We start from the raw sequence: 115,343 nt of genomic DNA, 5'->3' as shown, positions 1-115,343 counted from the left end.
GTAACGCACAACATGCAGCAGGCAGCGCGCGTTGCCGACTACACCGCGTTCTTTAACCTTAAGGCGGTTGGAAAACCAGGGCATCTTGAGTATTTTGCAGATACAACCACTATGTTCAACAATCCGCGTAATACGGAGGCGGAACGCTACATTTCTGGCCGCTTTGGGTGATTTTTGCATTCGTGCGATCCACTACACGTTTTCTTTGCATGGTTCTTTACATGATTTTCTTTGGTCAGCACGTGCGCGTAAGGTCGAACCTGTTCGGTTGTTCAAAGTTCTATAAGTCGTTTCAAATTTCGCGAGTTTTCTAGCGTGTTTATTCGGCTTGTGCTTTGTGCGTCGAGCGAGTCGCAGTAACCTCTGCGTGAATGCCCAAATGTAATTGCGTCCGCGATTGCTCAAGTGCTATCGCCACGCTTTTTATGGTCTTTTGCGCTGTAAACCAAGGAACAGAGAGTTTATGGAAAAGTTCTTCCATCTCAAAGAAAACGGCACGAATGTATCAACGGAGATCACTGCAGGTCTCACTACATTCTTTGCAATGTCGTATATTATCGTCGTAAACCCAATGATTTTAAGCCAAACTGGCATGCCTAAGGGTGGCGTTTTCCTCGCTACAATCATCGCAGCAATTATTGGCACGCTTGTTATGGGCTTGTTTGCTAACGTGCCTTACGCTCAAGCTGCTGGCATGGGTCTTAACGCATTCTTCACATACACAGTTTGCTTTGGCTTGCATTTTACGTGGCAAGAAGCCATGTGCATGGTGTTCTTGTGCGGTTTAATTAACATTATTATTACCGTTACCAAGATTCGTAAGATGATTATTCGTGCCATCCCAACTTCGTTGCAACATGCGATTGGTGGTGGCATTGGTTTATTCGTTGCATACGTTGGCATTATGAGCGTTGGCTTAATCACCTTTACTTCCAAGGATCCTGCTGCCGCTGCTAAGAGTAAGCCAACCGCTGCTATTCCAGGTCTTGCAGTTATTAACAATCCTGTTTTGTGGCTATTCCTTATTGGACTTGTTTTGGCTATTGTTCTTACTGTTCTTAAGGTTCGCGCAAGCTTGCTTATTACGATTATTGCAACCTCTTTGATTGGCATTCCGCTTAGCTTGACTTCGTTAAATAACGCTGTTTCTGTTACAGATGCTTTTGCTCAGCTTCCAACCACCTTTGGTGCTATTTTTGGTCCGCAAGGTTTCCCTGCTCTCTTCTCTAATCCAGCACGCATTCCGCTTGTTTTGGTAACTATTTTCGCCTTCTCTATGTCGGATACTTTCGACACTCTTGGCACGTTTATTGGTACTGGCCGCAGAACTGGCATTTTCTCTGAGGCAGACGAGAAGGCTTTGGAAAACGGATCTGGCTTTAGCTCCAAGATGGATCGCGCGCTGTTTGCTGATTCGATTGCAACTTCAGTTGGCGCAATTTGCGGTACTTCTAACACCACTACTTACGTTGAGTCTGCTGCTGGTATTGGTGCTGGTGGCCGCACTGGTTTGACTTCTGTAGTTGTTTCTGTGTGCTTTGCACTTTCGATTGTGCTTGCGCCTTTGGCTAGCGCTGTTCCTGCTGCTGCTACGGCTGGCGTGCTTGTAGTTGTAGGCTGCATGATGGCAAGCTCGCTGAAGGAGATTGCTTGGGATGATATTTCTGAAGCTATTCCTGCGTTCTTCGCTGCCGTGTTTATGGCGTTCTCTTACTCGATTTCTTACGGCATTGCCGCTGGATTCATCATGTACTGCTTAGTTATGACTTGCAAGAAGCGTGCTAAAGACGTTCATCCAATGCTTTGGATTGTTTCGCTTTTGTTCATTCTTGACTTTGTTGCTAACGCAGTTTTGTAAATCTGTTAGTTTGTATTAGTTAAGTTAGATATTAGTTAGATATTAATTTAATTAATTATTTTAAGAGCGTATTTGGTGCGTACGGTTGCTTTCGACTTTTCCGCGTGAGTTTGGGATAAGTCGCAAGCAACCGCGCGTGTTGAGTACGCTCTTAAATAATCTTAAATAAAAATAAATTATAAAGTTTGCGAAAAAATATTGACATTGTCACAAGTAGGTATTAAACTTGCCCAACGTAAACCACAGACCGTTGGTGGAGTCGAAAGATTCCTGAAAATGATGTGTCATGCCAGCACAGGTTGAGCAGTGATTGTTGCGATTTATTTGCGATTTTTCACAAACTTTTTAACACTATGTGTTTTTTGGATGCTCTGCCGTGCGCAGGGCTTTTTTGATATGTTATTTCCATTCCGACGGCCAATTTAGGAAGGAACGCCATGAAGAGGCCCGAAAAGGAAGCGGTAGTTGCAGAGCTTACGGATTTGTTCCGTAACGCCGACGCTGTCTACCTTACCGAGTACCGCGGGCTTACAGTTCCGCAGATTTCTTCTCTGCGCGAAAAGCTAGGCCGCGATACTTCCTACTCTGTGGCTAAGAATACGCTTGCTCGCATCGCCGCTAAGGAAGCGGGCATTGAAGGTCTTGATGAGCTTCTTGCTGGCCCAACTGCAATCACCTTTGTAAAGGGCGATTTCATTGAGGCTGCTAAGACCTTGCGTGATTTTGCCAAAGAGAATAAGACCCTCGTCATCAAGGGCGGTTTCGCAGATGGAACCGTTTACGATGCCGAAGGCGCCAAGCAGCTGGCAGACCTCAAGTCTCGCCCAGAATTGCTTTCCGAGATGGCTGGCGCGCTCAAGGGCACCATGTCCAAGGCCGCCTACCTGTTCAACGCTTTGCCAACCAAGGCAGTGCGTACTATCGACGCTTTGCGCGAGAAGCAGGAAAAGGCCGCTTGATTCCCTTGCAGCTTGCTGCATGAGACCAAAAAATAATAAAAATGTTATGGCTCTAAGGCACAAGGTGTGTCTGGCCAAGTAAGAAAGGAAGCCATTATGGCTAAGCTCACTAGCGAAGAGCTTCTTGAAGCTTTCGGTGAAATGACCCTCGTCGAGCTTTCTGAGTTCGTCAAGGCCTTTGAAGAGAAGTTCGATGTTGAGGCTGCTGCTCCTGTAGCTGCTGTTGCTGCTGCTCCAGCCGCTGCCGCTGGCGCTGCTGAGGAAGAGAAGGACGAGTTTGACGTTGTCCTCGCTTCTGCAGGTGCTCAGAAGGTTGCCGTCATCAAGGCTGTTAAGGCTTTGACTGGCCTCGGCTTGAAGGAAGCTAAGGACATTGTTGACAATGCTCCAAAGCCAGTCCTCGAGAAGGCTAAGAAGGAAGATGCCGACAAGGCTAAGGCTGCTCTCGAAGAAGCCGGCGCAACTGTTGAACTTAAGTAGTTCTAGGCTCTTTTGTTAACGCAGGCGGCTGGTTGCTGGTGCAATTTGCTAGTTAGTGATTTGCTAGTGCACTAGTCGCGAATGCGTTTTGAACGCGGCAAGGTTTTCGTGGTTTCACGGATTCCTTGCCGCATTTTTATTGTTCTAATCGCTGTTTTGAGCTACAACATGCGGAAATAGTTGACGGATTTTGTACCACATTTGGCCTAAAACACGTACAAACTCGGGAAAACATTTCACTAAATCGTCGCGGCAAAGTGGCATAATAGGAAAGCTTGTGACTGGAGGAGTAATCCGCTAGCACAGCACAGCAATATAAGTTGCGGGAGGATCCTTAAAACGGCTTAATATCAACGTTTTAGGGCGCCGAATGAACCGCTTCAAAAGAAAGAAGAACCATATTATGGCTCCAAAAAAGAAAGTCTCTGCGCTTATTAAGCTCGAGATTCAGGCTGGTAAAGCAAATCCAGCCCCACCACTGGGTCCTGCTTTAGGCTCCCACGGCGTAAACATCATGGACTTCTGCAAGGCCTATAACGACCAGACGAAGGACAAGATGGGTCAGATCGTCCCAGTAGAGATTACTGTTTACGAAGATCGTTCCTTCACATTTATTCTTAAGACTCCACCAGCTGCTGCTTTGTTGCTTAAGGCTGCTGGCATTCCTAAGGGCACCGAGAACCCATTGACCCACAAGGTTGGCTCTGTGACTAAGGCTCAGGTGCGCGAAATCGCCGAAATCAAGATGCCAGATCTTTCTGCACGAGATGTTGAAGCTGGTATGAAGATTATCGCGGGCACTGCTCGCTCGATGGGTATTACCGTTACCGACTGAAAGTGAGTGGAAAAAATGGTGAAGCGTTCTAAGAAGTATCGTGAAGCGGCTGAGAAGATTGACCGCAACAACCTTTACACCCCAGCTGAGGCTATTGCTTTGCTTAAGAGCATGCCAAAGCACGCTTTCGACGAGTCTGCTGAGGCTGTTATGCGCCTTAATGTGGATCCTCGCAAGGCGGATCAGTTGGTTCGTGGCGTTGTGAACTTACCTAATGGCACTGGTAAAACCGCTAAGGTTTTGGTGTTTGCTCGTGGCCCAAAGGCTACTGAGGCTCAAGAAGCTGGCGCAGACATCGTTGGTGATGACGAGCTTATCGAGAAGGTTGCCGGTGGCTTCCTTGACTTCGATGCCGTTGTTGCAACCCCAGACATGATGGGTAAGGTTGGTCGCCTTGGTCGTGTGCTTGGTCCTCGTAGCTTGATGCCAAATCCTAAGACTGGCACCGTTACAATGGATGTTGCAAAGGCTGTTGCCGATATTAAGGGTGGTAAGATTGAGTTCCGCGTTGATCGTCAGGGCAATCTTTCCTTCCTCTTTGGCAAGCTTTCCTTCGACGAGAAGGCTCTTGAAGAGAACTTCAAGGCTGTTGCCGATGAGATTCGCCGCTTGAAGCCTACTACCATCAAGGGTCGTTACATCACTAAGGTAACGATTACCTCTACAATGGCTCCTGGTATTCCAGTGGATATTGCAAGCATTGCTGCGTGATTTTTAGCTAAGCATAGCTGCGTAATTTTTTAGCGCTGAAAATAGTGTGTTCTTTTATAGAATGCGTTGTTTTCGGCGCTTTTTGCTTTAGTGCGCAGAATCGCGGATGCGTCCAATCGTAATTGCAGTTTGTAAAACGTATGCTTCACGCGGATCGGTGGCGTCCCAGCCTGTTGTTTGTGCAACTTTGCGCAGTCGATATCGTATTGTGTTTGGGTGCACATTAAGGTTGTGTGAAGTTTGGTCTAGTGCACCGCCAAATCGCAAGAAAGCATCTACAGTTTGCAAAGTCGGGTCGTCTGGGTTGTATGGTGCCAAGCTCTGATATACCTTAGTATATAAGGTTTCTACGGCGGTTTCGTCGCCTATAAGCGCGCGCTCTGGCAGTACGTCGTCGCAGCGTATTATTTGCGGCAAATGTGTTACAGATGGCGCAACAGCAAGCGCTGCTAGAGTTGCTGTGATTTCTTCGCATATTTCTTTTGCGCCGACCGCAATTTCGCTTATGCAAATTGGCTTACCTGATTTTGTAAATACTTCGCAAAGTTTGTTTAGCGCGTCTTGGTTTGGGTTTTCTTTTAAAGCTAGGATGATTATGTGTGACGGGGCAGGAAATTCATCGCTTTCTTTTGCTTGAGGTTTTGCGGCTATTTTCCATGTTTTTGTTCTAGATGTAATTGCGTCTTTTTGAACGCGGTCTACTATCGCATCGTATGCTCCACATGCGCCAAGTTGTGTCCATATGGTTCGTCGTAAAGTGTCTGTGTTGTTTTTCGGCGCGTGAGTTGTTGTTTTTCGTGTTGGACTGTCTTCGTTTATGTCGAGTGTTTCGTATGTACCAGCTATTGCCAGGAGTCGCGTATTTTCTTGCCATTGTAATAGGTGCATTAGCGCACTTACGCGGCTGTCACAGATTCCGTTCATAAGGCACGTTCCGATTAGCGTGTGCAATCGTAAGCGTGTTGATGCGTCAAAAACTTTGCCGTCTCGAATATCAAAAATTCCAAATGTATCTTCGCTTTTTGGAGCGCATGGCATTGGCGTAAATTGTGGTGTTGTGCTAGTAGCTTTTTCTGTAGTTTCGTTTGATTGTTTTCTGCGCCATAAAAGATGATGTTTTTTATGTGTTTCTGTTTGGTTTTGGTCTTGAGTTTCTTCGGCTTTTTCATCGCTGGTTGCTTGCGATTTTTCCTTAGCTTCGTTTGAGTTCCTATTATAAATATTGTTTCCGTTTGGCAATATTCCTGTAAGAATTGTTAGAAAATCAACATCTTCTGTGATGTTGCTAGTAGTACTATAGTCTACGTCATGAAGCTTGCTGGTTGTGTCAGCAGTAGAGTCGCCAGCAACCGCGCTATCGTAAAGTTCGTTGTTCATTTGTCACCTCCAATCGTTTCTATATTTAATTTTGGCAATTTTGGCAACTGTGAAGTATTTTCTATTTTTGTATTTGACGTTATATCTATAATATTATCTCTGCCAAGCAATTTAGACTCTCTTAAAAATGTTAGAGCCGTAAAGAAGAATACGAACGTAATAGGGAGCATATGTCGTTCAAAATTGTTTGCAGGAGCCAGCACCATTACTCCCATTAACAGCGCAAGAGGAATATGCAAAACGAGTGTTTTCCAACGTTTAAGAACGATTTCTGCAACTCCGATAAGCAGTGTGCCAACAACATACAGGTTTCCGTGAATCAGCCAACCTAAAATCGGCGTATTACTCCACGATTCAACAGTATTTGAAACACCTGCACGCCATTCTGGTAGCCAGTAGCGTATCCACTCTGAGTTTTTTATGTTGTCAGTATTTATGTAGTATTCTGGTCCGACATAAGGGATGTCTAGAATGTCAAAATAACCGTAGGATTTGGCTAAGAATGCGTCCGTTGCAACAATTGGACTGTGTTTAACCATAAGCCACCATGCGTGGTTAAACTTTTTCATGTCGTCTTTTGTAATGTAACGCCAACGGTAGCTCACTTTTTTAGACTGTAAGCCAGAAGATTTTACAGGATCTGCGTCTTGAGGTGTGTATGCTTCAGCGGTTTGGTTGAGATTAAAAATTGGCGCAATTTCTCGTGCTGCTTTATGAGGTATGCTTTTTGGATCTAGTTTTGCGATTCTGGCTATTTGCTGAAGTTGTACTCCGCGGCTTTCAATAGGATCTCCATTTATTATGGCTCCGCTAGATATGGCTATTACTATGGCTCCGTGTATAAGAATTGTTGGGAGCAGAATGCATAAAACCCATATTTTCCAACGTTTTATGCTGTAAAACATTAGAAGTACAAATTGAATTACAAGAATATACCACGCGTATTTTGCTGCGATTAGCATAATGCAAACGCTTATTATCAGTTCAAGAATCGTATGTTTGCGTGAAATTTTTGTGTTTTGTATTGTGCAGTGTAGTTCGTAAGATATTCCAAACCACCATACGAATGCAAATGCGAATAATGGTGATTTTGTTAGTGCGATTGTTGAAAAAACTACAAGTGGACTGAATAAAAATGTGATTATTACGGCTGCGCGGAAGAAGATTGGTGTTGGTAAGGCGGTTTGCGTTTCGTTTGTTTTAGATTTAGCCCACGGTGTGTTTAGGAATCGGTTTGCTGTGGCGGCACAACACCATGCTGCAAAAATGAATTGCATAATTGCAAGTAGTATGATTCCAGCATCGTTTGATTCGGTAAAATATCGCGATACTGCTGCTACGGCACCGTAAATTAATGTTAAAACAATGTTGTGTTGGTCGCTTAAATACGTAGGTTTTGCCGGCCAAAGATAGTGTGCTGTTGGGTAGATGTCTGCTGGAACAAAGCTAAAGAATCCAATGTATGGTTGTTTTATGCCAGTTATTTGGTTCCATGTCCAGCTGTATTCTCGGATTTGTGAGCAAATATCGGCTCCATAAGCTGCTAGAAGTGTTATTGGTGCCCACAGCCAGCCGATAATCAGTGTTAGGAAAATGTTTCGTTTTCTACAAGTTGAATGGTAAAAACACCATTCTAGAGTACGTTTTATTGAAAAAATTATCTTAGGCTTTTTAGCGGCGATGCTTCTAAATGGGTGAAAAAGTGGTTTTGTGATTTTGTAAGTTGTGATTTTTAGTATTTTTAGTATTTTGTCGTTTTTGTCGTTTTTGTTATTTTTCCCAAAATGAATGATGAATCTTAAAATAGCGTAATAAACGCAGAATACTGCTGCAAAAATAAGTGCGTTAACCCAATTAAAATCGGTTAAAGATCCCTGATTGCGGTAAATCACGCCTAAGCTTGTGCAAAGAGCGAGCCAGATGCAAGTAAATAGTATTAGTGCTTGAGTCGCAAGCTGACTTACGAGATTAAATATTGATGTTTTTGTCAAGCTTGTTTTTGATGTGCTTGTTTTTGGATCGATTTTCATTTCAGATTTCGTATCTGGTTTTATATCGTTTTTCGTATCTGGTTTTGCATTGCAAGTATCAGTAGGTTCTGCGACTGTTTTTGCGCTCGCATAGTCATTTTTAATGAATTTCATATTGGCCTACTGATTTTTAATCCTAATAAGTAATTTGTGTAAAGTACTTGTGTAAATTATACCTGTTGCACAATCTTTTTAAATTATATTAAAATTTCTATAATTTCTGTATGAGTAATTTTTTTGAACGCACTAAAAATGTTGCAGACGGTTTTGTTTATTTTGAAGTTATTGATTCAACGCAGAATTACGCACGCAAAATTCTCGCTGATGGGTGCGCTTATGGGTGTACTGATGATTGCGGCAATATCCGTTTTGTAAAAAGACAAGACGAGTTGCCTGCGATTTATGTTGTTGCTGCTTGCCATCAGACAGAAGGCAAAGGAAGATTGTGTAGAAAATGGGTTAGTAAGCCTTTTGAGAGTTTACTAGCTTCTTTTGCCACGATTTTGCCAAGTAGCATTGTTAAGAATCCAAGTTACAATGGCTGGCTGCCTATAATTGCTGGTCTTGCTACGCGAGATTCGATTATTGGCGCGTTAAAAGAGTTTGGCTCTACGCAGATTGAAAATGGGGAATTGCCAGATTATAGCAAGATCAGTCTTAAATGGCCTAATGATATTTTTATTGGTGACTGTAAAGAAGGTGGGGTTTTAACGGAGATTGTTTTGACTCCAAAAACGGTTGCTGGCGATATTGCCGATCCTAATATTGGAGTTATTTTCGGGATTGGTTTAAATCTTTTTATGGATAAGCAGTCGCTTCCAATCGAGGAAGCAACTTCGCTTAAAATGCATTACGATAATCTGCCAGATTTTGCTGAGCTTGGGGATAATATAGCCGCGCGATTGGTGGAAAATCTTAGGATTAGGTTGGGGAAGTTTGTAAAGAATACGAATGAATGCTCTTTGGATTTGCTTAAAGAGGCGAGCGAAGCGTGTTGGACGTTGGGGCGCAAGGTGATTGTTCGCGCGCCGAATGATGACGGCTTGGGGATTGATGCTGGAGTTGACGATTCTAATAACGCTGATGCTTATGATGTTGGTGCAAAAAGTTTTACTAGTGTAGAAGGAGTTGCTCAAAATCTTATGCGTGATGCTTCTATTCAAGTGCGTAAGGATTCTGGGCAGATAATAACTGTTCGCACTGGTGATGTTTGTGCTGTGCGAATTTAGGTGACTTCGTGTGCTGCGCTTTAAGCGCTCATGCAAGTCGCTTTGCCCGTGTTTGTTTCTTTTATCCCGCGTTTGTTCCCAAAACCACCAAATGCGTAAACAAACGCGGGAAGGTGTTCTTGGTTTTGTTTATTTTATCCCGTGTTTGTTCCCAAAATCGACAAATACGTAAACAAACACGGGCAAGTGTTCCCGCATTTGTTTCTATATTTGCTCAAAAAGGGAACAAATGCGGGGTAAGAGATAGATAGAGTGAAGAGTGGTGGGGTAAAGAGTTGTGTGCGATTGTCTTGTAGCGTGGCATTTGGTGTGATGTTAGTGCGGTGTTAGTGTGGTGTCGGCGTGTTGCGTGTGTGATGTGTGTGGAATGTTGATTTTTCAATGGTTTTATAGTGTTAGTGTTCTTGCTTGAGTAGTTTCCTGAGAAAAGTCTGGGAAAATTCTTTAAAAACCTTGAAACAATGTGTTTTTACGGTTTTATTAGTGTTAATCCACAAATATTATGGTGAAAATAGTTTTTATTGTGGATTAGTTTGTGTGTAACATTATTTTTTTCTGTTTGTTTTGTGTGGCTGCCTCTTGACTTTTTTAAACGGGGGGGGGGTATGTTAATAACAGCTGCTAGCTAGATGCTCTGGTTGGTGGTTATCCACAATGTTTTGAATGTTGTTGGATTTTAATGTTTTCTCTTCGCGTGTTTTACGTGGAGGAGAAGAAGAAAGGAAATTAAAATGATGAATAAGAAGGCTATCGCCGCTTTCGCTGCTGGCGCAACTTTGCTTGCCGGCTTTGCAATGGCAACCCCAGCAATGGCTGCTCCAACCTGCCCAGCGCCTGCACCACTCAAGAGCGTTGCTAAGACTGCTGCTGATGCTGCTTACACTGCTTATGACGAAGCTAATACTGTTCTTAAGGGTATGACTGTTTCTGAGGATGCTACTGGTGCTGTGCCAACTATCACACCAGCAGCTGGTAAGACTGTCGCCGCCTATTACAATGTGAACGCTGATACTACTATCGAACTTTTTGATAAAGCAATTAAGGCTGACATTAAGGAGGGCGAGGCTGGGAATCTTCGTGCTTTTGCTGCTAAGCGTAATGCTCATGTTGCTTCTCTGAATGCTTATAATGCTCAGAAGAGCAAGGTGGCTGAACTTTTGCAGAAGTGGGTTGATGCAAAGTATGTTCTTGAGCATTGCGCAACTCCAGATCCAACTAAGGATGAGCTTAATCGTGCTGAGATTAAGAAGGTTTACGACGCTAAGCAGGCTAAGGATAATAAGGAAGATATTCTTAATAAGAAGCAGAAGGCTTTTGATGATGCTTTCAAGGCTTTGAAGGCTGCTACTGCCGAGTTTAAAGCTCGTAAGGCTGCTGTTGATGCTGCGCAGGATGCTATCGATAAGTTCGAGGCTTCTGGCGTGACTGATTCTGCTACTCTCCAGAAGTTAAACGATGCTCTTAAGCGTGCTAATGCTCATTATCTTCGCGCTACTACAGCCCTTGGAGATGCTCAGAAGGCTTACGATGATGCTTTGAGTGCTGTTAAGAAGGCTGTTTCTGATTACAATGATGCTTTGGCTGAGTACAAGCGAGTTTACAATGAGGCTGTTGCTATGGGTATTAACCCAGATGATTTGCCACCAGTTGTGACTGATGATCCTTTGGATCCAAAGTTCCCAACCGTTCCAGATGCTCGTGATCTTTATTCTAAGTCTTTGAAGGGCGAGTTTGGTAAGGCTGTTCAGCAGGCTGCTCAGAAGGCTGAGGCTGGTAAGAATGCTCCAGCCGCTGCTGGCGCTCAGGGTGCTCCAGCTGCTGCTGGTGCTGCCGCTGGTAAGGCTGGTGCCGCTGCTGGTGCTGCTAAGGGTGAGCTTGCTGGTATGGGCGCCAAGGGTGGCCATGGTAAGGGCAAGGCTGGCGAGCAGCTTGGTAATGCTGGTGTTGGTGTTGCTTTGACTGCTTTGGCTGCTTCTATGCTTGCTGGCATGGGTGCTGCTGTTCGCAAGATGCGTCACTAAACTAAAAGCACGTTAAGTGTTATCAGTGAGCGTGCTGCGTATTTTTCAGTGCGCTCACTTCTATGATTTTGCTCTCAACTGTGGTAGTTTTCTTTGATTCTGCCGCAAGTTTTCTTACAGGATTGTATTACTGGTTTTTACTGTTTTGCTTAATTTCCTTTTTTCGCAGTGGATTCTGGTGATGCTGGTTTTGTGAGTTGACTGTTGAGGGTAATTAGCAGTGCTGTTTTTGCTAGGGACAGTAATAGTGCTGTGATTATTAAGGGCTTGGAGATAGATGCTACTAGGGGCGTCAACTCTCCGAGCCTTTTTTGTGTTTGTTTATTTTTATCCCGAGTTTGTTCCCAAAACCACCAAATACGTAAACAATCTCGGGAAAATGTTCTTGTTTTTGTTTATTTTATCCCGTGTTTGTTCCCAAAATCGACAAATACGTAAACAAACACGGGCAAGTGTTCCCGCATTTGTTCCTATATTTGGTGTTTTGGTAAACAAACGCGGGAAGGTGTTCTTGGTTTTGTAGTCAGATTTAGTGGTTCTGGGAACAAATGTGGGCTTATGTTCTTATGTTTTGACTTTAATAGCTTATTTTGTACTTCTGCTAATAAGCGTATTTCTTTTATGACTTAGTTTTTGATTCTCGTTTATATTGTCTATTATTGATGAAGATATTGTATCGTCTTCCTCATCCTCTATTCCAGTCATTTCTCTGATTATTTGGACATAATTTGTTTCACTAACATCATGATTTCCAACGATTTTTCCTTGTCTTAGTACAACTATCCTAGTTGCAACTGCAAATACGTCTGGAAGATTATGGCATACCAATATAATTGTGCGACCCTGTGATCGTAGGCGTTTCATATAAGATAGGGTTTCAGCTGTTTGTGTTAAAGATAATGAAGCTGTAGGTTCGTCTAATAGTATGAGTTTTGGATCCGATAGTAGCATTCGTGCCAATGCGACAGTTTGACGTTGTCCACTTGATAGTAATCGTATTGGAGTATGTATTCTTATGGCACATGTTAGTTCTTGTAATGCCTTTCGGGCTTCACACGCCATTGCATCTTTATTGAGTGTATGACATGATTTATTTCGCATCTCTTTGCCTAAGAATAGATTTGATGCAACGTCCAAATTATCGCAAAATTCTTGTCCTTGAAAAACTGTTGCTATTCCAAGATCATTTGCTTCTCGTATGGAGTGCAAATTCACTTCTTTATCTTCAAAGATCATTCTTCCTTTTGTTGGTTGGATCAAACCAGATATTGTTTTAATAAGAGTGGATTTTCCGACGCCATTGTCTCCAACAATTGCCACTATTTCTTTGCTATAAATATCGAGTGTTATTGATTTAAGCGCTTCGGTAAAGCCAAAGTTTACGCTAATATCTTTTAGCTGTAGGAGTGGATTTTGTCCGTACATTACGTCTCCTTGTTGATATTGCTAATAATATTGCAATCGATATTACAACCTATTTCTATAGGTGTTGAGATGTTTTGTGATGTATTTTTTCTGCAGCATCAATTCCTTCTAGTGCTGCTCCTAGTGCAGAACAATTAGTAAGATTTGATGCAACTACAACTTGTATAGGAGTTAAAACATCAGGGAATAGTAAGCGGTGCAATGACTCTCTAAAAGCATCGACGAAAACTGATCCACTTTGCACTAGGAGTCCTCCTATAACTACAATTTCAGGGTCTACTGATGTACATAGTTCTGCTGCTACTGTTCCTATTCGTATTGCAGTATCAGCTATGATACGTCTGCATCCTGGGTCTCCTTCATTTGCTAAACGTACAAGATCTTCTACAGTTAGATCTCCATGGGTAACTCTTAATAACGATGTTATTCGTTCTTCATTTATAAAAGTATTAAGGCACCCACGGTTTCCGCATGCGCAAATGCTTCCGAGTGGATCAACTTGAATATGCCCTATTTCTCCTGCCATTCCAGTTACGCCGCGCCATATTTTCCCATCTGCCATTATGGAGGCACCAGCTCCGTCATCGGTATTTATGTATATGAAATCTGTAGTTTTTGTAACAGATCCTGCTCTTGATTCCCATACTGCGCAACAGTTTGCATCGTTATCTAAAGTAACTGGAATATTAAAAATTGATTGTAGATACGAAATAATGTCGAAATTGTTCCAATGTGGCATAATGCCAGGTATTGCTATTGTTTTTGTACGTTTATCTATTGGTGCTGTTATAGATACGCCTATTGCTATTAGTTCTTTTGCAGATGCGTTTATGTTGGACAAAGTTTCATTTATGAGTAATGTTGCTCGTTCGAGAGTTGCATCTGGAATATGTTGTTTTGGTAATAGTAGTGTTCGTTCCGCGATTATGTTAAGTTCGTAGTCAATAAAAATTAGATCTAGAGAGTGTCTGCTAATTTTTAGTCCTACGCTTATTCCTTTTCTACGAGCTAAAGCTACGAGTGTTGCTCTTCTTCCGTTATGTATTGTGTTTTCTGTGTACAACCGCCCTTCTTTTACAAGTTGTCTTACAAGAGTTGATACGGTTGCAGTTGATAATCCTGTCGCTTCAGCAAGCTCTATTTGCGTAATTGCACCAAATCTGCGTATGTAAGAAAGTAATGCAGATCGATTAGCTTCTCGCAATGAAGTTTGGGATCCGAATAAATGCGACATAGTATAAGCATATCTATATTTTGAAGAATTGTCATTCATTGATTTGAAACTTTTGTTCTTTATTGGTTAAATTGGTTGAATTTATATTAAATAATTGGTACGAGCAGTTAATTCATGTAGATTAAGAATTGTATTAAATTTATATATTAAACAAAAAAATAGAAAAATTTGATTTATGTGTTTGACAACTTAACACAATAGTTTATAATAAAAAATTAGATAGCGTTGTAGCTGTCTATATCAAATAACCTTTTGATGCAAAGGAGCGTCGATGAACATAGGTAAAAAGGCAATCGCTTTATTTGTAGGTATTGCTGTAGTTGCTGGTTTATCAGCCTGTTCAGGTTCAAGAGGTGGTGCATCCAAAAACGTAAGTCAAGGAATTGAAAAAGGTGCCACCATTGGTGTCTCTATGCCAACAAAGTCGGAGGAACGTTGGAATAAAGACGGTAATAACCTAAAGAAGAAGCTAGAAGATGCTGGCTATAAAGTTATATTGAACTTTGCAGACGATAAACCAGCTCAGCAAAATGCAGATATTGAAAATATGATTAACAACGGCGCTAAGGTTGTTGTTGTTGCTGCAAAGGATGGTAGCGCTGTAGGACCTGCAGTAGAGAAGGCTCATGATGCTGGAGCTAAAGTAATTGCCTACGATCGATTGATTATGAATACAAAGGCTGTTGACTATTATGCAACATTCCAGCTTGAGCAGACTGGTATCCTTGAAGCAAATTATATTATTGATAAGTTGGGTCTTAAGAATGGTGCAAAGGGACCATTCAATATTGAGCTTTTCACTGGTTCTCCAGATGATAACAATGCTAAGTACTTCTTTAAGGGTGCATGGGATTTGCTGCAACCATACTTTAAATCTGGTGCCTTAGTTTCCCCATCTAATCATGGTGGTGGCGTGAATAAAGACTTTAAGGTTCAAGATTGGCAGAAGATTTCTGTTCAAGGGTGGAAAGCTGAACAGGCTCAAAAGGATATGGAATCAATTATTGATTCTGCATATGCTAAAGGTCAGCCACTACATGCAATATTAAGCCCTTATGATGGTATTTCGACTGGTGTTATCAACGCCATTGAATCTAAGCGTCCAGATTTAAAGCCAGGTACAGATAATTGGCCAATTATAACTGGACAGGATGCTATGGAGTCAGCTGTATCTTCAATTGCACGTGGAAAGCAGAGCCAGACAGTATTTAAGAATGTCAATAAGCTTGCTGAAGCCGTTTATCAGATGGTATTGGAAATTGCTAAAGGCAAGAAGGTGTCTGGTATTAACGGAAAGTTCAATAACAACAAGATAGACGTTCCTTCTAAATTGCTAAATCCACAAGATATTACTAAGGATAATCTTACTGACTTAGTGAAAGATGGCTATATAACACAAGAACGCTTTGATAAGTTAGTACATTAAAAATTAACTATCAATTTGAACTAATATGGGGGCACGATTAGTGCCATAGTTGTGCCCCCATTAGTTGAAACTGTGCGTTGTAATGATTGGAAGTAGATGATGTCGCATAAAGACACAATATTGAGTATGCAGCACATCACAAAAACGTTTGGTTCACTAAAAGCTCTTACTGATGTTAATCTTTCGGTTGATCGCGGTGAAATTCATGCAATTTGCGGCGAAAATGGTGCTGGTAAATCTACGTTAATGAATGTGCTATCAGGTGTTTATCCTTACGGATCTTACACGGGAAAGATTATATTTAACGGAAAAGAGTGTAAATATAGTAATATTAAAAATTCAGAACGTGATGGAATTGTTATTATTCATCAGGAGCTGACTTTAAATCCATTTCTTTCAATTTCCGAAAATATTTTCATGGGAAATGAATGCTCAAAAAATGGAGTAATTGATTGGAGCGAAACTCGAGCTAAAGCTGCAGAACTTCTTAAACGCGTTGGTTTGCCAGAAGATCCAGATACAAAGATTATGGATATTGGTGTTGGTAAACAGCAGCTTGTAGAGATTGCTAAGGCTTTATCTAAAAATGTAAAGTTGCTGATTCTTGATGAACCAACTGCAGCATTAAATGATGAGGACTCTGCGCATTTACTACAGCTTGTTCGCCAATTAAGAGATGAACATGGCGTTACAAGCATTATAATTACGCACAAGCTTAATGAAGTTGCTGTAATAGCAGATAACGTTACTATAATTCGTGACGGATCGACAGTTGGTGAAATGTATATTACACCAGAAACGCCATTAGATTACGATGAATTAATTCGTAAAATGGTAGGTCGAGAATTAACCAATCTGTATCCTAAGCACGAAACAAATCAATCTGGTGAAGAATATCTTCGTATAACCAATTGGACAGTTCATCATCCAATGGATAATAGCCGAATAATAGTCGATAATGCTAATTTGTATGTTCGTTCTGGCGAAATTATTGGATTGGCTGGATTGATGGGTGCTGGCAGAACCGAATTGGCTATGAGTGTTTTTGGACGCTCATATGGCTCCAATATAACTGGTGATCTTTATATTAAAGGTAAAAAAGTCGAATTGCGCAATGTGCAAGAAGCAATTAATGCTGGTTTGGCTTATGCTACAGAAGATCGTAAAGGTTATGGTTTAAATCTTTTGCAGAATATTCGCGAAAATTCATCTATTGCTTCATTGTCAAAAATGAGCAAATTAGGTGTTGTTGATGGAAACATTGAGCGAAAAGAAGTTGATGCATATCGAGAGAACTTTAATATAAAATGTCAAAACATTGATGTGCAAGTTTCTACGCTTTCTGGCGGAAATCAGCAAAAGGTTGTATTGGCAAAATGGGTTCTTTCTGATCCAGACATACTCATTCTCGATGAGCCAACTCGTGGTATAGATGTTGGTGCAAAGTATGAAATTTATGAAATCATCGATAAGCTTGCCGATCAAGGTAAAGCTGTTATAGTTATTTCTTCTGAACTACCAGAATTGATTGGTATATGCGATCGTATTTATACCGTAAGTCAAGGCGTTATCACAGATGATGTTAATAAGAATGGGTTTACCCAAGAATATCTGATGAAATGCATGACTAAGGAAAGGAATTAGCGTTATCATGAGCAAAAACAGATTAGCCCAAGATACGAAGGGTGAACAAAAATCAAGTATTCTTTCGACAATTACCGATAATGCAAGACAATATGGAATCGTTGGAGCTTTAATCGTTATTGTCGTTGTGTTCCAAATACTCACAAAAGGTGTTCTTTTAACTCCTAACAGTTTTGTTTCTTTAATTCAGCAGAATGCGTATGTGATTATTTTGGCAATAGGCATGGTGATGGTGATTATTGCCACACACATTGATCTTTCTGTAGGATCTTTAGTCGCATTTATTGGTGGTGTTTGTGCACTGTTGATGGAACGCTATGGTGTTAATTGGGTATTGGCGATTGCTATATCAATTGTTGTTGGCTTACTCATTGGTTGCTGGCATGGTTTCTGGGTGGCTCGAATGGAGATTCCTGGATTCATCACCACTCTTGCAGGCATGCTGATCTTCCGAGGTTTATCTACGGTTATAGTTGGCGAATCTGTGCCTATCACTTCAGACGCGTTCCGTGGAATTGCTCGTAACTATCTTCCTAATATTCTCGGTTGGTGGGGTCCATTTGATGGTCTTACGATTGTTCTTGGTCTTATGTGCATCGCCTTGTTTGCTTGGAGCCAAATTAATAAGCGTAAGCATGTAGAAAAAGTTGGATTAGTCCCAGAACCACTATCGATTACTGTATGCAAGATCGTATTTGCTGCTCTTGCAATCATATTTGTAACATATTTGTTAGCATCCTCTGGCAATTCCGAGATGGGTGGAACTCCAATTATGTTGGTGATTGTTGCGATTTTGGTCGTTGCATACAACTTTATTCTTACAAAGACAGTTTTTGGACGTCACATATATGCTGTTGGAGGTAACCGTAAAGCTGCAATACTTTCTGGTATTGATGTTAAGCGTGTAGATTTCTGCTTGTTTGTTCATATGGGATTCTTGTCTGCTATCGCTGCTGTAGCTATGCTTTCTCGTCTGGCATCTGCTACTGCACAAGCTGGTATGGAATTTGAAATGGACGCAATTGCATCCTGCTTCATCGGTGGTACCGCTGTAACTGGTGGTGTTGGAACTATACCTGGAGCCGTTGTTGGTGCTTTTGTTATGGGCGTGATCAATCAAGGCTTGTCTATCATGGGTGTTGACACTGCAATTGTGAAGACAATTAAGGGTCTTGTGTTACTTGCTGCAGTGGCTGTTGACATAATGAGCAAGCGTCGTAAGCGCTAAAAATGCCGTATATATATTGGGCGTGCACTTCAGGTATTGCACAAGCGTTGTGAACAAAAAAGTGTACGCCCAATTTCGTTCAGTCATTGTCAGTTATTAACAGGTGTTAATCAGTATAAAAGAACAATAAGGAGGAATATATGCCAAAAAAATATATGCAAAAGACTAGAATGTACGCGCTAACTACCTTTTTTATGTCGATTTGGTTATTCCAGTCTTTATATGGTTCTTATAAATCTGGTGACTTATTTGCTTGGTACACTCTTCTTTTCTCATTGTGCTTATTAATTGTAATCGGCTATTGCGGTTACAACGCTTTTAAAGGATTCAGTCAAGAGCGTAAAGATAAGAGCGAGGATTCTAAAAAGTAATAGATGATTGATTATTCAAGATTTTCTACATATTTGAATAAATGAATCTTATAAAAGCATGCAAAGGAGCATCATGTGTGATATTTCGAGTGTATCATCTAATAAAAAAGATATTATTAATGCAAACACTTATCTTGGTATTGAGTTGGGTTCAACTAGAATTAAAGGTGCTTTAATTAATGGACAATATCAAGTTATTGCAGAAGGATCTTATAAGTGGGAAAACAAACTAGAAAATGGTTTGTGGACCTATGATTTATCTGATGCTTGGCATGGTATACAATCTGTTTTTTCTCAGATAAGTAATCAAATTAATAAAGACTACCAATTGCGTTTAAATAATATTGGCGGCATTGGTATTTCAGCAATGATGCATGGTTATTTAGCCTTTGATAATAGAAATAAGTTGCTTGTGCCATTTAGGACTTGGAGAAATACTAATACGCATGATGCTCACAGAATTCTTTCTAGTGAATTGAATCTTAATATACCGGAGCGCTGGTCGATAGCTCACTTGTATCAATGTGCGCTTGACGAGGAAGAACATGTACATAATGTAGCATTCTTTACTACGCTATCTGGCTATATTCATTGGAAGCTTACTGGCAAAAAAGTATTAGGATTGTCGGATGCTTCTGGAATGTTTCCTATGGATTCAAACAGTTTAAGCTGGGATGAGAATGCGTTAAATAAAATTGAGAATCTTTCTGAAATATCTAGTCAGCCTTGGAATTTGAAGGATATTTTACCTACACCTCTTTCAGCTGGAGAATTTGCTGGTCGATTGACAGTTGATGGTGTTTCTCTTCTTGACCCTAGTGGCATTTTGAATCCAGGAATACCATTTGTTCCTCCTGAAGGAGATGCGGCAACTGGTATGGTTGCAACCAATACATTAAAGCCTGGTACTGGTAATGTTTCGGCTGGGACATCTATTTTTGCAACTGTTGTTTTAAAGCGTCCTTTGTCAAAATCTCACAAAGAGTTAGATATAGTTATGACTCCAGATGGTCATTTATCTGCAATGAGTCATGCTAATAATTTCACTACAGATTTAAATGCTTGGGTTAACTTATTCTCTCAATTTGCTGATGCAATAAGAAAACCAATATCAATGGATTTGTTATATACAAGCCTGTTTAATTCTGCTGTTGATAATGGAACTGAATTTGATGCTGGAGGAAATATTAACTACTGTTTTTCTTCTGGAGAGTTCCAAGCAGGTTTGGAAGAAGGGCGATTTGTATTTGCTCGCGGTCCGCAAGCAAAACTTTCACTCGGAAACTTTATGCGTGCTCAACTATATGGAGCATTTTGTCCAGTGACTATTGGAATGAATGTTTTAACAAAAGAAGAGCATGTTGAAATTGATTCTTTGCTTGGCCATGGTGGTATTTTTGCCACCCCTGAAGTTTCTCAGCGTATTGCTTCGGCGGCGTTTGGTGTTCCAGTAACCACTATGCCTACGGCTTCTGAAGGCGGATCGTGGGGAATGGCGATTTTAGCATCGTACATTAGACGAAAAAATATAACATTAATAGACTTTTTGCAAAATGAAGTATTTGCTCATGTGAATTCAGTCACCGTGTTCCCTCGTAAGGATGACGTGGAAGGATTCCAGAGGTATTTTGAGCAATTTATGAGGTCATTGCCAATAGAACATGCAGCAATAGCTACGATGCCGTAAAAATATTGCGCAGAAGATTGCTTAAGTCAGACTAAAAATAGTGTTTTCTCATCATATTTTTAAAAAATTTATTAGAAAGAAATAGTAATTATGAAAACTTTAAAAGATTATTCACAAGAAACTCAATCTGAGGTAAAACTGGTACGCGAATTAGTATCCAATTTGCATGATCAACTTATTAAATGGAATTTAGTTGTGTGGACTGCGGGAAATGTTTCTCAACGTTTGCATACTGCTGATTTAATGGTTATTAAGCCTTCTGGAGTACGATACGAAAGACTAACTCCTGAATCAATGATTGTTTGTGATCTAGATGGGAATGTTGTTGATGGATCCTATTCTCCAAGTTCTGACACAGCTTCGCATGCTTATATTTATAGGAATATGCCTGAAGTATTTGGAGTAGTGCACACTCATTCGACTTACGCTACTGCTTGGGCTGCTATTGGAGAAAATATACCGTGTGGATTAACAATGATGGGAGATGAGTTTGGAGGTTCTGTTCCAGTTGGACCATTCAGGTTGATTGGTAGTGAGGCCATTGGACAAGGCGTTGTTGAAACATTACGCAAATATCCTAAGTCGCCAGCGGTTTTGATGCAAAATCACGGTCCATTCGTCATTGGAAAAGATGCAGAAAGTGCTGTGAAAGCTGCTGCTATGACGGAAGAAGTAGCCAAAACAATGTGGGCTGCTAGGCAAATAGGGAAAATAATCGATATAAAGCAAGAAGATATCAATTCGCTTAATAAACGATATCAAAATGTTTACGGACAAAACTAATAAAAATAATCTAAAGACAATTACATATATAAGACAATTACATATATAAGTCGTATAGGAGTAAATAATGGCTATGGAAAATCCTTTTGAGAACAAAGAAGTGTGGTTTGCTGTAGGTTCACAAGAACTATATGGTCCAGAAACCCTAGAACAAGTGGCAACACAAGCTAGAGAAATTGTAGATTATTTAAATAATAAACATTCGATACCTGTGAAAATTGTTTTGAAACCAACCTTAAAGTCATCTGACGCTGTGCGTAATTTTATGGTTGATGCTTCTTCAAAAGAATCTTGTATAGGTGTGATTGCTTGGATGCACACGTTCTCGCCAGCAAAAATGTGGATTCGCGGATTAGAACTGTTGCGTAAACCTTTGCTTCAGTTGAATACTCAGTATCATCGTGAAATACCTTGGGACAGTATTGATATGGATTTTATGAATTTAAATCAAGCTGCTCATGGAGATAGAGAATTCGGTTATATTGTTTCTAGACTTGGTATCAGAAGAAAAATAGTTGTTGGTCATTATACGAATCCAGAAGTTTCGGATCGCATAAATGCTTGGGTTCGTGCGTGTTTAGGCTGGTGGGCGTCTAACAATATGAACGTTATGCGTTGGGGAGACAATATGCGTAACGTTGCAGTTACTGAAGGAGATAAAACTGAAGCTGAGAAAATCTTTGGTGCATCTATTAATACTTGGTCTGTAAACGAATTAAATTCATATGTTAATCGTGCTACAGATAAGCAAGCTAAAGATTTGATAGAAGATTATAAAAATAAATACAATGTTGATCCAGAATTATTAAATCAAAAATATGATTCTCTGTTAATTGCAGCTAAGCAGGAAATTGGAATGGTATCCATGATGCGTGATTATGATGCTACTGCTGCAGTAGATAATTTTGAAGATCTTGGTGGTCTTTCTCAACTTCCAGGAGTTGCTGCTCAACGTTTTCCTTCCGAATATGGATGGGGTTTCTCGGCAGAAGGGGATTGGAAAACCGCAATATTGGTTCGTTTGGGATTAGTTATGGGGTATGGTCTTGAAGGTGGAGCTTCTCTTATGGAAGATTACTCGTATCATTTTGAGCCAGATAACGAAATGATATTAGGATCACATATGTTAGAAGTTTCGCCTTCTATTGGAAGTATTCAAAAACCTCGTCTTGCTATATACCCATTGGGTATCGGCGGAAAATCAGATCCTGTTCGACTCGTGTTTACTGCTGCTCCTAAAAAGGATGCTGTTGTGGTTTCTCTTGCGGATATGTGCAGTAGATTTAGACTTTTAATGAATGTCGTAGATGTTGTAGAGCCGTCTGGAAGCTTAAAGAATTTGCCTTGCGCTCGCGCCATGTGGAAACCGCAGCCAAGTCTATCTTTGTCTGCGCAATGCTGGTTATTGGCTGGTGGATCCCATCATACTTGTATGACAACGTCAATTGGTAGAGAAGTTTGGGAAGATTTTGCGCGTATCTCTGGTGTTGAACTAGCTGTGATTGATAAAAACACTAATGCCCAAGATTTTGAGCGCAATCTACAGATTTCTCAAATGTATTACAAGCTTAATGTTAAGTAATATTGGCGTTATTGCGTCTCTAGTGAGGAGTGTTTGTTGTGTTATTATTGCCTTTGAAAATAATGGTCAATTATAGCGAAGGGGTGTTTTAATGAATGAAGATATGCACATTGTGCCTAACATTTTATTATCGGATGGCAATTCTATACCACAAGTTGGTTTAGGTGTACTTCGAGTTGATAAAGTAAGTATGCATGATGTTGTAGAAAGCGCTCTTTCGCTAGGATACAGACATATTGATGCTGCAGCTGGATATAACAATGAGAATGAACTAGGCGAAGTATTGCGCGAAACTGGTTTTAATACTGGCGAATTGCGAGAAAACCTATGGGTGACTACAAAGGTTAGAGATTCACAGCAGGGGTATGACAGTACTTTAAAGGCTTTTGATTCTCAACTTGCGGATCTTTGCTTGAACTATGTGGATATGTATATGATTCATTGGCCTACACCATTTAATTGGCGTTCTGCAGAAACATGGAAAGCATTTGTTAAGTTGAAAGAGGAAGGTAGGGTACGTTCGCTTGGTGTGTGCAACTTTATGCCTTCTGATTTGCAGCGTTTATATGATGAAGTTGGTCAGTGGCCTCAAGTGAATCAGATTGAATTGCATCCGAGCTGGCAGCAGTCTAATGTAGTTGATTTTTGCAAGAAGCATAATATTGCTATTGAAGCGTATTCTCCATTGGCGCGCGGACGTGATTTGAATATCGGCGATGGTGTTTTGGAAACTATTGCTAAGAATCATGATGTTACTTGTGCTCAGGTGATTTTGCGCTGGCATATTGAACATGGATACATTATCATACCTAAATCTGTTTCAGCAAATAGGCAACTTGAAAATATTGATGTTTTTGGATTTAGTCTTGAGGATGACGAAATACGCGCAATAGATAACTTGAACTCTAATGAGCGCATGGGGCACGATCCTGCAACGTTTAGTTATGCATGATTGTGTGACGTTTCTTTTATCCCGTGTTTGTTCCCAAAATCGCCAAATACGTAAACAAACACGGGCAAGTGTTCTTGGTTTTGTTTCTATATTTGGTGTTTTGGTAAACAAACGTGGGAAGGTGTTCTTGGTTTTGTAGTCGGATTTGGTGGTTCTGGGAACAAACGCGGGAATAGGATTACGCTTACGCGAGCGCGATTACCGCGTTTGTTCCTAAAAAATCAATGTCGGAAAGACTTAAAGAAGTTTTGTGTTTCTGGGTCTGTGCAAGCGTCCATAACCTCGTATGGCGTGCCATTTTCTGCAACAACGCCGTTTCGTAGCAAAACCACTCTATCGGCAGCTTCGTGCGCAAAATGCATCTCGTGAGTAGCCATTAAAATCGTGGTTCCTTGCTGTTTTAGCTCCGCAACCATGTCTAGAACTTCTCCAACAAGCATTGGGTCTAGTGCGGACGTAATCTCGTCTAAAAGCAAAAGTTGTGGGCTTGTCATAAGCGCGCGCGCAATTGCCACTCGTTGCTGCTGGCCTCCCGAAAGCTGATCTGGGTAAGACTTTGCTTTATTTTCTAGCTTAATCCTAGATAGAAGCTCCATTGCGCGGCTTTCTGCGCGGTCTTTAGCCCAATGGTGAACTTTTCGCGCAGCAAGAGTTACATTGTCTAAAACGCTCATATGTGTAAAAAGATTGAATTGCTGGAACACAACTCCGATTTGAGATCTAATTTGATCCTGATTTATACGAGGATCTGTAATATCTGTGTTTCCAAGCCAAACTTGACCGTCGTCTACTCGCTCAAGCAGATTAATGCACTTCATAAGAGTAGATTTTCCGCTTCCAGAAGGTCCTAAAAGAGCTACCACTTCGTGAGGCGCAATATCAAAAGAAATGCCTTTAAGAACAGGTGTTGAGTTATACGATTTGCGAATATTGCTTAAGCGCAAAACTGGTGTTGAATCCGTGTAATCGCTTGTACTCGTTTGATCACTTGTGTTTGTGTAATCGCTCATTTGCTGACTTACCTTCTGGTTTGTTAAGTTATTCATCACACGGTTCCTCCGTTTAGCTCGCGTTTGCGCAGTCTTGCCGTATACCAATCGTTTAGAACAATAAACGGAATGCTCAGCGCTATAAACACAACGCTTGCTACAACGTATGGAGTGAAGTTATAAGAAGTTGCTACAGATATTTGAGCGGCTCGAACAGCGTCTACAGCGCCCAAAACCGATATGAGTCCTGCATCTTTTTGCATTGATATGAAGTCGTTCATTAAGGCAGGAGCTACTTTTCTTAAGCCAAGAGGAATTACCACTAATCGCACAGTTTGCCCAGATGTTAGACCAAGTGACCTTGCGGATGCTCGCATAGATGGATGCACGTCTTCAAAGCCTGCGCGCAATACCTCTCCAACATATGCGGAGTAGCTCATAACAATGGCGATTGTACCGAGTACTGCTGGAGGAATGCGCCCAAAAAGCTGCAATCCTGGTATGCCGAAGCCGATTAAGTAAAGCACAACAAGCATTGGTATGCCGCGCATAATAGTTGTGTAGAATTGCGCTATAGCTCGCAAAGGGAAAAGCATTGGGCTTACGCTTGTGCGAATAACAGCAATTAAAGTTCCAAGTATTGCTACTCCAATAACAGCGAATACTAGCACCTGCAGATTAAGCATTAAGCCTTGCAAAACAGATGGCAAAGATAGCATGAAGTATTTGCCAGAGAAGAATGTTTCGCGCACTCTTGGCCAACCAGGACTCATTGCAAGTGCCGCAATGCACACGCCAAGCAATACTAAAGTGCTTATTATGCTTGTTAAAACTGATTTAAGATTTTGCTTTTTGCGTATTGCTTTGCGCTCAATCTCAATATCACTTAAAGCGTATGTTCCTTCATCTAACGCAGTGTTAGCGCTAGATAGTGACGGTGTATTGGAGAGTGACTTATTCGATTTGTTGCTTGCAGAATCTGTTGCAGTGCCGGTAAGTACTGTCATTGGCGGTAGCCTGAGCCTTTCGACATAATGAATGATACGCACTATTGTAAGCACTTTTATGTGACGATTGGGTTACAAGTTGCTTACAATAATGCGTATTGGTAATGACGTTAGTACGATTTTTATTTATTTTTCTTTATTTTTGGTTTAGTTTTTACTTCAGAACTGGCACATTAGTCGTGTACTCTGCAAGCCACTTTTCTTGGAGTTTCTTCAAAGTTCCATCTTTTTCTAACGCATTCACAGCCTTAGTAACGTCTGCAGTAAGCTTAGAGCCTTTTGGAAGTACCAATCCAGTTCCTTCCTTATCTTCCGATCCTGCAATCTGTCCAAGAACAACGCCGTCTTTAACCTGCTTGCTGCGCACAATGTTTACGGAAGATGGAGTATCTATAACAAGTGCGTCAATCTGCTTAGAATCAAGAGCCTGAACCAAAGCGTCATTATCGTTAAAGGTTTGAATATCGCTCTTAATCTTGTCTTTAGCAAAGCTGTAGCTTGTTGTTCCAACCATTGCGCCAATTGTAGCGGTTTTAAGGTCTGCTAAGGTCTTCGCGTTAGCAAACTTGCTATCTTTTTTGACCACAACACCCTGAGTTGCGTTGTAGTAGCTTGGTGAAAAGTCTACTGCCTTCTTGCGCTCTTCTGTAATAGAGAACTGTTGAAGGTTAAAATCAAAGTCTTTTGGTCCTGGGGTTACTGCGGAGTCAAAGGTTGTGCGAACCCACTTTACCTTGTCTTTATCGTATCCGAGTTTCTTTGCAACAGCGTATGCTACTGCAGATTCGTATCCCTTGCCGTTTTCTGGCTTGTTGTCGTACATCCAAGGTGTGTAAGTTGGCTGAGCTGTGCCGATTGTCAAAACGCCTGGGGTAATCGTCTTTTGGTTTGGATCTTGTGCGTTTTGGCTGCCGCATGCTGCTGTGCTAACCATTGCTGCCATTGCTAATGCTGCTGCTGCAATTTTTGTAGCAGCGACTGCTACGCGGTTGGTGTGCAAGTTGTTGTGTACGAAAATAGCCATTTTTTCTCCTTGTTTTTGCTAAAACCTTAAGATTTTTCGCTTATTCGTTTTTTAAGCGATTTAAGTAGGTTTTGCGGCCGTACATTTGATAGTTTATAAGATGCTGAAAGCATTTAAGGCTTAATTGTTACAGAATTGTTATCGCGATTGTTTATAACGCGCTATATTTTGTTGATTTAATACGTGGTTTTGTGGTGATTAGACTTAAGTCGTAGTATGTTAAGTGTCAGTTACATACGGTGTGTTGCTTTTTGAGGAGTATTTCATGTTAAATAATTTTGAACATAGCGTGGCTGACGATTTTTCTGAAAACTCTAAAGCTTTTAGTCATCTTTCAAAACTTGCTGTTATAGTTGCACTTCAAAAAGAAGCTCAGCCTATTCTTCAAGCATTTTGTGGGGATTATAAAACTTGGGATTCGTATGGGGTTACTTTTATTCAGGGCAAAATCGCTTCGAATGGCAAAGGTGAAAATCCTACTCTTACAATATGTGTTGCTGGAATGGGGAAGTCTGCTGCAGCAGCTGCAGCTCAAGCGTTGATAATCGAATCCAATCCACAAGTGTTGATTTTTAGCGGAATCGCAGGTGCTTTAAATCCGCGTCTTAGTGTTGGAGATATTGTTATAGGCAAAAATCTTCACTATTTAGAAACAAATACGCAGATTATTGCAGAGTGTGCTCCGTACAAATCTGTTTTTGAATCAGATCCAAAATTATGCGATTTAGCTGCTAAAGAGGCAGAATTATTAGGATTTAGGCTTGAGAAGTCTTTGGAAGAATCCTCTTCGGTTGCTGGCGACTTATCCTCGGACTTTAAGCAAAGCGAGTCTAATGTAAATAGCGCTGCTTATGTGTGTGGAAACATAGCAACAAGTGACCAATTTAACACAGATCCTGATATTTTAGACGCTGTGCGAGCAACGGTTTTTGGCGATTGCGAAGAGATGGAAGGCGCGGCTGCTGCACATATTGCGGCTAAAAACGGTGTTCCATTCCTTGCGATTCGCTCAATGAGCAACCGTTGTGGAGAATCATACGAATCTGTGGACTCGCATAAGGATGATTTGGTTCTTGCGGCTAATCAAGCAGGATTGTTAACTTTGCGTGTTTTGAAGGCGCTTGTTAAATAACTGCAGACTAGTTTACTTATTTGAATCGTTTTTCTCTGCTAAATCAAAGCCGCTGAAAGTAAAGCCAGGGCTTACTACGCAAGAAACAAGAACATCGCCATCGCTTGGTATTGTTCTCTGCCATGTTCCAGCAGGAATTACAAGATGTCCGCGCGTGGATAAGCCATTGCAATCTTTAGAGTTTCCAAGAGTAAAACGCTGCAAATCTGCCTCATCACAAGGGGTTTTACCGCATCCACCAAGCTCAATCATAAGATTTGATGGTCCGTGCCATAACCAAATTTCATCTGCATCAACTTTATGCCATGCGCTTGAATCGCCAGCTGGTAAAAGAAAGTAAATAAGAGAAGCCAATGGTCTTGGTGCGTCTGCGCCAGTGTTTTCGTCAATTTGCGTATTGTTTGCGCTCGCGTTTGAAGTATTTTCGTTGTTATTTGCGCTATATAGTTGCGCTGCTTGCCAGTCGCGGGTGTACCATCCGCCTTCTGGGTGGGCTTCTAACTGTAATTCTTTAACAAGGTTTTTGGCGTAATCACTCATATTTTCTAAACTGACACTCATAATGCATGCTCCTTTTATTTTTCATATTTGCGTTAATATTTGCGTTAAATGTGTTCGTTAAACGTCCTATCTGTGTTTGCATCAGATTATTGAGCAAAAGCACTATTATTGTATACAAGATTTCCAGAGATAACTGTTGCTTTTGCACTACCTGCACCGTGGCGCACAAAATTGTGAAGAGTTTCCTCAATTCCTTGAGGAGATTCTGTATCGGTTGGAATATCAAAGAACGCAAGGTCTGCTGTAGCTCCAGCATTAATCTGTCCTATTCTATGTGGTCCAACATGCAAACCCATAACGCTGGCTCCGCCCAAAGTCATCATGCGAATAATGCGGTGAGATAAATCATCTTTTCTATACCCTTGCGCTGTTGCTAAATCATAGACTTTTGCAGCGTCGTCTAAAACGTCAAGAGATGGGGAAGAAGATAGCGAATCCGTACCAATCGCAAGCAAGTTTCCTTCTTCCATGTAGTCGCGAATTGGCGCGTCTCGTTCTGTAACAGTAATGCGGTTGGATCTTGGGCACAACGCTACTCCCACTCCGCGTTGGCGCAAAATTCTGCGGTCTTCGCCATCTGCCCAAACTCCGTGCGCAATATGTACGTCTGGTCCAAGGGAGCCGAGCTGATCCAAAAACTGAATTGCAGAAGCCGTCATTCCATGTGCTTTAAGTTCGCTGTAGCTTGCCCAAACGTTAGCATTCCAATCTGGGGCGGAATACGTGGTGAGTGTATCGGCGTGATTTCCAGCCTCCATAGGTGTTTCTGCTAAGTGTATGTGCAAGCGCATGTTTAGCTGCCTTGCAATGTCTGGCAAATCTACAAAAGGTTCGGTTTCTAGACTGTAAGGTGCGTGTGGGCTAATTCCTATACTCGGTACGCTGCCGTTGTTCATCATTTTGCCAAGCATTTCGAGCAGCTTAGCGTAGCCTTCTTCCTTCCAGTCAACGTTTTTCCAGCCCATTACCTCCCAATAGGCTATGCCGTGCATGCCTTGGCTTGCAAGCGCTCCAACTGCTTCGATATCGGTTACAATGTCGGCAGCTGCAGTAGTGCCAGCTTCCACCATCATTCTGGCGCCTTCTTGTGCAGAAGTCTTCCAAGTTGTTAGCGATGGATTTTTTTGTTTTTCTTCTTGTAATTTGTCATAAACAACATTGAATCCTTCTTCCCAGTCTCGAAAATTGCGGTATTCGCCGCGGCCCACGCTTGCCATATTCGTGTATTGCAAATGCGTGTGGGCGTTTATAAGACCTGGTGTCATAAGACCATGCCAATGTCGTTCGTTGTTAAACATCTTCCTATATGAATCGTCTGGCATTTCATCTTTTAGAGTGTCTAATACCCACTGTCTTGTTCCAACGTGTACAACTCGCCCATTCGATACTGCTACGGCTCCTTCGGGAATAATAGGACCTGTTACTGGAATAACCATTGCTGCACTGTATAAGGTTACTTCGCTAAGCGGCGTTGGGTGTGCAAGTGCGCGTATTGGATCTGTAAGCATTGCTTTCCTTATGGAATTATCGTTTAACTAATTTTGCTTCTGTTACTCTATTATTGCTTAGATTTATTATGATTTGGTTAATTGGATTTCATCTAAATATTTTCGTCTTCGGCAAATCTTGTTAAATCCCATCTATAACCATTATTTTTATTGGATTCGCTAGCACTATATCCGCGTTCTGCTAATGCAATACTTGCTATTTGATTATCGGAGCTTTCTGGCAATTGGTAAATTCCAGAATCAAGCCGATTTTTGTCGCTATTTTTCTTGTTTTTCCCATTGTGCTCTAGCAAATACGCTACTGCGCTTACTTGAACAGCAAAACTAAAGTCCATAATCTCAATAGGATTTCCGCCGCCTGTAGTGTAATTTGTGCCGTCTCCTTCACTTATTAGTGTGATTTGCGGACCGCACGGAACTTGGATTTTTCTTTGTGGAGTTCCAACAACTGGCTTAAAATCAGGGATTTCGTCTAGTGCAATCTCGTTTGCAATTCCGCCAATAACAGCTAAAATCGCGTTTTCTTGCATGTTTTGCATGTGTTGCAATGTAATCGTGTGTCTAACGCCTGTTGCAGAAACAATCATATTGCTTTTTTTAACAGCGCATTCAAGATTATGAGCTTCAAATCCATCGAAAACTGCTCGCAAAGCTTGAACAGGATTTGTATCGCAAATCGTAACTTTTGCACCCAATGCGCGTATTCTTAAAGCAAATCCACGACCCACTGGTCCATATCCAACAACAGTTACTTTAGAGTTTTTAAAGCATTCGCTTCCAAGAATTTGTTGCATCGTAGTAACACATGTTTCGCCAGTTCCATGTCTATTGTCAAAATCGGTTTTTAGAGCGCTGTTATTTACTGCGATTACAGGGTAGTGTAAACGACCTGCTTTTTGCATTGCTTCAAAAGCGCGCACTCCGCTAGTTGTTTCTTCTGCAACTCCTATTAGATTAGCTGCGATTTGCGGGCGTTCCAGGCTTGCTAGGCGCGCAAAACTAGCTCCATCGTCGATTATTATGTCTGGTTGTATTTCGTCTAAGAGTTTTAGCGCACCTTCATGAGTTTGTTCAGGTGTCCAATCTCGGTTTGCTTGTACTAAAATGCCTTCTTTTTTAAGCTGATCTGCTACACGCTGGTCAGTTTCATCTGGACCGCAAAAAACGCCAACAATCGCTCCGTGCGCATGCAATTCTCTAAGCAATACAGCTGTTTTTGGCTCCAACACAAGGCAAACAGCTATTCTAACGCCTTTTAAATCAAGTCCATTTTCTTTCAAGTCGTTAAGTAGCGTGCGCATTACTGGCATATGTTTTTGCGCGTAATCTATTGCGTCTTTTCCGCTTAAATTAGGCGCATTAACCATAGTGTATTCTATATTTTCGTAAGATTTAGTGGCGTCAAAATCTGCATATTGTTTACAAGTTGTAGGAATTATTCCCCAAGATTGCGCGCTCTGTAAGAATTTTTCCACATCACTATTTGGGTCACTATTTTTAGAATTCTCATTTTGAATATTGTTATCTCCAATAAACACGCGCGCCCCAGCAAGAGATTTGTTAGTTCTCTGCGAAGTGATAGCAGCCCATTCGCTAAAATCAATCATATTAAACTCCTATATAAGGCTCTTATATTATTCCTACAATCCAAGTGCGTTCAAAGCTTCTCTTAAATTCTCTACTTCGATTATGTCAATACCGGGAATGCTAATTTTCTTTCGCATATTACACACGATTGCACGCTTATAACCGATCCTAGCTGCTTCTCTAATTCTAGGTTCCATTCTAGAAGCTGGGCGAATTTGACCGGTAAGACTAATCTCACCAATCGCACAAGTTAAAGGTAAAACTGCCTTATTTTTGGCTGCGCTCGCCAAACTTGCCACTATTGCTAAATCGCAAGCAGGTTCTTTCGCCTTAGCTCCAGCAATCGTAGAAACGTAAATGTCTTTAGATAAAAGATTTAATCCACCATGTCTATATAAAACAGCGGTAAGCATGGCAATTCTGTTTGTGTCTACTCCAGAAACTGCGCGTCTAGGGGCTGGCAGAACTGAATCTGTAACAAGAGCCTGAATTTCAATAGGTATGCTTCTGTGTCCTTCTAAAGTAAAAGTTACGCACGTTCCTTCGTTTTTACAATCTCCATTAGAAGACAGGAACAGCCCAGAAGGATCTGGAACCTCTTCAATACCATCGCCACTCATGTCGAAGCAGCCAACTTCGTCTGTAGGTCCAAAACGATTTTTAACAGCGCGAAGCATGCGTAATGCGGTTTGACTATCTCCTTCAAATTGGCAAACCGTGTCTACAAGATGTTCAAGCGTGCGAGGACCTGCAATCGAGCCGTCTTTTGTAACGTGTCCAACAAGAAGAATTGGAATATCGCAAGTTTTAGCAACGTCTATAAGCGCGCTAGCTACTTCTCGAACTTGAGTGGAGCCTCCTGTAATTCCTTCAACATCGCTAGAAACAATAGTTTGTGCCGAATCTACAATTGCAAGAGTTGGCTTATATTTTTCGATTAGTGCTAAAGCTGTGTTTAAGTCTGTTGTAGAAGCAAGAAGAAGATTTTGACTTATGGCATTTATGCGTGATGCGCGCAATTTTACTTGCGACTTTGATTCTTCGCCAGAAATGTACAGGACTAAATTTTTTGTGTATTCGGCAGTGTTTTTTGCAGATTCGTTGCAATTCTTGGCAATTTTTCCTGCTGTCTCTAAAAGTAGAGTAGATTTTCCGATTCCTGGTTCGCCTGCTATAAGCGTTACTGATCCTGGAACAAGCCCGCCTCCTAAAACGCGGTCAAATTCGCTAAATCCTGTGTGGATTCGCATGCCATTATCTGCTGTAATTTCACTGATTGGCTGAGCATCTACGCTAGAATCAAGATTTGTTATTGTAGAAATGTTATTTTTTGCATTTCTAGATCTTGTGGAGGCTCGTGAAACTCCGCTTGTAGCTTTAGGCTCGTGAAACTCGCTTAATGTACCCCATTCGCCACATTCTGGACAACGACCATACCATTTTGAACCACTCCAACCGCATTCGGAGCATAAGTAGTAAGTAGTAGATTTTGCAGCCATGATTTGACGCTAGCTGCATTTGTAGACATTTTACCGTCATACTTTTGTGAGATAATCCAAGTATGTTGAACAGTGTTATGTGGGGTAAAAAATATGAATTCTTATGCGAATAATCCTTCTAACTCGACTTCATCTGTATCTGCTTCTCATAACAACTTACGAAAAGTTCTTATAGTTGCCGTAATAGTGGTCGTTTTAGCTATAGTTTCCGCATTCATATGGCCTGGCTGGGCGTTAAATCGCCAGCAACCGCAGTCTGCTAAAACTCAGGTGTCTTCTGCAAAAACTCCATCAATTAAGTCTAAAGATTTGCCTAGTACATCTACTGCACTGTTAAGATCTATGCCAGATAGTGTTCTTGATTTTGCGCGTGTTGATGCTTCTCCTAGTGCTAAATGGTCTTCCGCATCTCCTTTGGAAGAATACACTGTTAGATATTCTACGGGAGAATCTGGCAGTGATGTTTCAGTCGTTGTTGCTCAATGGAGTAGTCGTGATTTAGCAAATAAGCAATATGAGCTTTTGACTGATGCATTAGCTGGAAGTGATATTGCTTCTGGAAAGATTCAGGTTGCTGGTAAGGCTACTGGAAGCTATGTTTTGAAGGCAGATGATAATAGTAAGACTAAAGCTAGTGCCATATGGCAAAATGACACTGTTGTATTTGAAGTGACTGGTTTAAAACAGTCTGTTGAAAGATTCTATAAGCAATTCCCAATGTAACTTTCGTAGTGCTATAGGCTGTTTTGTACGTGTTTTTGTAAAATTTTGTTTTAAAATTTTCCAAAGTCGTCAAAACGGTGTAACATTAGGCAAGTTGCACACTTTACATATGAATGGAGGCTTCAGATGGGTTCTGTCATCAAGAAGCGCCGCAAGCGGATGAGCAAGAAGAAGCACCGCAAACTGCTGCGTAAGACTCGTCATCAGCGTAAGTAGTAGCTGCTTGGCGCGCCTGCCCGTTTGGGCACGTAACACTTTTGAAAGCGTTGGATTTTTCCAGCGCTTTTTTTTTATTGCGATTGAAGACTGCAATGATTGAAGAATGTAAAAAATTTCCCGAAAATGTACGTAAAACAGTGGATTTTACGTACATTCTCGGGAAATGATTGGTTAAATTTAGATATGCAGTTTACTTATTTGGGTTTGTGAGTGTGCGAGGTCCGTTTGGATCACCAACAATCACAGTGTCAACCATATTCAAGAACAATCCGTGTTCTACAACGCCAACAGTCTCAATCAAATCCTTAGCAAGCTCTTGCGGGTGCTCAATGCGCTCCAAGTGCAAGTCAACAACAAAGTTATTTTCGTCTGTACGCACTTCCTTGCCATCCGCGTCAAGACGCAAAACTGGCTTATATCCACGCTTTTCAAACTTGCGAATCACTTGTGCGGATCCGAATGGAATTACCTCAACAGGAAGTGGGAACTTGCCGATTGTATCTACAACCTTGCTGGCGTCCACAATCCAAACGATTTTATCGGAGTTAATTGCAACAATCTTCTCCCAGAGCAATGCTGCGCCGCCGCCCTTAATACCGTTAAAGTTCTTATCTACTTCGTCAGAACCATCAATCGTAACGTCAATATGATCCACATCGTTAATGTCGAGAATCTTAATTCCGTAGCCTTCTGCTTGTTCCTGAGTGCGGCGAGAAGTTGTGACACCAGTGAAGCTCAAGCCTTCTTCTTTTACTCTGCGACCGAGTTCATCTACAAGAAAACGAACAGTAGACCCAGTTCCAAGTCCAACCATCATGCCATTTTTTACAATCTTTGCTGCCTCAATGCCAGCTGCCTTCTTAAGAGCATCTTGCTGTGCTTTATCCATTTGTGCCTACTTTCTTGTCTTTCTTGCTGGCGTGGCTAAAATACCAGCGTGTTTATAGCGATTTTTACTAACCGCTACTTATTTCATACATACTACATATTAGTCTGCGTTCAGATTTTATTCTGTTTTGTTTGCAGCTTTTGTTTGAATATAAAATTCGGTTGGATCTAGTTTAAGAGTGCCGTCTGGCTGAACATATCCGCTTACCTGTATGTTTCCTAATATGTAACGTGGTTGACCATTAAAGCTTGGGCTTGTGTTTGGGGCAGGTGTGAATTGTAATGTTCCAGATACGCTTAATCCTGGCACTACTTGATATTTTTGTTCTGATTTATTTTGAGATTGTTTATTTTTACGCGACTCGTCGGATGCTTTCGATTCATCCTGTGTATTAATGTTACGCGTAGTTGAATCGTTAGCAACGCTGTTATCGGAGTATTTAATGGCATCATCATCGGATGTTTCACGTTTTGTTTCACGATGAAAATCGCCTTTAAAATCAGGATTAATATCCTTACCAACGCATCTTCCTATGTGATATTCTGCATCAGAAATCTTGCCGTCTAAAAGCATTTTTGCGTCTTCTGGTACATCAACACCGTCTGCATATGTAGAAGAAATCAACGATTTCCATCCTTCTAATGGCAAATATCCATCCTTCAATCTGCTGCGGCAATTTTCAGCATAAGTTCTAGCCAGCTCATCAACTTTTTCGTTTCCAGCGTTTCCAGCGTGTCCCTTAACCCAGACGAACTTAACGGAGCCTTCGCGTTTAGTAATCTCCGAATCAATTGCGCGAATCAAATCTGCGTTTTTTACAGGCTCTTTTTTGGAGTTCTTCCAACCGTTCTTCTTCCACCCGTGAATCCACGTGGTTGAGCAGTTTATAGCGTATTGCGAATCAGTTTCGATTGTAAGATCCTCGCTTCCAGGGTGTGCTCTCAACGCTTCGAGTACTGCGCATAACTCACCGATTTGATTCGTGCCATTTGTGGCTCCGCCTGCATCCGCGTTTCCTGCATGTTGATGCTCGTGCGTGCTTCCTGCTTCATCAGTGTGGTCTGCCCAAGCCCAACCCATTGATCCATTTGGATTTCCAAGTGCTGAACCATCGGTAGAAACAACAATCATCACAAAACCTTTCAAAAATGCGCCGGTTGCAGATTGCAACCAGCGCAATTAGTAGATTCTTTACTTACGAAAGATTATTACGTTACGCTAAAGCCTTGTCTACTACAGCAGTAGCTTCCTCAAGCACCTTGTCAAGTGCTTCTGGAGAAACGAAGGACTCAGCATAAACCTTGTAAATATTCTCGGTACCAGATGGGCGAGCAGCGAACCAATTGTTCTTAGTCGTAACTTTCAAGCCGCCAATCTTTGCGCCGTTTCCAGGAGCTTCCGTAAGCTTTGCGGTAATATCTTCGCCAGCGAGCTTAGTTGCTTCAACATCGTTGCCACTTAGAGCCGCAAACTTCTGCTTTTGCTCAAGAGTGGTTGGAGTATCGACACGCTTGTACCAGCTTTCGCCAAAGCGAGCAACCTGATCCTGATGAAGCTGAGCAGGGTTCTTACCAGTCTTCGCAGTAATTTCCGCAGCGAGCAAATCAGGAATCAAACCATCCTTATCGGTGGTCCACACGCGGCCGTCTTTGCGCAAGAAGCTCATGCCAGAGCTTTCCTCGCCGCCGAAAGCAACTTCGCCGCTAAAGAGTGGGTCAACGAACCACTTGAAGCCAACAGGAACTTCCACAAGCTTAGCGTTAATAGAAGCTGCCACGCGGTCGATCAAGGAAGAAGACACAAGCGTCTTGCCAATAGCAGTATTCTTTGGCCAATCTGGGCGAGCGCCGCCGAACAAGTACTCCACGCACACTGCAATGTAGTGGTTCGGGTTCATAACGCCCCAATTCGGGCACACGATACCATGGCGATCGGCATCTGGATCAGTGCCTCCAACCAAATCGTACTTATCCCAAGCGCCAGCGTTAAGCTGATCAACTAAGCCCTTCATCGCGTAAGGGGAGCTTGGATCCATACGAATCTTGCCATCGTGGTCAATAGTCATGAATCGCCAAGTTGGGTCAACTTCTGGACGCACAACGCCAATGTTCAAACCGTACTTTTCGTTCATAAGTGGCCAGTAGTTTACGCTTGCGCCGCCGAGTGGGTCAATTCCCAAACGCACGCCGCTAGAGCGAATCACATCGAAATCGATTACGTTAGCCAAATCGCTAACGTAGTGCTCGCGGTAATCGAAGCCTTCAACCAAATCAGACTTGATTGCTTCCTCGAAAGGCACGCGCTTAACGGACTTGTAGTTATCGAGCAATTCGTTTGCGCGAGCTGCGATTGCGTTAGTTACGTCTGCTGGGGCAGGGCCGCCTGTTACAGGGTCGTACTTAAAACCTCCGTCGGTTGGAGGATTGTGCGAAGGAGTGACGACAATGCCATCAGCCAAGCCGTCTCCGCTAAAACGCTGAGTGCCGTCGGCTGCGCGATTATGCGTCAAAATAGCCTGAGAAACAACAGGAGTTGGCACGAAATCGCCGCGAGAATCCACGCGAACGTGAACTCCGTTAGCAACCAAAACCTCGATAGCGGTTTTTTGAGCAGGCTCAGAAAGAGCGTGCGTATCGCGACCAATATAAAGAGGACCAGTTACGCCAGCCTTCTTGCGATATTCAGCAATAGCTTGAGTAATAGCCACAATATGAGCTTCGTTAAACGAAGTTTTTAAAGCAGAACCACGGTGACCGGACGTACCGAAAATCACGCGCTGTTCTGGAATATTGGAATTTGGAACTTCATCATAGTAAGCGCCAACCAAAGCATCGACGTCTACTAGATCTTCTGGGGTGGCGGGCATTCCCGCATTTTTTGCTACCATAATTTTTTATTTTGCCACGGCGACGGTATTTTCTAATGTATTTTTCTGTTTACTGTTGCGCAAGGGCTGCAGATTTCTCTCCTCGCAAGTCCCGTCGCTTCGCTCCTCTTTTATTGCTCGTATAGAAATCTCCAGCCCTCTTACATGCTTGAACAATTGCGTATCGCTTAAACGGCTGAAATCGGAGACTAAACGGCGGTATTTTGAGTCAAAGAAGATTGTAAACTCTCTGGTATGCGCACGCATAGAGCCTGTTTGTCTACGCTAAAACGCAAGTGTTTTGTGTAGCCTAAAATATCTCCATCAACTTGTACAGGAGCAGGTCGTTCTATCTTGACTTCTGCTTCAACACCTTGCGATTGGTCGATTTTAGAGTTTGTAGAAAGCGGACTTTGCTGTGCTTTTCCTGTAACGGTTTGGTGTACAACGTCTCCAAATAGGTTAGCCCATCCAATTAATCCGCCAGATGTGTCAATAATTTCAAAGTCTAATATTCCATCATCGTAAACGGCTTCTGGCATTAAAGAAAGCATTGGTATTTGTCCACAATTACCAGCCATAAGTGTGCGGAATGATATTCCTCTAGCTGTGTGATTTGTACCGTTTTCTCTAATAAAAGTAACGTCTCCGCGGTATTTTGACGCAAATAAGTGTTTAACGCCAGCAACAAAGTATGCAAGCCAGCTTATGTTCTTTTTAAGCGCAGGATTAGTGTCGTCTATCATAAGAGCGTCGAAGCCAATTCCTGCAATAATCAAAAATGCGTGACCATGGTCTTCATACGGCTTGTCGAGTATAAAAACACGCCCAACGTCAACTTTTTTAGATCCGTGGCTTGTTGCAACTCTTAGTGCTGCTTGAACATCATCTACTGGAATACCCATGTTGCGTGCAAATAAGTTCCCTGTGCCAATTGGAATTATTCCCATCGCGTGGTTCGTGCCAGAAACCGCGCTTGCAACCGTTCTAACGGTGCCATCTCCACCAACTGCCACAACAACATTTGCGCCGTTTTTTAAGGCTTCGAGTGCGCATTCTCGACCGTCTTTATTTAATTGAGTATCTATTATTTCGTATGTGAAATTGTGTGATTTGCAATATTCTTTAATGTCAAGTCTATATTGTTCTGCTTGAGGTTTAGACGGGTTTAGTATGAAAGCGTAATGTACACTATCTCCGTGTCGCTCTGCGAGTTTTTCTGCTAAATGATGCTTTTTCAAGGCGCGCGTAACTATCATAATGATGAATGGCGCAAGTACTAGCGCAAAAACAATCACCATTAACGCAATCGTCGCTTGAATTGGCATATCTGGCATATTTATTATTCTTGCACATATCTTTAATATATGGTGATTATTTTTAGAATATTTGCGAATATTTGATTACTTTTCACATTTTCATCACGTATTGAGCATATTTTTTATTTTTGGCTCGCATTTCTATTATTTATTTCTATTATTTCTATTTACATGTTTTACATTCCTTATGTGAGTTATATGCTACGCAAGTGCTAAACTTGCCACATGCGATTTTTGTGCCATTAATCGAGCAGGGGTTTAAGAGTATGTCCGAGTTAGAACATAATAATCCAGACGTTTTTGAGTCTGAAAATATTGATAATATTGCTAATAATATAGACGTAAACAGTGTAGATAATGACAATATTGACAATAACAATATAAATCAGACTGCTGTTTTAAAGAATCGTCATAAGTCGAATAAGTCTGCACTGGTTCTTTTATATTCTTTGGTTATATTCGTTATACTCTTAGTTTGCGCTTTTCTTGGCACACAAGCGTATTTCCATGATCGTGTTGCTCCTGGTGTACATTTTGCTGGAAGTAGTCAAATTGTTGGCGCTCAGTTGGCAGCGGTTTCTAAAAATGTAGATAATGCTGTTGATAGCACCAAAATAGAAATTAAAGATGATCGTGGTAAAACAATCAACGCGAATTTTGAAGACTTGTACGTCAAAGTAGATAAGAGCGCAACGGTTAAAAATATAATGCGATCTAAGCATGATAACGCGTTTACAATGCTTATGCCTTGGGTTCAGAAGAATGTCGCTTTGCAAGCAACTCGAAACGACATGGATATGGATGCGTATATCATCAAGAAATTTGTTAACGATAAAGATCGTGCAATGCCTTATACGGCAAAATACGATTCTGGTTCTGAATCTTATGTGGTGGAAGATGGTGTTCCAGGTCGTACAGTAATAACATTGCCTGTTCGTGAGGCTGTTAAAAAATCGCTTGAAAATCCTGGTAAAACAGTAAAAGTTACTATTGAGTCTCGTAGGATTGAAGCACCGATTAAGCGTGATGTTGCTAAGAAAACTGTGGATCAGCTTAATAATATTCTTACCAAGAAAATCACTTTAAGTAATGGCGATTCAAAAGATTTTACGATACCTAGATCTGCAATCGCTTCTTGGATTAAGGTTAATGCTGATGAACAGAGAAAGCAGATTTCGTTTACTGTAGATAGGGAAGCAGTAAATACTTGGCTTTCAAAAGAGCTTGCTAAGAATCTGAACCAGCAGAAAATAGATCAGGAAGACACTTATAATAAGAAGGGTCAGTTCATAATGACCACTCTTAAAGGTGTTAATGGCGTAGAGGTTCGCTATTCAAAGGATGTAGCAAACAAGGTTGTGGATGCTATCGAAAAGGGTACAGACGCAAAGATTACGGTTCCAACAAATGTAGTAAAGTTTGCTGTTGAAAAGAAGATTGTTGAAATGCGTATTGTGGTTGATAAAACCACGCAGACAGTAAGCGTTTACAAAGATGATCAATTAATACGAACAATGCCAGTTTGCACGGGTTCCAATGGATATTACGAGACGCCAAATGGAACATTCCACATTTACTTGCGTTATGACGTTCAAGCTATGCAAGGATTTAATAGGGATGGTTCTAGATACTATTTGCCTGGAATTACTTGGGTTAGCTACTTTAACGGTGGAATTTCATTCCATACAGCAAGGTGGAATGATGTTGGTATAGCGCAAGGCTACCCAGCAAAGCATGGTTCTCACGGCTGCATTAATATGTACGAGCAGGATTCTAAGTGGGTGTACGACAATTGCCCGCGTGGAACAATCGTACAAGTGGTTGGTGAGCAGCCAGATGGTCCAGTTCGTCAATAATTCATTGCAATAGTGAGTTATAGATTTTATAAAAGTTATAAAATTCATAAAAGCGAGTAACAATTTGGCTAAATTGGATGACAATAACGCTGCAAAAGGCGGCGAACAAGCCAAGCAAGAATGTGATTCTCCAGCTGTAGCTAGAAGAATAAGCAGTACGCCTATTCAAGTGCGAGTTACAGCCACGCTTTTTGATGCTCCTTCGGACGAAGAGCGTATAGATGAAAAGCCGCCTTTTATTCGATTTGTCAGAAAACTTGTTACATCAAGCGTTGGATTTTGGATGCGTGTAAGCGGTAAGATTATGCGCCGTTTGGGTTGGTTTCCAAGCGTTGAGCCTTATATTGGTTATGGAACTGATAATTATGCTCGTCTGATTTGCCGTACGGTTCTTGCTCCTAAAGCTGGGCATCATTCTGTTTTGAAGCGCGGAATATATGCGATGCTTGTTGTTCCTGCTGTTAGGATTCGTGTTTCTTTAAGCATTGATGGTGTTCCTGTTGAATCTGCGCAAGTTGGTGATTCGTCTGTGTACGATAAGCCAGATGCTAGTTTCAACAGTGGTGCTGAATATTGTGTTTCAGACTGTTCTGGTTATCTTGATTTGATTACTGAAAGATCACTTAATGTTGGTGAACATAAAGTGTCTTACAAAGTAGATAATCGTGAGCCTGTTGATGCAAGCATGTTTGTTATTTCTGAAAAATCTACTTTGGGAATAATTTCCGACGTTGATGACACTATTATGGTCACTCAGGCTCCTTCTCCGCTAAGAGCAGCTTACAATCTGCTTATTATGAATCCAGAGCACAGGCATGCTGTTAAGGGTATGAATCATTTCTTTAATAAGATTCGTGATTTTGTTCCTAACGCCCCGTTTTTCTATCTTTCAACTTCTCCTTGGAATGTGGAAGCTTCTATACGACACTTCATTTCGCGTGAAGGTTTTCCATCTGGACCGCTTCTTCTTAGAGATTTAGATCCTAGACCTAAGACTTTTGTGCCGACTGGTCCTCAGCATAAGCTTGAGTTTGCTCAGCAGCTTATGGATGATTTTCCAGGTATGAGATTTGTGCTTATTGGTGATGATGGTCAGAAGGATCCAGCTACTTATGCGAGTATTATAAAAAAATTCCCTAATCGAGTTTTAGCGGTAGGCATAAGACAGCTTAAGGTCAATTCAACTATGACCGATTTTAGGAGAGCAATGTCTAAGGATTTTGGGGTTACTCTTGCGTCTTCTAGAATTGCAAGCGTTGGTGATGGTAATTTTGTTAATGCTAAAGGTGCTGCTGGAACTTTTGAAGGTGTCCCATTTTTTGCAGCTCCAGATGGTGAATCTTTGAAAGATATTATGATTCCATTTATTATGGATGCTGTTTAATGTTGTGTAGTTGATATTGTGTAATTGTGCAGAATTTTTATGTTTTCTATGTGTTGTAAAGGTTATAAATGCAAGATAGTTCGCTAAAAGTCGGTGAGTTTGATTCTTTAAATAAGGCTGCTGGTTTTAAGCCTATGCCTGCTACAAAAATTGATTATGTTCGTGAGTTTCACAATGATGTGTTTGTAGATGAATATGCTTGGATGAAAGACAAAGAGAGCAAAAGACTTCGTGAATATATTGATTCTCAAAACAAGTACACTGAACAACGCGTTTCTAGGTTAGATTCTTTACGTAAACAACTGTTTAATGAGATGAAATCGCGTATTCAAGAAACGGATATGTCTGTTCCAACAAGAATGGATGGATATTGGTATTATGTGCGTACCGTAGAAGGTAAACAGTACGGGATTCAATGCCGAATGCCTGTTAAAAATGAGAATGATTGGGATCCGCCAGTTATAGATGAACGCGCAAATCCTGGAGAAACAGAAGGCGAAGAAGTTATTTTTGACGCCAACAAAGAGGCATCGGAATTTGGTGGAGATTTCTTCCAACTTGGAGGAATGGATATTAGTTTAGACGGCACGAGAATGTTGTTTGGCGTCGATGCTAAGGGTGATGAAAGATTCGATTTTTATATTCGTGATTTTTGCAAAAGTAGCAATGATTTTATAACGCTTCGAGATTGCATAAAAGGCATATCTTCTGCGCTTTTAACACCAGACGGAAAATGGGTTTTTTATGTGACTTTAGACAGCGCATGGCGACCATACCAAGTGTTTAGACATAAAATTGGAACTTCTGTAGAAGATGATGTAAAAGTTTTTGAAGAATTGGATGCGAGATTTTTTGTTAGCGTTTACGAAAGTTTCGACGAACGTAGCATTATGATAAACAGCAGCTCAAAAACAACTTCGCGCGTATTAATGCTTCCATTAAGCACTCCAGAAGCAGATTTTAAGATGGTGTTAAAGCCTATAAAAAACGTGGAATACGATGTTTCTTTCGCATGCTTTGAAAATGCTGGAGATGATGGTAAAGATATTCCACTCATGTTTGTAAGCCACAATCTTAAAAATCCTAATTTTCAGATTGACGTTATAGATTTGCGAAAGCGATCTATGGAATCAATGCCATTTAACATTGGCGAAGGCGATTGTGTTGTTCAGGGATCTCCTTACGGCTGCAAAAATGGTGATTTATTAGAACCAGGAGCCAGCAAAAAAGCAGTTAGTGAACCGTATTATAACAGCAAAAATCCTAAGATTTTACAGGGAACTTGCGGATTGAGTATTGATGGTTTAAGCGTTTATAAGAATTATGTGGCTCTTTCTTTCCGAGCGAATGGCTTGCCTCAGCTTGCTGTTATGCCTAAAAGCAATGCTGTTGAAGATTTTAATGCTGGACGACCTTGGCGTTTTATTAGGGTTGGGGCAGAAGGTTTTATAAAAGAAACAGCGGAAGAGTGGCAACCAACCGATGTTGTAAAAGATAATTTGTCTGATTTATCTAATTTATCTATCCAAAATCAAAATCAAAACACCGCTCGAATTGAACTATCTAAAATAACCAATGAACAAGCTAAAAATAGTCGTGTTTACCTTATTGGAGCAACTGGTAATCCTTCTTACGAAGCTCCAAGAATGCGTTATTCTTGTTCAAGCTATGCGACACTAGGGTCTTTGCGTGAAATAGATCCTATTACAGGCAAAGACGTTTTGCTTAAGCGTGGGAAAATTCTAGGCGATTTTAACGAAAATGACTACGCAGAAAAACGAGTGTGGATTACTGTCCGAGATGGAGAGCGCGTACCCGTATCCCTAGTGTGGCGTAAAAACACTGTGGCTAAATCACAAGCAATGTTCATCACCGCTTACGGAGCTTATGAAATAAGCAGCGACCCGTATTTTTCTGTGGCGCGTCTAAGCGTGCTGGATAGAGGAGTGCTGTTCGTACAAGTGCATGTGCGAGGCGGCGGAGAAATGGGTCGTGCGTGGTATGAGAATGGTAGGCGTCGCAACAAAAAACACACGTTTGAAGATTTTGTAGACGTTACGCGCGCTTTGCAACAAGCTGGGTATGCTGATGCGAATCAGACTGTTGCAAATGGTGGTTCTGCAGGCGGCCTTCTTATGGGCGCTGTAGCAAATATGGCTCCGCAATGCTACGCGGGAATCGAAGCTGATGTTCCGTTTGTTGATGCGCTTACGTCTATGCTAGACGACTCGTTGCCGCTTACTGTTACAGAATGGGACGAATGGGGAGACCCATTGCATAATGCGCAAGATTACGCTTATTTAAAGTCTTACACGCCTTACGAGAATGTGCCTGAACATGTTGAGCCAGGTGAGTTTCCAAAGATTCTTATAACTTCTTCGATTAACGACACTCGCGTTCTTGTTACGGAGCCTCTTAAGTGGCTTGCTCGTTTGCAGGCTGCAGGTGCGGACGCGATTGCGCGCATTGAAACAGATGGCGGTCACGGTGGAAGCTCTGGCAGGTACAAAAAGTGGGAGGAAGTTTGCTATGAAAACGCATGGTGTTTAGATGCCATGGGTATTTCGTAGAATATTTTTAAAACACATTGGAGGCTGATTGTGGTAAGAATTAAGCCAGATAAGCCCTACACGGAAGACCTTCCTTTAACGCATACAGCGTTATTTAAGCAAGTGCCACTCGATCAAGCGAGGGAGCTTCTCGAGCATTTGCATGAGTCGGTTTTTTCTAAGGGGCAGGCGATTTTTAACGAAGGAGATACTGATCGCCGCATGTATCTGCTTGAGCGTGGACGGGTTAAGCTTGTACGCCATTCAAGGGATAATCGTGTGCAATTGCTTAGTATCCACACGCACGGTGAGATTCTTGGAGAGATTCCTGTTTTTGACCCGTTCGGCGGTCCGCGTACAGCTTCTGCAATAGCAATTACAGATAGAACTCGCGTATTATGGCTAGAAAACGAAGTTCTTTTTAAGTGGCTTGGCCATCATCCTAGGGTTGCTGTAGACATGCTTCAGGTTTTAGCTGCACGTTTAAGAGCAAATAATGAGCATATTTCTGATCTTGTTTTTATGGACGTTCCAGCTAGATTGGCTAAAACGCTTTTAAACCTTGCTTCTAGGTTTGGAGAACCTGTTAGGGAAGGTGTGCTTGTTCCTCACGATTTAACACAAGAAGAACTTGCTCAACTTGTTGGGTCTTCTAGAGAAACAGTTAATAAAGCGTTGATGGATTTTGCTCAGAGGGGTTGGATTAAAAGGCACGGTAGGTCAATTATTATTTACCAACCTGGAATGTTGATTCGCAGAGCAGAAAGATAAATCGCGATTTTTGCGTGCCGCAACGTAGAGGCAAACCTCTAGAATAGTTCGCATGCCTAAGAAGAAATCCCTCACAACTCGTCGCGTGTTAGCACTGTTTCTTACGTACATCACATTGTGTGTTGCAGGTGGTGTAGTATCAAGTATTTTATTTGTGCCAGGAGTGATGAGCGTAAACAGTGTGGTCAAGTCTGTTGTGCCTTCTCTTAGAGTTGATGGCATTGATTTTGACGTTACGGCTTTACCTCAAAAGTCGCGTTTATACGCTTCTGATGGCAAAACAGTTATAGCAACATTTTATGCTCAAAATCGCACTGTTGTGCCATTAAGACGCATATCGCAATACATGCAGCAGGCAATGGTTGCGCGTGAGGATCGTAGATTCTTTGAACATTCAGGCGTTGATGTGCAAGGCGTTATGCGTGCGTTTGTGCAAACATTTATTAAAAAATCTGATATGCAAGGTGGATCGTCTTTAACACAGCAATACGTTAAGAATGTTCTTATGATCAAAGCTAGAGAAGACAATGATCCTATTTCGGAATATCATGCTGCAGAAAGTACTGTTGCTAGAAAATTGCGAGAAATGTTAATCGCAATCCAAATGGAGAAAAAATACTCTAAACTAGAGATTTTACAGGGATATTTAAACGTTGCACAGTTTGGTAGTAATAATCTTTACGGTGTAGAAACTGCTGCAAAACGCTATTTTAATACCACTGCAGCCAATCTTAATCTTGTTCAAGCTGCGACTATTGCAGCAATCACAAAGAATCCTTCTAGGTACGATCCTTCTATTGAAGAAAATCAGCCTGAATCACAGAAGCAAAGAAATATAGTTCTTGATTTAATGCTTCGACAAAACTTTATAAGTCAAAAAGAACATGATGATGCGGTTGCAACACCAATTAAAAGCACTCTTAATATTCAGCATGAAGTTGCTAACGTTGGTTGTCAGGCTGCTGGAGATGCAGCATTCTTCTGTGATTATGTTACTAAGAAAATCTTGAATTCTAGAGAATTTGGCAAAACAACTGTAGCAAGGCAGAAGCTGCTTAATGAAGGTGGCTTGGATATTTACACCACAATGGATATAACAGCTAACACAACCGCCATGAATACGGCTAGGGCCACTATCCCTGTTAATGATCCTAGTGGTTTCGAAGTCTCTATAGCTGCTATAAAGCCTGGTACTGGTGAAGTTCTTGGTTTTGGAAGCAATCGTATTTATGATGCGACCGATGCGGCTAGGTCTGACCCTACTCACACAGCTATTAACTACGCTGTAGATGAACGAGACGGTGGCGGTTTAGGCTGGCAGATTGGTTCTACTTGGAAGCCAATCAATCTTGTTGCATGGATGCTTGCTGGAAAATCAATTAATCAGCCTGTACGAACAAACACGTTCTATAACAATACTGAATTTTCGTGCGCAAGATATAAAGGTATAGGGCGTTGGTCTGTGCGAAATTCAGATGGTGGAACTGTTAATCCAGAAACACCGTTAATGGGTTTGGTGCATTCTCACAACACGATTCAGGCTGCTATGGGTGCTCAGCTTAAGCTGTGTGCAGTGGCAGAGGCTGCGAAAACACTTGGATATCACAATTCTCCAATAGGTCAGGAAGACGTATTTTCTAAGAATTCTCTAAATCCTCCTATGGTGATTGGTGCAGTTCAGGCTTCTCCACTAACAATGGCAAATATTTACGCAACATTGGGTGCTAATGGTGTTCAATGTGACCCTATTGCAATCAAGCGTGTTATTGATAAAAACGGTAGACGTTTGCGAGTACCAAGCGCTAATTGTCATCAGGCTATACCGAAAAAGATCGCTCAAACTGTAGCCTACGCTATAAATCAGGGTGTTGCTCAACCTAGTGGTGTTGCGCATGCTGCTCAATTAGCTGGTGGTCGTAAAACTTTTGCAAAAACTGGTACTAACGAACAGTATTACATGACTACTGCAGGATTCGTGCCAAATAAGATTAGTGCTTTTGTTGCAATTGGAAACGCTGAAGTGCAAAAGAGCTTCAACAACATGAGAATTAATGGTGTTTATCGAAGCGCTTGGTACGGTGTTTACATTGCAACTCCAGCTTGGAAAAAGTTTATGGACGATTATCTAAAAGCGGCGAACGTTCCTATCGACAATGAATATGGTAAGCCAGATTCAAAGTATATGGCTGGTGGAAAGATGCCGTCATTAACTCCGCAAATGCGTCAGGAAGATTATGCAGAGCAACAGCGTAAGCGCGATGAGGATGCTCGTAGACAGGCGGCTCAAGATCAGGCTCAGGCTCAGGCAAATCAGGGTGCGGCTTCGACAGATCCTGCGACTGGTGGATCGTCGGTTACTGGCGATGGAAGAACGAGTACATCTTCTGGTTCTACGTACGGTAATACGGATGGAACAGGAGACGCATCTTCTGACGGTAATTAAGCTTCATCTGGTTAGTTGAAAATATTATTAAAAAATCAGCTGGCATTGAGGTATTGTGCGAATACTTCGATACCAGCTGATTTATTGTAATTTATTGTTATCTATTCTGGTTTTTTTTAATCTACATCAGCTGAAACTGCATCTTTAACTGTTTCAAACCCATCTTTTCTGAGTAAATCAGCAAGTCCGCGCTTTAGAACAGTTATTTGCTGAGGACCTCTATACATAAGAGAAGAAACGAACATAACTAGGTCAGCTCCACTTCTAATCTTTTCATAAGCTTGTTTTGCAGTAAATACGCCACCTATTCCAGCAATAGCAAAGCGAGACCCAAACTCGCTTCTAGTGCGCTTAATAAGCTCATTGCTTGCATTGTAAGTTGGAGCCCCTGAGATCCCACCTTTCCAATCTGCTGGAATATTCAATCCTTCGCGGTTCTTTCGCAGATTTGCAATGCTCACGCCATCAACCTTATGTGCGCTTAAAACGTCTAACAAAGACTTAAATTGAGGCCATCCGCCTTTTAGATTCAAAGGCATTTTTACAAGAGTTGGCTGAGGGCGATCAACTTTATCTAAAACATTAAAAAGCTTATTTAAAGCTTCTGGCTCGCTAAAAGGCTCGCCAGCCATAGTGTTTGGACAAGAAATGTTAACCTCAATCATGGAGCTTTTGCCACTTGCTCGTTCCATAGATATGCGATAATCTTCAATACCTTCGTCTAAATCACCAACAAGATTATCATTGGTGCGAGCAATGCTCACAGAAACACGCATGCTTTTAGCATTAGTCCACGCTTTTTCCACTCTAGGAATCACAAACTCGCTGCCATCGTTAGCAAGACCCGCATGAACAAGAAGAGAATCATATTGCGGAAGCCTATGATACCAAGGTTTAGCGTTTCCTTCGCATGGTCGGGCAGTTGTGGAGCCAACTGTTTCAAAACCAAAGCCAGCGTTGTCTAGAACTGTGCACAAATCGCAGTTTTTATCGAGTCCTGCGCTTAATCCAAATGGATTCGCAAAATCCACTCCCATAACTCGCGTTTCTAAAATTGGATCCGTGTAGTCTAACATTTCTCTGAGCATCCACATTAATCCTGGTATGCGCTCGCTTGTTTTGCAAAATGCAATCATTCGGTCGTGTGCTTCGTCTGGTGGAATGTTAAACACTAAGTGCGGCTTAATTACATGCTTATAGCTAAAGGTGAATAAGTCTGTTGCAGCTTTGTTCACAGCATTGTGTAAAGAATTTTCAGATACATAACTCATAACTCAATACTATACAACTTTGAGCATTTTGCAATTTTTACTACAAAGTCGTGAATTTTTGCGAATGGTATAGCAGCACAGCTATATTTGTGAGTTATGCCTACTTATGATTTGGGACTAGAACGCGTATCGCTTGAATTTGCAACAAAAACTATTTTTAGAAATGTGACTCAAGGTGTTTTTGAGGGAGACCGTATAGGAATTGTTGGGAAAAACGGAGACGGAAAATCCACGCTTCTTAAGCTTCTTGAGGGTAGTATGGACCCAGATTCTGGCAGAGTTACGCGTAGAAGCGGATTGACATTTGGCATTTTAAGCCAGCGAGATCCACTGGACGATAATGCTACAGTTCGCCAAGCTGCATTGGAGAATCGACAGGATTATGAGTGGGCTGCTGATTCAAAGTCTCGCGAAATTGTTGAGGCTCTTCTTGGCGGAATCAATCTTGAAGCTAAAGTTGGTACGCTTTCTGGAGGTCAGCGTAGGCGTGCGGATTTGGCTAGGTTGCTGTTGCATGATTGGGATATTTTGGCTTTGGATGAGCCTACGAATCATCTTGATGTGCTTACAATTCATTGGCTCGCAGAGCATCTTTTGCACAGGTGGCAAGACGGGCAGGGCGCGCTTTTGCTCGTTACGCACGACAGGTGGTTTTTAGACGAAGTTTGCTCTTCTATGTGGGAAGTTCACGATGGAGCAATCGACCCGTTTGAAGGCGGATACAGTGCGTACATGATGCAGCGCGTTGAGCGCGAACGTCAGGCGGATGTTCGCGAGGAGCGCAGGCGGAATTTGGCGCGTAAAGAGCTTGCGTGGCTTTCTAGGGGTGCTCGCGCGCGTTCTACTAAGCAAAAGTTTCACGTTAAGCAGGCTCGCGAGCTTATAGCAGACGTTCCGCCAATGCGAGATACTCTTGAGTTGAAGAGAATGGCAACTTCTCGTCTTGGTAAGCAAGTTGTTGATTTGATTGATGTTACGCAAATTTTTGAAGATTCGTCAAATCCTGCTGGAGCCGATGCAGATATTGTAAAATCACCATTTTCTCAGCCTACACATGTTGGTAGCGTTACGATTTCTGTAGAAGAATCGCCAGAAGCACCATTAAAAGAAACATGTGCCGCATCGCAAAAAAAGATTAGCGGCCGCATGCTTTTAGACAATCAAACGTGGCTAATTGGCCCTGGAGACCGATTCGGCATAGTAGGAGCTAATGGCGCTGGAAAATCAACACTTTTAAACATAATCGACGGCTCTTTGCATCCAACTAAAGGGCATGTAAATATTGGTAAAACTGTAAAATTTGCTGTGCTTTCTCAACGATTAGAAGAGCTGGAAAAGCTTGGAAAATATAAAGTCAAAGAGGTTTTGAGTAGATATAAGCCAAGCTACATAATCGACGGCAAAGAAGTGACTCCTGGTCAACTTATGGAGAGACTTGGTTTTAAACCAGAGCAGCTTATGACACCAATTGCAGATCTTTCGGGCGGCCAGAAACGCCGCATGCAATTGCTTTTGATTCTTCTAAACGAACCAAATGTGTTGATAATGGACGAGCCTGGAAACGATCTAGACACCGACATGCTTGCAGTTATGGAAGATTTACTAGACACATGGCCAGGCACTTTGGTTGTTGTCTCGCACGACAGATACTTGCTTGAGCGCGTGACTGATCAGCAGTTTGCGTTGATTGACGGCAAGATTCGCCATCTTCCAGGCGGAGTTGACGAGTATTTAAAGATTATGGAAGACTATGAGCGTGCAAATATGCAAGAGTCTAAGGCGGGTTTTGAGTCAGAATCTGAAATGAAATCCGAGTCTAAAGAAGGAATTGAATTAGATTCTGATCAAAAGTCTGAGACAAAATTAAGCGGAAAAGCTTACTACGATGCTACTAGAAGAGTTTCAGCAATAGAGCGAAAACTAGAAAAGCTTGAGGAAGAAAAAAGCGAGATTGAGCAAAAAATGGCTAACCATGATCCTAGCGATTTTGTTGGCTTGCAAGAGCTTAACGAGAAGTTACAGGCGAATCAAAGTGAGTCGAGCGCGTTAGAAGAAGAGTGGCTTGTGCTTAGTGAGCAAATTTGATGCAAAAGTCTACAGTTTTTGCATCGCGATTTTGCTCAAGATTAATGCTGCATGCTAGTTAATGCCGCGTGCTAGATTGTTGAATTATGGCTCAAATTAAGGATATGTTGGAATCTGTAAAACCTATTCGCTTTGATGGCAGAGATGTAGACGAGTTGCGACCAGTAAAAATCACGCGCAATTTTACAAACGTGCCAGAAGGCTCCGTTCTTATTGAGTGCGGAAATACGCGTGTTATGTGCACTGCCACTTTTACTATTGGAGTTCCGCGTTGGAGGCGAGACACTGGTTTAGGTTGGGTTACAGCCGAATACTCAATGCTTCCAAGAGCCACTGCCGAGCGAACTGATCGCGAGTCTGTTAAGGGCAAAATCGGCGGCCGCACGCACGAGATTAGTCGCCTTATTGGTCGCTGCCTTAGAGGTGTTATAGATATGAAGGCAATGGGCGAGTGTTTGATTCAAATTGATTGCGATGTTCTTCAAGCAGATGGCGGCACGCGTACAGCTTCGATTACGGGTGCATATGTTGCTCTTGTAGATGCTTTGAATTGGGCAGAAAAGCACAAGCATATTCGTAGTGCTAAAAACGTTCTTAAAGACTCTGTTTCTGCTGTTTCTGTAGGCGTGATTAATGGCACTCCAATGCTTGATTTGCCGTATGTAGAAGATAGTCAAGCAATGACAGATATGAATGTTGCTATGACTGGTTCTGGCAATTTTATTGAGATTCAAGGCACTGCGGAGCATCGCCCGTTTAATCGCGATGAGCTTAATGTTTTGCTTGATTTGGCAGCTAAAGGTAATCGTGAGCTTCAGGCTGCTCAGCGCGCTGCTTTAAGTCAAAATTAAATAAAGTTTATATCTATATCTGTTTATTCGATAAATTACTAAGGAGTGGCGAGCGTGAAACTTGTTGTGGCAACGCATAATGAGGGTAAACTCGTTGAAATTAAGCGGATTCTTAACGAAGAGTTTGCGGAAATGTCGGAGCATATTGAGCTTGTTACTGCTGGCTCTTTGGGGCTTCCAGATCCAGTAGAAACAGGCGTGACTTTTGAGCAAAATGCGTTAATCAAAGCTAGAGATGTTTCTTTAAGAACTGGTTTGCCTGCAATAGCAGATGATTCAGGTTTGATTGTAGATGTTCTCGGAGCTGCTCCAGGAATATTGTCTGCGCGTTGGAGCGGTGTTCATGGAGATGATAAGGCGAATAATGAGCTTTTGCTTAAACAGCTTGAAGACATTCCAGATCAGTGTAGAACAGCACGATTCCGCTGTGCTGCAGCTTTAGCTATTCCTAAGGGTTGTGGTGAAACAGAACTTGAAAACAGTATGTGGAAAACAAATGGTTTTGAAACTGTTCGCGTTGGAGAAATGGTTGGTAGACTGATTAGAGTTCCACGTGGAGAGAATGGTTTTGGTTACGATCCGCTTTTTGTACCAGATAATCAGCCTGTTAGAAATGGCATTCAAATGCAGGATTTGACAAGTGCTCAGCTTAGTCAAGAAGAGAAGAACGCCATTTCACACAGGGGCAGTGCGTTACGAGCGCTTTTGCCAGAGTTAAAAGCTATGTTCCTTGGGAAAACTAAGTAAATAAACTAAGCAAACCAGAAGTAAACTAGTTGATTTGTAAAATTGGATTTGCGATTTTTAATCCGTGAACAAATCTTTAGATATGATAATGCGATTTTCAGCAACCTGCTTTAAGTGCTTGCCATAATTGCTTTTACCATATTTTTCTGCCGACTCAAGCAAACGCTCGCGACTAATCCATCGATTCTCGTACGCAATCTCCTCAAGCACTGCGATTGGCAGTCCCTGCGCTCGCTCTATTGTGCGCACAAATTCGCCCGCTTCGTAAAGCGAGTCCATTGTGCCAGTGTCTAGCCACGCGTATCCGCGACCAAGAGTCATAACGTTTAGTGAGCCATTTTCTAAGTACATTTTGTTAAGGTCCGTAATCTCAAGCTCGCCGCGTGCGCTCGGCTTAACTTGTTTTGCAAACTCTGTAACTCTGGAATCGTAGAAGTATAATCCTGTAACAGCATAGTTCGATGCTGGGTGTTCTGGTTTTTCTACTATGCTAACGGCTTTGTGATTTTCATCAAATTCCACAACGCCGTATCTTTCTGGGTCGTCTACGTAGTAGCCAAATACTGTAGCACCGTGTTCTACGCGTGCAGCGTGCTTTAAAATAGCTCCCAGGCCATTTCCGTAGAATATATTGTCTCCAAGTACGAGCGCGCAAGAATCGCCGTTTATGAACTCTTCTCCGAGTATAAATGCTTGAGCAAGACCGTCTGGCGATGGCTGAACTTTGTAAGATAAGTTGATTCCAAATTGTTCTCCGCTTCCAAGTAGCCTTTCAAAATTAGGCAAGTCTTGAGGAGTAGAAATCACAAGAATATCTCGGATTCCAGCCATCATAAGCACGCTAAGAGGGTAATACACCATTGGCTTATCGTAAACTGGCAAAAGCTGCTTAGACGTTACTGTAGTAAGTGGGTATAGGCGTGTGCCAGAACCGCCAGCAAGAATAATGCCTTTCATCTTTGAAACATCCTTTACTTGTTGTTTTGTTCAATTCTATTTACGTAAGATTCAAGCAAATCTTCCCAATCGCATGGCGTAAATCCAGCGGACTCGATTTTTTGCAAGTCAAGTGCGCACTTGTGTGGTCTAGGAGAGCCATTAGATATGCGCGTGTAATCGTCTACGCGATTTGCTTCGATTTTGCTTGTGTCTACATTAAGTTGTGTAAACACTTTTTGAGCAATATCGTGCCAAGACGCGATTTTTCCTGAACCTGTAAGATTGTATGTTCCGTATTGTGCTTGAGTGTTTAGAAGATGGAACATGCCTTTTACTAAGTCGCTTGCAAAAGTGAGTCTGCCAGTTTGATCTATTGGCGCTTGAACACTAACAGATTCGCCATTTTTTAAACGGTTTGCAAAGTCAATCATGCGCGTTACAAAGTTTCGTCCTTCTCCAACAATCCAGCTTGAGCGAATAATATAATGCTGTGGAACGTTTGCTACTAGAGAATCTGCTGCAGCTTTTGTTTCGCCGTACACGCCTAGTGGCGCAAAGTCTTCGTTTTCTTTGTGATTTTCTTGAGTGCCGTCAAAAACATAGTCGCTTGAAATATGCACAAGAGTAATGTGGTGTTCTTGCGCTATTTTTGCAAGATTTGCCACTCCTTTAACGTTGCTATTCCACGCGGCTCTTCGCCCTTGTGGCGTTTGCGCGCCATCTACAGACGTATATGCTGCTGTGTTAATAATCGTTCCGTACAAATCCCAGTCGTAGCGGCTGTAATCGTCTTTATTTGCTATATCGAAGCTATCTAAGTCTACGTACTCAAATCCTTCTAAATCATGCTCTTTAGCATAATTTTGTATTGCGCGACCAAGTTGACCGTTGCATCCAGTTACAAGAGTGCGCTTTGGTGCCATTGGCTTTGCATCTTTTAGCATTGGATGGTGTAAGTCAGCTTCGCTGCGCTCGGATTCTTCTAAAGGTATTGGCCAATTAATGTGTAAATCTGGGTCTGCAAGGTTTACAAAAGTGTATGTTTTCTTTTGCTCTAGCGACCAATGTGCGTTTACTAAATAAGTGTATGCCGTGCCATCTTGCAAAGCTTGGAAGCTGTTTCCTACGCCTCTAGGCACGTAGATTGCTTTGCTAGGGTTTAGTGTGGTTGTGTACACTTGACCGAAGCTTTGCCCTGGTCTTAAATCTACCCATGCGCCAAATACTTCGCCAGTAGCAATGCTTATGTATTTATCCCATGGTTCTGCGTGGATGCCTCTGGTTACTCCGCGTTTTTCGTTGAACGAAATGTTGTTTTGTACAGGTCCAAAGTCGGGGAGACCTAGAGCCGTCATTTTGGCACGCTGCCAGTTTTCTTTGAACCATCCGCGGTTATCTCCGTGTACTGGAAGATCGAACACGATTAAACCTGGAATGTTGGTTTTTGTAACGCTTAGTTCTTTTTCAAATTCCATAGCATCCTACAAATTCTTTATTTTTGATTAGATTCGCGACTAGATTTTTGTTAGATTTGCATACAATTTGTATACAATTTGTATACAAGCAGACTTGACTTTTAGGCGATTCACTGTCCTTGTGCTTTATATTTCGCTTCAGTCGCGCTTTTAGCGCCTTCCCACCATGCGCGATTTTCTGTGTACCATTTGATTGTTTGCTCTAAGCCTGTTGTAAAGTCTGTGTGCTTTGGCTTCCATCCAAGTTGCGTTTGTAGCTTTGTGCTGTCAATCGCGTAGCGGCGATCGTGGCCTGGGCGGTCTTTTACAAGTTCAAAGTCGTTTGCATCTTTGCCCATCATTTCTAGAATCATGCGCAAAACTGTTATATTGTTTTTCTCGCCATTTGCGCCAATCAAGTACGTGTTTCCAAGCTCTCCCTTTGTGAGGATTGTCCAAACAGCACTGCTGTGGTCTTCTGTGTGAATCCAATCTCGAACGTTTAAGCCTTGACCATACAGCTTTGGCTTAATGCCTTCTAGAATATTTGTGATTTGGCGCGGAATAAACTTTTCAACATGCTGGTATGGTCCGTAGTTGTTTGAGCAGTTGCTGATTGTTGTGTGCAAACCATATGTGCGGGTCCATGCGCGTACCAACATATCGCTTGCTGCTTTTGTGGAGCTGTATGGGCTGGATGGGTGGTATGGCGTTTCTTCCGTGAATTTAGCTGGGTCGTCTAATGCCAAATCTCCGTACACTTCATCGGTAGAGATGTGGTGGTATCGAATCCCGTACTTTCTAACTGCTTCGAGAAGTCTAAAAGTGCCTTCAACATTGGTTTTAAGGAATGGTTCTGGGTTTGCAATGCTGTTGTCGTTGTGTGATTCTGCAGCGTAGTGCACAATAGCGTCGTGCCCTGGAACAAGCTTATCTAAAAGCTCAGCATCGCAAATATTGCCGTGAACAAAGTCAACTCTGTCTTCTGGCAATCCTGCAATGTTTTCAATATTTCCTGCATACGTTAACGCGTCTAGTACCGTTACGTGCGTTTCTGGGTGATTGTTCACTACGTAGTGCACAAAATTAGACCCAATAAAGCCGCATCCGCCAGTTACAATTATGTTTTTTGGCTCAAAGTTTGTTGTGTTACTCATGTTTTCCATAATATCCTCTTATATGCCTTTTTTAGTTTTGATTATTGTTTATTCTTTATTGATTATTGTCTAAGATTTTTCGTTTAAGCTTTTTCGCATTTCGTTAAATGCTGGCTCGGCTTGACCGTCGTAAATCATGTGTGAATGAGACAGCACTATGCAGCGAGAGCAAAGTTGCTTAATTTGATCTTCGCTGTGAGAAACAATTACCATTGTTTGCCCACGTTTTTGCTGCTCTTTAAGTCTTGTTATGCACTTGTGTTGAAAAGCTTCGTCTCCAACTGCAAGAATTTCGTCGATTAAGAATATGTCTGGATCGCTGTGCGCTGCTACAGAAAACGCCAATCGTAAAAACATTCCAGAAGAGTAGAACTTAACTTCTGTATCCATAAAAGGCTCTATTTCGCTAAAGTCTACTATTGATTGGTATTTATCGTCTATTTCTTCTTTTGTCATTCCAAGTATTGCGCCGTTAAGATACACGTTTTCGCGACCAGTTAAGTCGGCAGCAAATCCTGCTCCAACTTCGATTAGCCCTGCGATTCTTCCGCGCGCACAAACTTCGCCTTCGTCTGGTTGCATAACTCCAGAAAGCATTTTAAGCATAGTGGACTTTCCAGATCCATTCATGCCTATTAATCCAACTGTTTCGCCGCGTTTAATATTAAAACTAACATTGCTTAAAGCAGTAAAGTTTTGTGTTGCGTGCTTTTTAGACGGCGGTGTTAGCAGGTTTACAATAGATTCTTTAATCGAATGATTTGCGCGCAGCGAGAATCGCTTAGTAACGTTAGAAACGCTTAACACAACGTCTTCTGGAAGTGTGTTGGAAGGATTATTCATACATAACTCCTGCTGCTTTTAAAAGTAAAATCCAAATCTTAGTAAGCTTAAATTTCTTGAGCAAACTTGCCTTCAAGATGTCTAAATGTAACTTCGCCAATAAGTAATACAGCAAATGCAACTATAAGGCTTTCGCAAAGTCTTAAAGACCATGCCCCTGCAAATTGGAAAGTACGATCTGTGGCGTTTAGCCAGAATCCTCTGTGGAATGCTTCAACACTTATTGCAATAGGATTTGCATAATACATCTCTAAAACCCATCGTGGTGCGTGAGCTGCAACCATTTGCCACGTGTAGAAGCATGGAGCTAGCCATACAGCAACCATTGCTACTAAGTCTGTAATGTTTTCTGCATCTCTGTAAAAAACGTTTATTGCTCCAAAGAATAATCCAAGACCAAACGCAAACGTGCACACGCTAATAAATCCGATTATTGCCACTATTATGCCTGCAAAATCTGGAATCCACCCCATGCATAAAGCTCCGATTATAAGCACGATTACTTGTGGGAAAAAGTGCACAAAAGCAACTCGTAGCGACGCAAGTGGGAATAGCTCTCTAGGAAGATAGATTTTTTGTATTAGGCCAGCATTAGAAAGTATTGATCTTGTGCAATTAGAGAATGCTTCTACAAAAAAGTTTGTTACTATAATTCCACTAAAAAGGTACAGTGGGTAGGCTTGAATTCCGCCTCCGCGGCCAAGTCCTAAGAAAATTCCCATTGCAACGTAGAACACTACAAATTGCGTTATTGGCTTTACGTACGTCCAAGCCATACCGAGCCACGAACCGCGATATCTTATTCGTACTTCTTTTTTTACAAGTAAGTCAAGCAAATAAAGGTACCTTGGAATGTCTATCAAACCTTTGCTTCTACCAGGGTGATAGATGGCGTCAGACTTTGTTGTCATCGCTGCCTTTCTTACAAAATTTGCAGTGTGTATGCACATATAACTTTGTTAAGTTTACATTTGGGGATTGATTTGATTCAATATTTGGCTAAATAGTTGGCTAAATATTTGGTTAAATTATGCGCAGTATTGTGAGCAGTATTATGCGAGATATTATGTTCATCATTATATGTAATAATTTTAGCTTTTAGATTAATTGTTAATGTGATTATGTTGTGATTATTTTGTGCTTATGTTGTTCTATTTATTTTGGCATGTTTGAAAGTTTTTATACGCTGCTAAACTGAAAAACTATGAGTAAGCGAATTCTTGTTACTGGTGCTGGTGGATATATTGGTCGTCACGTTGTTAAAGCTCTTTTAGATGCAGGTGCTAGCGTAATTGCTTCCGACTTGCGTTTAGACGGTGTTGATGAGCGAGCAACGCGTATTGAAGCGAATATTTTTAGCGATGATGCTGATTTGTTTGCAAAGCTTGGGTCTCCAGACGTTTGCTTGCACATGGCTTGGCGCAACGGTTTTAAGCATGCTGCAGACACGCATATGGAAGATTTATCGAACCATTACCGCTTTATTCGTCTTATGCTTTCGGGTGGCTTAAAGCAGATTGCTGTTATGGGTTCTATGCACGAAGTTGGCTACTGGGAGGGTGCTATTGACGAGAACACGCCTTGCAAGCCAGCTTCTATGTATGGCATTTCTAAGAATGCTTTGCGTGAAGCTACTTTGCTTTTGGGCAAAGAGTATGATGCCACTGTTCAATGGATTCGTGCGTACTACATTGTTGGCGACGACGCTCGTGGAAACTCTATTTTCTCTAAGCTTCTTCAAGCTGCTCAAGAAGGAAAGAAGACTTTTCCGTTTACTACTGGAAAAAACAAGTACGATTTTATTAATGTAGACGTGTTGGCTAAGCAAATTGCTGCAACCGTTTTACAAGATAAAGTAAATGGCGTAATTAATTGCTGCACGGGTGAGCCTGTTTCGCTTGCGGATCGCGTTGAACGTTACATTCGCGAGAATAATCTTGATATTTCGCTTGAGTATGGCGCATTCCCAGATAGACCATACGATTCTCCAGCAGTTTGGGGAGATAATAGCAAAATACAAAAGATTATGAATACTAAATAAGAGCTAAAAATAAACAAAAATTATGATCTAAGTGCCGGGGACATTTCCCCGGCTTTTGTTTTATAAAACAGGTCAGTGTAAGAGCTGGAGAATTAACACGGGTTTTTAATGAGTGATAAAGAATCTAAAAACTGATTGTGTTTAGTAGTACAATAGATATGATTTGTGCTGTTTTACCGATTAGTGTGCAATGGAGACGATTTATGAATCCTGCAATTTCCGTGGTGGTTCCTGCATATAACAAGGAGCCGTATATTAGGCAGTGTATGGATTCACTTGTTAATCAAACTTTTAAAAACATTGAGATTATTGTTGTTGATGACGCTAGTACGGATAATACTTTGCAAATTTTGCGCGATTATGAGCTTAGGGATTCTAGAGTAAAAATTATTGCTAAAGATCATAATTGCGGTAGACATGTTGCGCGTAAAACTGGTGTTCAGGCAACTAGCGGTGATTACGTTCTTTTTGTTGACGCAGACGATGAGATTGAGCTTAAAGCTTGCGAAGTTCTTTACTCGTACGCTAGTAGTCATCCAGCAGATATATTGCATTTTGGTGTTTCTATTCACCCAGAAGGCAAAGCGGATGAAGATTTTGCATACAGCTACGATCAAATGTATGCGCAAAATAATGGTGATCAAACTGGCGATAATATTATTAAATCAACGTTTTCTAGTGATTTTCCGCATTGGACACCTTGGAATGTTATAACAGCGCTTTTTAAAGGTGACTTAGTTCGAGATGCGTTTAAAAAAACAGTTTCAACACGACTTTCTAAAGCAGAAGATGCTTACGAATATTTCGCTATTGCAGCCTTTGCCCAAACTTTAAAAGACTTAACAGCGTTTCGCGCGCTTAAATACCATATTGGCAGAGGAATTTCTGGAAGATCTAAAATAAGCGTTGAAAAATTCACTGTAGAACAACGCAGTGTTAAAGATGTTATAAGCACTGTTTACGATTTTGCTAATGATTTTGCTAACGAGCCTTCGATGAAAAGTCGAAAGCAAACCATTGAAGAAGCCTCACGCTGGTTTGATAATCGTGGATTAAAAATAGTAAAAGATGAGTTCTTTACAAGACTAAAAATCGAGGATTTTCAAGAAGCAATAAACGCTGTTATTGAAACATGGGGATTAGAACGCGCGTGCTCAATTGTGCTAGAAAAGCTTGTAGACCTTATGAATCAAGTTGTAGAAAGCGATTGCATAATAAAACACGGCTCTGTATGTGATGCTCTTCTTAACGTTTATAGAAATATTAAACCAGATAGTTTTAAAGATCCGCAAAACACAACTTACGATAAGCAAGTAGACTTAATGTCTTTGCATATTATGCAGGTTCATCAGCAAAAATATGAAGAAGAACAAAAGCGTTTGCAAATCGAAGCGCAAAAACGTTATGATGCAATGCCAGCTTATAAGCGTTTTGCAAAAAAGATAAAAAATATGGTTAAAAACTTAACTAAATCAAAGAATGATAAATAAAGTCTAAAAAATAAATTTGCGATTAAACAAAATACAAGATTACACAATAGAATAATCAAGGATAATTAAAGGTAAATCAGGAGATAACATGATTTTGGAAAATCCAAAGCGCTTGGGCATTTTCTTCTTCTACGATGCGCAAGGTCACGCAGACCATTATGTGTCTACGCTGCTTGACGGATTCAAACCATTCTTTAACGAGCTTGCGATCGTAGTAAACGGCAAAATCGACGAGCCAAGTAAGTCGATGCTTAAAAGCTATGCGAACAAGTTTATTTTGCGCGAAAACAAGGGTTTTGACGTGTGGGCGTACAAAACCGCAATGGACTCTTACGGTTGGGCAGAGTTGGAAAAGTTTGACGAAGTAGTGTTATTTAACGCTACGATTATGGGTCCAGTTTATCCGTTTAGCGAAATGTTTAACGCTATGAACGCAAAAGACCTTGATTTTTGGGGCATAACAAAGTTCCATAAAGTTAATGGAGACCCGTTTGGCTACAGCCCATACGGATACTTGCCAGAGCATATTCAATCGCATTTCCACGCATACAGAAAAAGCTTTATTCAATCCAAAGATTTTCAGGATTATTGGAACAATCTTCCACCAATCAACAGCTACTTTGAGTCGGTTGGATTGCATGAATCAGTATTTACAAAGCGATTTGCAGATAAGGGTTACAAGTGGTCTGTATACGTTGATACGAGTGATTTAGAAGGCTATTCTTATGGCCCAATAACGTATGCTGCAAGGCAGATTGTGGAATACAAGCGATGCCCGATTTTTAAGCGCAGGTCTTTCTTCCACGACTACTCCGACGTTTCTACGCAATCTGTTGGAAACCAAGCATTAGACTTATACGAGTATTTGAAAGACCACACAGATTACAACACGGATTTGATTTGGGAAAATGCTTTGCGAAGCATGAATATGGCAGATTTGATGAAGAATCTTCATTTGCGATACATTTTGCCGCAAAATCATGTTGTAGAAAACTCGTCAACAGCTACATCAACATCTACGGATAAGCCAAAAGTCGCGTTGTTTATGCACTTGTATTACATGGATTTGCTAGATAAAAGTTTGCACTATATTCAATCCATGCCGCAAGGATGTGACGTTATTTTAACTGTAGGATCGAAAGAAAACCAGCAAATCGTGAAACAGCGTGTGGAACATCTTCCATATAACGTAGACGTGCGGTTAATTGAAAATCGCGGTAGAGATGTGAGCGCATTCTTAGTGGGCGGCGGCGCAGATCTTATGAAGTACGATTACGTATGCTTTGCTCACGATAAAAAAGTCACGCAATTATCTCCTCGAAGCATAGGCGACGGATTCGCGTACAAGTGTTTTGAAAATATTCTTGCAAGTAAAGAGTATGTGCAAAATGTTATAAATCTGTTTGAAACGCATCCGCGACTTGGAATGGCAATGCCAACGCCGCCAAATCACGCAGACTACTTCCCAGGATTTACATACACTTGGGGTCCAAACTTTGAAGGCACGAAGAAATTCCTAGAAAAAACGTTAGGAATTAGCGTTCCGTTAGACGAAAACAAAGACGCTATAGCTCCTCTTGGAACAATGTTCTGGTTCCGCACGAAAGCACTGCACGGGCTATTGGATAGAAAGTGGACTTACGAAGATTTTCCAGCAGAACCGCTAAAAATAGACGGAACGTTGTTGCACTTTATAGAGCGAGCATATGGGTATGTGCCGCAAGCCAACGGATATTATGACGCATACATATTCTCGGACCACTTTGCACGAATAGAAATGACGAATCTAGAATTCGATGTTCGAGAACTCACAAAATCTGTGAGCACGCCATGGATTAAACGCAATTTGGAAGAAACTTGTAGGGAAGTAATGCGCGGAAAGCGATTCCGTTACGCTGCTTTAAGAGTGTTAAGAAGTATTGCAAAGCGCGTATTTTATAAGACTTTGTACATAGGTCAAAGAATTGTGCACATTGGTCGTAAAGGTAAAGAAGATGAGTGATATAAGCGTAAATACAGCTGCAGCAAATCTTACGCGCGCAAGAAAACCGCGACTTTTCTACTTGGATTGGATTCGCGCAATAGCTGCGATTTTGATTGTGGTAACTCATTTCAACAATCCATATTTGGAGCCAATGCGGTTCTTTGTAAATAGACCGTTTGGAATCTACATTGGTGGATTAGGAGTATCGCTATTTTTGATTATTTCTGGCGCTGCTCTTATGTACAACTACGGGGATAGAGAAAGCCTGGATTTGCGCACATTCTACACAAAGCGCGCAAAAACACTATACCCAATGTTTTGGGTAGCATTCATAGTGGCGAATATTTTACTGTTTATTCGCAATAATGGATATATTTTTGTACCAAGGCATAAAATAACAGCAATTTTTTCGCTTTTTGGAATGGATGGTTATGCTTCTGCATTCGGTGTAGGAACTTTTTATGTTCTAGGCGAATGGTTCTTAGGGTTCATAATACTGTTTTACATAGTGTTTCCACTTTTAAGAGTTGGCGTAAACAAAATGCCAATAGCAACTGTTTGCATTGTGATGGCTCTATACGCTGCAACAGTTGTGTTCTTTACTTTTTACCAGATTCCACGAGTTCCGTCTGATATTCTTTTAACAACAAGATTGCCAGAATTAGTATTTGGCATGATTTTTGTAAAGTTCATAAAAAAAGTGCCGCATTGGCTTGCTGCAATATCTTTTGTGATTCTTGCATTGCAACAATTAACGCATGCTTTACAAGGAAATATTGCCGTTACGATTGTAGGAATATTAGCATTTTTGCTGCTTTCTTATATTGGCGAACTTGTTAAAAGTTTTAAGCCATTAAGCGCGTGTACAAAGTTTATATCCGCGTATTCGTACCAGATTTTTTTGGTACACCATGTGTTAATAATGCAAGTGTTTACAGTAATATACCCTACGTGGCTTAATCGCTGGCAGGCGTACGGATTGCTAATCGCAGAGTTTGTGGTAATTCTTGTGCTTTCTGTAATACTCAAGCGTTTTACAAACTTGATTGTTGGTTTTGTGAGCAAATGTTGGGTGAAAATCGGCAGCAAGAATCGCAGTTTGGACTAACATGCGTATTTGTTCTGGAATAATCACCTATAATCCAACTTTAATAGATGTAAGCACGTGTTTAGAAGCGCTATGCAATCAAGTAGAGCGCGTAGTAATCGTAGACAATGCGTCTAAAAATGTTAAAAGTTTGCAAGAAGTTGTAAGCAAATACGCAAACGTGACTTTAGTTAAAAACAGTCAAAATATTGGTTTTGCAAAAGCATTAACGCAAGTGCTTGAATGGGCAAAATCGCAAGGTTTCAACTGGGTGCTAACGCTTAACGACGATTCTGTTGTGCCAAGCAACATGATTAGCGAATACAAGAAAATCCTGGAAAGTCAGGGAAATCTTGTAAATCAAAAAAATGCAAAAAATTCAAAAATCGCAATTGTATGTTCTTTGCTAAAAAACCGTTTAGACGGCACGATTTTACACAGCAAATGCCACGAAGACGAATGCATAACGTCTGGAAGCTTAACAAGCGTAGAAGCGTGGCAGAAAATCGGCGGATTTGACGAATGGCTAGAAATCGACGGAGTAGACTTCGACTTTTCAAGGCGACTAGTGCGAGCAGGGTGGAAAATCGTAGAGTGCCAAAACGTTATAATGGAACACCAAATCGGCAAAGCGCGCTCAATAAACTTGATTATAAAACACCCAATCGTGTGGAATCACAACGCAAATCGCAAGTATTACATAGCGCGAAATATGCAAGTAGTGGATTACAAAATGGGAACATACTCGTATGCTAAGTCGTTGCGTGCAGTTGTGCGAGATATGATTTTCGTTGCGCTGTGGGAAAAGAATAAATTTGCGAAAATTCGCGCAATGATACGCGGATTTAAGGATGGGCAGCAAAAGATTCGTCAAATGCGCAAAATCTCATCTTGTAAAGCAGAGCAGAACGCGGTTTGAAAGGATAGCAATGATAGCAATGGAAAATTATGCTAAAAACGAAAATCCGCTAGTTTCTATAATCGTGCCAGTCTACAATTCTGCAAAATATTTGAGTGGATGCGTGGACTCGATTCTTGCGCAAACTTACAAAAACATAGAGCTGATTTTAGTAGACGACGGATCCAAAGACGACTCTGGCAAAATTTGCGATTCCTACGCATCAAAAGATTCGCGAGTTAAAGTAATACACCAACAAAACGGCGGAATATCTCGCGCACAAAACGCAGGGCTTGATGCGGCAAGTGGCGAATTTATAGCGTTTGCAGACAATGACGATATTCTAGATTGCAAAAATATTGAGATTCTTCTAAACGCTATTTTGCAAAGCGGAGCTAGTATGAGCAAAGCAAAATGGCGTCAATTTGGACTAAGTAGCTTAGAGCAGATTAAAAAAGAAGCTGGTTTGGGTGCACGTGGTTTGAGCGCGGATAAGTCGCAAGCAATCGCACGTTTAGAAAACATGCCTCAAATAAAAATCGTAAAAAATCCTCTAAAAGCGTATCAAACTGTATTTTGCAAAATATTTAGAATAATCGGAAACAAGCTGGGCAAAAACAGCGAAGCGCGCTACTTTAACGAAGCGAATTGGTGCAGGCTGTACAAGCGAGAAATCTGGGAGGGAGTGCGATTCCCAGAAGGAAAGTTTGCGCAAGACACGGCGATGGCAAGCGTGCTGTACTCGCGCATGAATTACGTGGCACATGTGGACGCAGTGCTGTATTACTGGCTGCAACGCGCAGATTCCGTAACGCATAAAATGCGAGACGCGGGCTTTTATCACGATCATATTGACGCTGTGCGAGCAAATTGGGATTTGTGCTTAGAACACAACGTTGTGCCAGCAAGAAGCTACTACACAATGGTTGGAAACTTAAGGTATGAGCGATGTGCGCTGAAAAGTGGGGAAAGTAGCGACGCAGAAATCCAAAAAATATACGAAAAAAATTATGCTAAAGACGTAGAATTTGCTAAATCAGCTGTTAAAAAGCTTACGATTTTACAGCGCGCGCAATGTTTTACGATGGCGTGTGTGAGAAATCTTGAAAAAATAATCTACGATTACAAAATCAAAAACATGAAGTAATGCAATTAAAAATATGAAGTAATGCAATTAAAAATCGAAGAGTAAGTGCAAATCAGAAAGCAAGAAATGAGTAGGAAAATGAGCGAATACCCAGATTTAGTGGTTGTTGGAGCAGGATTGTTTGGCTTAACTGTAGCTCAGCAGGCTGCAGAACGCGCTGGCGCTCGCGTTGAGATTATTGACGTGCGTAATCACATTGGCGGCAACGCTTACTCGTATTTTGACGAGCGAACAGGAATTGAAATTCACAAGTATGGCGCGCATCTTTTCCACACAAGCAATAAGCGCGTGTGGGATTACGTGAATCGTTTTACAACGTTTACTAACTACGTGCATCGCGTTTACGCAACTCACGACGGCGAAGTGTATTCGTTGCCAATCAACTTAGGTACAATTAATCAGTTCTTCCACGCGCACTACACGCCAGAAGAAGCAAAGGCGCTTATTGCAAACCAAGCGGGGGAGTTTGCTGGCAAAGATCCGCAGAATTTGAACGATAAAGGCATTAGCTTAATTGGGCGGCCGCTTTACGAAGCGTTTATTAAGAATTACACGGCAAAGCAGTGGCAAACGGATCCTTCTAAGCTGCCTGCTGGAATTATCAAGCGATTGCCTGTGCGATTTAACTACAACAATCGCTACTTTAAAGACACTTGGGAAGGCTTGCCAACGGATGGGTACACTGCTTGGATGCAGAGAATGATTGACGATCCGCGTATCCACGTTTCGCTTGGCGTAGACTTTTTCGACGAATCGCAGCCGTTTAACAAGCGCGCGCTGGTGGAAGCTGGAGTGCCAGTGGTCTACACGGGGCCAGTGGACAGGTATTTTGATTATGCGCTTGGCGAGTTAAAGTGGCGTACCGTTGACTTTAAGGAAGTGCGTTACGAAGAGAATGACCACTTTGGCTGCCCAGTTATGAACTATTCGGATGCTGATGTGCCATTTACGCGCGCGATTGAGTTTAAGAACTTTAATCCAGAGCGCGAGGAGGTTGAAGGCGTTGCTAGTGGTGAAGCTGGCGATTGCGCAACTTTTGTGCCGGGCAAAAGCGTAAAAGCTGGGGAGACTGTGGTTTGGCAGGAGTATTCTCGCGCTGCAACTCGCGACGACGAGCCGTATTATCCAGTGAACACGGAGGAAGATAAAGCCTTGTATGCGCGCTATGCAGAGCTTGCGGAGGCGCAGCCTAACACTGTTTTCGGTGGACGTTTGGGCACTTACAGCTATTACGATATGCACAATGTGATTGATATGGCTTTGCGCGCTTACGAATCGCAAGTAGCACCACTTATTGCTCACTGAATGCAAAATATAAATTAATAAAAATAAATAAAAATAAAGAGCTATACATCAAAAAGTGTATGAAACTAAACTGACTAAATTCTATTTCAAGAACATACATCAGAACAGTTTTATACACTTTTTGACATATAACCCAAAAGGAGAAGATTATTTGATACTAAACTAAATGATCTCGCGTGTCAAGATACAAAATTTAGACTCAAACTATAGTAAAGTCACGCTTCCCACTTAGTAGGCTCAATAACTTCCTTGCCACCCATATAAGCCTGCATAGCCTTTGGAATATCAATCGAACCATCTTCATGCTGATGATTTTCCAAAATAGCCACAAGCCAGCGAGTAGTAGCCAAAGTGCCATTAAGTGTGCTAACTGGGCGAGTTCCGCCATCTTCCATGCGCTCGCGAACATTCAAGCGGCGAGCCTGATACTCAGTGCAGTTAGAAGTAGAAGTAAGCTCACGGTAACGGCCCTGAGTTGGAACCCAAGCTTCGCAATCAAACTTACGAGCGGCAGAAGAACCAAGGTCACCAGCAGCAGTATCAATAATGCGGTAAGGCACTTCCACCTTAGCAAGCATTTCCTGCTCCATACCAAGCAACTTCTGATGCTCAGCGCGAGAATCTTCCTGCTTGCAATAAACGAACATTTCTACCTTATCGAACTGATGCACGCGAATAATACCAGAAGTATCCTTTCCAGCAGCACCAGCTTCACGACGGTAGCAGCTCGACCAACCGCAATAGCGCAAAGCACCATTGCTTAAGTCAAGAATCTCATCCTCGTGCATGCCAGCGAGCGCAACCTCTGAAGTACCAACCAAATACTGATCATCTGGCTCGCGCAAACGGTAAATCTCATCCGCGTGAGAATTCAAGAAGCCAGTTCCGCGCATAACTTCTGGGCGCACAAGCGTTGGAGTAATTGCAAGGGTAAAACCGTGCTCTTCGGCTTGATCTACAGCCATAGTAAGCATTGCGATTTGCAAGCGAGCCACGGCACCGCGCAAGAAGTAGAAGCGAGAGCCTGCAACCTTTACGCCTCTGCGCATATCAATTCCAGCAACGCCAGTTCCAAGAGTCAAATGATCCTTTGGCTCAAAGCCTTCTGCAGCAAAGTCGCGAGGTGTGCCAACTTTCTTAACTACAACGTAGTCATCTTCTCCGCCTTCTGGAGCTTCATCTTCAACGATGTTAGAAAGCTTCCACATTGCTGTAGTGTAGTCGGCAGTAGCCTGCTCAGATTCAGCTTTGTATTCTGCAACCTTTTGAGCAAGTTCTTTAGTCTGAGTAATAAGTGTGGCTTTCTCGCTATCTTGAGCAGCTGCAACCTTTTTTCCTATTGCTTTCTGCTCTGCTCTGGCTGCTTCAAAAGCCTTTAAACTGTTGCGGCGCAAGTCGTCTGCACGAAGCACCTCATCGACGAGCTCAACGGACTCGCCACGCTTGCGCTGCGATTCCTTAACTACGTCGGCATGTTCACGAATAAATTGGATATCAAGCATGTTTTCTAGCCTAGTGCCGCAAGGCGACAGATACATATATAATGGCATGAATAAGTGATTGCACTAAAAGGGGTAAAAATGGCGGTTATTCATGCTACGCAAGATAATTTTGAGAAAATTGCTGGTACTAATGAAATAGTTGTTGTTGATTTTTGGGCAACTTGGTGCGGACCATGCCGAGCTTTTGGTCCTATTTTTGAACAAGTTAGCGAAAAGTTTGACGATGTTCCATTCGTTAAGGTAGACATAGACCAGTCTCCTGATTTGGCAAGTGCTGCGGCGATTAAGGCTGTTCCAACGGTTATGGTTATCAAACGTGGAGATGTTATTTATCGTCAAGCTGGGGCTTTGTTGCCAGCCGATTTAGAAGATTTAGTCAATCAAGCTAAGGCTTACGATCCTAGTAAAGATGCTGAAGGTAATTCTGGCAGCGAATCAAGTGAATCTGAAAATGATGGGGAATAGTAGTAAGAACCTTGATTTTAAGCCATTCTCTTTGCATGAGTCTACAATTATATATACTTTGTGCAAAAAGCTGTATGAGGATTATTTATTTTTAGATTTACGCTTTGTGCATTAACTTCTACCAAGGAGAGTTATGACAAGTCACCGAAGGAAAACTGTTACACTTACCTCATTGAGTGTTCGTCAGTGGGCAAGAATTGTAGCGATTTTTGTTGGTTTTGTGTCTGTAGTAACTCTTGGTATTGCGTCTAGGAACTTTTATTCGGCATCAAAGAATCATTCTGCGAAGCCTTACATAACTGCTTATTCTGCTACAGATTCCGCTAATCAGGTTTCGCGTGGCACGTATCGTAATTCGCTTAAAAGTGTTAAAAAAGGCGCTACTTCTTACATAACTGTGAATATCAATGGGAGTCATCGTACTGTTCTTGGCACGGATTTTACAAACGTTAAGTCTGTTCTAGAAGCTGGAGATATTACTCTTGAGCCTAATGATGTTGTAGAGCCTGCACTTGATTCCAAGGTAACCGAATCGACAGTTATCACCATTAAGCGTGCAGGCGCAAAGCTTGAAACTTCTGATGAACCGATTGCTTTTAACACGGTTAAGAAGGAAACTGCAGCTCTTCCAAAGGGCACAGAAAAGGTTAAGGATCAGGGTGCTCCTGGCGTGATGGAAACAAGTAAGATTGTTACTCGCGCAGGTGATAAAGTTGTTTCGTCTAACGTTTTTGTATCGTTTGTTAAGCAAGCTCCAAAAGATAAGGTCATTCTTGTTGGTACAGGTGGAGCTAGCGTAGATTCAGATTTTGCATCTTCTATTGGTACTACAGTTCCTGCTGGTGAAATGCAGGAGTGGGCGCATTCTTGGCTTCTTTCTAACGGTTATAGCGAGGCTGATTTTACTGCTACAGTGTTTATTATTTCACATGAATCAGGTTGGCGCGTAAACGCTATGAATCCTTCTGGTGCATACGGTTTGCCTCAGGCTCTTCCTGGAAGGAAGATGTCTTCTATGGGTGCTGACTGGGCGACTAATTATCAGACTCAGCTTCGTTGGTTCTGGAATTATTGCAATGGTCGTTACGGTTCCATTCAGGGTGCTTACAGGCATTGGTTGTCTCATAGAAGCTACTGATTTGTATTATACTTGCTACTATTATGAATTTTGCGGCAATTGTAAGTTTGTGAGAATTATAGATTTATAGACGCGCAGACTCATAGAGTAGACTTATAGATTTGTTTTGAAGCGATTATCGTAGAGTCAAGTATGTTTCTTGGTTTTACGATAATCGCTGATTATTTTATGCGTGTTGTGTGATTATGGAAGGAAATTTAAGTGACAATATTGCCTAGAAAATCATGGTTTAATAAGGGTGATGATTTTGTTAGTGAGTCTGCCAAACGCAAGCCTTTTGGAGATTTGTCTAAACTTAGTCATGCTCTTGTTGGTGAAGAAGCGTATAAAAACAATCGTCTTACTCGCGCAGCCTTGGTTTCTTTGGCGATCTTAACTTTTATAACTTTTATTGGCAATTTTGCGCAATTGCAGCTCACGGCTGCATTACCTACTATTGTGCGTGAGTTTAACATAAGTGTTACTACGGGACAATGGCTTACGTCTATTTTTCAGCTGATTATGGCTATTATGGTGCCGCTAACAGCATTTTTGACTAGACGATTTTCTACTCGTCAAATTGTTATTACTTCCATGATTCTTTTTACTCTAGGCTCAGTTATGGCATGGCTGAGTAATGATTTTATTATGGCGTTAGCTGGGCGAACTCTAGAGGCTATTGGCACTGGAGTTATGTGGCCTGTTCTACAGATTACTGTGTTTTCTGTATACCCAGTTACTCGTAGAGGAATGGCTATGGGTAGCGTTGGTATGGCAATGAGTATTGCTCCAGCAATTGGACCAACAGTTGGTGGTATGCAAACTGATTTTAACGGTTGGCGTTCTATATTCTTATCTCTTACAATTATTGGCGTAATTTCTATTGTTCTTTCCATATTTTTCCTACATAATTTCGGTGAACATGACCGCTCTGCCAAAGCAGATTTCTTCTCCGTTGGACTTTCAATTGTTGGCTTTGGTGGAGTTATGTTTGGTTTCACAGACATTGAGTCTTATGGCATTTCAAATCCGCTTTCGTGGTCACCTATGGTTGTTGGAGCATGTGGAATAACGTGGTTTGTGATTAGACAATTGCGTGCGCGAGTTAAAGGAAAGCAGCCGCTGCTTGGAATAAGCGTGTTGAAGAATCGCTATTTTACGATTGGCACCGCTTGCGCATGTTTAACATTCTTTGCGTTCAGCTCAATTATGGTGGTTATTCCGCTGTATATTCAATCAGATCGTGGTTTTTCAGCTACTATGAGTGGTCTGGTATTGTTGCCTGGCGCGTTTGGAATGGCAATTTCGCAATATTTTGGTGGGCGTATGCTCGATCGTTTTGGTGTGCGACCTGTAGCAATGGCAGGCTCTCTTATTTTGCTTTTTGGCACAGTTATGATGAGCCTTATCGACAAAGACACATGGATTTGGTGGATTTCAATCTGGCAGTTTACTCGACAAATCGGCATGGGATTTTTGCTTATGCCTGTTACAACATGGTCTTTAAATTGCTTGCAACCTAGTGAGTTGGGCGATGGTTCTGCAGTCACTAATACAATGAGACAGCTTTGGGGTGCTATTGGTGCTCCAGTACTTGTTGTTACTATGGCTACTTTTACTCAGTGGCATCATATGCTTACTGGAGTTGGTTCTGCAGATAATTTGGCAGCCAGCATTTTTGGTGTTCAATGGACTTTGAGAATTAGTGCGATTATTACGGCTGTTATGGCTTTAATTGTGATTTTTGGGGTTAAAGGTGATGGGGCTGGTTCTGCTCATCAGCTTGCGCGTAAGGCGATTGATCGTATGCGCGTGTTGCATATTCCTCATGCGTCGGAGCATAAAGACGTTATGCACGATCACACGCATCATCAGTACTGATTTACTAGCTTTGTGTATTGATTGCGTCAAGTGCGGTAGAGATTCGAGATTTTTCGCAGCTAGCGAGGCGAGCCTCAGCACCGAAGGTGGTGACTCGCCGAGAGAGCAAGAAAAATCGAGAATCTCGGTGATTAAGCAATACGCAATTGTTCAGACTTGTAAGAGGACTGGGTGATTCTTGGTCGAACAGTATAAGAGCGGCAGCCGATACCAAATAATCCAATGATCAACCACTACAAACAAACTTCAACCCAAAAACAAAATCAAAGACAAAACGGAACAACCGCAACACCAGACAACACGTAAAAGGCGGAGCGTTGTGAGACAAGAAACACCCAGCCCTCGCGCAACGCTAAATAGGAAAATCGCGCAACAGCAAAGAAGGAAATGAGTAGATTCACGCATTCGTTTTCAAAATTACACTTAATACGTGAGCTAACGCGGGAACATAGTGTCATGTTTTTTTATAATCATTTGTTCGTTTTGTTGAATTTTGCAATATTTTGCATGAATTTTGTTAACTACCTAACGTTTTTCACATAGAAACGCTCATTTGAGTTTGTTTTTTGCGTTTAGTTGTGCGATAATGTTCACATGATTTCTTCTCAGCGTCAGCAGTTGATTTTAAGCCGTCTTCGCACTAGAGGGGCTGTGCGTATTACTGCTCTTTCTAAAGAGCTAAGTGTTTCGGCGATGACTATTCGTAGGGATATCGCGGAGCTTTCAGACAAAGGTCTTTTAAAAAGAGTTCATGGTGGTGCTGTTACAACTAACACTCTTCTTTCTGAGCCTCTGTTTTCGGTAAAGTCGCAGATGGATATGGGCTTAAAGGACGCAATCGCCGGCAAAGCTGTGGATTATGTTCAGCCTGGAGATGTTATAGCTATTGGTGGTGGCACCACTGCTTATGTATTTGCTCAGCATCTACTTGAGTCTCGTAGAGCTTCTGGTATTACGATTTTAACCAATTCGATTCCTGTTGCAGAGCTTGTTCAGGCGCTTGAGTCTAAAGATATTGAGGTTATTGTTACTGGCGGAGTTATTACTAGATCTAATTCTCTGGTTGGTCCTATTGCGGATAAGGTTGTTTCGTCTTTGCGTGTAAACACCGTGTTTTTGGGCACTCATTCCGTGAGCCTGCCTCGTGGATTCCTAATGCCTAATTCTCTTGAAGCCGCTACAGATATGGCTTTGATGGATATTGCGGATCGTACGATTATTTTAACAGATCACACTAAATGGACTTGCACATCGCTTTCACTGTTTGCTCGCTTCGACCAAGTGGATACTGTTATTACAGATGATTGTCTGGATGCGGATTCTCAGCTTCGTACGCGTGAGCTTGTTAAAAATTTGGTTCTTGCTCCTACAATAGATTCTTTGGAAGAAGAGTAGCTTGTAGATCAGTATTTCATTACTTATTGCGTATTGTGTGGGGCTTGTGTTAGGCTCAGTTAGTTCATGACTTTGTAGTGATTACACATTAAAGTTGCGCGTCTTATGCTTGCGATTCACGGTTTGCTTGTTTTGCGCACTTTTGCTGCTTTGCAGTCTGTAGATTAATTTTGTGCAATTACATTTGTAATTGTGCCTTTGAATGTTCGTAATTACGCATTGTCAACATTATATAGTCAACTATGTTGAAGTAATTTACGAAAGGCTATTGTGCCACATACTCATTATGCTGCGTCTGCTAAAACGCAAGGTGCTAAGAAATCTATTGGTAAAAAATCTGCTGGTAAAAAATCTGCTGTAAGTCAGGGAGCTAATAAGAATTTTTCTAAAAAAGGCTATAAGTCTAATAGAAACCCATTTGAATATCAGGGAAATCGTAAGAATAACGAATTTAATGCGCGTAAAGCACGTAATCGCAAGGCAGACAAAGCTAGAAGTCGTGCTCGTGAAAAGGCTTTGCAATATGAAGAGATTGCAATTCAAGAAGCTGAACAAGATTTTGGCAAACGCGATTTAAAAAAGCGCGATTTTGATTTTGACAATCGCAATATGAAGAAGAGCAGAGATAGTCGCCACAATAGGCACCAGACAAGTCGCCAGCAACCGACGACTATTGATACTGAGTCTTCAATAAAGAAAAATCTGGAAATTACAAAAAATTCCGTAATGATTCCAGATACAGCTGTGGAATCTCGAGAAAACTATAGTGATGATGTTACTTTTGCACAGCTTGGCGTTCCAGAACCATTGGTTAACGTTTTGCGTGCAGACGGCAAAAACACGGCTTTCCCAATTCAGCAGGCCACTCTGTCAGACTCTTTGCAAGGTGCAAACATACTTGGTAGAGGGCGTACAGGAAGTGGTAAAACTTTAGCATTCTCGATTCCTCTTGTAGCAAGATTGGCTGAAAACTTTGTTGATTTAATAAATTCTGGTCGTACTTCTAGAAAAAACAAAAATCGCGAAGATAGTAATATTCCAGCACCTCATGCGATGATTTTGGCTCCTACGCGAGAACTTGTGCATCAGATTGATGAGGTGATTGCTCCTCTTGCAGCAGCATATGGGATGCATACTGTTACTATTTACGGCGGAGTAAGATATCAGAGGCAAATTGCTCCGTTAAAGCAGGGTGCTCAGATTATAGTAGCGTGCCCAGGGCGATTAGAAGATTTACTAAAACAAGGCGCATTAACGCTTGAAAACATAGAAGTCAGTGTTTTAGATGAGGCTGACGAAATGGCTGATATGGGGTTCTTGCCAGCTGTAACAAGGCTTTTAGAGCAGACAAATCCTAATGGTCAAAGAATGCTGTTTTCTGCAACTTTGGATAAGCAAGTTGCTGCTATAGTAAATCGCTTCTTGCCGAATGCTGTTGTGCACGCTGTGGATGATGCGGATTCTCAGGTAGATACAATGACTCATCATGTGTTTGGAGTGTCTGCAGGAGATAAGTATGAGGTTCTGCGCAAATTAGCGTCTGGTAAAAAACGCTCTATATTCTTTACTCGCACAAAATACCAAGCTAAGAACATGGCTAAAAAGTTCATTAGTCAGGGTATTCCAGCCGTCGATTTGCAAGGAAATTTGTCTCAGAATCAGAGAGATAGGCACTTGGCTGTGTTTTCTGATGGGCTAGTGCGCGTTCTAGTTGCTACAGATGTTGCGGCTCGAGGCATTGATATTAGCGATGTGGCGCTTGTGGTGCAAACCGAGCCTCCAGAGGATCCAAAATCGTTCTTGCATAGATCTGGGCGTACTGCGCGCGCTGGGGAGTCTGGCGATGTTGTAACTCTTGTGTTGCCGAATCAAAAGCGCATGGCGCACACTATGCTTCGACGCGCTGGAATTCATGCTAAGGCAGAAGACGTTAAGCCAGATTCGCCTGTTTTGCAAGAAATTGTTGGGGATTTGGCGGATTTGCAAGAGGGCTGGAGTATGCCAGAGCCAGAGCAGCCAAAGCGCAGAGGCAGAGGAAGAAGCAGAGGACGCGGACGTTCGCGTGATTCGTACAGTTCGCGTGATTCTCACAATGGTTTGCACAAACGCGCGCGACAATCTGCATGAGCGCTTTGACTGAGCTTGAAATTGCATAACGCATTTCAAGCTCCTTCAAAGCGTGATTTGGCTCAAATGTAAAGTCCAGTGGACTTTATGAGCCAAATCAGCCGAACGGCTACTAATAGCCGTGAGGAATAGCGTAGCGCGAAAAGGCAATTCGGAGCGCTGAGATTGCTTAAGGTTGAAAGCACGGTGTGCTTTCAACGCAAGCGAAGACGTTCGCACGGTTTGAGTGTATAAATCACATAAAATTCATCATACGAATTAATCTTAAATTGTATAAAACAATTAGTAAAATATGCCTTGCATAGTTATATGGATTTTGTGGTCTGGTTGGCGCATTAATCCAAAGAAAAAGATAATGGAGTAAGAGTATGTCTAAGAAGATTCGTGTAGTTAAGCACTATTCTGGCGTTTATTCTGGTGTTGGGGCTGATTCTCAGCCAGTTCTTTCAAAGAGTGTTTGCGCTGCAATGCTAGCTGGTGCAATGGTGCTTGGGGGGGGGGGTATTCGTTTCCTCACCTGCCTATGCTGATGGTTATGTGAGTGGTGACGGTGCTCGCGTTTATTACGGCTACAAAGCTGACGCTGATTACAGTAAAGAGCGTTTGCTTATTAAAGTAACGTATTATAAAACTAAGGCTGACGCGCTTAAAGGTGGAAACGATGGTGTTGATCCGCTTGGTAAGTTTGTGCGCGTTGAATATACTTCTAATAATCCTGAGGATGCCAATCAACAACCAGATAAGTGGGCTTTAAGACCGACTTGGTGGTTTGGTGTGCCAAATGGTTTGAAAGCAGATACGATTTCTCAAATTCGCTTGGTAAGGAATGAGCGAGGAACTCAAGAGGCTTCTAGTCCAGCTACTCCTGGCGCTAAAAAGTTGAAAGATGCTTCAAGGCAAGGCTATGTTGTAGCAAGCGACCACACGTATAATAGCATAGATCAGTGGAAACACAGTGTTTCACGCGATTATTACTCTGGTAGTGACAAGACCATCGATGGCAAGGGTTGGCAGCGTATGGTCGGTATTACTAAGAATGAGAAAGATTACGATAATTCAGGTAATACCAAAGGTCAGTGGGATATTTATAAGGACGGTAATGCTAACGGTCTCCAAGGTATTTTTGCTGACTGGGAGTCTGCTGGTCAACGCTACTATGAAATGTCGTATGTAGCAGAAATGACGGATGATGCTTGGAAGCAGCGCGATCAGAAGCCGCTATTGTTTGTTGCAGGCATTTATCGTGGTGTTGGTAAATGGCGTTACGCTGCAGGTACCACGATGCGTGCACCGAAGATTGCGGATAATTTGGAATTGAAATATCCTAAGCCGACGCCTGTAAAGGATCTTAGCTCGCTTGATGAGAATGAACAGAAAGCAGTTAAGAAGGCTATTGAGGATGTTAACAAGAGTGCGGATACAAAAAATCCAAACTTATTTGATAAGCTGGTAGCAAAAGACGGCATTAGTGTTGATGCTAAAGGTAATGCGACTATTACTTTTACAGACAACACTAAGCGCATTATGCCAGCTAACTTATTGGTATTAAAGAACGAGACAGATAAAGACAAGTATAAGCCAACGCTTCCAGCTCGCACTCCTGTAGTGAAGTTGAAGAATCTTACCACTAAGGAAAAAACTGCGGTAACTCAGGCAATCATTAATGCTAATGGTGGTTCTGAGCCTAATGCCTTCTTGCAAAATGTGAAGAAAACTAATAACCAGTATGAAATTCGCGTTCAAGAAGACGGCAGCGCAAAAGTTACTTATGCTGATGGATCAGAGCTTACTATTCCTTCTACAGATTTGGTGTATCAGGGAGCAACTATCGCCGATTGGGCGCCGTATCGCGTTCCAGTTCCTACGGAAGTAGATGACCCATCTAAGGCTTTAACTGAAAAGCAAAAGACTGCTATTGCGTCGGCATTTGATGAAGCAAATAAGAGTTTCCCTGTTTATCAAGCTGCTAAAAAGCATAACCATAATACGTCTCCTGTAACGTTTGATAACAAAAACAATGCTGTAATTACTTGGGAAGATGGTTCACAAACTACCATTCCTGCTTGGCAGTTCTTGAAGAAGCAGCAGACGCAATCTTCAAAGCCTGAGCAAAAGCAAACTACCAAAGAGTTTACGGTTGATTTACCAGCAACACCTGTGGAAGTTACTTTCGATCCATTTGATAAGACTGCAACAGTTGATCAGAATCAACTTACCAACCTTGAAACAGCATTGAAAGATTTAACTGCTAAGGACGCAAGTGATAGTAATAAGACTGTAACTCTTACTTCTGCAAAGATTAGTATTGCGGATGGTACTGTGACTTTCAAAGCCGACGGATATGAAGATAGAAAGTATCCAATCGGCATCTTCTATAAGAAGAAGTCAACTGGAACTGGTACTCAGAATCCTACGCCTCAGACACCTACGAGCAAGACTGATATTGACCCAGATGAAGCAAAGAATACATTCACATATAACGTTAGAAAAATTGAGATTGATGGAGATAAGCCAACTGCTCAAGATGCTATTAAGGCACTAAAGCAGTTTGTAAGAGACAATTATGATAATGTTTCCGATTCTGATTTGCAAAATGTTACGAGCGATGTTGCTGTTGCTGCAAATTGGAAACCAAAAGCTAATACAAAAAATATGGGTTCGTATTTGGCAAGTGGTGATAATGCTGGACCAATGAGTTCGTTTAGTATAGTAGGCAATGACTTTGGCATCCAGGTGATTGGCCACCCATGGTCTGATGATGATAATGGTGGCGATTGGTCTTCTGAAAGGTCAACGACGTTGTTTACCATTAAATCTAGCGATTTGTATGTTAAAAAGGGTACTCAGCAGAATCCTACGGATAACACCGTTGAAAAATTGAGAGAGCTTGCTAAGCAGCTTTTGAATGAAAAGAAAAGTCTTACTAAATCTGACTTTACAAGAGCTGGTTTAAATAAAGATGAAATAACTGATAAAGCTATTGATAAGATGACTGATGCCGAAGAGCTTCGTGAGCTTATTAAGAAGCTGAGTGAAGCAAAGCATGCTGATCCTACTTACAATTCTGCTGGTGATGTTGTTGTTGATAATCCAGCCACGCCTACTGAAGATGATTTCAAGAAGGCTGTGGAAGCGTTCGTAAAAGTTAACTACGATAATAGCGACAAATTCAATGCTAATACTGTCCCTACAACTTTACCTACTGATTTAACTCCAAAGTCTGGCACTGTTAACATGGAAATTGCTGACGATAATATCAAGTCAGTTACTTCCAGTAAGACTGGTGATGCTGATGATTATAAGTCAATGGTATTTAAGGATCAGAATGGTAAGCAGCTTTTCGCCGTTGCTATTAGCTACAAGAAGAAGGAAGAAACTCCAAAGCTTAGCGACGATGAGCTTAAGGAGATGAGAAAGCAAGCTAAGGAGACAATCGATCGTAATCCAAACCTGACTAAGAAAGATAAGGAAGGTTTTGATACGCGTATTGATAAAGCAACTAATGCTGAAGACATTCAAAAGATTTTGAAGGAAGCTGCAGAGAAAGCAAATCAGAACTCAACTTCTAATGATCCTAAGATTAAGGGTGAAATAAGCGGTAATCAGAATGGTACTGACGCTGAGAACCAGCAGAAGCTCGACGCTGCTAAAGAAGCTGCCAAGAAAGCAATCGATGCTCTTACTCATTTGTCTGAACCAGAGAAGAAGGAGTTTAAGGATAAGCTTAATGGTGAAAACGTTAAGACTCCTGCAGACGTCCAGAAGATTGTTGATGCTGCAAAGCTAGCAGATGAACTTAAGGGCGTTAAGGAAGAAGCACAAAAAGCAACGTTTGTGTTCCTCGACCATGGTACTGGTGACGATAAGCACAACACCGCAGATACTCACACTGAGGATGCTGCTCTGAACGAGTTGCTTCATGGAACTCCTGCTAAGGATCCAACGCTCGCTGCTTTGGAAGCTGCTCTTGCAAAGCAGGATGCCACTGCAGAAGAGATTAAGAATGCTCTTGACGCCGCCAAGCTACAGAATACAAGTAACGAGCAGAATGCCAAGAATGCTGGTATTGCGAAGCTTGAAGCTAAGAAAGCAGAACTTGATGCAGCATATAATGCTTTGACTGACGAGCAAAAGAAATCAGCTAAAGATAAGTATGAAGCTGCCACTAAAGCAATCAATGATGCTAAGACTGCTGTTAACAAAGCAACTAAGCCTTCTGAAATCAAGAAGGATATTGATGGCGTAGATACTTCGCTTAATGCTGCTAAGGAAGATATCAAGAATAATACGCCTAAGCGCGATACTTCTAGTATCACCAACGATCAAAATTCTGAACTTGCTAAAGAGAAGAAAGCTGCTCATGATCGTGTCAATAAGACTAATCTCTCTCCAGAGGAAAAGAAGCAGTACAATGATGCAATCGATGCTTCAACAAGGCTTGGCGACCCAACTGGTATTGCTAACCGAGCTGAAAAGCATCAAAAGATTGAGGATGCTAAGAAGCAGATTGCTGATCTTAAGCATTTGAACAAGGCTCAAAAGCAGTATTATGAGAATCTTCTTGATAGCACTGATGCCTCTGATCATGTTGATGAAGCTGGAAAGTCTACTGGCAAGGATGACATCGATGATGCTCTTGAGCAAGCGTTGAACTTGAACGGTGTGATGAAGCGTTTGGCTGATCTTGCTACGAGTGCAGACAAGCTTAAGAAGGATAATAAAGATCAAAAGTATTCTTCTGCCACTGAAGATAAGAAATCTGCTTTCGATGCTGCTTTGAAGGCTGCAAACACTCAACTAGATAAGGTTGATGGCGCAGACAGCGACAATATTAACGCTGACGGTGCTAACGCTTTGTACAATGATTTGCTTAAAGCTATGCAAGGCCTTGATAGCTCTGTTAAGGGTGTTGATTTGTACACTGAAGACTTGCGAAAAGAGTACACTGATGATGTTGCTTTGAAGGAAAAGCCTGTATACAAGAATGCAACGAAGAATGTGAAGGAAGCATTCGATGCTGCAGTAACTGCTGCAAAGGCTGCTCTTGAAAATGCAACAAAGAATCCAACTGCGCTTGGTGCTGATGCTGCAGCTCAGCAGAATGCAATCGGTGCTGCTCTTGCTAACTTAGTGAATACTCGCAAGGCTCTTGACGGCATTGATACAACTGCATTACAAGCTGAAGTCGACAAAGATAAGCTTTTGACGGATAAGCCTGTATACAAGAATGCTTCTGGTAATAAGAAAACTGCTTTCGACAAGGCACTTGCAGCGGCTGAAGATGCAATTGCGGATGCTGAGGGCAAGAAACAGTTAGCTGCTGATGAGGATCCAAAGACTCAAGAACAGAAGCAAAAAGCTGTTAATGATGCATTGACTGCATTGCAGAATGCTGCTAAGGCTCTTGATGGTAAGGAACAAAAGCCAACTCCGGCTCCTTCGGTTGATAAGACTGGTTTGAAGGCTCTTGTTGATGCTGCTGAGCAGGTGAAGGATTCTGACGCGTATAAGTATGCTAATACTGATAAGCAGGGTGCTTACGATAAGGCTATTAGTGATGGTCAAAACGTGTTAGCTAAGACTGATGCTACGGCTGATGATGTTGCTAACGCTGTTCAGGCTATTACTACTGCTAAGACTGCGTTGGATGGTAAGAAGCCGGCTCCAACTCCAGCTCCTTCAGTTGATAAGAGTGGTTTGCAGCATGAGATTGCGAATAGTGGTGATGTGAAGAAGTCTGATGATTATACGAATGCTCCTTCAGATAAGAAGCAGGCTTATGATCACGCTTTGGATCACGCTAACGAAGTGAATAAGGATCCGAATGCAACTCAGGATCAGGTGAATCAGGCTGCTGAGGATTTGAAGAAGGCTGAGCATGATTTGAAGCCGGCTCCAAGCCCAATTCCAAGCCCATTGCCAACACCTGGTGCTGGAACTGGTGCTGGAACTGGTAATACCGGTTCGGGTGATACCGGAACTGGAAATACTGGCTCTGGTTCTGAAGCAGGTCATGGTGTGAATGATAACGCGCCTACTACTGTGGATAAGGGCGAGTTGAATATTCAGATTGATAGTGCTGAGTCTGATTTGCAGCCGGGCAATGCTGGTAACGGTAACACTGGTTCTAACAACGCTGGCAATGCTGGTGCTGGTAATGCAAACGCTGGCTCAGCTCCAAATGCCCAGGGTGGTGCAGGTGCGCAAGGCGCTGGCGCTGGCGCTGGCACAGGCACCACTGGTGCAGCCAATGCAGGTGTTGACAACAAGGCTGTAAACAACGCTGTGGAAAACTCGCCAGAAGTTAAGCAGGCGGATGCTGCTGTTAAGCAGGCTGCTGCTATGCTAGACGAAGCTTTGACACAGGCTAAGAGCGTTGCTGCCGATCCGCATGCAACACAAGCGCAAGTTGACGCTGCTGCCGTTAAACTTGCGGATGCGCGCAAAGCGTTTGCTGATGCTCAAGCTAATGCAGCAAAAGTGCGTGCAGCTGTTCGTAGCCGCGTTATAAAGGGCATGCGTTCTCGCGGAAATGCAGGCATTGCGACTGGTGCAAACGTTGCGACTACTGGATTGATGGCAACTATGATTGCTGCAATCGGCGGAGCGTTTGTAACTCGTCGCATGCGCGCAAAGCACGCTAATCGCGATTAATGCTTGGCTTTAGGCTAATTAGCTTGGCTGGTGCTTTACTGCTGGTTGATTAGCTTTACTAGTGCTTATAGCAATACTCATAAGCCTCGTTTGGTCTTTGGCCGAGCGAGGCTTATGTAGTGAGTTTGCGCTTTGACTGAGCTTGAAATGCGTTATGCAATTTCAAGCTCAGTCAAAGCGTGATTTGGCTTAAACATAAAGTCCAGTGGACTTTATGTTTAAGCCAAATCAGCCGAACGGCTACTAATAGCCGTGAGGAATAGTGTAGCGCGCGAACGATTTTACGCTTTATGTACGTGACTTAGGTCGAATTTGGTACAAAGTGCGGAGTTGTTTTCCGCTTTTTGTTGTTCAACACGCCGTAAATCTCTACAAAGTGCGTCAACTTTTCCCGAGAATGTACGTGATTTGGGTCAAATTTGGTACAAAACCCGTCAACTAACTAAGTGCCGACTATTTGCGCTACTTGCTCTGACCCTTGCCGAATGCGCGCAAGCGGATTCCGTTCCAATCTTCGCTTACGGTTAAAGGAGTTGCAGCATTCATGCCAGCTGTTTTAGCAGCGGATTGCACTGTGCTGGAGCTTGGAGAGCCTTCGCGACCAGGCTTAGGCGTTAGAACCCACATTGGAGCTTCGTCGTCTAACATGTTTGTGGCATCCATAATCGTGTCTGCCAACTCATCCTCATCGTCGCCATCGCGCCACCAAATAATGACGCCGTCAACAGATGAGTCGTAATCTTCATCTACCAGATCTTCTCCAGTAAGATTTTCGATATTGTCGCAGATTGCATCGTCAACGTCATCGTCCCACAGCCACTGCTGTACGATATCTCCAGGTTGGAAGCCAAATTCTTCTGCATGTTGAAAAGCTGTCTGTTCCACGTGACTCAATATATCAAAGTGCCACGAATTTGTGCGATTTTTAAGTTTAGTGCGTGTTTCTTGATAACGGAATGCATATATATTCGGATTGCATCGAGACACGCCTCAAAAATCGCGAAAATATCCAAAATCACTATATATAGTTTGTTTTTTGAATAAAGTTCCCTAGATATTGTGCAGAGGTTGGGTTATAGTTGAGCAAGTTGTTTTGAATAATGGTCATTATTCAAAACAGGATGGATAACAGGATAAATAAACTGTAGATGTAAGAAAGGTCTGTAGGATGCAGGTCTCTGGTACGACTTTAGAAGACATGACTTTAGAATCGCAGCTAAGCGATGTTGATGTAGAAATGGCTGATTCTATCTCTGATAGTGATTCTTCTAAGAAGTCTCGTGTGCAGGTCGAAAAGCGTGATGGTCGCGTTGTCGATTTTGATCAAATGAACATTATTATGGCAATCAAAGCCGCTTTTAAGGATTTGCGCAAAGAAGTCGGTCCTCAAGAAGAGCAGATGATTCGCGATATTACGGACCATATAGAAGCTGAAATTCAGGATCGTTACAATGGACCTGCGAAGATTGAAGATATTCAGACTCTTGTCGAGCATGGTCTTATTGAAAATCACCTTTACGAAGTTGCGCGTTGCTACACAAGCTATCGTCTAAATCGAGATATTGACCGCGCTAAGGCAACCGATATTAACGAAGCTGTGAATCGTCTTGTAAACCGAGATGAGTCGCTTGTTCGCGAAAACGCCAACAAGGATTCCAACGTTTACGCCACTCAGCGCGATCTTCTTGCAGGCGCTGTTTCCAAGGCTTCCGCGTTTTCTATGCTTCCTCATGCAGTTTCTAACGCGCATATGAAGGGTGATATTCACTTCCATGATGCCGATTATTCGCCATTTACGTGCATGAGCAACTGCTCGCTTCCAGACTTTGGTGATATGCTCGCTAAGGGATTTGCTCTTGGAAACGCAATGATGGATAGCCCAAAGTCTATTGGCACTGCTGCAACTCAGGTTACGCAGATTATTAAGGATATTGCAGGCGCTCAATACGGCGGTCAAACAGTTAATCGTGCAGACGAGATGCTTGAGCCTTACGCTAAGTGTGATTACGATAAGAATCTTGCTATGGCTCATGCCATGATTCCTGATTCTACGCCGATCGAAGTTGCCAAAGATATGATTGACGGTTTGAAAGCTCAGGAGCCTAAGAATCTTCATTGTTCGGATAGGGATCCGCTTCCTGCCGACACTCCTTTTGATGAAAACTTGAGTGAGCTTGATCAGATTCGTGAAATTTACGCAAAGATTATGACGCGTAAGGCGATTTACGATGCTATGCAAACTATGGAATATCAGATTAATTCCAACCGCGTTTCTAACGGTCAGACTCCGTTCGTAACTGTTGGATTTGGCTTGGGTACTTCTTGGTTTGCTCGCGAAATTCAGCGCGCTATTTTGCTTAATCGCATTCGTGGATTAGGTAAAGACCGTCATACTGCTATCTTCCCTAAGCTTGTGTTTACTATTAAGCATGGTGTAAACGCAGATGCTGGCGACCCGAACTACGATTTGAAGCAGCTTGCGCTTGAGTGCTCTACTAAGCGCATGTATCCAGATGTTGTGTTCTACGAGAATATTATTAAGATTACTGGCTCCTTTAAGGCTCCTATGGGCTGCCGATCCTTCCTTCAGGGTTGGATTGATCCAAAGACTGGCAAAGATGTGGAAGACGGTCGTATGAACCTTGGCGTTGTAACGGTTAACGTGCCGCGTATTGCGCTGGAGTCTCATGGAGACGTGAACCGATTCTGGAAGCTTTTTAATGAGCGTATGGAAGTGGCTCATCAAGCTCTACGATTCCGCATTATGCGTTGCAAGCAGGCAACCCCTGTGAATGCTCCAACGCTGTTCCGCTACGGTGCTTTTGGTCGTTTGGAAGCTAACGAAAGCGTGGATCAGCTGTTCCGCAACGAGCGTGCAACGGTGTCTTTGGGCTACATTGGCTTGTATGAGGCTACATCCGTGTTCTTTGGCAAGGATTGGATGCAAGATCACAGTTGGAATGAGGATGGCAAGCAATTTGCGCTTTCTATGGTTCGCCGTATGAATCAGCTTTGCCAGCAGTGGTCAAAAGCTGAAGGCTACCATTATTCCGTTTACTCAACTCCTGCTGAGTCTTTGACGGATCGCTTTAACCGCATGGATCGTCAGAAGTTTGGCCGTATTGAAGGCGTTACCGATCACGACTTCTACACCAATTCCTTCCACTATCCGGTTTGGTTGCAGCCAACTCCTATGGAGAAGCTTCGCTACGAGGTTGACTTCCCGTATCTTGCTTCTGGCGGATTTATTAACTACTGTGAGTTCCCGTGCTTGCAAGCGAATCCTAAGGCTTTGGAGGCTGTTTGGGATTATGCGTATAAGATTGGCATTGGCTACTTGGGTACGAATACGCCAATCGATCATTGCTTCGTTTGCGGATTCCAGGGCGATTTTGAGCCGACTAAAGAGGGCTTCCGCTGCCCAGAGTGTGGAAACAGTGACCCAGATAAGTGCAATGTTACTAAACGTACTTGCGGTTACTTGGGTAATCCTGTTCAGCGCCCAATGGTTCACGGACGTCACGAGGAAATCGCTCATCGCGTTAAGCACATGTCTGGCGAAACTGGTCATGTTGTTCTTAACAACGGTGAGTCTCGTGAATGGTACGAGGAGACCAAGTAGTAGCGGAATAGCGTGAAATAGCGTTTTAGTTTGTGTTTATTATTTGGTGATATGCAATATATCTAGCCGTTAGAAAATGTTAATCGCATTTTTTGACGGCTGGATTTTATTTTATTTAACAAAAGTTAATATAATTTAACAAAAGTTTATTTAAGATTATTTAATAAAATATTTAAATCTAGAGGAGGTGGACTATGGCTCGCATAAGTTTACATGATTTTGCACCATCAGATGTTAACCGTGGACCGTGGATTCCAACCTCTCTTTCTAACAATCCTCGCGCAGGGCAGTGGTCCAGTGAGCGCATGAGCAAGGGAATGGTGGCGGATTATAAGCGATTTCTTATGACAGACGGCGAGGGAATTCGCTGCTCGCTTTACGTTTCTGGCTGCCCATTCCATTGCGTTGAATGCTATAACGAGTCAATTTGGGATTTTCGCGCTGGTCACCCTTATACTCAAAAGCTCGAAGACCAAATTATGGAAGATTTAGCGCAGCCTTATGTTCAAGGTTTGACGCTTCTTGGCGGAGAGCCGTTGCTTAATACTGGCATATTGATTCCACTATGTGAGCGTATTCGAAGCGAATTTGGCAATACGAAGGATATTTGGAGTTGGACTGGCTACACTTGGGAAGAGCTTATGCGACCGGGGGAGACGCCTGATAAGCTTGAGTTGCTGAAATATATTGATATTCTTGTTGACGGCCGCTATATGAAGGATTTGCATGATTCGCTTTTGCAATTCCGCGGCTCTAGTAATCAGCGAATTATTGACGTTCCGAAATCTTTGGAAAATCCAAGCGATCCTCCTGTAATTTGGGAAAAGCTTCACGATCAAGAGCGTTTTATTCCATCAATCTACGGCAAGGATCGAGCAGTTGGTGAAGGTGACGCTTCGTAATCCTATTGAATGCGCCACTCATACGATATATTTAACAATGCTTGCGGACGATTATAAGAATGCATACATATACACATGTTAAGCTAAATATAATTAACCTAGTAACATCTGTATTGCAAACTGTCAAAAGAATTATGCTAACTATGCTCATAAATACTGTAACTAAACGATATACAGTTGGGTATGTTTTTTCTTTGCATAAATATAAAAGATAGATTAGTAATATTAATAGGACGAATGCTTGAATGGTGAGACTAACAGTATTAATACAAGTGTTATCGTCTTTTAAGTCCTTCAATTGTTTAAAGAAATAAATAGCTGACGAAATATAACAAAGCAGCGTTATTGGCAGTAGAACTACGTGTTTGCTGTTCATATTGTTCCTCACATAATTGTTGATATTAATGTGGAAATTCTCACTGCAAGTCGACACGAATGCCTTTCTGCTGTGCTACAGCGCCAACTATCTTTGTGTTACTCATAAGTTTATTCTTGGGTGTTGGCTTGAACTTGCAATGGTAGTAAAAAGACATGGATAATGCTACTGAGCAAGTAAGTATTCTATTAATAGCTTTTTTATATTCATGACAGTACCTCTTTATACATGCGAATATACATTCTTTCATTGTATAATTTTTATAAGATGAAATCAATCGTTGTCTATAATTTGAATGTGTAGAAGCACTTTTTCGTATGTGATTTGTCTGTATACTACTATGTCAAAGATTCATCTATTTATGCATTTGGTAATGAAGTAACTCAATACGGAAATGCGCCATGCGCAATAATTCAAATATGTATTTGAAGAAGTGATATTATTAAACCTACACATGACGTTATGTAGGGGAAGGGATGCAATGGCAGAGAAGCCGAAGAACAATTCACGAAAAATTAGCAATAATCCTCCTCGCGCATTGCGTACGATTCTGTCATCTTTAAAAAAGTACCGTTTTCTTGGCGTTTTAACGGCTGTTACTATTCTCGTTGAAGCTGCTATGCAAATTGCAATCCCTACAGTAATGTCAAATCTTATTGATTTTGGCATTATGTCACGTTCTCAAGAAGATGTGCAATATTATGGTTTGCAATTGCTTATTTTTGCCGCAATCGCAATGATTACAGGAATTATTTCTGGTATTTGCTGCGCGCATTCTAGTGCTGGTTTCGGTAAAAATTTACGTCACAACATGTTTTCACGCTTACAAAGTTTAAGTTTTTCTGATTTAGATAAGTTTTCTAGCGGCACTGTTGTTACGCGTATGACTAGCGATGTGTCAAATGTGCAATTTGCTTACCAAATGATTATTCGCTCTGGTGTTCGCAGCGTTATGATTATCATCACTGCTTGGTGGTTTACTTTTTCAATTAGCCCTGCTATCTCGTGGGTTTTTCTTTCATTCGTGCCTATTGTTGGTGCAATTGGCGTTTTTGGTGCGAGTATAGTTGCTCCAGCATTTTCTCGAATTTATCGAATGATTGACGAGATGAATAATAGAGTTGGCGAGAATTTGCATAATATTCGCGTCGTAAAGTCTTATGTGCGTTCTGATTATGAAATAAGTCGTTTTATGCGTATTTCGCATAAAATCTATGATTATTTTATTAAAGCTGAGTATGTGTTAAATTGTAGTATTCCTTTGTTTAACTTATGTTTTTATTCTGGCATGCTACTTATTGCGTGGTTGGCTTCGCACGAAATTGTGGCTTCAGGAAATAATCCTGCTTTTGGTTTAACAACAGGAAATCTTGCCGCTCTAGTTGTGTATGTTTTGCAAATTCTGTTTGCTTTAGCGAATTTAGTCGCAGTTTTTGTTATGTCTGTAACTGCGCGCGCTTCTATGCGTAGAATTGCAGCGGTTTTGCAATCTAAAAATACTGAGACTGTTTCTTCGAATCCGCTTACTAAACTTTCGGACGCTTCTGTGCGTTTTGAAAATGTTTCGCTACGCTATCCTCAATCAGATAATACAGATGAATCCACTCCAGCAGAACAGGAAATTTTACACGATATAAATATATCTATTCCTTCTGGAGCAACTGTTGGCGTCGTTGGTGCGACGGGATCTGGAAAATCAAGTTTAGTGCAATTAATTGCAAGACTTTATGACGTAACTTCTGGCACTCTTTTTGTAGGCGGAAAAGATATTCGCGATTACGATTCTTCTAGTTTGCGTGAAGAAGTTGGTTTTGTTCTACAAAAAAATATTTTGTTTAGTGGCACAATTGCAGAAAATCTTCGCTGGGGTAGAGCGGAAGCAAGCGATGATGACTTGCGTCAAGCTTGCGAAATTGCTTGCGCTGATGAGTTTATTAAAGATTTACCAGACGGCTACAATACGCATATTGACCAGGGTGGTAAGAATGTTTCCGGTGGCCAACGACAGCGTTTGTGCATTGCGCGCGCACTTTTGAGGAAGCCGAAAATTTTAATCCTCGACGACTCGATGAGTGCGGTTGATATGAAAACGGATAGTAAAATTCGCGATGGCTTGAAAAAGTTTATGCCTGATTCTACGCAAATTATCGTTTCTCAGCGCATATCTTCAATTGAACATGCAGATATTATTGTTGTTCTTAAAGATGGTCGTGTTGTTGCTAAAGGTTCGCATGATGAATTATTTAAGTCTTGTGAAATTTACAGAAATATGGCAGTTTCTCAAGAAAAAAGTCGCATAACTAGCGCAACTAAAGAAGAAGGAGCTAAGTGACAATGTCTAATAATAAAACGGCTCACTCTTCTAAAAAAGATTCAGCTATTAGTTGGAAAACTCTTAGCAGACTTGCCTCTTATGTGCTTGTGTATCGAGTTAAAATTTGCGTAATTATTGCATCAATAATAGTTAGCGCAATTGTGCAAGCTGTAAGTGCAGTGTTTTTGCAATCTCTTGTTGACTTGTATATTCTTCCGCTTGTCGGCAAACATAATCAGGATTGGATGCCTCTTATTCGCATGATTATTCTGATGGCAAGTGTATACGCTGTTGGCGTGTTTTGTTCTTGGCTTTGGAGCAGGCTTGTTGCGAATATATCTGAAAGTGTTATGCGTGATTTAAGAGATTCTATGTTTAAGCATCAGCAGAAGCTTTCGTTGCGTTACTTAGATTCTCAAGGTTACGGCGATATTATGAGCCGTTACACAAACGATACTGAGGTTCTTCGTAACGCAATTTCGTGGGCTTTTCCGGACTCTTTTTCTGCACTAATGTCAATTTTGGCAGCGTTTATATCTATTATGTGCTTATCGCTTCCGGTTGCAGTTTTTGTAGCTATATTTACTGTAATATTGCTTTATTTAGTGCGTTTTATGCTAAAGAAATCTGGCAGTTTATTTGAGCAATTCCAGCATGCATTAGGCGAGTTAAATGAGTTTGTTGAAGAATCTGCAACTGGCAGCAAAGTGATTAAAATTTTTAATCATGAGGAAGATTCTATTGAAAAATTAGATAATTGTGTAGAAAAAGTGCAAAAAATTTCTGCAAGTGCGAATTCTTATGCGAATAATGTAATGCCTGTTATTAGCAATGCAAGCTATTTGCTTTATGTATTAATTGCTTTATTTGGTGCGTGGGCTGCTTCAGCTGGTTTGCCAACGCTGGGATTAGCTGGATCTAGTACTCTTACATTAGGTACGCTTATATCTTTGCTGGCACTTTCGCGCGCATTTATTAACCCTATTGGCGAAATTACAATGCAAGCTAACGCACTTATGATGGCTCTCGCAGGAGCTTCTCGTATTTTTGAGTTACTTGATGAAAAGCCAGAACTTGATTCTGGCAGTGTGCAATTAGTTAAAGTGCGTGTACTTCAGTCTGCTGAAGAGCTTGAAGAAAAATCAGCATTTGATGTGCTTGAAGAAGTAGACGAAAAATCTGAAGGAAGCAATATTTATTGGGCTTGGAAAAGATCAAAGCAAGATAATGGCACTAAAGCCAAAAAGCGAGCTCAAAACTTAAGTGAAATGGCTCAAGAGATTGTGTGTCATGCAAAGCGAGATGCTCGCACTTCTAAAGATGGTCGCTATACTTTGCTTCGAGGAGACGTACGTTTTATAGATGTGATTTTTGGGTACAAGCCTGATCAAACTGTTTTACATGATATTACTTGGTTTGCTCGCGCTGGACAAAAAGTTGCGCTTGTAGGGGCTACAGGCGCTGGCAAAACCACAATAGCTAATCTGTTAACTCGTTTTTACGACATTAACGATGGGCAAATTTTGTACGATGGAATTGATGTGCGTGATATTCGCAAAAATGATTTACGTCATGCGGTTGCTACAGTTTTGCAAGACATTAGTTTATTTAGCGGAAGCATAATGGACAATATTCGCTACGGATGTCTTGATGCTAGTGATGAAAGTTGCATAGCTGCAGCAAAGTTAGCTCATGCAGATTCGTTTATTTCTCAACTGCCAGAAGGGTATAATACGCAGCTCAAAGATGGAGGGAAAGGACTTTCGCAGGGCCAAAAACAGCTGATTGCTATTGCGCGAGCTGCTGTTGCGAATCCTCCTGTGCTGATTTTAGATGAAGCTACTTCGTCAATCGATACGCACACAGAAGCGCTTGTTCAAAGCGGAATGGATGCTTTAATGCAAGATCGTACTGTGTTTGTTATTGCCCACAGGCTTTCTACAGTGCGAAACGCGGATGTGATTATGGTATTAGATCATGGCAGGATTATTGAGCGTGGTTCGCACGAGGAGCTGTTGGCAAAGCGCGGAGAATATTATCAGCTTTGTACAGGTGCGATTGAGTTGGAATAATTTGGAATGAGGCTGTGTTTTTGCTTGATTTTAAGCTGCAACACGCCGAACACGCTTTGGAGCTTGCTTTTCTGTCAGGATTCTGTAAGATAGTGACTCGGCTGTTCGAGAGAACAAAGCCACGGCCCCGTAGCTCAGTTGGTTAGAGCGCCGCCCTGTCACGGCGGAGGTCACCGGTTCAAGTCCGGCCGGGGTCGCGATTAGTAGGAGACCCGGTTCGCCGGGTTTTTTATTCATCTTGGCTCTGTAGCTCAGTTGGTAGAGCGAACGACTGAAAATCGTTAGGTCAGCGGATCGATCCCGCTCGGAGCCACTGTCAAAATAAGCGTTAGAAGTGTTTGATTGCTTCTAGCGCTTTTTTGTTTTTGCGTCTTACCTATATTATCCATCCTCACCCTGTTTCGCTGCTTTGATACCATACGATGAGTTGATATTATGAGTCGTAGTTGAACAATTTTATGTGAATAGAAGTGGAATAAAGTGAAAGAATCTCAAATAATAAATTTGCAATCTGACGAATTAGAATCCAATATTTTGGAATCTGATGAATTGAATGGTATGAATAAGCATAAAAACAATAAAGATAATAAAGACAATGGTTCTGCTAGAGTAATTCTTTCTTTTGTAAGAAGGTCTGCTCGTTTGGACGCGCGTCTTGAGCGTGCAAAAGAGCGATATTCAAGCCAATATTTATTAAATGTTGAAGATAGTTTAGGGTCTTTACGTGTAAAAAGCGATTTGTTGGTAGACTCCAACTGGGTTGCTAAAAATTGGGGTAATTCGAATCCTCTTATTGTAGAAATAGGATCTGGTCAGGGCGAAAATATTGTAGCCGCAGCCGAATCAAATCCAAATACTAATTTTCTTGCACTAGAAGTTTATGATCCAGGAGTGGCACACACAATGCTATTAGCTGGAAAACAGGGTGTAGAAAATCTTAGAATAGCGCAAGTTAATGCACCTGATTTTCTAGCTTCATGCTCTAATGGTGTTTTGAAAGAAGTTTGGACTTTCTTCCCAGATCCATGGCCTAAAATGAGACATCACAAGCGTAGGATTGTACAGCCTTCTTTGGCGGATGCGGTGCATAATGCACTTATTGATAAAGGCATTTGGAGAATTGCTACGGATATTGAGGATTATGCACTACATGTTCATGAAGTTATGGATGAACGAGAAGATTTTGAAAATACTGGAAAGTTACAAGTAAGTTTGCCGATTGAGCATGTTGGCAAGGGCAATGCTCAAGATGCTAAAGATTTGCCTCACGCTGATTTCGCGGAATCTGTAAGATTTGAAGGTAGGGTTTTGACGAATTTTGAGCGTAAAGGATTAGAAGCAGGTAGAAAAATTCACGATTTGACTTATGTTGCTAAATGAGTGACAAAATGATTCAACACGCCGTAATTTGCTATGTGAGTTTATGAGTGTTAATATCATATGGTTTGGTTAAAGCCCCCTTCGTCTAACGGTTAGGACACCAGACTTTCAATCTGACAACAAGAGTTCGACTCTCTTAGGGGGTACAAATTCTAAGCCACTTAGTTTGCTAAGTGGCTTTTTGATTATCAATGTCTTGTTGCAAGTAGTGATTTCAGGGTAGCGATTACTCCGATTGCCCGTAATTCAACCAAAGTTAATTGCAAATAAGAAATAAGATTATGCTAGTGGTCAGTGGCGCGTTTAGTGGCATGCAGGGTAAAATGATGAACAGCGTGTGTTTACAAGATTATTTGTAGATAATATACAAAATGTGTAAATAGCAATGACTATTAGTTAGACGAAAGAGGCTGGTTATGCCAAATATGTTCGGAACAGATGGTGTTAGGGGATTAGCCAATCGAGATTTAACCGCGCAGCTTGCATTAGATTTAGGCGATGCTGCAGTACGTGTTTTAGGCGAGACAACGCATAGTAGCGAGTCGCATAACGAAGATGCAGGAAAGAAAATGCATGCTCGACGCAGAGCGTTGGTTGGACGAGATACTAGAGTTTCTGGAGACTTTTTAGCATCGGCTTTGGCTGCTGGAATGAGTGCGGGCGGTTTTGATGTGATCGATGCTGGCATAATACCAACTCCTGGCGTGGCTTTTCTAACTTCTGTGCTCAATGTAGAAATGGGAGCTGTGATCTCTGCTTCGCATAACCCAATGCCAGATAACGGCATTAAGTTCTTTGCACGCGGAGGCTTTAAACTTCCAGATAGTAAAGAAGACGAGATTGAGGCTGTTTTAGGAAAAGAATGGCAGCGTCCTACAGGCAGCGGCGTTGGACGAATCAGCCACGATACTACTACAGCTACAAATCTTTATATTGATCATCTTGTTTCTTCTGTTGCTCCATTAAACAGCGAAACATCAACACGTCCAAAACCTCTTTCGGGATTAAGAGTTGTGGCAGACTGCGCAAATGGTGCAACGTCTGTAGTAGCACCAGAAGCATTGCGCAGAGCAGGTGCAGAAGTAATAGTAATTAACGCTTCTCCAGACGGATACAACATTAATGACCACGCTGGTTCCACACATCCAGAACAATTGCAAGCTATGGTTAAGGCATCTAAGGCCGATTTAGGAGTAGCTTTCGATGGTGATGCAGACCGTTGCCTAGCTGTAGACGAAAATGGAAACATGGTTAATGGCGACCAAATTATGGGCATTCTTGCGCGTTCTAAGAAAGCTGAAGGAAAGCTGAATCACAATACTCTTGTTGTTACAGTAATGAGCAATCTTGGATTAAAGCTTGCGCTAAAAGACATGGGTATTTCCACTGTTCAAACAAGCGTCGGAGACCGCTACGTTCTAGAAGAGATGCTTAGAGGCGATTATTCTCTTGGCGGTGAGCAGTCGGGTCATGTGATTAATCGCGAGTTTGCAACCACGGGAGATGGCACACTTACAGCACTTACGCTGTGTCGCGAGGTTGTGCGCGAGGGAAAGAAGCTTTCGCAAATGGCTGCCGACTTCCCTCAGCTTCCGCAATGCTTAGTCAATGTGCCGAATGTAGATAAGATGGCGTCTAAAACTAATGCTGCTGTTCTTAAAGCGGTAGAAAAAGAAAGCGCGCTTTTGGGAGATACGGGGCGCGTTCTTCTTCGACCAAGCGGAACAGAACCACTTGTGCGCGTTATGTGTGAAGCCGCGACGCAAGAGCAAGCAGATGAGGTTTGTGCACGACTCGCGCAAGTTGTAACGGATAATCTTAAGCTGTAGCGCGCAAGCGATATTCTCGCGAGAATTTCAGCTTTTTGTATCTCGACACACTGTGAATCGCTACAAAAAGCAGATAACCTTGATATACTAATCCTTTTGGTATTGTTGTTTGAATGTATGTGATTTAGCAACAATAGTCAAAGTTGGCTTTGTAAATTACTTTAGAAGTTTTGTAGAATTAGACTTGGTAAAGGAGCCCTATGTTTACGCATCACGCAAGTGTTGATACTAAGCTTAGCCGCGCGGTGGAGCGCCTTTTAGATTCCGCTACAGATGATGGCGTGCTATCTATAGTTCAAGCAGGAGAGCCTGTGTTAAGACAACGAACAGTGGCTTACGACGGTCAGCTAACACGTGCTACTCTTAACAAGCTTATTTCGCTTATGCACAGCACCATGTTAGATGCACCAGGAGTTGGCTTAGCTGCTCCACAAATTGGTTTAGGTCTTGCAATTGCTGTTGTAGAAGACCATGTTCGAGACGATGCAGATGATCCTAGGGATATTGCAGAATTGCCATTTAGGGCGATTATAAATCCTCACTATGAACCAATCGGAACACAAACACGCAGTTTTTACGAAGGATGCTTGAGTGTTGCAGGATATCAGGCGGTTCGTCAGCGTTGGTTAGATATTCAAGCTACATGGCAAGATGAAGATGGTAAGCAGCATTCTGAACGTTTGCATGGTTGGCCAGCGCGAATCTTCCAGCATGAAACAGATCATTTACGCGGAGAGCTTTATATTGATCGTGCTGAGATGCGCTCGCTTTCTACAGATGAAAATCTTGAAGATTATTGGGCAGATGAGGCTGTTCCTGTAACAGCTGCTAGAACACTCGGTTTTGCGATTTAAAATAAAAGACGAATGCAAAATAAAATCCCCCACAAGTTTTCTTGCGGGGGATTTTATTAATCACAAATATCAGATATGGAAGTAAAGCTCATATTCGAGTGGCGTTGGAGCCAAACGAGCCATATCCATCTCCTCATGCTTTAGATTAAGCCAAGTCTCAATCAAGTCGCTAGTAAACACATCGCCTTGCATAAGGAAGTCGTGATCTTCTTCCAAAGCTTGCAGAGCCTCACCAAGCGAAGAAGGAACCTGCTTAATGCCGTCGTGCTCTTCTGGAGGAAGCTCGTAAAGATCTTTATCAACAGGAGCAGGAGGCTCAATGTGGTTCATAATGCCGTCTAATCCAGCCATAAGCTGAGCAGAGAACGCCAAGAATGGATTGCAGGAAGGATCCGGAGCGCGGAACTCAATGCGCTTAGCAGAAGGAGCCTCGCCAGCAAGAGGAATACGAATAGCTGCAGAACGGTTACGAGCAGAGTAAACCAAGTTGACTGGAGCTTCGTAGCCTGGAACAAGGCGGTGGTAAGAGTTAAGCGAAGGATTTGTAAAAGCGAGCACAGAAGACGCGTGCTTAATCAAACCGCCAATGTACCAGCGCGCAATATCGGAAAGCTGAGCGTAGCCAGTTTCCGCATAGAACAATGGCTTGCCATCCTTCCAAAGCGACTGATGGCAGTGCATGCCAGTGCCGTTATCGCCAGCAATTGGCTTTGGCATAAATGTTGCAGCCTTACCAGCCAAAGCAGCAGTTTCATGAACAACGTACTTGTATTTCATTAAGTCGTCGCCAGCATGAACAAGCGTATTGTAGCGGTAGTTGATTTCCTGCTGACCTGCGCCGCCAACTTCGTGGTGAGAACGCTCAAGAATCAAGCCGACCTTCTGCAAATTGTAAACCATGTCATCACGTAAATCTTGATTGTGATCAACAGGTGGCACAGGGAAGTAGCCGTGCTTTACGCGATTCTTAAAACCAATGTTGTTGCTGCCATCATCTTCGGTATCAATGCCAGAATTCCATGGAGCTTCGTTGGAATCAACCTCGTAGAAGGAACGCTGCATGTCGTTTGCAAAACGCACCTTGTCAAAAATGAAGAACTCGGCTTCTGGAGCAAAGCTTGCGGTATCGGCAATACCAGTTGCCTTTAAGTAGGCTTCGGCTTTAATTGCCACCTGACGAGGATCCCTAGAATAAGGCTCATCTGTTACAGGATCCACAATCGAAAAAGCAACGTTCAAAGTCTTATGCTTGCGGAATGGGTCAATGTAAGCGGTGTCTACGTCTGGAATAAGCTTCATGTCGGACTCGTTAATAGCTTGGAATCCTTGCATAGAGGAGCCGTCGAAAGCCATTCCATCAGTAAACGCGCTGTTTAAGAACTCGCTTGCAGGCACAGTAAAATGCTGCTGAACGCCAATCAAATCGGTAAATCGAACTGATACGTATTCAATGCCTTCTTGCTTAATCAAAGCTTCGGCATCTTCTTTAGTTTGTAAAGCGGTCATGCCACAATCCTTTCGTAAAAATCTCAGTAAATAGTTTAGATTGTTGCATAAGATTTTGGATTTCAGCGACTCGACTATCTGGTTACGATTGTGTTACACGCTACTCATTTGTGTTTATATGCACAAAACATGCAAGCGGTTCGTGCTCTCACGCTATAAAGTACAATGTATTTTATGAATAATAAAGAACAACATGAAGGCAGTATAGATAATCACGGCACAAGTGCAAAGCTTGATTTAGCCGCGATTTTCCCAGCCAAAGGGGATGATAGGCGCCCGCCAGATTGGCTTAGCCGCGCGCTTATGTATGCTGTTATTGCAGCGTTCGTAGCGATTTTTGTGTGGTTTGCTTGGGGAAATATCGCCTTTATAGTCTTCGATGTTGTAGTATCCATTTTTATAGCGTTGGCAATTGAACCTCTTGTTGTGCGGCTCATAAAACACGGGTGGAGTAGAGCTTTTGCATCTTTGGCAAGCTTGTTTGGGTTGCTTGCAATAGTTATTTTGCTTCTTGTGCTTTTTGGTAATCTTTTTGTGCAACAAGCAGTTTCCATGGTTTTAGGTCTACCTGATTTATACAACCAGTTTGCCCATTTTGTACTAAATTCCACTGGTTTCAAAATGCCAAACATTGAGCAACTCGGCATGGAAATTCTTAAACACGTTCAAACCTCCTGGGTTGTAGATTTTGCTGGACAAGCAATTAATACAACGTGGGGATTATTGGCGGTTTTGCTTGATTTGCTCACTATTCTTATGGTGACCTATTACATTTCTGCAGCTGGTCCTTCTATGCGCAGAAGTGTGTGTAGGCTGTTGAATCCTAAGTCTCAGAGGCGATTTTTATTTATCTGGTCCGTTGTACAGGAGCAGATATCAAGCTTCCTATTTTCGCGCACAATTTTGGCAGCTATTAACGCAACGGGTACTGCGATTTTCCTAATATTCATGAATGTTCCATATTGGCTTCCGCTTTCACTGTTTTGTGGAATCGTTTCGCAATTTGTTCCGACAATAGGAACATATTTAGGTGGAGCACTACCAATTTTATTTGCGTGGGGATCTAACGGTTTTGGATCAGCTATAGCAGTTTTGATTTTTGTGACAATTTATCAGCAGATTGAAAACATGGTGATTTCCCCTAAGATTTCCGAAAAAACCATGGACTTAAATCCTGCCGTAGCCTTTTTATCGGTGTTGATTATGGGTGCCGTGTTTGGTGCTCTCGGTGCATTCTTAGCACTTCCAGTAACCGCTAGTTTGCAGGCAATTCTCAAAGTTTGTACAAAACAATACAATCTAGTTTCTTCACCTTTAATGGACGATCCAAAGCCTAATCGTAAATCAATTATGGTTACAAGTGTTGAAGCGATAAGAAACAGTTTTGTTAAACCTGTTAAAGATAGTGTGCTTAGAGTTATGAAAGGCTCTTCATCTCGAGTATCTATTAACGAAGACATTATGTATTGGTATAAGCAAGCCTATAATTCTTCAGACGAAACTATTGAAAATGAAAATTCAGTTGACGATTCTGGGTATGTTGAAACTATGGCAATTTCACGCGATATTTTAGACGCTGTAAATAAGGGTATTGCTAAAAAACGCGCAGAAAATTCAGATTCGGATAAGTCGCCAGCAACCGATCGAGATAAGGAACAACTAAAGTCAAAAACAAATAAATCTGGTACAATTCCAAACGAAAATAAAAACGAAAATAAAAAAGCAACAAACACAAATAGTAATCCACGAAGTGGGTGGAATAAATGATTCTTTTGTCTATTTTCGACGTTTTAGTAATCATAATTGGCGTAAGTAGCGTTGTATATCAAGGTGTTTGCGCAGTCGCGTCGCTTGTAGCAAAGCCTATTGTGTTTCCGCAAGCACCAATGGACAAGCATTACGCTGTTCTAATATCCGCGCGCAATGAGGAGGCTGTAATAGGAAACCTCATAAAATGCATACAATCCCAAACTTACGATCAAAAATTAATCGACATTTGGCTAGTCGCCGACAATTGCACCGACAGCACGGCGCAAGTTGGAAGAGAGTACGGGTGCAATGTTATAGAGCGATTCGATAAGCAGCATATTGGCAAAGGCTACGCTTTAAGCTACCTGCTGGATCACATAATGGAGCTTGGAAAAGACAAAGATTACGACGCGTACTTTGTTTTCGATGCCGATAATAAGCTGGATTTGCACTATTTTGAAGAGATGAACAAAGGATTCCACGCAGGATACCAGATTCTAACAAGCTACAGAAATTCTGTTAACTTATCGGATAATTGGGTGTCTTCTGGGTCGGCATTGTGGTTTATACGCGAATCGCGATTTACCAACAATTCGCGCATGCTTTTTGGGTCTAGCTGCCATGCAGGCGGAACAGGATTCATGTTTTCGCGCGAAATCATGCACAGAAATCGTGGGTGGAAGTTCCATTTGCTCACAGAAGACCTTGAGTTTACAATGGACTCGATTTTGCACGGAGACAAAGTTGGTTATTGCGGATCGGCGGTTCTCTACGACGAGCAGCCAGTATCGTTTAGGCAAAGCTGGAGACAGAGGCTGCGCTGGAGTAAAGGATTCTTGCAAGTGTTCCGCTATTACGGAGCAGCTCTTATACGTCACGGAATCCGCGAGCGCGATTTTTCATCAGTTGACTTTACGCTTATGCTATGCCCGTTTATGGTGCTTGCGATTGTGCGACTCATACTCGGATTTATTTTTGCCGCGTTTGGATTCGTCACTTGGACAAGCCAGATTGACTCGACGCTTAACTTTATAACCACTACTGTCACAAGCGTTTTAGGTATGATGGTGTTTGTTTCGCTTACCATTCTTGTAGAACACGATAAGCTTGGAGCCACTAACAAAGAGCTTTTTGCGTACGCACTCAGCTTCCCTATTTTTATGCTTTCGTACGTGCCGATTGCGTTCCAAGCTGTGTTCTCTAAGAGCGAGTGGAAGCCGATCCATCACACGGGGCGGTAAATCGGAGCGAGCGCGCGAAATTCTCTGTTTGGTGTTGCGCTACTTCCTGTTTGGTGTGTAGGAGGGCTGGGTGTTCCTACGTTCGCGTGTTATAGCGCATTATTTCTTACTTGGTATTGCGCGAAGTTTGAGTATTTCTCTCCTCGCAAGTGACGCGCTCCTTTACGGGGGTCTTATGAACGTTAATATTCCAAGGCCTCAGTATGGCGCTATTTATTGCTCGTAGAGAAATACATCAAACCTTCTGGATATCTAAAACTTTTGCGTGGTTTTTATCACCGAGATTCTCGATTTTTCTTCTTCATTCGATGAATCACCATCAAAGATGCTGAGGTTCATCTCATTCAGTGCGAAAAATCTCGAATCTCTACTGTGCTTGCTGTAATTTATGCAATCTCGTAGTGTGTTTATACGCAAGATATGAGATAATAGAAGCCTTGGTGTAAACGTGCGATTGCGCATAATGTGGCGCAATACGTGCGTTTATCTGTATGTTGCGAGGTTCTTATGGTAGATTCTGTTCCTTCTGCAAATATGTCTGGCAGTATTCCAGTTTTTGGCGCAAGCGCTTACGACGCTACTAACGAAGAAGTTCCGGCGGTTTCTATTCGCGGATTTGTTAAGACTTTTGGCAAAAAAGTTGCTGTAGATAATCTTTCTTTAGACATTCCAGCAGGCTCTTTCTACGGATTGGTAGGTCCGAACGGTGCTGGCAAAACTACTACGATTAAAATGCTTACGGGCTTGCTTATGCCAGATGCTGGCTCGGCTTCGATTTTTGGCAACGACGTTTGGAGTGATGTAAATAGTGCTAAGCGCGCAATCGGTTTAATGCCTCAAGCAGACGAGATTTTTAAGACGATTACTGGACTTCAGCTTTTAACTTACGCTGGCATGCTTCGCGATATGAGCCGTGCTGAATCCGTAAAGCGTGCAAACGACTTGCTTTCTGCTTTCGACTTAACAGAAGCTGCAAATACTATTGTTTCTGACTATTCAACTGGTATGACGAAGAAGATTTGCCTTGCAACAGCTATGATTCACAGCCCGCGCGTGCTTGTGCTCGATGAGCCTTTTGAGGCAGTTGACCCTGTTTCTAGCGCAAATTTGAAGGATATTCTTGCCGAGTATGTTTCTACTGGCGGAACGGTGATTATTTCTTCGCACGTTATGGAATTGGTTGAAAAAATGTGCTCGCACGTGGCGATTATTAACGAAGGTCATGTTGCAGCTTCTGGCACTCTTGAAGAAGTTGCTCAGGGCAAAGATCTTGAAGATCGCTTTATGGAGCTTGTTGGCGGACGTCACGCGGCTGCGCGCATCGACTGGCTTAACGGTGGTAAGTCTGACAACGCTCCTGCATCTTCCACCGATCTCAACGCTTAAAAAAGGAGAGCCGTAATGTCTATGATTTTCACAATGGTTCGCCTTCGCTGGGCGCTTACTTTTTCTGTTATGCGAAAGTCGATTTGGCAAAAAATCGGCTTTGGTATAGTCATTGTTTTTGGACTTGCGATTATATGCGCTCTTGGTTTTGCTGGTTTTCAAGCGGGAAAGTATCTTGATCCAGGAATGCTTGCAGATACTAAAAATTGGCAGGAATTCCAAGTTGTTCCAATAATGATTGCGTCGATTGCATCAATTTTTACGCTGTTTATAAACCTGTTTATGCTCGGCAGCGACACAACACTAAAATCGCGCAGTTTTGCGCTTTATGGCATTCCTCACGTAAAGCAGCAAGCTGGCATGCTTCTTGGCTCTCTTTTTGGAGCGTTTTCAATAAGCTGTACAATCGCGCTTGCTTTGTGGTCTTTAGCGTACAGAAACTTTGGAATTTTACCAGTTTTAGTAAGCGTAATTGCAGCTCCGCTTTATGTTGCAACAATCGTGTCTTTAAGCAAAATGCTTATTGAGCTTTTGGATACTATTTTAATAAACAAGCGTTCAAGAAACATTTTTTACTTTGTTATTTTCGTAGCGTACATGCTTTTTGTTGCGTCAATGAACAGGCATAGCAGTACGCCAAATGGAATTGTGTTTGGCTCAAGTTTCTGCGCTGTATCTGCTTTTACACCATTAAGTGCTGCTATGGCTTTGCCTCTTGACGCCATTAATGGCAATTGGCTTGCGCTTGTTATTCGCTTCTTTATTTGCGTTGTAACGATTGCTGTTTGCTTTGCAATTTCCGTGTTTTGCGCAAAATTAGAGCCGAAGCTACTTCGCGGCGAGCAAAAAACAGTTGTTAAAACTAAGGGAATCGGCTTGTTTGCAGCAGTTCCAGACAACATAGTTGGTGCGATTATTGCGCGAATTGTTAGCGTTATGAGAAGAGATATGCGTCAACTATTTTTGCTTCTTACGCCGCTTTTTATTCTGATAGTTGCAGGAGGAACTAGTTTTAATGCTAAAGGATTTGGTTCTATAGCACAGGACATAGGCGTTTCTAGCTGGCTTATGTATGCTGCTTTGCTTATGGGCATGGTTGTTGGGAACAATATTGCATACGATGGCACAGCTTTTACTATGCACGCGATTATTGGAGTAAAAGGTTTGCACGATCGTTTAGCGCACGCAATAGTTTGGTCCGTGATTTGCGCTGTGTACTTTGCAATTCTTGGAATAGGGGTTTACGTTTTCCTTTTCTTTGTAGCAAATATTCATCAAAATATGAATGCAGTTATGTTCCAAACTCTTTCTCCAATCGGAGTAGCTTTTGCGACCATAGGCATAGGCTTAATTTCTTCGTGCATTGCAATGTACCCTGTGCCGTCAATCGAAAAGCCATTTTCTAGGCCGCAAGGTTCTGCAGGCGCTAGATCCTTTGCTCCAATAGGTTTTTCGCTTCTTTCTGCAGTATGCATGATTCCTTCGGCTGCGGCTGTGATTGTGTTTTTGCTTCTTGCGCCGCAACTGCTGTGGATTGCATTCATTCTGTTTGTAGTAAACGGATTTGTTGTGTTGGTTGTTGGCGTAATTCTTGGTGGCAAAGTAATGGATAAGCGCATGATTCGCATTGTAGAAAACTTGCGCAGATTCGCCTCGATTACTGCTTGAGTATTAATGCGCACGCCTCTATAAAAAAACTATATTATGCACACAAACTTACTCTCGGCATATGCAAGTGTATAGTTTGTATAGTTGTAAAGAATTGCAATTAACTTAAGTACATACACATACAACTTAAGTACATACACATAGGCGGCGTGCGCATGCAAGACGATGAAGACCTTAAGAATCTAGATAACATAGTCGAGATTCCAGAAGATGCTTTCACGTCGAAAGAGGCTAGGGAAAAAGCTGGTTTTAAGTCCAGTTTGCAAACAATATCGCAAAAAGTACCCTCGCCAACAGTATCGCAAAAAAAGCAAGCCGAAACATTGGATGAATCGCCAGCAACCGAACTTAGTGTAGAAAACCACACCAATGGCTCTATGTCAACAAACCGTTTTCTAGTCTGCTTAATATCGGTAATTGGCGTAATTTCTTTAATGGGTGGCTATATTCTGTTTGATTGCCAAGATCTTTTGCAAAATCGTTTTATTAATCAGTTTGAAATTGCTGCGCGTGATCATAAGACTTTTCAAAAGTTAACTAGCCCAAGACCTAAGAGATTAGCTAAATATGCTAGCTTGCTTAAGCAGGTGGATAAGAATAAGCCTGTTGACAAGTCATCTGCGGAAAAGATTTTGCAGGAATTTTTTGAATATCAAGGTCTTGGTCCTAATGCTTCAGCTGTTATTGCTGATGCAAACGGAAAGATTATAGCTGGTAAAAATGAAAATCTTGCTTTGCAGCCTGCGTCTACTATGAAAACGCTTACGGCTCTAGCTGCCTCGCATGTTCTAGACATGGGCTCGACTCTTTCTACAACAGTTTACGCAAACTATGTTGGAAGCTCTAGAAATGCTGATTCTGCTGTATCTGGCGTGAAAAATGGTTTTGCTAGGCTCGTTCTTCATGGCGGCGGCGATATGCTGATGGGTGCTGCAACCAATGATCCAAATCATGTAAATGGTAGAGCTGGTCTTGAAACTCTTGCTAGCAATACTGTGAATTCGCTTAAAAAACAAGGTGTAAAAGTTGTTGAGCTTGCTGTTGATGATTCCTTGTTTGGAGAGAAACGCTATCCTGATTTGATTCATGAAAATGATGAAGAAGGACGTTTTTATGCGCCAACATCGTCTTTAGCTGTTGATGAAGGCAGAGATCGTAATTTTGCAGCATGGGTGGCTGCTGGTAATGATGCTGATGACCCAGATGATTATCCACTTTTAGATCGGCATCCAGCTGTAAGTACGGGATTAATTTTTGCGAATCTACTCAAAAAATTTGGTATTGATGTGAGAACTTGGAGCACTGATTCTGCAAAAATTGGCAAAACTTCCAAGATTGATGGATTATCATCCATATATGTTAGCTCTAGAAAACCGATGATTTCCTCTGATTTTAAGCAAATAGCCCGCGTTTCTTCTGCTCCACTTAACGAAATTATGGCATATATGCTAAGGCATTCGGACAATTCTATTGCGGAAGAATTTGGTCGTCTTACTGCGCTCGCTATGCGTAAAAGTAATTCTCCAGAAGGTGCCACAGATGCTGTACGCGACGTTTTGCGCGATTTAGGCGTTGATATAAACGGATTGCACATGTCTGATTGTTCTGGGCTTTCGCCTAAGTCCGCTGTTCGTGCTGTGACTCTTGTGCAAGTTCAGGCTCAGAATCTTAAAATCGGTAAAGGTGCTGCAGCAGCAGAAGGCTTAGCTTTACCTGGTGTATGGTGCACTTCGGCACGCCATCGTTTGTCAGATCCTTCGGCAGCTGGCTTACTGCGTGTTAAAACTGGTTTTCTGGGTGATGTGTCATCTATGGTTGGCAATGTTTCTAGAAGATCTGGTGGAGCTCTAACTTTTGCTGTTGTTGTGAATCCGCCTGGAGACATTGGATACACTTTTACAGGCGTGAATAAGATGATGGCTGAGCTAACTAATCTTTAGTGCGCGCCAACCTGCCTTCAGCTTAGAGCGTAGCGCGATTCTCCTATTTGTTGTTGCGCGAGGTTTGCGTATTTCTCTCCTCGCAAGTGACGCGCACTTTTACGGATAGTTTATGAACGTTAATATTCTAAGGTTTTAGGTTTGAGTATGGCGCTATTTATTGCTCGTAGAGAAATACATCAAACCTTCTGAATATCTAGGACTTTTGCGTGGTTTTCATCGCCGAGATTCTCGATTTTTCTTGCTCTCTCGGCGAGTCACCACCTTCGGCGCTGAGGCTCGCCTCTTTCGCTGCGAAAAATCTCGAATCTCCACCTAACTTGGCGTAACCACGCTCGAACGATTTTCCGCATTTTGTACCATATTTGACCGAAATCACGTATAAATGCGCACTCTGACCTGCCTTCAAGCTCAGTCAAAGCGCGCGCAAATAGTTATAGTCTGTGATTTTCTGCTTGCCGCATATCCGCCAGGAAGAGCTACAGGTTTTTGACCGTGCCAGTTTGTAATTAGCTCGTCGATTGATTCTATATGATTTGACGAAAAACGTATTCCAGCGGCGGTTAGAGCGCGGGCGATTATTCTGCGTCTTATCGAAGTGTGTTGTTTTGTTAAAGGTGATATTGCTATTTTTACTTCGTGTGCGCAAGAATCATAATTTTGCTTTAAAATCGTCTCTTTTTCTATTACGTCAACCTGAGAATTAATGTAATCTAAATCGTCTTGTGCAAATTTGGCACCTTTGGCAAGTAGTAAAGTCATGTCTGTAGCAAAAAACCGTGAAATATAAGGCATTAGAGTATGTCTTATTCTTGAGCGAAGAGGGTATGACTTTGGTAGTTCAACATCGCTTGGTGTTAAATCGCCGTTTGTTGGATCATCCCACCACTCAATGCCCAAATCTTTGCAAATATTGGTTGTTTCAAGCCTTCTAAGGTTAATTAGCGGTCTAGCAAAACGTATTCCACTTCGAACCGTAATATTTTTCATTCCAGCTACAGCCTCAAGACCTGCAGAGTCTCGTAAACCTATAATCACTGTTTCTGCTTGGTCGTCAGCCGTGTGCGCTAAAAGAACTGCGGATGCACCCAAATCCTTAGCCGCGTCAATAATAGCAGCGTATCTAGCGTCTCTTGCTGCAGATTCTTCTCCTTTTTCGCCATCTTTAACTTGCACGGATTCAACGAATATAAGTGATTTGTCTACTCCTAAACTTGCAACAGTATTAGCAGCGTCTTGTGCAACTTTTGCGGATCCTTCTTGCATGTTGTGGTTCACTATAATCGCTGCACATCGAATACCTCTGCTTGCGCACACTTTGACTGCCAGTGCTGTTAATGCTAGCGAATCGCGTCCTCCAGAGCATGCTACCAGCACGATTGGTGCGTTTGGTAAAGCCAAATGTTGCCCGTGCTGCAAGAATTGTGGATCTTGCACTTCTAGCCCAAGATTATCGAAGCAGCGTTTTACTTCGCCAATTCCTTTACGCCAACTAGGTGAGTAAACCATGCTTATAGTCTAAATCATAATGCGTAAGTTGTAACACGTCCGTCATTCGTTTATGCAATCATAGTTAGCATGCAGATTGCTGATATAAGAGATGATATTGATTACGAATTGATCAGTCACGAAGAACTTATGAAGCGTATTCGTGAGGTTGCGGCTCAAGTTAGTAAAGACTACGAGAACCGCGATATTTTGCTTGTTGCAGCGCTTAAGGGTGCTGTTAACACGCTTGCTGTTTTCTCGCAGGAGCTTAGTCTTAATGCTCCTATGGATTTCATGAGTCTTTCCAGTTATGGCAGTGGCACTAAAAGCAGCGGTCAGATTACGGTTCGTGAGGACTTGACTACTGATGTTCGCGGACGAAACGTGCTTATTGTTGAAGATATTGTTGATTCTGGCAAGACTTTGGATTGGCTCGTTAAAGAGCTTAATAGCAGAGGCGCTGCGAGTGTGAAGGTGTTTGCGCTTCTAACTAAACCTGCTCGTCGCGAAGTTGAAGTTGATATTACTTACGTTGGATTCGAGATTCCAGATGCTTTTGTAGTTGGTTTTGGAATGGATTACGACGAAAAGTATAGGAATCTTGATTCTATCGCGGTTCTTAAGCCATCTGTGTATGAATCTTAAGTATTCTTTATTGATTTTGAGTAGTAATCTTAAGAAACTTTGGTTAGTCTTAAAAAATCTTGATTAATTTTAGGTAATCTTGAATAATTAAGTACTGATAATAGAAACCAAATAGTAGGATTTAATCCTAGTTTTAAGCATATTTCTATGTAAGGAGCCTTCAGAAGGATCCTGAAAGGAGCCTGATTATATGGGCGCTTCTCCAATGTCGCCTCGCGGACCTATGGGTGGACCTATGAAAAGTCCTTTGGGAGGTAACGGGAATAATCCGTTCCTTCCGCCTAATTTTGGAAAAAATCCAGATAGGAATAGTGGGAATAATAAGAACAATAAAAACAAGAACGGCAATAAGAATCAGAATGGTAATGATTCGCAGAATGATAATAATCCTGATTCTCGTCGTAAGTTCTTTAAATCTCCTTGGACTTGGATTGTTCTTCTTGTGATATTGTCTGTAGCAGGATTCCAGATGTTTGTGCATAACGGTACACAGACAATTGATACGCAAGATGGCTTGGAGTTGCTTCATAAGCGTAGTGCAAATTATGTAGAGGTTATTGACAACAAACAGCTTGTAAAGCTTACGCTTGACAAGAAGTATGTTAAGTTCGATAAGCGCGATAAGCAGAAGCACGATTATGGAAAAGACGTGCAATTCTACTATACGATTGCTCAGAGTAAGACTGTTGTTCAGGATATCGAAAAAGCTAAGCCAGTTAATGGTTGGACTGTTAGCATGCAGTCTTCTAGCATAATTTCTTATCTGATCACATCTATGCTGCCGATTTTGATTCTGCTTGGGCTTGTTTGGTTCATGTTTGGCAGAATGGCAAGCGCTGGCGGCGGAATGCTTGGAATGGGTGGCGGCCGTGGTCGTGGAAAGCTTTTGGAAGGTCAAACACCTAAGACTAAGTTTGCGGATGTTGCAGGTGAACAGTCTGCTGTAGAAGAAGTTGAGGAAATTAAGGAATTCCTTAAGGATCCTTCTCGCTACAAGGCTTTAGGAGCGCGTATTCCGCGCGGTGTGCTGCTTTATGGCCCTCCAGGAACTGGTAAGACTCTTCTTGCGCGTGCTATTGCAGGCGAAGCTGGTGTGCCGTTCTATGCTATGGCTGGTTCGGACTTTGTTGAGATGTTTGTTGGTCTTGGTGCTTCTCGCGTGCGCGAGCTATTCGATGAGGCTAAGAAGAACGCTCCAGCAATCATCTTTATTGATGAGATTGATGCCGTTGGACGCCGCCGCGGTAGCGGTATGACTGGCGGTCACGATGAGCGTGAGCAAACGCTTAATCAGCTGCTTGTGGAGATGGACGGCTTCGATAACGACACTAATTTGATTATTATCGCTGCTACGAACCGCCCAGATGTGCTTGATTCTGCGCTTTTGCGACCAGGACGATTTGATCGTCAGGTTGCTGTGGAAGCCCCAGATTTGGAAGGTCGCGAGGCGATTCTTAGGGTTCACGCTAAAGGCAAGCCTTTTGTGCCAGACGTAGATCTTCATATGGTTGCTGTTCGAACTCCTGGTTTTACTGGCGCGGATTTGGCTAATGTGCTTAATGAGGCGGCTTTGCTTTGCGCTCGTTCTGGCGCTCAGCTTATTGACAATCGCGCTATTGACGAGGCGATTGATCGCGTTCAGGCTGGCCCTAGAAAGAAGTCTAAGGGCATGGCTTTGGATGAGTTGCGCAACACGGCTTATCACGAAGGTGGTCACGCGCTTGTTGCTGCTGCCTTGCATCACACGGATCCTGTTACTAAGGTTACGATTTTGCCTCGCGGACGCGCTCTTGGATACACGGCGGTTATGCCAACTAGTGATCGCTATTCTCAGTCGCGGAATCAGTTGCTTGATCAAATGGCGTATGCTATGGGTGGCCGTACTGCGGAAGAGGTTGTGTTCCACGATCCAACTACTGGCGCTTCTAACGATATTGAAAAAGCTACAGCAATCGCTCGTAAGATGGTTGTTGAATATGGTTTCTCCTCTAAGCTTGGTGCCGTAAAGTGGATGGACGCTGATCAGGATTCTTCTGGTTCTTTGGATTCTTTGCAATCGCGTAAGTTCTCTAATAAAACTGCCGAAGTGATTGATGAAGAAGTTCACAAGTTGATTGAAACGGCTCACACTGAGGCGTGGGAGATTATTAATAATAATCGTGATGTTTTGGATGAGTTGGTTCGTCAGCTTCTTGTTAAGGAAACGCTTAACGAGAAAGAGCTTGAGCAAATCTTCTCTAAGATTCGTAAGGCTCCAGAGCGCGATTTGTGGCTTTCTAATTCGGATCGTCCAGATTCGCCTCTTCCTCCTGTAGAGATTCCAGAAAGCTTGAAGCGAAATATTGGTGTTATTAAGGATGATGCCTCTGAGGGTAATTCTTCTAAAGATAATGCTGAGGATAATACTGAGGATAAGTCGCCAGCTGATTCTACAGATGAAGATAAAAGTCTAAAATAATAATTTAATTTAAATAATAATTTAATTTAACAATTTTACGCGCGGTGTTTAGCGATTATGCAAAGCATCGCGCGTATAATATTTTTGGGAGGCGATTATGGACACAATTAAGTTAAGTGGTATTAAACCGAGTGATACTGATGCTTTTATTGGCTTATATACTCGCCTTAGTGTTGACGCTGTTTTGAGTTTAGATTTGAGGGCAGCGGTTGCTGGCGACTCTACCCAAACGGTTGATATTGCCCAGATTTCTAAAAGACTTAGCCGCGTTTTGGACTCGTGTGTTCAAGATGATGATATTGCTAAGAATTCTTCGATTTGTTTGGAGCTTACGGCTGGAAGGCTACTGGATTCAGCTATGAAATCTTGGCTTGTTAAACAGGCAGAGATTACTGTTAATGTGCAGTTTAAAGCTGATTTTAACGATGCTTCTTATGATTTACCTAATGCAGATGGCGTGTCTATTACGATTCGTAGGGTTGCAGACGATGTGGAAACATCGCAGATTTTTGGATTGGCGAATCCTACGGACGCGTCGCTTTTTGCGGCTGAGCAGAAGGAAAAATTACAAGATGAGACTTCGAAAGATGAGTCGAGAGATAAGTCTAAAGATAAGTCGCAAGCAACCAGCGATTCTAATTCTTCTTTAGATTCTGTCTATAGCCAATCTGGCTATAATCCAATTATCACAACTGCAGTAGTGTCAATGCAGGGAGAAAAATCAGAGTCAACAAAATTCGCCATGCTAGATGTAATCACGAGTTTGGAGCAATCGAAAGAACCTATTTCAACTCAATTAGACGGCGTTTCGGCGCTATATCAGGTAAGCTCTGATAAAGGCGAAGAATATTCCGCAATAATAGTGGTATCTAGTACAATGGTAGAAGATGATTTAGCGCTTAAGATCAAAGAAATGCAGATTTCTCAAGAACAAAATTTGCGATTGAGAATTTTAGGCACGAGGCAATACGGATCTGATAGTTCAAACACAAAGACTATGGATTCAGATAGGCTTGATTCACCGCTAAATGCTGCACAATTGGAGCCATGGATGCAAATTGAGCCAGATGCTTCAATTGACGGAGAACCACTTGCGTACAAACTTGCGTTTGCTCCAGATGCGGCGCGAGTCGGTATTTATTCAGAACGTTGGATTATGGGAGAGTGTTGATGAAAGCTTACCGCACGCCTTGGTGGTACTTTGTACTCGGGGTGCTATTTGGATTTGTATTCGGCGCATTCCTGGTGTCTATTACGGAATCAAGCGCAATATCGCTTTCTGGTGCGCCGTGGGTTGTTCTTGCGTTTATGACAATTGGTGGAATAGTTACCTTTATTCTTACTTGGCAGACGCATCAGTATGCTACTGCAAAGCCAGAGGAGCATAAGCATTTAAATATGCAGCTTGCTGTTGCAGCTCTTATGCTTGCAAAAGCGCTTGGAATGGCTGGAGCGATTCTAACTGGCTGGTATGCTGGGCAACTATTCATGTGTTGGCCGCATGCAAATATTCCGCTCTATTCCAACATTATTCGTGAATGCATTATAGCTGGAATAGTATGTCTTGTAGACATGATTATTGGTATTGTGGGTGAGTGGATGTGCCAACTTCCTCCAGAAGATGGTGCGGATGCATCAAGTGGTACTTCCGACAGGGCACAGTCAGCTGCTGCGATTTAAAATTATTTAAAATATAAAAATTTAAAAATAAGTATAAAACCGAAATACAAAACATAAACACAAACCTAAAATTTAAAAATCTGCTGTAATAATTTAATTTTAATTCAATTTAAATTCAATTTTTAAGGATGGTATATTACTTTGGCTGAATTTATTTACCAAATGATTAAGGCACGCAAGTCTTACGGGGATCGCGTGATTCTAGACGACGTTACCTTAAGCTTCCTACCAGGCGCAAAGATTGGCGTTGTAGGGCCTAACGGCATGGGTAAATCAACGTTGCTGAAGATTATGGCTGGTTTGGAGAATGTATCAAACGGCGAGGCTTCGATTACGCCAGGTTATACCGTTGGAATTTTGCAGCAGGAGCCACCTCTAGATGAAACGAAGACGGTTGGCGAAAACATTAAGATGGCGTTTGGTGAGATTGCGCAAAAAGTAGCGCGTTTTAACCAAATCGGCGAAGAGATGGCAAATCCAGATGCTGACTTTGATGCGTTGATGGAAGAAATGGGTAAGTTGCAAACAGAGATTGATGCTGCAAATGGTTGGGATTTGGATTCTCAGCTTGAGCAGGCGATGGATGCTTTGCAATGCCCAGATCCAGATTCGCCTGTTTCTGTGTGCTCTGGTGGAGAAAGGCGTCGAGTGGCGCTGTGTAAGCTTCTTCTTGAAGCCCCAGATTTGCTGCTGCTGGACGAGCCTACAAACCATTTGGATGCTGAGTCTATTCTTTGGTTGGAACAGTTCTTACATAAGTATGAGGGTGCTGTTATTGCAGTTACGCACGATCGCTACTTTATGGATAACGTAGCAGAGTGGATCTGCGAGGTGGATCGCGGTCAGCTTTACCCATACAAGGGCAATTACACCACTTACTTGGAAACCAAGGCTAAGCGTATGGAAATCCAGGGCGCTAAGGATGCCAAGCTTGCTAAGCGCTTAAAGAATGAGTTGGACTGGGTGCGTAGTTCGCCGAAGGCTCGTCAGGCTAAGAATAAGGCTCGTTTGGAGCGTTACGACCAAATGGAGCAAGAGGCACGCAATTCCAAGAAGCTTGATTTTTCGGAGATTCAAATTCCTGCAGGTCCGCGTTTGGGTTCGCAAGTTTTGGAAGCGAAGCATATTCACAAGGCTTTTGGAGATCGCGTGTTAATCGACGACTTGTCGTTTACGTTGCCTCGTAACGGTATCGTTGGCGTGATTGGTCCAAACGGTGTTGGTAAGTCTACGCTTTTCAAGACGATTGTGGGCTTGGAGCCACTTTCTGGCGGCGAGCTTACAGTTGGAGACACTGTGAAGATTTCTTACGTAGATCAGAATCGCGCAGGTCTGGATCCTAATAAGAACTTGTGGGAAGCTGTTTCAGGCGGACTTGATTTTATTGAAGTTGCAGGCGTTGAAATCCCTACTCGCGCATATGTTGCAAGCTTTGGTTTTAAGGGGTCGGATCAGCAAAAGCTTACGGGCGTGCTTTCTGGCGGCGAGCGTAATCGCTTGAATTTGGCTTTAACTCTTAAGCAGGGCGGCAACTTGCTGCTGCTTGATGAGCCTACTAACGATTTGGATGTTGAGACGCTTGAAAGCTTAGAGAACGCTTTGCTTGACTTCCCAGGCTGCGCTGTAGTGGTGAGCCACGATCGTTGGTTCCTTGACCGCGTTGCCACGCATATTCTTGCGTGGGAAGGCGACGATGAGAATCCTGCAAAATGGTACTGGTTCGAAGGTAACTTCCAAGCTTACGAAGAAAATAAGATCGCACGCCTTGGTGAAGAAGCTGCTCGTCCTCATCGCTTGCATCGTAAGCTTACTCGCTAAATCGCGTATAACTCGTGCTATCAGAGTAAAACTGAATTAAAATCACGTATTGAGCTAAAAAGGAGAACAAATGCCGATACTTGATAAAAATGATTCTTCTAAAGTCCAAGAGTATGAGGAATTCATAAAACATTCGCCTTACGGAAACGCTATGCAAGATATGCGTTGGGCAGATGTGAAAAGCAACTGGATTAGTGAATACGTTTATCTAGAAGAAAACGGTAAGATCACGGCAGCAATGTCTGTTCTCGGCATAAAAGCTGTTGATGATAAAATGTTCCTCTATGCTCCTCATGGACCAGTAAGTGATTTTTATGATATAGAAACCACTAAGAAGCTGATTGAAGAAGCTAAGCCTCTTATTGAAAAGTACAATGCATTTTTGCTGCGAATGGATCCTTGCGTTAAAAACGATCAAGATCTTGTTAAGAAGTATAGAGAGCAAGGTTTTACTTTTAGGAGTGATGGGGAAAAACTTCACTCTTTCTCAAATCCTCGATATGAGATGATGCTAGATCTTGAGGGTAAGTCTACGGATGATCTTCTTGCTGGGTTTAGTGCGATGACAAGAAGGCACATAAGGGCTTCTTTAAAAGCTGGCGTTACATCTAGGTGGAGTCGTTCTCAGGAAGATATTGACAAGTTCTATGAGCTTACTGAGATTATGGCAAAAAGACACGGTATTACATACAGACCTAAAGAGTATTTTGAGAGATTGCTTGCAGCTTATCCAGAAATGAGAATTTATAGCACGGACTATGAGGGTGAGACTATTGCGTGCATGATTGGTTTGCCTTATAACGGTGAATTATGGTACATGTATGGTGCTACTGCGACCATGCAGGGCAAGGTGAGCCCAGGGTATTTGTCTATATGGGATTTGATTCAGTGGGCGCATGAGCTTGGAATGAAGTACTTTAACATGGGCGGTGTGTTCTCACTTGATGTTAGCGATGGTCTTTATTTCTTTAAGTATGGTTTCTGCAAGGCTACTGATCCGTTTATTTGGATTGGTGAGCTTGATGTTGTTGCAGATGAGGATGCATACAGCAAGTTTGTTAATAGGTAATCGCCAGAAAATTTGCTATTGCTAGAGTGCTGTAGTGCGCGAGCTATATTGAATCTGGTGCAAAGTGCGTCATATGTCGTTCGCGCGCTACAGCGCGAGCTTGCGTCTTCGCCTGTTTTTGTTTCTTTTATCCCGCGTTTGTTTCTTTTATCCCGTGTTTGTTTCTTTTTGCCCGAGTTTGTTCCCAAAATCGCCAAATACGTAAACAAACGTGGGCAAGTGTTCCCGCATTTGTTTACCAAATGGGTCAAAAAGGGAACAAACGCGAGAAAGTGTTCTTGCTTTTGTTTACCAAAACACTAAATACGTAAACAAACGCGGGGAAATCGTTCGCGCGTTACAGCGCGTTCATGTATTCGCCGCACGTAAAGTCCAGTGGACTTTACGTGCGGGCCAAATCACGCTTTGAAGGAGCTTGAAATGCGTTATGCAATTTCAAGCTCAGTCAAAGCGCCTCTCGCGCTACGCTTTAAGCGCGAAGTCGTAGATTCGCCTGTTTTTGTTTCTTTTATCCCGTGTTTGTTTCCAAAATCGCCAAATACGTAAACAAACGCGGGCAAGTGTTCCTGCTTTTGTTTACCAAATGGGTCAAAAAGGGAACAAACGCGGGAATTTAATTGGGTGCGATTGTCTTGTAGCGTGGCATTTGATGTGGCGCCGGTGTGGTATTCGGTTTGCTGTGATGTTTGTGCGGTGCCAGTTTGATGTTGATGTGGTGTCGGCGTGTTGCGTGTGTGGGTTGTGAGGA

At 42.1% G+C, this 115,343-nt stretch carries 85 protein-coding genes and 3 tRNA genes (1 of these 88 running past the window's edge); 62 read left to right on the top strand and 26 right to left on the bottom strand.

Translation table 11 applies throughout. The features are described from left to right. From pstB to rplA, 6 genes are all read left to right on the top strand, one after another. On the top strand, positions 1-171 hold the 3' portion of the coding sequence (gene pstB / locus ACJV45_RS05460; RefSeq protein ID WP_004111995.1) for a phosphate ABC transporter ATP-binding protein PstB. The gene continues 609 nt to the left of window position 1, outside the view; the window shows 171 of its 780 coding nt (coding positions 610-780); the start codon falls outside the window, past its left edge; the stop codon is at positions 169-171. Between the two features lie 292 nt (positions 172-463). Beyond that, the gene (locus tag ACJV45_RS05455) at positions 464-1,858 is read left to right on the top strand and encodes an NCS2 family permease (protein ID WP_004118365.1); all 1,395 of its coding nucleotides are present in this window, start codon (positions 464-466) and stop codon (positions 1,856-1,858) included. A gap of 437 nt (positions 1,859-2,295) precedes the next feature. Beyond that, positions 2,296-2,817 carry a 50S ribosomal protein L10 gene (gene rplJ / locus ACJV45_RS05450; protein WP_004112001.1) on the top strand — a complete coding sequence of 174 codons (522 nt, stop codon included), beginning with the start codon at positions 2,296-2,298 and terminating at the stop codon, positions 2,815-2,817. A 96-nt stretch (positions 2,818-2,913) separates the two neighbouring features. Next, complete coding sequence (gene rplL / locus ACJV45_RS05445; RefSeq protein WP_004112006.1) at positions 2,914-3,297, top strand: 50S ribosomal protein L7/L12; 384 nt, start codon at positions 2,914-2,916, stop codon at positions 3,295-3,297. Between the two features lie 403 nt (positions 3,298-3,700). Next, positions 3,701-4,132: a 50S ribosomal protein L11 gene (gene rplK, locus ACJV45_RS05440; protein WP_004112010.1), complete on the top strand. Its 432-nt coding sequence runs from the start codon at positions 3,701-3,703 to the stop codon at positions 4,130-4,132. 15 nt (positions 4,133-4,147) lie between these two features. Continuing rightward, a complete protein-coding gene (gene rplA / locus ACJV45_RS05435; RefSeq protein ID WP_419397825.1) occupies positions 4,148-4,843 on the top strand; it encodes a 50S ribosomal protein L1 in 696 nt (231 codons plus the stop codon). 87 nt (positions 4,844-4,930) lie between these two features. Here the strand turns inward: rplA and ACJV45_RS05430 are convergent, their stop codons facing one another. Next, the gene (locus ACJV45_RS05430) at positions 4,931-6,220 is read right to left on the bottom strand and encodes a helix-turn-helix domain-containing protein (RefSeq protein WP_419397824.1); all 1,290 of its coding nucleotides are present in this window, start codon (positions 6,218-6,220) and stop codon (positions 4,931-4,933) included. Beyond that, positions 6,217-8,364, bottom strand: a complete 2,148-nt coding sequence (locus ACJV45_RS05425) for a DUF6020 family protein (protein WP_419397823.1) — start codon at positions 8,362-8,364, stop codon at positions 6,217-6,219. Before ACJV45_RS05425 ends, ACJV45_RS05430 begins: the two co-directional genes overlap by 4 nt. A 110-nt stretch (positions 8,365-8,474) precedes the next feature. On the opposite strand from ACJV45_RS05425, the gene ACJV45_RS05420 reads away from it, so the two are divergent. Then, positions 8,475-9,479, top strand: a complete 1,005-nt coding sequence (locus tag ACJV45_RS05420; protein ID WP_419397822.1) for a biotin--[acetyl-CoA-carboxylase] ligase — start codon at positions 8,475-8,477, stop codon at positions 9,477-9,479. A gap of 731 nt (positions 9,480-10,210) precedes the next feature. Then, positions 10,211-11,500 (top strand): hypothetical protein, encoded by a 1,290-nt coding sequence (locus ACJV45_RS05415; protein WP_419397821.1) that lies wholly within the window; start codon positions 10,211-10,213, stop codon positions 11,498-11,500. Between the two features lie 585 nt (positions 11,501-12,085). Here ACJV45_RS05415 and ACJV45_RS05410 read toward each other — a convergent pair. Both ACJV45_RS05410 and ACJV45_RS05405 read right to left on the bottom strand, forming a co-directional pair. After that, positions 12,086-12,925, bottom strand: coding sequence for an ATP-binding cassette domain-containing protein (locus ACJV45_RS05410; RefSeq protein ID WP_415681414.1), 840 nt, complete (start codon positions 12,923-12,925; stop codon positions 12,086-12,088). Positions 12,926-12,980: 55 nt separating this feature from the next. Then, positions 12,981-14,159 carry an ROK family transcriptional regulator gene (locus tag ACJV45_RS05405; RefSeq protein ID WP_415685298.1) on the bottom strand — a complete coding sequence of 393 codons (1,179 nt, stop codon included), beginning with the start codon at positions 14,157-14,159 and terminating at the stop codon, positions 12,981-12,983. Positions 14,160-14,430: 271 nt separating this feature from the next. Here ACJV45_RS05405 and ACJV45_RS05400 point away from each other — a divergent pair, with 271 nt between their 5' ends. From ACJV45_RS05400 to ACJV45_RS05365, 8 genes are all read left to right on the top strand, one after another. Next, on the top strand, positions 14,431-15,585 hold the full coding sequence (locus ACJV45_RS05400) for a substrate-binding domain-containing protein (protein ID WP_004117014.1): 1,155 nt from the start codon (positions 14,431-14,433) through the stop codon (positions 15,583-15,585). A gap of 99 nt (positions 15,586-15,684) precedes the next feature. Next, the gene (locus ACJV45_RS05395; protein ID WP_165847622.1) at positions 15,685-17,229 is read left to right on the top strand and encodes a sugar ABC transporter ATP-binding protein; all 1,545 of its coding nucleotides are present in this window, start codon (positions 15,685-15,687) and stop codon (positions 17,227-17,229) included. Between the two features lie 7 nt (positions 17,230-17,236). After that, positions 17,237-18,457, top strand: a complete 1,221-nt coding sequence (gene mmsB / locus ACJV45_RS05390; protein ID WP_004112039.1) for a multiple monosaccharide ABC transporter permease — start codon at positions 17,237-17,239, stop codon at positions 18,455-18,457. A 140-nt stretch (positions 18,458-18,597) separates the two neighbouring features. Further along, a complete protein-coding gene (locus tag ACJV45_RS05385; protein ID WP_004125635.1) occupies positions 18,598-18,828 on the top strand; it encodes a CDP-diacylglycerol--glycerol-3-phosphate 3-phosphatidyltransferase in 231 nt (76 codons plus the stop codon). Positions 18,829-18,901: 73 nt separating this feature from the next. Further along, positions 18,902-20,515, top strand: a complete 1,614-nt coding sequence (locus ACJV45_RS05380) for a xylulokinase (protein ID WP_419397820.1) — start codon at positions 18,902-18,904, stop codon at positions 20,513-20,515. Between the two features lie 90 nt (positions 20,516-20,605). After that, positions 20,606-21,298: an L-ribulose-5-phosphate 4-epimerase gene (locus ACJV45_RS05375; RefSeq protein WP_016817141.1), complete on the top strand. Its 693-nt coding sequence runs from the start codon at positions 20,606-20,608 to the stop codon at positions 21,296-21,298. A 67-nt stretch (positions 21,299-21,365) separates the two neighbouring features. Next, on the top strand, positions 21,366-22,880 hold the full coding sequence (araA, locus tag ACJV45_RS05370; RefSeq protein WP_004125629.1) for an L-arabinose isomerase: 1,515 nt from the start codon (positions 21,366-21,368) through the stop codon (positions 22,878-22,880). 91 nt (positions 22,881-22,971) lie between these two features. Further along, the gene (locus ACJV45_RS05365; RefSeq protein ID WP_419397819.1) at positions 22,972-23,832 is read left to right on the top strand and encodes an aldo/keto reductase; all 861 of its coding nucleotides are present in this window, start codon (positions 22,972-22,974) and stop codon (positions 23,830-23,832) included. A gap of 221 nt (positions 23,833-24,053) precedes the next feature. Here the strand turns inward: ACJV45_RS05365 and ACJV45_RS05360 are convergent, their stop codons facing one another. The 3 genes from ACJV45_RS05360 to ACJV45_RS05350 form a co-directional block, all read right to left on the bottom strand. Continuing rightward, the gene (locus ACJV45_RS05360) at positions 24,054-24,878 is read right to left on the bottom strand and encodes an amino acid ABC transporter ATP-binding protein (protein ID WP_419397818.1); all 825 of its coding nucleotides are present in this window, start codon (positions 24,876-24,878) and stop codon (positions 24,054-24,056) included. Next, positions 24,878-25,828, bottom strand: a complete 951-nt coding sequence (locus ACJV45_RS05355; RefSeq protein ID WP_419397817.1) for an amino acid ABC transporter permease — start codon at positions 25,826-25,828, stop codon at positions 24,878-24,880. Before ACJV45_RS05355 ends, ACJV45_RS05360 begins: the two co-directional genes overlap by 1 nt. 154 nt (positions 25,829-25,982) lie before the next feature. Further along, positions 25,983-26,852, bottom strand: a complete 870-nt coding sequence (locus ACJV45_RS05350) for an ABC transporter substrate-binding protein (protein ID WP_020761374.1) — start codon at positions 26,850-26,852, stop codon at positions 25,983-25,985. Positions 26,853-27,117: 265 nt separating this feature from the next. Here ACJV45_RS05350 and ACJV45_RS05345 point away from each other — a divergent pair, with 265 nt between their 5' ends. Further along, complete coding sequence (locus tag ACJV45_RS05345; RefSeq protein WP_419397816.1) at positions 27,118-27,984, top strand: 5'-methylthioadenosine/S-adenosylhomocysteine nucleosidase family protein; 867 nt, start codon at positions 27,118-27,120, stop codon at positions 27,982-27,984. A 12-nt stretch (positions 27,985-27,996) separates the two neighbouring features. Here ACJV45_RS05345 and ACJV45_RS05340 read toward each other — a convergent pair whose 3' ends face one another. The 4 genes from ACJV45_RS05340 to radA all read right to left on the bottom strand — a co-directional run bounded on the left by ACJV45_RS05340 (position 27,997) and on the right by radA (position 33,139). After that, positions 27,997-28,545, bottom strand: coding sequence for a cupin domain-containing protein (locus ACJV45_RS05340; RefSeq protein WP_419397815.1), 549 nt, complete (start codon positions 28,543-28,545; stop codon positions 27,997-27,999). An 86-nt stretch (positions 28,546-28,631) separates the two neighbouring features. Then, positions 28,632-30,053: an amidohydrolase family protein gene (locus tag ACJV45_RS05335; RefSeq protein WP_419397814.1), complete on the bottom strand. Its 1,422-nt coding sequence runs from the start codon at positions 30,051-30,053 to the stop codon at positions 28,632-28,634. A gap of 92 nt (positions 30,054-30,145) precedes the next feature. Further along, positions 30,146-31,660 (bottom strand): adenosylhomocysteinase, encoded by a 1,515-nt coding sequence (locus ACJV45_RS05330; protein ID WP_419397813.1) that lies wholly within the window; start codon positions 31,658-31,660, stop codon positions 30,146-30,148. 33 nt (positions 31,661-31,693) lie between these two features. Continuing rightward, complete coding sequence (radA, locus tag ACJV45_RS05325) at positions 31,694-33,139, bottom strand: DNA repair protein RadA (RefSeq protein WP_419397812.1); 1,446 nt, start codon at positions 33,137-33,139, stop codon at positions 31,694-31,696. A 93-nt stretch (positions 33,140-33,232) separates the two neighbouring features. Between radA and ACJV45_RS05320 the strand changes: the two genes are divergently transcribed. Further along, positions 33,233-33,862: a hypothetical protein gene (locus ACJV45_RS05320; RefSeq protein ID WP_004112066.1), complete on the top strand. Its 630-nt coding sequence runs from the start codon at positions 33,233-33,235 to the stop codon at positions 33,860-33,862. Positions 33,863-33,988: 126 nt separating this feature from the next. Further along, a complete protein-coding gene (locus tag ACJV45_RS05315; RefSeq protein ID WP_004268639.1) occupies positions 33,989-34,078 on the top strand; it encodes a 30S ribosomal protein bS22 in 90 nt (29 codons plus the stop codon). Positions 34,079-34,271: 193 nt separating this feature from the next. Here the strand turns inward: ACJV45_RS05315 and rpiA are convergent, their stop codons facing one another. The 4 genes from rpiA to ACJV45_RS05295 form a co-directional block, all read right to left on the bottom strand. Next, positions 34,272-34,970, bottom strand: a complete 699-nt coding sequence (rpiA, locus tag ACJV45_RS05310) for a ribose-5-phosphate isomerase RpiA (RefSeq protein ID WP_048730890.1) — start codon at positions 34,968-34,970, stop codon at positions 34,272-34,274. Between the two features lie 117 nt (positions 34,971-35,087). After that, positions 35,088-36,149, bottom strand: coding sequence for a ribonuclease H family protein (locus ACJV45_RS05305; RefSeq protein WP_419397811.1), 1,062 nt, complete (start codon positions 36,147-36,149; stop codon positions 35,088-35,090). Positions 36,150-36,183: 34 nt separating this feature from the next. Continuing rightward, positions 36,184-37,857 (bottom strand): phosphoglucomutase (alpha-D-glucose-1,6-bisphosphate-dependent), encoded by a 1,674-nt coding sequence (pgm, locus tag ACJV45_RS05300; RefSeq protein WP_004125604.1) that lies wholly within the window; start codon positions 37,855-37,857, stop codon positions 36,184-36,186. 188 nt (positions 37,858-38,045) lie between these two features. Then, positions 38,046-39,173, bottom strand: coding sequence for a diacylglycerol/lipid kinase family protein (locus ACJV45_RS05295; protein ID WP_410312036.1), 1,128 nt, complete (start codon positions 39,171-39,173; stop codon positions 38,046-38,048). A 248-nt stretch (positions 39,174-39,421) separates the two neighbouring features. Between ACJV45_RS05295 and ACJV45_RS05290 the strand changes: the two genes are divergently transcribed. The 5 genes from ACJV45_RS05290 (at position 39,422) to ACJV45_RS05270 (ending at position 48,158) form a co-directional block, all read left to right on the top strand. Beyond that, the gene (locus ACJV45_RS05290; RefSeq protein WP_032836524.1) at positions 39,422-41,011 is read left to right on the top strand and encodes a L,D-transpeptidase; all 1,590 of its coding nucleotides are present in this window, start codon (positions 39,422-39,424) and stop codon (positions 41,009-41,011) included. A 64-nt stretch (positions 41,012-41,075) separates the two neighbouring features. After that, the gene (locus ACJV45_RS05285) at positions 41,076-42,395 is read left to right on the top strand and encodes an App1 family protein (protein ID WP_419397810.1); all 1,320 of its coding nucleotides are present in this window, start codon (positions 41,076-41,078) and stop codon (positions 42,393-42,395) included. A 68-nt stretch (positions 42,396-42,463) separates the two neighbouring features. Beyond that, the gene (locus tag ACJV45_RS05280) at positions 42,464-44,965 is read left to right on the top strand and encodes a S9 family peptidase (protein ID WP_419397809.1); all 2,502 of its coding nucleotides are present in this window, start codon (positions 42,464-42,466) and stop codon (positions 44,963-44,965) included. A gap of 30 nt (positions 44,966-44,995) precedes the next feature. Next, entirely contained in the window at positions 44,996-45,715 is a 720-nt protein-coding gene (locus tag ACJV45_RS05275; protein ID WP_004112109.1) for a Crp/Fnr family transcriptional regulator, read from the top strand. Positions 45,716-45,767: 52 nt separating this feature from the next. After that, positions 45,768-48,158, top strand: coding sequence for a transglycosylase domain-containing protein (locus tag ACJV45_RS05270; RefSeq protein WP_419397808.1), 2,391 nt, complete (start codon positions 45,768-45,770; stop codon positions 48,156-48,158). Between the two features lie 116 nt (positions 48,159-48,274). Here the strand turns inward: ACJV45_RS05270 and ACJV45_RS05265 are convergent, their stop codons facing one another. Next, on the bottom strand, positions 48,275-49,429 hold the full coding sequence (locus ACJV45_RS05265) for a quinone-dependent dihydroorotate dehydrogenase (protein WP_419397807.1): 1,155 nt from the start codon (positions 49,427-49,429) through the stop codon (positions 48,275-48,277). 96 nt (positions 49,430-49,525) lie between these two features. On the opposite strand from ACJV45_RS05265, the gene ACJV45_RS05260 reads away from it, so the two are divergent. The 3 genes from ACJV45_RS05260 to ACJV45_RS05250 all read left to right on the top strand — a co-directional run bounded on the left by ACJV45_RS05260 (position 49,526) and on the right by ACJV45_RS05250 (position 53,112). Beyond that, on the top strand, positions 49,526-51,514 hold the full coding sequence (locus ACJV45_RS05260) for an ABC-F family ATP-binding cassette domain-containing protein (protein WP_419397806.1): 1,989 nt from the start codon (positions 49,526-49,528) through the stop codon (positions 51,512-51,514). A gap of 86 nt (positions 51,515-51,600) precedes the next feature. Next, on the top strand, positions 51,601-52,365 hold the full coding sequence (gene rph / locus ACJV45_RS05255) for a ribonuclease PH (RefSeq protein ID WP_004112121.1): 765 nt from the start codon (positions 51,601-51,603) through the stop codon (positions 52,363-52,365). Positions 52,366-52,419: 54 nt separating this feature from the next. Further along, positions 52,420-53,112 (top strand): non-canonical purine NTP pyrophosphatase, encoded by a 693-nt coding sequence (locus ACJV45_RS05250; RefSeq protein WP_410312033.1) that lies wholly within the window; start codon positions 52,420-52,422, stop codon positions 53,110-53,112. A 57-nt stretch (positions 53,113-53,169) separates the two neighbouring features. Here the strand turns inward: ACJV45_RS05250 and rfbA are convergent, their stop codons facing one another. From rfbA to ACJV45_RS05225, 5 genes are all read right to left on the bottom strand, one after another. Beyond that, on the bottom strand, positions 53,170-54,069 hold the full coding sequence (gene rfbA, locus ACJV45_RS05245) for a glucose-1-phosphate thymidylyltransferase RfbA (protein WP_419397805.1): 900 nt from the start codon (positions 54,067-54,069) through the stop codon (positions 53,170-53,172). 14 nt (positions 54,070-54,083) lie between these two features. Beyond that, positions 54,084-55,526, bottom strand: coding sequence for a sugar nucleotide-binding protein (locus tag ACJV45_RS05240; protein WP_415681399.1), 1,443 nt, complete (start codon positions 55,524-55,526; stop codon positions 54,084-54,086). Between the two features lie 110 nt (positions 55,527-55,636). Next, a complete protein-coding gene (gene rfbB, locus ACJV45_RS05235) occupies positions 55,637-56,671 on the bottom strand; it encodes a dTDP-glucose 4,6-dehydratase (protein ID WP_004125576.1) in 1,035 nt (344 codons plus the stop codon). Between the two features lie 60 nt (positions 56,672-56,731). Beyond that, a complete protein-coding gene (locus ACJV45_RS05230; protein WP_419397804.1) occupies positions 56,732-57,505 on the bottom strand; it encodes an ABC transporter ATP-binding protein in 774 nt (257 codons plus the stop codon). 47 nt (positions 57,506-57,552) lie between these two features. Further along, a complete protein-coding gene (locus ACJV45_RS05225; protein ID WP_165847579.1) occupies positions 57,553-58,416 on the bottom strand; it encodes an ABC transporter permease in 864 nt (287 codons plus the stop codon). A gap of 293 nt (positions 58,417-58,709) precedes the next feature. Here ACJV45_RS05225 and ACJV45_RS05220 point away from each other — a divergent pair, with 293 nt between their 5' ends. The 7 genes from ACJV45_RS05220 (at position 58,710) to glf (ending at position 67,457) form a co-directional block, all read left to right on the top strand. Next, on the top strand, positions 58,710-59,546 hold the full coding sequence (locus ACJV45_RS05220; protein ID WP_419397803.1) for an NAD-dependent epimerase/dehydratase family protein: 837 nt from the start codon (positions 58,710-58,712) through the stop codon (positions 59,544-59,546). 203 nt (positions 59,547-59,749) lie between these two features. Then, a complete protein-coding gene (locus tag ACJV45_RS05215; RefSeq protein WP_419397845.1) occupies positions 59,750-61,036 on the top strand; it encodes a glycosyltransferase family 2 protein in 1,287 nt (428 codons plus the stop codon). An 88-nt stretch (positions 61,037-61,124) separates the two neighbouring features. After that, the gene (locus ACJV45_RS05210) at positions 61,125-63,038 is read left to right on the top strand and encodes a rhamnan synthesis F family protein (RefSeq protein ID WP_419397802.1); all 1,914 of its coding nucleotides are present in this window, start codon (positions 61,125-61,127) and stop codon (positions 63,036-63,038) included. Further along, entirely contained in the window at positions 63,031-64,128 is a 1,098-nt protein-coding gene (locus ACJV45_RS05205) for an acyltransferase family protein (RefSeq protein WP_419397801.1), read from the top strand. Before ACJV45_RS05210 ends, ACJV45_RS05205 begins: the two co-directional genes overlap by 8 nt. Before the next feature lies 1 nt (position 64,129). Then, the gene (locus ACJV45_RS05200) at positions 64,130-65,026 is read left to right on the top strand and encodes a glycosyltransferase (RefSeq protein WP_419397800.1); all 897 of its coding nucleotides are present in this window, start codon (positions 64,130-64,132) and stop codon (positions 65,024-65,026) included. Positions 65,027-65,045: 19 nt separating this feature from the next. Next, positions 65,046-66,152 (top strand): glycosyltransferase family 2 protein, encoded by a 1,107-nt coding sequence (locus tag ACJV45_RS05195; protein ID WP_419397844.1) that lies wholly within the window; start codon positions 65,046-65,048, stop codon positions 66,150-66,152. A gap of 78 nt (positions 66,153-66,230) precedes the next feature. Next, the gene (gene glf, locus ACJV45_RS05190) at positions 66,231-67,457 is read left to right on the top strand and encodes a UDP-galactopyranose mutase (RefSeq protein ID WP_419397843.1); all 1,227 of its coding nucleotides are present in this window, start codon (positions 66,231-66,233) and stop codon (positions 67,455-67,457) included. Positions 67,458-67,672: 215 nt separating this feature from the next. Here the strand turns inward: glf and serS are convergent, their stop codons facing one another. Next, on the bottom strand, positions 67,673-68,959 hold the full coding sequence (gene serS / locus ACJV45_RS05185) for a serine--tRNA ligase (protein ID WP_419397799.1): 1,287 nt from the start codon (positions 68,957-68,959) through the stop codon (positions 67,673-67,675). Positions 68,960-69,037: 78 nt separating this feature from the next. Here serS and trxA point away from each other — a divergent pair, with 78 nt between their 5' ends. The 7 genes from trxA (at position 69,038) to ACJV45_RS05150 (ending at position 82,598) form a co-directional block, all read left to right on the top strand. Beyond that, the gene (gene trxA / locus ACJV45_RS05180; RefSeq protein WP_019261321.1) at positions 69,038-69,424 is read left to right on the top strand and encodes a thioredoxin; all 387 of its coding nucleotides are present in this window, start codon (positions 69,038-69,040) and stop codon (positions 69,422-69,424) included. 133 nt (positions 69,425-69,557) lie between these two features. Next, positions 69,558-70,562, top strand: coding sequence for an aggregation-promoting factor C-terminal-like domain-containing protein (locus ACJV45_RS05175; protein ID WP_004125533.1), 1,005 nt, complete (start codon positions 69,558-69,560; stop codon positions 70,560-70,562). 201 nt (positions 70,563-70,763) lie between these two features. Continuing rightward, positions 70,764-72,422 carry an MDR family MFS transporter gene (locus ACJV45_RS05170; RefSeq protein WP_419397798.1) on the top strand — a complete coding sequence of 553 codons (1,659 nt, stop codon included), beginning with the start codon at positions 70,764-70,766 and terminating at the stop codon, positions 72,420-72,422. A gap of 594 nt (positions 72,423-73,016) precedes the next feature. Beyond that, entirely contained in the window at positions 73,017-73,817 is an 801-nt protein-coding gene (locus ACJV45_RS05165; RefSeq protein ID WP_004125528.1) for a DeoR/GlpR family DNA-binding transcription regulator, read from the top strand. A 270-nt stretch (positions 73,818-74,087) separates the two neighbouring features. Next, the gene (locus ACJV45_RS05160) at positions 74,088-75,944 is read left to right on the top strand and encodes a DEAD/DEAH box helicase (protein WP_419397797.1); all 1,857 of its coding nucleotides are present in this window, start codon (positions 74,088-74,090) and stop codon (positions 75,942-75,944) included. Positions 75,945-76,312: 368 nt separating this feature from the next. Next, on the top strand, positions 76,313-76,474 hold the full coding sequence (locus tag ACJV45_RS05155; protein WP_347343772.1) for a hypothetical protein: 162 nt from the start codon (positions 76,313-76,315) through the stop codon (positions 76,472-76,474). A gap of 7 nt (positions 76,475-76,481) precedes the next feature. Then, on the top strand, positions 76,482-82,598 hold the full coding sequence (locus ACJV45_RS05150; RefSeq protein WP_419397796.1) for a MiiA motif-containing surface protein: 6,117 nt from the start codon (positions 76,482-76,484) through the stop codon (positions 82,596-82,598). 462 nt (positions 82,599-83,060) lie between these two features. Here ACJV45_RS05150 and ACJV45_RS05145 read toward each other — a convergent pair whose 3' ends face one another. Next, on the bottom strand, positions 83,061-83,483 hold the full coding sequence (locus ACJV45_RS05145; protein WP_004112197.1) for a DUF3052 domain-containing protein: 423 nt from the start codon (positions 83,481-83,483) through the stop codon (positions 83,061-83,063). Positions 83,484-83,766: 283 nt separating this feature from the next. Here ACJV45_RS05145 and nrdD point away from each other — a divergent pair, with 283 nt between their 5' ends. From nrdD to ACJV45_RS05095, 10 genes are all read left to right on the top strand, one after another. Beyond that, the gene (gene nrdD, locus ACJV45_RS05140) at positions 83,767-86,220 is read left to right on the top strand and encodes an anaerobic ribonucleoside-triphosphate reductase (RefSeq protein WP_004112200.1); all 2,454 of its coding nucleotides are present in this window, start codon (positions 83,767-83,769) and stop codon (positions 86,218-86,220) included. 194 nt (positions 86,221-86,414) lie between these two features. After that, entirely contained in the window at positions 86,415-87,122 is a 708-nt protein-coding gene (gene nrdG, locus ACJV45_RS05135; protein WP_419397795.1) for an anaerobic ribonucleoside-triphosphate reductase activating protein, read from the top strand. Positions 87,123-87,979: 857 nt separating this feature from the next. Continuing rightward, positions 87,980-89,830 carry an ABC transporter ATP-binding protein gene (locus ACJV45_RS05130; protein ID WP_419397794.1) on the top strand — a complete coding sequence of 617 codons (1,851 nt, stop codon included), beginning with the start codon at positions 87,980-87,982 and terminating at the stop codon, positions 89,828-89,830. A gap of 2 nt (positions 89,831-89,832) precedes the next feature. Continuing rightward, positions 89,833-91,884, top strand: coding sequence for an ABC transporter ATP-binding protein (locus ACJV45_RS05125; RefSeq protein WP_020761941.1), 2,052 nt, complete (start codon positions 89,833-89,835; stop codon positions 91,882-91,884). 123 nt (positions 91,885-92,007) lie between these two features. Beyond that, positions 92,008-92,081: transfer RNA gene (locus ACJV45_RS05120), tRNA-Asp, on the top strand. 43 nt (positions 92,082-92,124) lie between these two features. Beyond that, positions 92,125-92,197, top strand: a tRNA-Phe gene (locus tag ACJV45_RS05115). 167 nt (positions 92,198-92,364) lie between these two features. Next, positions 92,365-93,264 (top strand): tRNA (guanosine(46)-N7)-methyltransferase TrmB, encoded by a 900-nt coding sequence (gene trmB / locus ACJV45_RS05110; RefSeq protein WP_020761950.1) that lies wholly within the window; start codon positions 92,365-92,367, stop codon positions 93,262-93,264. Positions 93,265-93,338: 74 nt separating this feature from the next. Next, positions 93,339-93,410, top strand: a tRNA-Glu gene (locus tag ACJV45_RS05105). A 270-nt stretch (positions 93,411-93,680) separates the two neighbouring features. Further along, on the top strand, positions 93,681-95,093 hold the full coding sequence (gene glmM / locus ACJV45_RS05100; RefSeq protein WP_020761951.1) for a phosphoglucosamine mutase: 1,413 nt from the start codon (positions 93,681-93,683) through the stop codon (positions 95,091-95,093). Positions 95,094-95,293: 200 nt separating this feature from the next. Further along, a complete protein-coding gene (locus ACJV45_RS05095; RefSeq protein ID WP_004112219.1) occupies positions 95,294-95,947 on the top strand; it encodes a peptide deformylase in 654 nt (217 codons plus the stop codon). Positions 95,948-96,016: 69 nt separating this feature from the next. On the opposite strand, the gene glnA is transcribed toward ACJV45_RS05095, so the two are convergent. Continuing rightward, positions 96,017-97,453, bottom strand: coding sequence for a type I glutamate--ammonia ligase (gene glnA / locus ACJV45_RS05090; protein WP_019261314.1), 1,437 nt, complete (start codon positions 97,451-97,453; stop codon positions 96,017-96,019). Between the two features lie 174 nt (positions 97,454-97,627). On the opposite strand from glnA, the gene ACJV45_RS05085 reads away from it, so the two are divergent. The 5 genes from ACJV45_RS05085 to ACJV45_RS05065 all read left to right on the top strand — a co-directional run bounded on the left by ACJV45_RS05085 (position 97,628) and on the right by ACJV45_RS05065 (position 105,437). Continuing rightward, positions 97,628-99,220, top strand: coding sequence for an AI-2E family transporter (locus ACJV45_RS05085; protein WP_419397793.1), 1,593 nt, complete (start codon positions 97,628-97,630; stop codon positions 99,218-99,220). Beyond that, a complete protein-coding gene (locus ACJV45_RS05080) occupies positions 99,217-100,443 on the top strand; it encodes a glycosyltransferase family 2 protein (protein ID WP_004115768.1) in 1,227 nt (408 codons plus the stop codon). The genes ACJV45_RS05085 and ACJV45_RS05080 overlap by 4 nt, the downstream gene beginning before the upstream one ends. Before the next feature lie 507 nt (positions 100,444-100,950). Continuing rightward, complete coding sequence (locus tag ACJV45_RS05075) at positions 100,951-101,829, top strand: ABC transporter ATP-binding protein (protein ID WP_419397792.1); 879 nt, start codon at positions 100,951-100,953, stop codon at positions 101,827-101,829. Between the two features lie 15 nt (positions 101,830-101,844). Beyond that, positions 101,845-103,497: a hypothetical protein gene (locus tag ACJV45_RS05070; RefSeq protein ID WP_419397791.1), complete on the top strand. Its 1,653-nt coding sequence runs from the start codon at positions 101,845-101,847 to the stop codon at positions 103,495-103,497. 155 nt (positions 103,498-103,652) lie between these two features. After that, positions 103,653-105,437: a D-alanyl-D-alanine carboxypeptidase/D-alanyl-D-alanine-endopeptidase gene (locus ACJV45_RS05065; protein WP_415698635.1), complete on the top strand. Its 1,785-nt coding sequence runs from the start codon at positions 103,653-103,655 to the stop codon at positions 105,435-105,437. Between the two features lie 411 nt (positions 105,438-105,848). Here the strand turns inward: ACJV45_RS05065 and tilS are convergent, their stop codons facing one another. After that, positions 105,849-106,946, bottom strand: coding sequence for a tRNA lysidine(34) synthetase TilS (gene tilS / locus ACJV45_RS05060; RefSeq protein WP_419397790.1), 1,098 nt, complete (start codon positions 106,944-106,946; stop codon positions 105,849-105,851). Positions 106,947-107,015: 69 nt separating this feature from the next. On the opposite strand from tilS, the gene hpt reads away from it, so the two are divergent. The 6 genes from hpt to ACJV45_RS05030 all read left to right on the top strand — a co-directional run bounded on the left by hpt (position 107,016) and on the right by ACJV45_RS05030 (position 114,595). Next, a complete protein-coding gene (gene hpt, locus ACJV45_RS05055; RefSeq protein WP_419397789.1) occupies positions 107,016-107,570 on the top strand; it encodes a hypoxanthine phosphoribosyltransferase in 555 nt (184 codons plus the stop codon). Positions 107,571-107,760: 190 nt separating this feature from the next. After that, the gene (gene ftsH, locus ACJV45_RS05050; RefSeq protein ID WP_419397788.1) at positions 107,761-110,028 is read left to right on the top strand and encodes an ATP-dependent zinc metalloprotease FtsH; all 2,268 of its coding nucleotides are present in this window, start codon (positions 107,761-107,763) and stop codon (positions 110,026-110,028) included. 97 nt (positions 110,029-110,125) lie between these two features. After that, on the top strand, positions 110,126-111,199 hold the full coding sequence (locus tag ACJV45_RS05045) for a dihydroneopterin aldolase (RefSeq protein ID WP_419397787.1): 1,074 nt from the start codon (positions 110,126-110,128) through the stop codon (positions 111,197-111,199). Then, complete coding sequence (locus tag ACJV45_RS05040; protein ID WP_004122989.1) at positions 111,199-111,708, top strand: DUF3180 domain-containing protein; 510 nt, start codon at positions 111,199-111,201, stop codon at positions 111,706-111,708. The genes ACJV45_RS05045 and ACJV45_RS05040 overlap by 1 nt, the downstream gene beginning before the upstream one ends. A gap of 141 nt (positions 111,709-111,849) precedes the next feature. Continuing rightward, on the top strand, positions 111,850-113,526 hold the full coding sequence (gene ettA, locus ACJV45_RS05035; RefSeq protein ID WP_004122991.1) for an energy-dependent translational throttle protein EttA: 1,677 nt from the start codon (positions 111,850-111,852) through the stop codon (positions 113,524-113,526). 70 nt (positions 113,527-113,596) lie between these two features. After that, complete coding sequence (locus ACJV45_RS05030; protein WP_004115724.1) at positions 113,597-114,595, top strand: lipid II:glycine glycyltransferase FemX; 999 nt, start codon at positions 113,597-113,599, stop codon at positions 114,593-114,595. A gap of 425 nt (positions 114,596-115,020) precedes the next feature. Here the strand turns inward: ACJV45_RS05030 and ACJV45_RS05025 are convergent. Then, positions 115,021-115,343 (bottom strand): hypothetical protein (locus tag ACJV45_RS05025; RefSeq protein ID WP_419397786.1); only part of this gene is annotated, 323 nt, incomplete at its 5' end.

The sequence above is a fragment of the Gardnerella lacydonensis genome, assembly GCF_048545055.1.
GTDB lineage: Bacteria > Actinomycetota > Actinomycetes > Actinomycetales > Bifidobacteriaceae > Bifidobacterium > Bifidobacterium vaginale_C.
This window is presented reverse-complemented; position numbering and strand designations above follow the sequence as displayed.

Coding starts and splice junctions, on each gene's coding strand:
- mmsB (WP_004112039.1), top strand. CDS start 17,237: ATGAGCAAAAACAGATTAGCCCAAGATACGAAGGGTGAACAAAAATCA.
- ACJV45_RS05220 (WP_419397803.1), top strand. CDS start 58,710: ATGAGTAAGCGAATTCTTGTTACTGGTGCTGGTGGATATATTGGTCGT.
- ACJV45_RS05330 (WP_419397813.1), bottom strand. CDS start 31,660: ATGATTGATTTTAGCGAATGGGCTGCTATCACTTCGCAGAGAACTAAC.
- tilS (WP_419397790.1), bottom strand. CDS start 106,946: ATGGTTTACTCACCTAGTTGGCGTAAAGGAATTGGCGAAGTAAAACGC.
- rph (WP_004112121.1), top strand. CDS start 51,601: ATGGCTCAAATTAAGGATATGTTGGAATCTGTAAAACCTATTCGCTTT.
- pgm (WP_004125604.1), bottom strand. CDS start 37,857: ATGGTAGCAAAAAATGCGGGAATGCCCGCCACCCCAGAAGATCTAGTA.
- ACJV45_RS05455 (WP_004118365.1), top strand. CDS start 464: ATGGAAAAGTTCTTCCATCTCAAAGAAAACGGCACGAATGTATCAACG.
- ACJV45_RS05295 (WP_410312036.1), bottom strand. CDS start 39,173: ATGCCAGATATGCCAATTCAAGCGACGATTGCGTTAATGGTGATTGTT.
- ACJV45_RS05210 (WP_419397802.1), top strand. CDS start 61,125: ATGATTTTGGAAAATCCAAAGCGCTTGGGCATTTTCTTCTTCTACGAT.
- glmM (WP_020761951.1), top strand. CDS start 93,681: ATGCCAAATATGTTCGGAACAGATGGTGTTAGGGGATTAGCCAATCGA.
- glnA (WP_019261314.1), bottom strand. CDS start 97,453: ATGACCGCTTTACAAACTAAAGAAGATGCCGAAGCTTTGATTAAGCAA.
- ACJV45_RS05355 (WP_419397817.1), bottom strand. CDS start 25,828: ATGACAGTACTTACCGGCACTGCAACAGATTCTGCAAGCAACAAATCG.
- ACJV45_RS05095 (WP_004112219.1), top strand. CDS start 95,294: ATGTTTACGCATCACGCAAGTGTTGATACTAAGCTTAGCCGCGCGGTG.
- ACJV45_RS05345 (WP_419397816.1), top strand. CDS start 27,118: ATGTTAAATAATTTTGAACATAGCGTGGCTGACGATTTTTCTGAAAAC.
- ACJV45_RS05425 (WP_419397823.1), bottom strand. CDS start 8,364: ATGAAATTCATTAAAAATGACTATGCGAGCGCAAAAACAGTCGCAGAA.
- ACJV45_RS05205 (WP_419397801.1), top strand. CDS start 63,031: ATGAGTGATATAAGCGTAAATACAGCTGCAGCAAATCTTACGCGCGCA.
- ACJV45_RS05240 (WP_415681399.1), bottom strand. CDS start 55,526: ATGGAATTTGAAAAAGAACTAAGCGTTACAAAAACCAACATTCCAGGT.
- ACJV45_RS05075 (WP_419397792.1), top strand. CDS start 100,951: ATGGTAGATTCTGTTCCTTCTGCAAATATGTCTGGCAGTATTCCAGTT.
- ACJV45_RS05045 (WP_419397787.1), top strand. CDS start 110,126: ATGGACACAATTAAGTTAAGTGGTATTAAACCGAGTGATACTGATGCT.
- glf (WP_419397843.1), top strand. CDS start 66,231: ATGAGCGAATACCCAGATTTAGTGGTTGTTGGAGCAGGATTGTTTGGC.
- ACJV45_RS05165 (WP_004125528.1), top strand. CDS start 73,017: ATGATTTCTTCTCAGCGTCAGCAGTTGATTTTAAGCCGTCTTCGCACT.
- ACJV45_RS05380 (WP_419397820.1), top strand. CDS start 18,902: ATGTGTGATATTTCGAGTGTATCATCTAATAAAAAAGATATTATTAAT.
- nrdD (WP_004112200.1), top strand. CDS start 83,767: ATGCAGGTCTCTGGTACGACTTTAGAAGACATGACTTTAGAATCGCAG.
- ACJV45_RS05415 (WP_419397821.1), top strand. CDS start 10,211: ATGATGAATAAGAAGGCTATCGCCGCTTTCGCTGCTGGCGCAACTTTG.
- nrdG (WP_419397795.1), top strand. CDS start 86,415: ATGGCTCGCATAAGTTTACATGATTTTGCACCATCAGATGTTAACCGT.
- serS (WP_419397799.1), bottom strand. CDS start 68,959: ATGCTTGATATCCAATTTATTCGTGAACATGCCGACGTAGTTAAGGAA.
- ACJV45_RS05335 (WP_419397814.1), bottom strand. CDS start 30,053: ATGCTTACAGATCCAATACGCGCACTTGCACACCCAACGCCGCTTAGC.
- ACJV45_RS05320 (WP_004112066.1), top strand. CDS start 33,233: ATGAATTCTTATGCGAATAATCCTTCTAACTCGACTTCATCTGTATCT.
- rplJ (WP_004112001.1), top strand. CDS start 2,296: ATGAAGAGGCCCGAAAAGGAAGCGGTAGTTGCAGAGCTTACGGATTTG.
- ACJV45_RS05400 (WP_004117014.1), top strand. CDS start 14,431: ATGAACATAGGTAAAAAGGCAATCGCTTTATTTGTAGGTATTGCTGTA.
- trxA (WP_019261321.1), top strand. CDS start 69,038: ATGGCGGTTATTCATGCTACGCAAGATAATTTTGAGAAAATTGCTGGT.
- araA (WP_004125629.1), top strand. CDS start 21,366: ATGGCTATGGAAAATCCTTTTGAGAACAAAGAAGTGTGGTTTGCTGTA.
- ACJV45_RS05265 (WP_419397807.1), bottom strand. CDS start 49,429: ATGAGTTATGTATCTGAAAATTCTTTACACAATGCTGTGAACAAAGCT.
- ACJV45_RS05360 (WP_419397818.1), bottom strand. CDS start 24,878: ATGAATAACTTAACAAACCAGAAGGTAAGTCAGCAAATGAGCGATTAC.
- ACJV45_RS05085 (WP_419397793.1), top strand. CDS start 97,628: ATGAATAATAAAGAACAACATGAAGGCAGTATAGATAATCACGGCACA.
- rfbA (WP_419397805.1), bottom strand. CDS start 54,069: ATGAAAGGCATTATTCTTGCTGGCGGTTCTGGCACACGCCTATACCCA.
- ACJV45_RS05230 (WP_419397804.1), bottom strand. CDS start 57,505: ATGAATAATCCTTCCAACACACTTCCAGAAGACGTTGTGTTAAGCGTT.
- ACJV45_RS05195 (WP_419397844.1), top strand. CDS start 65,046: ATGGAAAATTATGCTAAAAACGAAAATCCGCTAGTTTCTATAATCGTG.
- ACJV45_RS05315 (WP_004268639.1), top strand. CDS start 33,989: ATGGGTTCTGTCATCAAGAAGCGCCGCAAGCGGATGAGCAAGAAGAAG.
- ACJV45_RS05395 (WP_165847622.1), top strand. CDS start 15,685: ATGTCGCATAAAGACACAATATTGAGTATGCAGCACATCACAAAAACG.
- ACJV45_RS05225 (WP_165847579.1), bottom strand. CDS start 58,416: ATGACAACAAAGTCTGACGCCATCTATCACCCTGGTAGAAGCAAAGGT.
- ACJV45_RS05130 (WP_419397794.1), top strand. CDS start 87,980: ATGGCAGAGAAGCCGAAGAACAATTCACGAAAAATTAGCAATAATCCT.
- ACJV45_RS05270 (WP_419397808.1), top strand. CDS start 45,768: ATGCCTAAGAAGAAATCCCTCACAACTCGTCGCGTGTTAGCACTGTTT.
- rpiA (WP_048730890.1), bottom strand. CDS start 34,970: ATGGATAAAGCACAGCAAGATGCTCTTAAGAAGGCAGCTGGCATTGAG.
- ACJV45_RS05065 (WP_415698635.1), top strand. CDS start 103,653: ATGCAAGACGATGAAGACCTTAAGAATCTAGATAACATAGTCGAGATT.
- ACJV45_RS05080 (WP_004115768.1), top strand. CDS start 99,217: ATGATTCTTTTGTCTATTTTCGACGTTTTAGTAATCATAATTGGCGTA.
- ACJV45_RS05410 (WP_415681414.1), bottom strand. CDS start 12,925: ATGTACGGACAAAATCCACTCCTACAGCTAAAAGATATTAGCGTAAAC.
- rplA (WP_419397825.1), top strand. CDS start 4,148: ATGGTGAAGCGTTCTAAGAAGTATCGTGAAGCGGCTGAGAAGATTGAC.
- ACJV45_RS05375 (WP_016817141.1), top strand. CDS start 20,606: ATGAAAACTTTAAAAGATTATTCACAAGAAACTCAATCTGAGGTAAAA.
- ACJV45_RS05350 (WP_020761374.1), bottom strand. CDS start 26,852: ATGGCTATTTTCGTACACAACAACTTGCACACCAACCGCGTAGCAGTC.
- ACJV45_RS05420 (WP_419397822.1), top strand. CDS start 8,475: ATGAGTAATTTTTTTGAACGCACTAAAAATGTTGCAGACGGTTTTGTT.
- ACJV45_RS05200 (WP_419397800.1), top strand. CDS start 64,130: ATGCGTATTTGTTCTGGAATAATCACCTATAATCCAACTTTAATAGAT.
- ACJV45_RS05430 (WP_419397824.1), bottom strand. CDS start 6,220: ATGAACAACGAACTTTACGATAGCGCGGTTGCTGGCGACTCTACTGCT.
- ACJV45_RS05340 (WP_419397815.1), bottom strand. CDS start 28,545: ATGAGTGTCAGTTTAGAAAATATGAGTGATTACGCCAAAAACCTTGTT.
- rplK (WP_004112010.1), top strand. CDS start 3,701: ATGGCTCCAAAAAAGAAAGTCTCTGCGCTTATTAAGCTCGAGATTCAG.
- rfbB (WP_004125576.1), bottom strand. CDS start 56,671: ATGGAAAACATGAGTAACACAACAAACTTTGAGCCAAAAAACATAATT.
- ACJV45_RS05125 (WP_020761941.1), top strand. CDS start 89,833: ATGTCTAATAATAAAACGGCTCACTCTTCTAAAAAAGATTCAGCTATT.
- ACJV45_RS05155 (WP_347343772.1), top strand. CDS start 76,313: ATGTCTAAGAAGATTCGTGTAGTTAAGCACTATTCTGGCGTTTATTCT.
- ACJV45_RS05040 (WP_004122989.1), top strand. CDS start 111,199: ATGAAAGCTTACCGCACGCCTTGGTGGTACTTTGTACTCGGGGTGCTA.
- rplL (WP_004112006.1), top strand. CDS start 2,914: ATGGCTAAGCTCACTAGCGAAGAGCTTCTTGAAGCTTTCGGTGAAATG.
- ACJV45_RS05290 (WP_032836524.1), top strand. CDS start 39,422: ATGTCCGAGTTAGAACATAATAATCCAGACGTTTTTGAGTCTGAAAAT.
- radA (WP_419397812.1), bottom strand. CDS start 33,139: ATGGCTGCAAAATCTACTACTTACTACTTATGCTCCGAATGCGGTTGG.
- ACJV45_RS05385 (WP_004125635.1), top strand. CDS start 18,598: ATGCCAAAAAAATATATGCAAAAGACTAGAATGTACGCGCTAACTACC.
- ACJV45_RS05070 (WP_419397791.1), top strand. CDS start 101,845: ATGTCTATGATTTTCACAATGGTTCGCCTTCGCTGGGCGCTTACTTTT.
- hpt (WP_419397789.1), top strand. CDS start 107,016: ATGCAGATTGCTGATATAAGAGATGATATTGATTACGAATTGATCAGT.
- ACJV45_RS05175 (WP_004125533.1), top strand. CDS start 69,558: ATGACAAGTCACCGAAGGAAAACTGTTACACTTACCTCATTGAGTGTT.
- ACJV45_RS05215 (WP_419397845.1), top strand. CDS start 59,750: ATGAATCCTGCAATTTCCGTGGTGGTTCCTGCATATAACAAGGAGCCG.
- ACJV45_RS05030 (WP_004115724.1), top strand. CDS start 113,597: ATGCCGATACTTGATAAAAATGATTCTTCTAAAGTCCAAGAGTATGAG.
- ACJV45_RS05260 (WP_419397806.1), top strand. CDS start 49,526: ATGCCTACTTATGATTTGGGACTAGAACGCGTATCGCTTGAATTTGCA.
- ACJV45_RS05280 (WP_419397809.1), top strand. CDS start 42,464: ATGCAAGATAGTTCGCTAAAAGTCGGTGAGTTTGATTCTTTAAATAAG.
- ACJV45_RS05365 (WP_419397819.1), top strand. CDS start 22,972: ATGAATGAAGATATGCACATTGTGCCTAACATTTTATTATCGGATGGC.
- ftsH (WP_419397788.1), top strand. CDS start 107,761: ATGGGCGCTTCTCCAATGTCGCCTCGCGGACCTATGGGTGGACCTATG.
- ACJV45_RS05405 (WP_415685298.1), bottom strand. CDS start 14,159: ATGTCGCATTTATTCGGATCCCAAACTTCATTGCGAGAAGCTAATCGA.